The organism is Methylobacillus glycogenes JCM 2850 (assembly GCF_000617925.1).
GTDB classification, from domain to species: domain Bacteria; phylum Pseudomonadota; class Gammaproteobacteria; order Burkholderiales; family Methylophilaceae; genus Methylobacillus; species Methylobacillus glycogenes.
In genome coordinates this window covers 346,030-461,372 of sequence record NZ_BAMT01000002.1, presented here as the reverse complement: position 1 = coordinate 461,372, position 115,343 = coordinate 346,030, and the positions used below count along the sequence as shown (strand labels likewise).

The window sequence follows — 115,343 nt, the reverse complement described above, 5'->3', positions numbered from 1 at the left end:
GCCTCCGGGTGGCTGGCCAGGTTGTTTGCTACATCTTGTATTAATGTAGGTTCAATCAAGGGTTCATCACCCTGCACGTTCACGATAATCGCATCACCAGCCCAGCCGCGCTGTTCTACAACTTCTGCAATCCTATCAGTCCCAGATGCGTGATCTGCACGCGTCATCACCACACTGTAACCATGCTGCTCTACTACATCACTTATACGCTCGTGATCAGTTGCAATTACAACTTCTTCTGCGCCGCTCGCCACCGCCTGCTCGGCCACACGCACCACCATAGGTTTGCCAGCGATATCAAGTAGTGGCTTACCCGGCAGGCGGCTGCTGGCATAGCGTGCAGGAATCACAACTTTGAACGTCACGTTTATACCTCTTCTTCAGCTGCTAGCTTACGCGCCTCATCTTCCAGCATCACCGGAATACCATCCTGAATCTGGAAGGCCAATCTACATGGCTTACATACCAACTCCTGCTCTGCCTTCTTATGTTGCAGTGGCCCTTTGCACACAGGACACACCAGTATTTCCAGCAATTTCGTATCCATCTGTATTACTCCTTATATTGCAAGCTTGCGAGCAGGGTCTGGATTTTATCCATCAGCGCTCTGTCAATTTCCGCACTGATGGGCATAAACCACCAGTCACTCTGGGCAAAAGTCACACACTTGACCGCATCCTTCTCAGTCATGATGACAGGCTCACCTGCTGCAAACTGCAGATCCTGCGGGGTATAAGCGTGATGATCCGGGAACGCATGCGGCACAATGGTGAGTCCAAGCAGTTCGAGCTGATTGAAAAACCGCTGCGGGTGACCAATGCCTGCGACTGCGTGAACACGCTGGCCTTTAAATTCATTGATAAAGTCGGCTATGTCAATTTGCTTAGCTGGCTCCTGCAATAGATGCAGCTTGCCTGGTACAAATTGCATGAGATATGCACCTGCCGCAGGTGCAGCACTATTAAATACTACGGCATCCATTTCGTTAAGCCTGGAGGGCAGTTCACGCAAAGGCCCGGCTGGCAGCAGCTGTCCATTGCCAAACTCGCGCTCGCCATCGACGATGGCGATTTCGATATCTCGCTCTAGTGCGTAATGTTGCAGACCATCATCGGTAATAATGAGATTGCACTGGGGGTATTGTTGCAGCAGGTGTCGGGCGGCACGACTACGTTTACGGCCAACAAACAAGGGCACACCAGTGCGTTGTGCCAATAACGCGGGCTCATCGCCGACCACTTCGGGCAGGCTTTTTTCATCTACTTGTTGAGTGTGCACTACGTCGCCACCATAACCGCGACTCACAATCCCTGGACGCCAACCTTGCTGTTGCAACTGATCGACCAGCCAGATGACGAAGGGTGTCTTGCCTGTTCCGCCAACACTGATATTACCAACCACAATAACTGGCACAGGGAGACGCGTGCTTTTGAATAGGCGTAAACGATATGCCTGCCTACGTAGGCTGGAGAGCAACCAGAACAACCAGGCGAATGGCCGCAGCAATATCTGCCATGGACTGCTTTGATACCACTGGTGCTGTAGCCAGATACTGAGCAGCTGCTTCATGCGTCCAGCCTCCTCAATGATTAGTGAAACTGTTTTTTATAGAGCTTGGCGTAATGGCCTTCAAGCGCCATCAATTCCTCGTGGTTACCGCCTTCTATGATCTGCCCTTGCTCCATGACCAATATGCGGTCCGCATTTTCGATAGTAGACAGTCTATGGGCGATGACGATGGAAGTACGGTTTTGCATCAACTCATCCAGTGCCGCCTGCACATGACGCTCGGACTCAGTATCCAGTGCCGAAGTGGCCTCATCCAACAACAGGATAGGCGCATTCTTCAAGATCGCGCGGGCAATTGCCAGACGTTGACGCTGACCACCAGAGAGGCGAACACCTCTATCACCAATTTCACTCATGAGCCCATTGGGCAGTTGCTGAATGAAATCCCAGGCATGGGCGGCCTTGGCAGCAGCAATCACTTCAGCCTCGCTGGCATTGCGCAGCACGCCATAGGCAATATTATTGAATACGGTATCGTTAAACAAAATCACATCCTGGCTCACCAGGGAGAATTGCTGACGCAAGCTCTTGAGGCTGAGGTCGCGCACATCCACCCCATCCAGCAACACACGTCCTTGTTGCGCTTCATAGAAGCGTGGCAATAGGTTAACCAGTGTGGTCTTGCCGCCGCCAGAGCGTCCAACCAGGGCAATTTTTTCACCCGGCTGCACGCTAAAATTCAAATCCTTGAGCGCTGGGCGCTTGGCGTTGGCATATTGCAGGGTGACATGCTCAAAAGTAATTTCACCCTGAACGCGCGCCAGCTCTTTAGCACCATTGTCATCTTCGGGCGCAGAATCTATCAGCTCAAATACACTCTGAGCCGCAGCCAGGCTGACTTGCAACTCTTCATTAAGGCCAGTCAGGGTTTTGACCGGGGCTATCAACATGAGCAAAGCGCCAATAAATGCCGCAAATTCACCCGCGCTGAACTTACCCACCGCGTAATACACCACCAGCGCCAGCGCCACACCTGCCAGCAACTCCACCACCATGCTGTTCATGCCTGACAATCTGGCCAAGCGTATCTGCATATGACGGTTTTTACCTGCTACCTTGGCAAAGCGTTGGTATTCATAATCACCGCCGCCAAAAATCTTGACCATGCGCTGACCGGAAACCGCTTCTTCTATGACCTGGGTCATCTCACCCATGCTTTGCTGCACAGACTTACCAGAACTACGTAGCTTGGGCGTCATCTTTTTCAGATACCACGCCATGACTGGAGCCACCACGGCGAAGATCAAGGTCAAGCGCCAATCCAGATACAACATGTATGCCACCATACCAATGATGGTCAGCACATCGCGTACCGCGCTCATCGCCACCTTGGTAGAAGCGCCCGCCATCTGCTCGGTATCGTAGGTGAGTTTGGAGGTCACCACCCCGGCAGAAGTGGCATCGAAGAAACTTACAGGCAAGCGCATCAGGCGGCCAAAAGTATCCCGGCGCAAATTCTCAATCACGCGCCGCGACACCCAGCGCATGGTGAAATTGGACACAAAGCCCGCCAATGCCCTGGTGGCCAACAGGCCAAACAACATCAGTGGCAACAGGTGCAGCTTGGTGGAATCCTGGCTGACAAAGCCTCATCGGTGACCATCTTGATGGTAGCGAGGAAGCCGGTATTGGTGGCGGAGAAGATAACCAGCGAGATAACGCTGATGAGGAATACAAACCAGTACTGGATTGCATATTTGAGAAGGCGCAGGTAAAGCTCCTTAGCGCTAGGCGGCTTGGCTAGCGCCTTCTCGGGCACATCATTTGACATTGTTAAAGCTTTTCAGGAATTTAAGAACCAGAACGTGCCTGGGTCGCAAATGTAATTTGGCTGAAGCCAGCCTGGCGTGAAGCTTCCATCACGTTCACCACGGATTGATGACTGCTCTTGGCATCAGCACTAATGATAATGGTGGGATCTTTGCCATCACCCACGGCTTTTTTCAGCGCATCGGCGATACCAGAGACGGAACCATCCGCCACGTCCTTGCTATTGACGACATAATGGCCGGACTCATCGACACCGACATTCACCACCAAAGGTTTATCCTGCGGCGTGTTGGCTTCAGCCGAGGGCAAGTTGATCTGCAACTCGGTGACACGCGAGAAAGTAGCGCTGACCACCAAAAAGATGATGATGACCAGCAGCACGTCTATCAATGGCACGAGATTCATCTCGAGATCTTCGTGCTTTCTGCCTCGTTGGAAATTCATTCCTTGCGCTCGCCGTGAATAATTTCAACCAGTTTCACCGCCTCTTGTTCCATGTCGACGATAAAACCATCGATCTTGCCACGGAAGTAGCGATAGAAAATCATGGCCGGCACCGCAACCACAATACCGCCTGCAGTATTGTAGAGCGCTACCGAGATACCACGGGCGAATTGGGCAACATCATGACCAGTAGCGGTAAAGGCACCGAATAACTCCACCATCCCGATGACGGTACCCAGCAAACCCAGCAAGGGGCTGACTGTGGCAATTGTGCCTAGGGTATTCAAATACTTCTCCAGCTTGTGCGCCACGGCACGACCGGACTCTTCCACGGCTTCCTTCATGACTTCGCGCGGTGCACCCAGGTTTTTCAGGGCGCTGGCAAAGACTTCACCCAGCAAGGAATGTGCTTCAAGTTTGCTCAAGGCATCGGCAGTTACACCAGCACGTCCCTGGCCTAACCATTTTTGCACTTCGGGCAACAAGGTCTTGGGAACAATCTGTTTTTCACGCAAGGCAATCAGGCGTTCGATAATGATGGCAACCGCCACCACAGAAGCGAAAATCAGTGGCCAAATTGGCCAGCCTGCGGCTTTAATAATTTCCCACACAAAATGCTCCTAAGGTGTTCTGTCAAAGTTGTTCTGTAAAGTGGCGTTACTTTATCGTGCGTTGCCAGTTTCAGCAAGGGAAGGCCGCCTAAAGTACTGCCGCACTATCATGCCAATAGCGCTGCTGCTTGCCGCGCCAGCGTGTGATTTGCATATCTTTACCCTGGCTAAACTCCATGATCACAGCCCCATCCCGATCCGAGCGATACGATTGAGCCCCCGCCTGGGTGTAGCGTGCCACCACGTCGGGCCGAGGATGCTTGAAGCGATTGCGATACCCCACCGTAAATACCACTACCTTGGGCCTGACCGCCGCCACAAAGGGTGGCGTAGAAGAGGTTTTGCTGCCGTGATGCGGCGCCAGCAGCACATCAGTTGCCAACTCCCGAGGATATTGCTGCAGCAAATCCATCTCGGCAGAGCGCTCAATATCGCCAGGCAACAGCACACTTCCTGCCGCACTGCGCACCTGTAGCACACAACTACGGTTATTGCTTTTCACTGCGGTAGAAATAGCCCCAGCATTCTCAGGATAAAGCAGCTTGAAACTGACTCCGTCCCAGCGCCAGGCCACTCCTGCCTGACAGTCTCTGTGCTGGATGGCTTGCAATTCTGACTTGAATTTATCCTTGGACAATGAACTCAACACCCAATCGACTTTAATCCCCTTGAGCAAAGATGCCATGCCACCGCTATGATCAAGGTCATCATGACTCACGACCAAGCCATCAACTCGTGAAATGCCCTGGCCTTGCAGATAGGGCAAAATCACCGCACTAGCGGCATCGCTTTCGCTGGAGTATTTAGGGCCAGTGTCGTACACCAAGGTATGGCGCGCGTCTCAATCACAACCGCCTCGCCCTGCCCCACATCCAGCACCGTCAGGCGCATATCGCCTGAATTGGGCCTGGCTGCTGGCAACAACAGCATGGGCAACAAGCCTAGCCAGCCCAGATGCCGCAAAGGGAACCCACGTGGCAACAGCAGGCAGGCCATGCCCAGCATTGCCAGTACAAGCACTCGTAGCGAAGGTGCCGGGCGCTGCCAGAGTGCAAGAGGCCAATCTGCCATCCACGCCAGCAACTGCATGGCCAGTTGCAACATGCCATGTGCCAGCCACAAAGGCCAGTCCAGTGGCAGAAAACTCCCCAGCAAAGCCAGTGGCACCACTAGGAGGCTAAAAAGAGGAATGGCCCAGGCATTGGCAATCGGTGATATCAGGGATACCTGGCGAAATAACAGCATCAGCAAGGGCAGCAAACCCAGCGTCACCGCCCATTGCGTCCGCAAGGCATCACGCCACCACAGCGGCTTTTGCAAACGCCCGCCCATGACATAAGCGATCAAGCCCACTGCGCCAAATGACAACCAGAAGCCGCTTGCCAGCACAGCCCAGGGGTCAAGCACAACCACCACCAGCAAGGCCATGGACAGGGTACGCGCAAAATCGATCTGCCGCCCAGACCAGAACGCCAGCGCAAATATGGCCAACATATATAAGGTACGTTGAGTAGGTACAGAGAACCCGGCGAGTAAGGCGTACAGCAGCGCGGTCAGCACCCCAGCCAGCAATGCTGCCTTTCTGGCGGGACAATACAGCGTCAGTCGCGGCACCCGGCGCCAGATGGCATACACCAAGCCATAGAGCAGTGCCGCCAGCATGGTGATATGCAAGCCGGAAATGCTGACCAGGTGCACAATGCCAGTGGCGCGGAATACCTGCCAATCTTGTTGGCTGACCGCGTCCGCCTCCCCTATGACCAAAGCCTTGATCACCCCGGCGTAGGCCTTACCTTCCAGCACGGTATTGATTCTTTGACTGATATGCTCCCGGGCAATCTCTATCCAATAATGCGGATGATCCACTCTAGCCACCAGCCTGCGCGGCGCAGGTTCAGCACGAATATAGCCTGTAGCGCGGATATTACGCTCCAGCAGCCACAACGCTATATCCATGCCATGCGGGTTAAGGTTGCCATGGGGCCGCTTCAGCCGTACTAGCAATTGCCAGCGCTCGCCAGCGTGGAATGCTGCTGCAGTAGATTGTTGCTGCGGAATTAGGGCACTTGCGCTCTCAGCGTCTGCGGCTGCAAGCTGTGGCGGGGTTTCCTTTGCGTGTAACTGAAAGCCTTGTGAGTAATGCTGTAGCGAGATATGGCTGGGCACCACTGCGCTTGGGGTCAGCACCTGCTCAACATCAAACACATAACGTACACCACGGTCATGCATCACAGGCAGGCTGGAGACCACGCCTATGATTTCAATATCCCTACCCTGCCACTCCGCTGGCAGCACATCCTGCATACGTGCATGGGCAAGCAATAATGCCCAGGCAAACCCGCAGGCAAAACCTAGTAGTATGAGTGCGCCACGTAGCAGCCCACCGACAGTGCGACTAAACCATGCCAGTAGGCAAAATGGCAAGAAACACCAGCCCCAGTCCAGGGCTGGTAAAAGAGAAAACTGTTGAAGAACCCAGGCACCTGCAACAAAAGCCAGTGCAAACCCGGGCATGATAGAGGCCTAATCAGGCAGGATTCAACCTGCCATCCTCCAGCCGGAACTGCCGTTGCATGCGCCCCGCCAGCTCAAGGTCATGCGTCACCACCACCAGGCTTACCTGCTGACTTTGATTCAACTCCAGCAACAGGTCGAATACGCCTTGTGCAGTGTGTCGGTCTAGATTACCCGTGGGTTCATCGGCCAGCACGCAACGCGGCTCAGTCACCAGCGCGCGCGCCACAGCGGCACGTTGGCGCTCACCGCCTGAGAGCTCGCCCGGCATATGTTCTAGCCTGTGGCCCAGGCCAACCTTGACCAGCATTTCCCTGGCTTTTTCCTCAGCTTGCACACGTGACATACGGCGTATCATCAGCGGCAAGGCAACGTTTTCCAGTGCGGTAAACTCGGGCAGCAAATGGTGGAACTGATAGACAAAACCCAGCGCCTGATTGCGCAAAGCCCCGCGCTGAGCTTCATTGAGACTCGCCAGCGACTTACCCATTACCTCCACCTCACCCGCGCTGGGCGTATCCAGCCCGCCCATCAGGTGCAACAAAGTGCTTTTACCTGAGCCCGAAGTGCCAACAATCGCCACCTGTTCGCCCTGCTCAACTTGCAGGCTGATGCCGTTAAGCACCGAAACATCGAGGCCAGGATAGGCTTTCTGCAAATTACTGCAGGATAGTATGGGGGTATTACTCATAGCGCAGCGCCTCCGCCGGGTTAATCCTGGCCGCACGCCAGCTTGGATATAAAGTAGCCAGCAAGCTCAGTACAAAGGACAGCACCACTATCACCGCAACATCAGACCACAGTAACTTCGAAGGCAAGTCACTTATATAGTAGACATCCTTGGCAAGGAATTGCACGCCCAGAACGCGCTCGATAAAAGGCACGATAGTGTCAATATTGAGCGCAATCAGCACACCAAAGAAGGCACCCACCACCGTCCCTATCACCCCTATCAGCGCACCCTGCACAATGAAAATCTGCATGATGCTGCGCGGCTGGCGCCAAAGGTACGCATGATGGCAATATCGGCACGCTTGTCAGTCACCGCCATCACCAGGGTTGAGACAATATTGAATGCTGCCACCGCTACTATCAGCGCCAGGATGATAAACATCACGCGCTTTTCCATTTGGATAGCGCGGAAGAAATTGGCATGCTGCTGCGTCCAATCGGTGATGTAATAATTGCCCACCCCCATCAGCCTAGCACCCAGTTCCCTGGCCACATTAGGGGCACCAAACAAATCATCCAGCTTGAGCCTGACGCCTGAGATGCCATCGCCCATGCGGTACAGCTTGGCGGCATCCTGCATATGGATCAGCGCCAGGCCAGCATCGTATTCATACATGCCAATCTCGAACAAGCCCACCACGCGGAACTGCTTGATGCGCGGCACCACCCCAGTAGGCGTGAACTGACCCTGTGGTGCCATTAGCACGACTTTGTCGCCCAGACTCACACCCAGGGACTGCGCCAGCTCGCTACCCAACACTATGCCAAATTCGCCAGGCTGCAGGCTCGTCAGCTTGCCTGCGCGCATATGGCTACCCAGTTCCGCGACTTTATCCTCAGCGTCTGGCAATACACCACGGATGATGGTGCCCTGCACCGCCTGACCAAAGGACAACATGCCCTGCGCCATGATATACGGCGCACTGGCTTGCACATGCGGAGCTCCTTCTACGGCCTGCTCAAGACGCTGCCAGTCTTCCAGCACATTGTTGGGGCCTGTGATCTGCAAATGAGAAGCCACGCCCAATATGCGGTTGCGTAATTCGTCCTGAAATCCATTCATGACCGATAGCACGACAATCAGCGCGGCCACACCCAGCCCTATGCCTATCATGCTGGTCATGGAAATAAAGGAAATAAAATGATTGCGTCTTTTGGCACGCGTATAGCGCAAGCCTACAAAGAGCTCGTACGGAAGTTGGGAGAAAATTGCCATGGCGCATTCTAGCTTGAATGCAGGCGACAGGCATAAAAAAACCCTTCCATCAGAGGAAGGGTTTTTCTGGCGCTTTAAGACTGAAGTCTTAGAAGCGGATGGTGTCAGCGCGGCGGCGACGGGCCAGCAGTGCAATCAAGCCCATACCGAGGATCAGCATGCCATAGGTAGCTGGCTCAGGTACTGCAGCGATAGGGGTGAATACCACCAGATCCTGGTACTTGCTGTTCTTGAGGATGGTCAAGCTGTAGTCACCAGTGTTGGCAACGCTGCTGTCGTTTACGCCAGCCAACCAAGTCTTAGCCAGGTTGATCGCAGCCAGGGAGCTAGGATCATCAACAGTCACGTATTTGTGGAAACCAAAGTGACCAATGATAGGAACCCACTGCTTGACAGTTGTCGTGGTGTTGTCAGCCTGGAAGTAACCCTTGTCCAGATCCAGACCCTTCTTGGTTTCTGTCACTATTTCCCAGATAGCCACTTGGAAAGCAGCAGAGGAGATCGCATCATCAACCAGAGAGTAGTACTTGTTAGCTAGGTTGGTCAGGTTACTAGTGATAGCGCTGCTGAAGGAAGATTCGGTGTAAGTGTTGTACTTACCCAGTGGCGCCAGGCTTTGTGTAATTTCCACACAGAAAGCAGCGAAGGACTCACCGTTCAACCAAACACCTTCGTAGGCACCAGCCTTAACAGTGCTGGAAGAGTTTTTCCACTCAATATTAACCTTGATAGGATTGTCGTATTCAAAACCAACAATCTTGGCCTTTTCGCCAGTATTCACTGGTGTTGCCAGAGCAGTTGTGCTCAGAACAGACATACCAACCAGTAATGCACCTGCAAACGTCCCCTTGAAATTCAACATCATGATTCCTTTCTTGATTTAATATTGCCGGTGCCTATTCAGCGGCTACCGGTGCAAAAGCCTGCTTATGATTGCTACTCAAACTTGCGTTTCCACATCTAGTGCGATTTCACCATCTTTATCTTCGTGCTCAACCGCTTGCTTCAACTAGGCTTCACTCGCAACTTGTGGCAACTACAGCTACTTCACGGTAAAACCTGGACCAATTCAGCAGTGCCTGGATTGGTTTGTCTTCAAGCTGAGGCGGAGTATAGGCGCGGTTTTATTTTTTGCATTTAGTCCGCACGTACTAATTAGTGCCTTCGGACTAATTAGTCTAAACAGACTATTTCCTTATGCCGCCGTAGCATTTTTCCAATCTGTAGCCATTCGGCATAAGCCAGTCCCGGCCTGCTTTGCCGAGCGTTTAGCCTCCAAACAAAAAGCCCCCATTTCAGCCATCACGTCTGCTAGAATGAGGGTTATGTTTACTGGCATCATTCAGGCCCAAGGCCATATCAAGTCCATCTCCGAGCATGACGGAGATGCCCGTCTTCTTATTAATACTGGCAATCTCGATCTCGCAGATGTCGCCATTGGCGACAGCATTGCGGTCAATGGCGTTTGCCTAACCGCGGTGGAGTTGGGTGAAGACACCTTCTCTGCCGATGTTTCGCGCGAGACGCTGTCCTGTACCGTAGGCCTGGATAGCTTGCGCACTGTTAATCTGGAAAAGGCCTTGCGACTTTCAGATAGACTGGGCGGGCATCTGGTCAGCGGCCATGTAGATGGCGTAGGCCAGGTCATACGCTTTGAGCCTGTAGGTGAAAGCATGTTGCTGATGGTGCGTGCGCCACATGAGTTGTCACGCTACATTGCGATTAAAGGCTCCATCACCATTGATGCGTCAGCCTCACCGTCAACCATGTTGATCAGGATGACTTCAGCGTCAACCTGATTCCGCATACCGTAGAAGTCACCACGCTGAAACAGCTGGGCGTAGGCAGCCGCGTTAATCTTGAGGTAGACCTGATTGCCCGTTATGTAGACCGCATGACACAGTGGAGCAACACTGGCGACCTCGCCTAAGGCGTAGTGGTCTTATCCAGCCCTTCCAACCCCATTACCAATCAATTTAAAGCTAGCTAGCCAACACCATGATCAGCCCGACCATAGAAATCATTGAAGAAATGCGCCAGGGGCGCATGGTTATCCTGGTAGATGAAGAAGACCGGGAAAATGAGGCGATATTGTGCTCGCCGCGCAGTTCACCACGGCAGAACATATCAACTTCATGGCCAAGCATGGCCGTGGTCTGATCTGCCTCACCCTGACTGAGGAGCGCTGCAAGCAACTCAATCTGCCTGCATGGTGCAAAAAAATGGCAGTGGCATGGGCACTAACTTTACCGTTTCGATTGAAGCCGCCACTGGCGTCACCACCGGCATTTCTGCCGCTGATCGCGCCCGCACCATACAAGCTGCCGTTGCCCCGCATGCCAAGCCTAGCGACATCGTCAGCCCTGGCCATATATTCCCGGTGGCCGCCCAAAATGGTGGCGTGCTGGTACGTGCGGGCCATACCGAAGCGGGGTGTGATCTGGCAGCATTGGCTGGCTTAACCCCAGCCTCGGTCATTTGTGAAATTCTCAAAGAAGACGGCAGCATGGCGCGTCTGCCAGACTTGATTGAATTTGCCCGCCAGCATGAATTGAAGATAGGCACGATTGCCGACCTGATTCAGTATCGCAACGAGAATGAATGCCTGGTCAAGCGTGCGGCCGAACGCGAAGTGCAAACCCCTTACGGCCCCATGCGCCTGATTGCCTATGCCGACATGATTGCCAACCAAACGCACTTGGCATTGGTCAAGGGCGAAATTCATGCAGAAAAGGAAGTGCTGGTGCGCGTGCATGAGCCGCTTTCGGTGTTTGACCTTATTGACGAGAGCAGTCGCTCACACTCATGGAACACATTGCAGGCCATGAAGAAAATCCATGAGTCTGAATCCGGCGTCGTGGTATTACTCAACAATGGTGAAGATGCCACCGACTTGGTGGAACGTATCAAATTTGCCGATGAACCCGTGCGCATTCGCCAAGACCTGCGCAACTACGGCATAGGCTCACAAATCCTGCTTGATCTCGGCGTCAAGAAAATGAAGCTGCTGGCAGCCCCTCGCAAGATGCCCAGCATTGTCGGCTTTGGCCTGGAAATCACCGGCTACGTCGATACACCCTAGCCCTGGCCCGCAACTCAGCGATGGGCGGCTATTGATGCTTCATCACATGTCGCCCGCTGATATGTTGCAACGTTCTGTGAGATAATCCCCAGCGTGGAAAACGTCAATCTTACCGGGCAGTTTCTTGTGGCCATGCCAGCCATGACTGACCCTTACTTTGCCAAATCGGTCACTTTCGTCTGCGAGCACAATGCGGATGGCGCCATGGGCGTCATCATCAACCGTCCTATCGAGATGAAGCTCAAGACCCTGTTCAAGCAACTCAAACTGCAAGCCGCCAAGGAAGAAACCGGGGACAGCCCGGTGCATTTTGGTGGGCCAGTGCAGATTGACCGAGGTTTTGTACTGCATCAGCCTATACACGACTGGAATTCCAGCCTGGTCATAGGCGAGGACATCGCGCTAACCACCTCCAAGGACATTCTGGAAGCCATGGCCAATGGCACTGGCCCTGATCATGCCCTGATTACCCTGGGTTATGCTGGCTGGGGTGCTGGACAACTTGAGCAGGAGATAGGTCAAAATGCCTGGCTCACGGTAGAGGCAGACCGGGAAGCGCGCGACCAGCTGCTGTTCGGCCTGCCTCATGCAGAAAAAGTAGAAGCGGCCATGCGTTTGCTAGGCTTGGATTTCGCCAGATTTGCCGAGGAAGCCGGGCATGCCTGACCCCCTGCGCCAAGTGCCGAACCAGGGCTGCGTGCTCGGGTTCGACTTTGGCGAAAGAAGAATAGGGGTGGCAATAGGCGAAACTCTGCTAGGCATTGCCCACCCACTGACTACCATAGATAGTGAAGCCAATAGCCAGCGTTTTGAATTGATCTCAGCCTTGATCACGGAATGGCAACCCGTGATGCTGGTAGTGGGTTTGCCCAGCTACCTCAATGGCGAAGAACACGCACTCAGCCTGTTATGTCGAAAATTTGCACGTCGTCTGGAGGGTCGTTTCAGCCTGCCTGTGACTTTGGTCGATGAAAGACTCAGCTCAGCGGAAGCCAGCCAATCGCTGAGAGAATCCGGCGTCACTGGCCGCAAGCAAAAACCCATGCTGGATCAGGTCGCGGCGCAAGTAATTCTGCAATCCTATTTTGATGGATACGCTTTATGACAATCAATCAGCAGTTACCGCAGGCAGAAGATCTGCTTACCATCCTGGCTGACAAACTCGCAGCCCATATCAAACCCAATACCGCCATCGTTGGCATACACAGCGGCGGGGCCTGGATTGCAGAGCGCCTGTTGCCGCAGTTGCAGCAAACACACCCAGAGGCCGACCTGCAACTTGGCATACTGGACAGCTCGTTTTATCGCGATGATTACAACCAGCGCGGACTGCATGCCGATACCCGTCCCTCGCAGATTCCCTTTGATGTCGAAAACCGCCATATCATCCTGCTGGATGATGTGTTCTACACTGGCCGCACCATACGTGCCGCATGAATGAGTTATTCGACTATGGGCGGCCTGCCAGTATTACCCTGGCAGTCCTGGTCAATCGTGGCGGGCGCGAACTGCCTATCTGCCCGCAAGTCACTGCGCTGGAGCTGGATATTCCCGCCCAGCAGAAACTGCAACTCTCCCGCGATGCCACGCGTCGCCTGCAATTCACCCTGGAAGACCATGCCTGATGCATAACCCCCAACTGACCAAAGACGGCAAGCTCAAGCACCTGCTCAGCACCGAAGGCTTGCCACGGGCCATCCTCAACCAGATTCTCGATACCGCGGAATCCTTTGTCGGCGTGGCTGAACGTGAAGTAAAGAAAGTGCCGTTGCTACGCGGCAAGACCGTGTGCAATATCTTTTTTGAAAACAGTACCCGTACCCGTACCACGTTCGAGATTGCAGCCAAGCGCCTGTCAGCCGATGTCATCAACCTCAATGTCAGCACCTCATCCCAATCCAAGGGCGAGACCATACTCGACACCGTGGACAATCTCACTGCCATGCATGCCGATATGTTTGTGGTGCGCCATGCTGAGTCTGGTGCCGCCCACTTTATTGCGCGCCATGTGGCGCCGCACATTCATGTGATCAATGCCGGGGATGGCCGCCATGCGCACCCAACCCAGGGTCTACTGGATGTATTCACCATCCGTAGATACAAACCGGATATGCATAACCTGCGTGTGGCCCTGGTCGGTGATGTACTGCATTCGCGCGTGGCACGCTCAGAAATTCATGCACTGACCACGCTAGGTGTACCCGAGGTGCGTGTCATCGCCCCCAAGACCTTGTTGCCCAAAGATGTAGATAAGCTGGGGGTGCAGGTTTATCACGACATGAATGCAGGCCTTAAGGATGTAGATGTGGTGATGATGCTGAGGCTACAGAATGAGCGCATGACAGGCGCCTTGCTGCCCAGCGCGCAGGAATACTTCAAGTGCTATGGCCTGACCCCGGAAAAACTCGCCCTGGCGCGACCGGATGCCATCGTCATGCACCCCGGCCCCATGAATCGCGGCGTGGAAATTGATTCCGCCGTCGCCGATGGCAAGCAATCGGTGATCTTGCCGCAAGTCACCTACGGCATCGCGGTACGCATGGCCGTCATGAGCATACTCGCAGGAAACCCTGAATGAAGATTCATATCAAGCAAGGCCGGGTCATAGACCCCAAGCACAATATCGACATGGTCACCGACCTCTATATCGCCGCAGGCAAAATCGCCGCGATAGGCGAGGCACCTGACACTTTCAATGCCAACCAAGTCATAGATGCACGTGGGCTAGTGGTGTGCCCAGGCCTGGTGGATGTCTCGGCACGCTTGCGCGAGCCAGGCAATGAATATAAAGCCACGCTGGAAAGTGAAATGCTGGCCGCAGTGGCGGGTGGCATCACCAGCCTGGCCTGCCCACCCGATACCGACCCGGTGCTGGATGAACCCGGCTTGGTGGAAATGCTCAAGCACAGGGCCAAGCAATTGCACCTGTCCCATGTTTATCCATTGGGCGCACTGACGCGCCAATTGGCGGGCAAGCAGCTCACTGAAATGAGCGAATTGACCGAGGCTGGCTGTGTAGGCTTTGCCCAGGCCGACAAGGCCATCATAGACACCCAAGTGCTGTGGCGCGCCATGCAATACGCCGCCACGTTTGGCTACACCGTCTGGCTGCGTCCGGAAGAGCCTTTCCTTGCCGCTGGCGGCGTGGCCCATGATGGTGAAATCTCTGCCAGGCTGGGCCTCAAGGGCATCCCGGTAGCAGCCGAGACCCTGGCACTTTCCACAATTTTGCATATTGCGCGTGAGACGGGTGCCAAAGTCCACCTGTGCCGTCTATCCAGCGCAGAAGCGGTGGACATGGTGCGCGAGGCCAAGCAAAAAGGCTTGCAGATCAGTTGTGATGTCAGCATCAATCATCTGCACCTGACCGAGCACGACATTGCGTACTTCGACAGCAATTGCCATTTGCGCCCGCCGCTACGCAGCCAGCGTGACCGTGATGGCTTAAGGCAAGGCTTGGCTGACGGCACCATTGATTTGGCCTGCTCAGACCACACGCCTATGGATGACGATGCCAAGCTCACACCATTTGGTGAATCAGAAGCTGGGGCCACGGGGCTGGAGTTGCTGCTGCCGCTGATTCTGAAGTGGGCTGCAGAAATGAAACTGCCGCTGAGCACAGCGCTTGAGCGCATCACCAGCGCACCTGCGAAGAGCCTGGGCATTAGCCATGGCCAACTGGCAGTGGGCGCAGTGGCCGATATCTGCATCTTCGACCCCGAGCAGTACTGGAAGGTAGAAGCCAGCAATCTATTAAGCCAGGGCAAGAACACGCCTTTTGACGGGCTAGAACTGGCTGGCAAAGTGCGCTATAGCCTGGTCAGCGGGCAGATTGCCTACAGCGCAAGCTGAGCCCAAGCCTACATCACCAAATCAATATGTCTTTGATTGGCCACGCCAGCTAAGCCTGGCGTGGCCAATCTTCTTAGCGCGCCGGGAACAAGCTCTTGTTCACCACCGCATGCACGCCCCAATTGCCATCCACCACCTGGGTAATGCCAAAATCCACGGCAATAGACATCAATGACACCGCTTCATCCTCACTGAGCTGCTGGGTATGCATGAGGAAGTGGCGCATCTTGCGGAAAGCATCCTTGAGTGCCAAATCCAGCGAAGATTTACTGAAGATACTGTTCTGGGCCTCAGCCCCCAGTTCGGCCAGATAGTTGGCGTAGCTAAAGCCATGCAGCACCCATTCATCCTTGGTTTCCAGCAGCGGGTATTGCAGGTTTTCAAGTGAGCTTCCCGCCAGGTCGGCCTGCTTGTGCAGAATAAACTGGAAAGTCCCGGTTAATGAGCACTCAATGGCCGTACCGCACATTTCCGAATCCCCCTGCGAAGCATGGGGATCGCCCACCGAGAATAATCCGCCATCCACAGAAACCGGGTAATACATGGTGGCGCCCTTGCCTATGCGCCAGTTATCTATATTGCCCCCGGTATAGCTGGGTGGGATGGAGTTGACCAGATCCGCCTCTTTGGGTGCCAGGCCCATGGTGCCAAAATGCGGACGCACCGGGATACGGATATTCTTCAGCACATCGTAATTTTTGCTGATGGTGCTGTGGTCTACGGGTACACCAGGGTAATCGATAATCGGATGGACAATGCCAAAGGGATCGGTCTGCGGCGTCCAGCGGTAGTTGTAGTGCGCGCGTGCCCAGTTGCGGCCACCACTGACATCCATCTCATAGATGGTCACCACCTCGCGCTTCTTGGGCTCTTCCATCAGCTCGCCATAGTGAAAGCCCCAATTGGCTGCCGCATTAGAGCCAAAGGCCTTGCCCTTGTGCTCAGGGCTTGCGCTGGGGCGCAAGCTGACATCCACAATGCGCACCTCCAGCACATCGCCAGGCTTGGCACCCTTGATGGCGATAGGCCCGGTACAGATATGTACCCCCATGCCGCCACCTGCGCCCAGCTTGTGGTCCATGGGGCCCATGCCACGGCGGTTTACACCCTTGCGCTTGCTATCCCAGTAAAACACGCTCTCGGCCCCGGCATCGCCTTTGACCATCAGCGAGGCATCGTCATTGGCATGATGGGTCAGCGTTTCTATAGTGGCAAAATCGCCGGATTCCAGCTCTACCAGAGGTTTTAATGATTTGCTGAAATAGCCCCAGTGCACGGTTTTATCACTGGCTGGCACGTAGTAATGCGTGGCGCGGCCTGAGCCTGCGCCAGTCTTGGGCGGGCTAGCCGTAGCGCCCAGGGCACTGGAGCTGATACCCAAACTGGCAACCGAGGCCAGCACGCCACCAGCGGTAATATCGCGCATAAACTCGCGCCGCCCTTGCTTGAACTCTTCCTGGATTTCCGGCTGATCGCCGCTGTGATGATGACAACCTGGCTGGCATACATGATCCTGCATTGCATTGCTCCCTTGAAGTGAAATGGTTCAAGGGTTTAAAAGCAACATAGGGGCCAAGCGGATATGAGGGCCAATAGCGCGTCAGACTGAGCTCTGGCCCTGCAGTAGCCCTTGAGCAAGCACCAACACAGGGCCACCTGCACCAAGCAGGTACAGGCTGATGAGCAAAGCTACTGCTTTGGAGCCTGCTTGCGCAGCTTGAGTGGATTGCGCGCATTGGCACGCTGGCGCATCTTGATATTGAGCATTTCAACCGTGACCGAGAAAGCCATGGCAAAGTAGATATAGCCCTTGGGCACATGCACATCAAAGCCTTCTATCATCAAGGTCACCCCCACCAGAATCAGGAAGGACAAGGCCAATATCTTGATGGTGGGATGCGCATCGACAAAGTCGCCTATGGATTTGGCAGCAAACAGCATCACACCGACCGCGAGAATAATGGCGATTGCCATGATGGCCACATGATCGGCCAGCCCCACCGCTGTAATCACCGAATCAAGCGAAAAGACGATATCAAGCACAGCAATCTGCGCCAGCACCATGCCCATGCTGGTGACCACAGGGTTGGACTCATCATGGCCCTCGCCGCCTTCCAGGCTGTTATGGATTTCATGAGTCGCCTTGGCCAGCAGGAACAGGCCACCGCCAATCAGTATCAGGTCACGTCCGGACACTTCAAACCCAGCAATTTCAAACCAGGGTCGGGTCAGGCCCATGACCCAGGAAATTGAGAACAGCAGACCAAGCCGCGCCAGCATAGCCAGACTCAAACCCAACCGCCGTGCGGTGGCACGTTGTTTTTCCGGCAGACGGCCAACCAGGATGGAGATAAAGATGATGTTATCGATGCCCAGCACGATTTCGAGGGCAGTCAGGGTTGCCAGAGCAATCCAAGCTTCAGGGTTGGCCAACCATTCAAACATTTTTGGCTTTCAGTAATGTCGCGAGAGGATGGCTATTGTGCCAGCGCTTCAGGATAGAACCAAGGTTTAAAGGCATCCAGCGTCATGGCTGTCAGCTTTAATACATTTGAAACTAGACAATACCCAGATTATCCAGCCCGGCGGACAAGTCCCTGTCCTTGGCATCCTTGCCTTCCAGTTTGATCCTGAGCCTGAGATCGTTGACGGAATCGGCATTGCGCAGCGCATCTTCATAAGAGATGAGATCACTCTCATGCAGATCAAACAAGGATTGGTCAAAAGTCTGCATGCCAAGTTCGCGTGATTTGCTGATGATTTCCTTGATCTCATGCACATCGCCCTTGAAGATGAGGTCTGAGATCAAGGGCGAGTTGAGCATAATCTCCATGGCGGCAATACGGCCAGCACCACTGCGTCGCGGTATCAGGCGCTGCGAGACAAACGCCTGCACATTGAGTGAAAGATCCATCAGCAGCTGATGTCTGCGCTCCTCGGGGAAGAAGTTGATGATGCGATCCAGGGCCTGGTTGGTACTGTTGGCATGCAGCGTAGCCATGCATAAATGCCCAGTTTCGGCAAAGGCAATCGCGTAATCCATGGTCTCACGGTCACGGATTTCGCCGATCAGAATCACATCCGGCGCTTGGCGCAAGGTGTTTTTCAATGCGGCCTGCCAATTGTCAGTATCTACACCAACCTCGCGCTGGGTAATGATGCAGTTCTTGTGTTCATGCACAAACTCTATCGGGTCTTCTATGGTGATGATGTGACCGTAGCTATGCTCATTGCGATAACCCACCATGGAAGCCAGCGAGGTGGATTTACCGGAGCCTGTACCACCGACAAAAATCACCAAGCCGCGCTTGGCCTGGGCCACCTGCTGCAATATAGGCGGCAAGCCCAGTTCTTCAAATTTGGGGATATGCGTACTAATAGTACGAAACACTAGGCCCACACTGCCGCGTTGCACAAAGGCATTCACGCGGAAACGTGCAACGCCAGGCATGCCAATGGCAAAGTTGCATTCATGACTGGCATCAAATTCAGCAGCCTGTTTGTCGTTCATGATGGCACGCGCAATCTCGCGCGCCTGTTGTGGCGACAATGCCTGGGCTGTCACTGGCGTCATGCGCCCATCTATCTTCATCGCGGGCGGAAAGCCAGCCGTGACGAAAAGATCGGACGCCTTCTTGCTCAGCATCAACCGCAACAGGTCGAATACAAATTTTTCTGCTTGCCCCTGATCCATCCTGTTTCCCAATGATTTGTTTTAGCAACCAATTAGACACATAAAGGTGTCGGTCGCTGATTTGTTCTGCATTAACCGCCGAAACTATCTTTGTTAGCAGCTTTGCCCCTGGCTTCATTCACCGAGATCACATTGCGCTTCACCAGATCTTGCAGGTTTTGATCCAACGTCTGCATGCCGACGTTTTGCCCGGTCTGAATCGCCGAGTACATTTGGGCAATCTTGTTTTCGCGGATCAGGTTACGAATCGCTGGCGTGCCTATCATGACTTCATGCGCAGCCACGCGACCCTGCTCATCCTTGGTCTTGCATAGCGTTTGCGATATCACCGCGCGCAGGGATTCCGACAACATGGAGCGCACCATTTCCTTTTCAGCTGCCGGGAACACATCGACGATACGGTCTATGGTCTTGGCCGCTGAACTGGTGTGCAGGGTACCAAACACCAAATGGCCAGTTTCTGCCGCCGAAAGCGCCAGACGTATGGTTTCCAAATCACGCATTTCGCCTACCAGAATCACATCCGGGTCTTCACGCAGTGCTGAGCGTAGCGCATTGGAGAAGGACAAAGTATGCGGGCCTACCTCGCGCTGGTTAATCAGGCACTTTTTGGAGGTATGTACAAATTCAATCGGGTCTTCCACCGTGAGGATATGACCAAACTCGTTCTCGTTGATGAAATCTATCATCGCCGCCAGCGTGGTGGATTTACCCGAACCCGTAGGGCCAGTCACCAACACAATACCGCGCGGATTTTGTGCAATCTCACGGAATATAGGCGGACAGCCTAGTTGCTCCATAGTCAGCACTTTGGAAGGAATGGTACGGAATACCGCACCTGCACCACGATTCTGATTAAAGGCATTAACCCGGAAGCGCGCCAGGTTGGGAATTTCAAACGAGAAGTCACACTCCAGGGTTTCTTCATAGACCTTACGCTGGGCATCATTCATGATGTCGTACACCATGCCGTGTACCGCGCTATGATCCAGCGGTGGCACGTTGATCTTGCGCACATCCCCGTGCACACGAATCAAGGGCGGCATGCCAGCGGAAAGATGCAAGTCCGAGGCTTTGTTCTTGACCGAGAATGCCAGTAGATCGGAAATATCCAAGAGGGACTCCTATTATAATTTTTGATGCCAGGTTTGAAGCTAACTTTGATTATAATTTGACCCGCATTCCAGGCTGGCGCTGACCCAGCCAGTTTGGTAACAAGTACGAATGAATCATCAAGGTTGGCTGAATCAAAAGGATGAGCGGATTATGAACACAATTGGCGAGCGCTGGCAAGCCATCATGGCGCAGATCGCCGCCGCTGAAGCCCAGGCTGGACGCGCACCAGATGCGGTTACTCTGCTTGCGGTCAGCAAGGCGCACCCTGCGCAAAGCATACGCAGCGCCTATGCCTTGGGACAGCAGCATTTTGGTGAGAACTACTTACAGGAAGCCCTGCAAAAACAGCAGGAGCTGCATGACCTAGCCATTACCTGGCATTTCATAGGGCCGATACAAAGCAACAAAACCCAGCCCATCGCCACCCACTTTGATTGGGTGCATGGCATAGACCGCAGCAAGATAGCAGACAGGCTCAATGCCGCGCGGCCAGAAGACGCACCAGCGCTGCAAGTCTGCATACAGCTCAATATCAGTGACGAAAGCAGCAAAAGTGGGGTCAACGCAGAAGAAGCCCTGGCACTGGCCCAGCATATCGCCACCCTGCCACGCTTGCGTTTACGCGGCCTGATGGCCATCCCTGCCCCCACGGCAGACCCGTTACAACAACGCGCCCAATTTCATGCGGTGCGCCAGGTGTTTGAGCAATTACAGGGGCAGGGCCATGCTGTGGACACCCTATCCATGGGCATGTCGGAAGATTTTCCCGCAGCCATCCAAGAGGGTGCGACAATAGTCCGAGTAGGCTCAGCGATTTTTGGGGCGCGCACATACCCTAAGGATTCTGCAAGCAGCACTTGATGATTGATGGCTTTTTAGTCTCAGTTTGACACCCCCATTCCAGCATTTTGATAGAGCAGGCATTATGAAGATCAGTTTTATTGGCGGCGGCAATATGGCCAGCGCCATCATCAGCGGACTTAAGCAAAAGGGTTTTGACACTGGCAATATCAGCGTAGTGGAACTGGATGCCAGCAAGCGTGAAGCGCTGACCCAGGAGTTTGGCGTACAAACCACCGAGCATTTGCCTAGCGTGGTCAATGCCGATGTCGTCGTGCTGGCGGTCAAGCCGCAGCAACTGCGTGATATCGCCATCTTCCTCGCCAGCTTCCTCAAGCAGCAGTTGGTGATTTCAATTGCCGCGGGCATCAGTTGCGCCGCGCTGCAACGCTGGCTCAATGGTTACAACGCGATTGTGCGCGTGATGCCTAACACCCCAGCACAGATTCAGGCCGGAGTTTCCGGCCTTTATGCCGCTGCCGGAGTGAGCCTGGAGCAGCGTGAACAAGCCGACCAACTGCTGGCAGCGGCTGGCAGCACGCTATGGTAGATGATGAAAGTAAGATAGACCTGGTCACGGCCATTTCCGGCAGTGGCCCAGCTTATGTGTTCTACTTTATAGAAGCCTTGGAACAGGCCGGGCTGGAGCTCGGTCTCAGCGCTGAGCAAGCTCGTACGCTCAGTCTGCAGACTTTTCTTGGTGCCAGCCAACTTGCCAGCCAGGTTGAAACCCCGGCCGCAACCTTGCGCGCCCAGGTGACCTCTAAGGGTGGCACCACCGAGCGCGCCCTGCTTTCGCTGGAACAGGATGGCATCAAGCCCGCCATTATCCGTGCAGCACGCGCTGCGGCTGAGCGTGCGCGTGAACTGGGCGAGCAACTTGGCAAGGATTGAAGCTACTCAACATGATGACAACCACCCTGGCCTTACCCTGGAGTTTGCATGATCACTAATGCCTTACAGTTTCTGCTGCATACCATATTCGACTTGTTCACCCTGGCATTGCTGCTGCGTTTTTACCTGCAATTAACCCGCGCGCCCTTCCAAAACCCGGTGTCACAAGCCGTAGTCGCACTGACCAACTTTGCGGTGAAGCCAGTACGCCGCGTGGTGCCTGGCATTGCTGGTATCGATACCAGCACGCTGTTGCTGGCATTGCTGACAAGTTTTCTTTTGGAAAGCCTGTCCAGATGGCTCAACAATTACCCACTGCTGGTGGCTGATAACGTGATCTGGCTCGCCCTGCTTGGCCTGGCTTTTGTCGGCCTGCTCAAGCTTAGTATCACTATTTTCCTTTACGCCGTGCTGATACAAGCCATTCTGAGCTGGATTAACCCGCACACCGTCATTACACCAGTGCTGGATGCGCTCACCCGGCCGCTGCTGCAGCCATTGCGCAATCGCATCCCCAGTGCGGGTGGCTTTGATCTGTCGCCCTTGTTTGTTTTGATTGCTGCTCAACTGTTGATCATTCTGATGATTACCCCGCTTGAGCAACAACTGCTGCGCTTTTTCTAAGCAGGAACAAGGAATAGCAGACAATAAAAAATCGGCCAAGGCCGATTTTTTATTGTCTGTAGGGGACTGAACACAGGCACTATTCATCTAGCGTAAATTCGTTGCCTTACTTCATCACCGCCGCAGGGCTCACATTAAAACAATGTCATAAGTTTCCTGCGGATAATGGGTTTCCGCCTGTAAGGATATAGGCTTGCCAATAAAGTCGGAGAGATTAGCCAAACTCTGCGACTCTTCATCCAGCAACAGGTCTATCACCTTGGGAGCCGCAAGGATACGGAACTCACGCGCAGTGAACTGCCTAGCATTGCGTAACAATTCGCGGAAAATCTCATAACACACCGTTTGCGCGGTCTTCACTTCACCACGCCCCTTGCAGGTAGGGCAGGCTTCGCACAATAAATGCGCCAGGCTTTCGCGGGTACGCTTGCGTGTCATTTCCACCAGGCCCAGCGTGGAGAAGCCATTAACGCCAGTACGCGCCCGGTCTCTGACCACAGCCTTCTTCAGCTCAGACAGCACTGCATCGCGCTGCTCTTCTTCATCCATATCGATGAAATCAATAATGATGATGCCGCCGAGATTACGTACGCGCAGTTGCCGCGCAATACATTGCGCCGCTTCTAGATTGGTTTTGAAGATGGTATCCGACAGGCTACGGCCACTGACAAAACCACCGGTATTGACATCAACAGTAGTGAGCGCCTCAGTCTGGTCAAAAATCAGGTAACCACCTGACTTGAGCTCGACCTTGCGCGACATGGCTTTGGTAATTTCCTGCTCGACATTGAACATATCAAACAAAGGACGCTCGCCCTGGTAATGCTCCAGGTGCTTCACGGCACCGACGGCATAGTGACTAGCAAAGTCCATCAGCTTTTGATAGGCCTCGCGTGAATCAATCAGGATGCGATCCGTATCTTCATTCACCACATCGCGCAGCACGCGCATGGAAAGATCAAGATCCTGGAACACTAGGGAGCGATCAGCCGCGCCTTTACTGGCAGTCTGAATGTTGCTCCAGACCTTTTGCAGATAATCGATATCGGCCAGCAATTCTTCATCGGTCGCCGCTTCAGACATGGTACGTATGATGTAACCGCCCTGGCGATTTTCTGGCAATAGCCGAATCAGGCGCTCACGTAGTTGTTCCCGCTCGGCTTCATCTTCTATACGCTGGGATACACCAATATGCTGCTGCTGTGGCAAGTAAACCAGGAAACGACCAGCAATACTGATTTGTGTGGTGAGACGCGCACCTTTGGTGCCTATGGGCTCCTTGATGACCTGCACCATGAGCGGCTGGCCTTCGTGCAGGACCTCTTGTATGGATTTTTCCTTGTCCGGGCTACAACACTCCAGGATATCCGCGACATGCAGGAAAGCGGCGCGTTGCAAGCCTATTTCAACAAAGGCGGACTGCATACCAGGTAGCACCCGGCAGACCTTGCCTCTATAGATATTGCCGACCAGCCCTAGGGAGGTCGCACGTTCTACATGAAGCTCCTGCAATACGCCCTGCTCTATGATGGCTACACGGGTTTCCTGCGGCGTTACATTGATCAGAATTTCTTCGCTCATATCACCATCAACTTTGACAGCTCTGCGGGATCTGCATCCCGGCCTTTCTCAGCAAGCTTGCGGTTTCAAATAGCGGCAATCCCATGACGCCGGAATAACTGCCTTCAATACGTTCTATCAGCGTACCACCCAGACCTTGTATGCCATAGGCCCCCGCTTTGTCTCTGGGTTCACCGCTGGCCACATACGCCGCGATGACATCTCTTGATAATTGCGCCATCTTGACGCGAGTGCTGGATAAAGCCACCTCTATATTATTTGCCGTTAACAAGGCAATCGCGGTATGCACTTCATGCCACTGCCCAGACAGCGCTTGCAACATCGCCACCGCATCATCGTCATCGGCGGGTTTGCCCAATATCTGCTGATTAACGCAGACCGTGGTATCTGCGGCCAGTACCGGCAAGTCAACCACAGGTAATGCATGGCCACAAGCCTCAGCCTTAGCACGCGCCAGGCGCAGCACATAGGCTTGCGCTTCTTCGGCATTATATACAGACTCGTCTATATCCGAGGGCAAAATTGTATAAGTGATACCTATCTGCGTGAGCAATTCTGCACGTCTTGGTGAACGTGAAGCCAGATAAATTCTGTTCATTGATGCATGCTCCATGGGCATAAGCCCTATGATGTTGCTTGACGGCTTGTTATGAATTAGAAGTATGTGGCATTCAAGCATACTGGCATTGATGCATGCTTAAAGCACTATATAGCACAGGGGCGAAGATACTAACTGATCCCCTAGCTGCAAGCCAGTACCAACCTTATGGAGATGTTCATGGCTGAATGGGCCTTGTTATTCAAAACCGCCATCGCGCTGTTTGCCATCGTTAACCCGATAGGCGTTATCCCAATTTTTATCAGCGCGACCGATGGCTGGCAGCGCCAGGATAGGCAAAGAACCGCACGAACCGTCGCGGTGACGGTATTTATCGTGCTGACCATTTCAGCACTGCTGGGTGAGCAGGTGCTGGATTTCTTCAGCATCAGCATTCCCTCGTTTCAGGTCGGCGGCGGCATTCTGGTGATGATGATTGCCATCTCCATGATGCATGGCAAACAAAGTGCCTCACGCCAGACGCGCGAGGAAGCGGCTGAGACTGTGGAACGCGATGTCATCGCCGTGGTGCCGCTCAGCATTCCCTTGCTGGCCGGACCTGGTGCTATCAGTAGCATGATTATTACCGCGCAGCAGACTGGTAGTTGGTGGGGTCATCTGTCCCTGGCACTGCCGATTGCGGCAGTGTGCCTCGGTATCTGGCTGGCCTTGCGTTTGTCTGGGCATATCGCTCAGCGGCTAGGAACGCTGGGCATTAATGTAGTGACGCGGCTGATGGGCTTGATCCTGGCGGCGATGGCGGTGGAGTTTATTGCTCATGGTCTAAATGGCCTGTTTCCCGCGCTGGCTTCATAAGCTATCCCGCTGTAAAATTATGGGTTTAGCTTAAAGGCGCTTGCGCCACACTGTTCATGATCTGGAAACCTCATGCCACGGTAGCCGCTATTGTAGAGCGTGCTGGCCGTTTTCTCCTGGTGGAAGAACAAACCCCTGATGGCTTGCGCTTTAATCAGCCTGCCGGGCACGTCGAGAATGACGAAAGCCTGATTGAAGCTGTCATCCGCGAAACGCGTGAGGAAACCGCCTGGGGCTTTCAGCCCACCAGCCTGCTGGGCATATACCAATGGCGTCACCCGATCAAAGACGCCACTTATCTGCGTTTTGCCTTTATTGGCGATGTACATGACCATCAGCCTGAGCAGGCGCTGGATCAAGGCATAGTGCGCGCGGTGTGGATGAGCGTGGAAGAAATCCGTGCCAGCCAGGACAGGCATAGAAGCCCGCAGGTGCTGACCTGCATAGAGCATTATCTGGCGGGACAGCACTTCCCCCTCCATGCCATTACCCATTTGCAAAGTTAAGTGTAGCGTCTCATGAAGAAAAAAATCATTGTTGGCATGTCTGGTGGCGTGGATTCCTCGGTAGCGGCACTGCTGCTGCAGGAGCAAGGCTATGAGGTCATCGGCCTGTTCATGAAGAACTGGGAAGACGACGATACCGATGAATATTGCCCTGCCAAGCAGGACTTGATAGACGCTGCCGCGGTAGCCGACAAGCTGGGTATAGAAATTGAAGCGGTTAATTTCAGCAAGGAGTACAAGGAACGCGTATTCGCCAATTTTCTGGAAGAATACAGCGCTGGCCGTACGCCCAATCCAGATATTCTTTGTAACTCCGAAATCAAGTTCAAGGCCTTCCTCGATCATGCCATGGCACTAGGTGGCGACCTGATGGCTACCGGGCATTACGCCAGGTGCGTGAACGTCACGGCTTGTTCCAACTCATGAAGGCCGATGATGGCAGCAAGGATCAAAGCTATTTTCTGCATAGGCTTAACCAGGCCCAGCTTTCCAAGACACTGTTCCCGCTAGGTCACCTGCCCAAGCGCGAAGTGCGCGAGATTGCGCGTCGCGCAGGCTTGCCCACCAGCGAGAAAAAAGACTCCACTGGTATTTGCTTTATAGGCGAGCGCCCGTTTCAGGAGTTTCTCAGCCGCTATCTGCCGCGCACACCGGGCGAGATTCAGACACCGGAAGGCCGTGTCGTGGGTGAGCATAACGGCTTGATGTATTACACCATGGGCCAACGCCAGGGCTTGGGCATTGGTGGCTCTAAGGAAAGCAATGGTGAGCCATGGTTTGTCGCGGGCAAGGATATGCAGCGCAATGTGCTGATTGTGGTGCAAGGCCATGAGCATCCTCTGCTGCTGAATGATGGCCTGGTGGCCAGCAATCTGCACTGGATTGCGGGTGAAGAGCCGCGCACGCACTGGGTGTATGCCGCCAAGACACGTTATCGCCAACCTGATGCGCCTTGCGAGATAGACAAGCTGGAAGGCGACCATACGGAAATTCGTTTTGGTCAGGCACAATGGGCGATTACGGCCGGGCAATCGGTAGTGGTCTATGAAAGCAATGTCTGCCTGGGTGGCGGCATTATTACTTCAGCGCTTTAGGTTTTAATCACTTAAACCTCAGCTCCGGCTTATTTATTCAAAATAGGCCGGGCTGATCAACTCTGAGCGCTGAGTAAAACGCGTCTAAGGCTGCTCACCTTGTGGGCATCTCCAGCATCAAGCTGGATGTGGCACGGTTTCCTTGAACGAGGGGCGCTTCATCATGGCGGCATAGTGCTTGGCAAGGTTGGGGTATTGTTGCTTCCAGTCCAGCTCTGCATAGCGTAGCTCCAGATAGCCCAGCACACAGCCCAGGGCAATATCTGCCAGACTAAAGGTGTCGTTGACACACCATTTTTTCTTTTCCAGATCGGCATTGAGTTTTTCCAGGCCGCGCTCGACCTTGCCCAATTGCTTGGCAATCACTGCCGCATCCTGCATGCCCTCGGGGCGACGCCCTTCCATAACGGCGGCAATCGCCGCATCACAGACACCATCGGCCAAAGCCTCCCAGCGACGCACCCAGACCCTGGCGCTATGATCTTGCGGCAGCAAATGCGCCAATGGTGTGCGGTTATCCAGATACTCCACAATCACGCGGGAATCATAGAGGCTGTCGCCATCTGCCAGAATCAATACCGGGATTTTGCCCAACGGGTTGTGATCATTGACCGGACAGTCCGCAGCGGCAAGCACCACGGGCACCATGGTGACATCGATACGCTTCTCTGCCGCGACAATTCTTACCTTGCGGGCATAGGGACTGGTATTGGAGTAGAGCAGCTTCATCATGGTGATCAAGGTCAGGAAGGGATGACTGCATTATAATGTAAATCATGAATGCCACACTGAACCCACAGCAACTCCCGCTTTCCCTACAACAACTTGTCACCAGTGATGTCGCCCGCGCGCTGGAAGAAGATGTAGCAGCGGTGATTTAACGGCACAACTTGTCCCTGTGGGCGAGCAGGCCACAGCGACCATCATCAGTCGTGAAGCTGCCATACTCTGCGGCACGCCCTGGGCCAATGAGGCTTTCAAGCAGGTATCACGCGAGACTATCTTGGACTGGCAAGTGGCCGAGGGCGAGCGCATCACCCCCGGCACTGTGCTATGCGAAATTAGCGGGCCTGCACGCGGCTTGCTCACCGCTGAACGCTGCGCACTGAATTTTCTGCAGACCCTGTCCGCCACGGCCAGCCAGACGCGGCAGTATGTAGATGCCATCGCTGGCACTGGGGCGCATATTCTGGACACGCGCAAGACCCTGCCCGGGTTGAGGCTGGCGCAGAAATATGCCGTGCGCGTAGGCGGTGGTTTGAATCAGCGCCTGGCCTTGTTTGATGGCATATTGATCAAGGAAAACCATATTGCGGCGGCAGGCAGTATAGAAGCTGCGCTTGAAAATGCGCGTGCTTTGAACGCGCGTCATGCGGATGAAGCCGCCCCAATACAGATTGAAGTTGAGAACCTGCAACAACTGGAGACAGCACTTGCGGCCAATGCCAAGCTGATCTTGCTCGACAATTTCAGTACATCGCTATTACAAGCGGCAGTCAAGCTCAATGCCAGACGCGCCATTCTTGAAGCTTCAGGCGGCATTGATCTCAGCAACGTCAGAGAAATTGCCGAGACCGGGGTGGACCGCATCTCGATTGGCAGCCTGACCAAGCATGTACAGGCCATTGATCTCTCCATGCGCTTCCAGTCGCAAAGTTTTTGATCCATTTTTGATCTAGGAACTTCCAAGGAAACCAACACTACCTAGATTGCTTGCCGCCAAATGGCGACAAGTCGACTTTTAACCGGCTTGGCTTTAGTATGAACATCATGAGTCAAGCTGCCCCGCCCTATACCCCCGCGCCCGGACGCCTTAATCTTGCAGAAACTTTGCGCATGCTGGTCAATGACGGCATGGTGCATAAATTGCAGGCCGAGCAATTGTTCAAAGATAGGCGGCTGGACAGCTCGGACACCCACCCGCTCAGCATCATCAGCGAGCAAAAGTGGAAAAACCTACAGCCACCGCACAAGACACTCAGTCTGGAATCGCTCACCGCCTGGCTGGCCAAGCGCGCAGCGCTAGAGCATTACCATATAGATCCGCTCAAGCTGGATTTTGGTGCTATCGCCCAGGTGATCACCAAGGCCTATGCCGAGCGCCTCAAGATCATGCCGGTCAAAGTGAGCAACCAGGAAGCCGTAGTCGCCACCGCCGACCCCTTCTATACCGACTGGATTCCCGATCTTGAGCGCATACTCAGGCTGAAGATTCGCCTGGTGGTCGCTAACCCCAAGGAAATCAATCGCTATCTGCCCGAGGTCTACAACCTCGCCACCTCTATCAACATTGCCAACACCGCCAAGGCTGGCCAGGTCATAGGTGTGCAGAATCTGGAGCAATTGGTTGAGTTGGGCAAGAACAAGAATCTGGATGCCAACGAGCAGCATGTGGTCAACATCGTCGACTGGCTATTCAAATATGCGTTTGAGCAACGTGCCAGCGATATTCATCTGGAACCCAGGCGCAATATGGGCATGCTGCGCTTCCGCATCGATGGTGTGCTGCATCAGGTGTATCAGTTGCCAGCCGCCATCATGAATGCGATTACCAATCGCATCAAACTGTTGGGACGCATGGATATGGTGGAAAAGCGCCGCCCGCAGGATGGTCGCATTAAGACGCTGACCGATGAAGGCGAGGAGATAGAGTTACGGCTCTCGACCATGCCAACAGCGTTTGGCGAAAAATTGGTGATGCGGATTTTCACGCCAGAAATTCTGGTGAAGGATTTTCTGGCGCTGGGGTTTTCCGATAAACAATCGGCGCAGTGGACGCAATGGACGCAATCACCCAATGGCATTGTTTTGGTCACTGGCCCAACGGGCTCAGGCAAAACCACCACGCTGTACTCCACGCTCAAACTACTGGCGACCCCAGAGGTTAATGTCTGCACCATAGAAGACCCGATAGAAATGGTGGAACCCGCCTTCAATCAAATGCAGGTGCAGCAGAATATTGGGCTGAACTTTGCCGATGGTGTGCGCACCTTGCTGCGGCAAGACCCGGACATCATTATGGTGGGGGAAATTCGCGATCTGGAAACAGGTGAAATGGCGATACAGGCCGCGCTGACGGGCCATCTGGTGCTGTCCACCCTGCATACCAATGATGCGCCATCCGCGGTAACGCGCCTGCTGGACCTTGGCATTCCCTCTTATTTAATCCACTCGGCCCTTATCGGCATCATGGCCCAGCGTCTGGTGCGTACGCTCTGTGTACACTGCAAAACACCCACCAGCATCAGCCAAGAACGCTGGAATGAGCTGGTAGGTGCCTGGAAATTACCCAAGCCTGAGCATATCCAGCAAGCCAATGGCTGCCTGGAATGTCGCATGACGGGCTTTCGTGGTCGTAGCGGCATTTATGAAATGCTGCCCATCAATCAGGCAATGAAAAAACTCATCACTCACGATGCCGATCTCACCAGCATCAAGCGCCTGCCTACCAGCAAGGCATGCAACCATTGCTGATCAACGGCATGGAAAAGGTCGCCGCTGGCCTGACCACCATAGAAGAACTGCTCAAGGTAGCCCCGCCACCATTTGAATAAACAGGAAACGAATACTTTTGCCCTGTTCAATTACGTCTTGCCCGCATGTGGTTTGATTGCTAACTAAAAAATGTAGGTTCAGGGCTGCTCTAGCTGCCTGAAGGCGTACTTGATAGCTGTGTTTGCGCTGGGGCATCACCAGCCCTCATTCCTGACAAGCCACTTAAAAATCACCAGCTTAAAGCAGTAATTTCCGCATTCTTCCTTGACCAAAGCAGCGCAAACCGTTAGTGTTCTAGGTTTCCCAAACTCTCGGCGTAGCAAGCAATATCTATGGAATTATCTGGCGCAGAAATCGTCATCCGCTGTCTTCAGGAAGAAAACGTTAAATACGTTTTTGGCTATCCTGGCGGCGCGGTGCTCAACATTTACGATGAAATATTCAAACAGGATAAGTTCAAGCATATCCTGGTCCGTCATGAGCAAGCTGCCGTGCATGCAGCTGACGCATATTCACGCGCGACTGGTGAAGTGGGTGTGGCTTTGGTCACCTCCGGCCCTGGTGCCACCAATGCGATTACCGGTATTGCTACCGCCCATATGGATTCAATCCCCATGGTCGTCATCAGCGGCCAGGCGCCTACACCAGCGATTGGTCTAGATGCCTTCCAGGAAGTCGACATGATAGGTATTTCACGCCCTTGCGTGAAACACAACTTCCTGGTCAAGGACGTCAAGGATATTGCGCCTACCATCAAGAAGGCCTTCTTTATCGCCGCTACCGGCAGGCCAGGCCCGGTGGTTGTTGATATCCCTAAGGACATCACCGCGCATCTGGGTGCATTTGATTACCCCAAGAGCGTAGAGATGCGTTCGTACACGCCTATACTCAAGGGCCATTCCGGTCAGATCAAAAAAGCCATCAAGCTGATGCTGGATGCCAAACGCCCCATGCTTTACACCGGCGGTGGCGTGGTGCTGGGCGATGCTTCACAGGAATTGATCAAGCTGGCGCGCCGTCTGGGCTTCCCTATCACCAACACCTTGATGGGCCTGGGTGGCTACCCGGCAACCGATAAGCAGTTTGTTGGCATGCCAGGCATGCACGGCACGCTGGAAGCCAATATGGCCATGCAAGAGTGCGATGTGCTGGTCGCCATAGGCTCGCGCTTTGATGATCGCGTGATTGGCAACCCACAGCACTTCTACAACAAGAACCGCACCATTATTCATGTGGATGTTGATCCATCCTCTATCTCCAAGCGCGTCAAGGTCGATGTGCCTATCGTAGGCCACGTACAGTCTGTGCTGGCAGAGATGAATGAGTTGCTGGATGCGGAAACCCGCACCCCAGACCCGGTTGCACTCAAAGCCTGGTGGACCCAGATTGAGGAATGGCGCAGCCGTAACTGTCTGAACTACAACCGCAATAGCGACATCATCAAGCCACAATACGTGATTGAGAAGCTGTGGGAAGTCACCAAGGGCGAAGCCTATGTGACCTCTGACGTTGGTCAGCACCAGATGTGGGCGGCGCAATACTATAAATTCGACAAGCCACGTCGCTGGATCAACTCCGGCGGCCTGGGCACCATGGGTGTAGGCCTACCCTATGCCATGGGCGTGCAGTTTGCTGACCCTAGCGCCAAGGTGGCCTGTGTTACGGGTGAAGGCAGTATTCAGATGAATATTCAGGAGCTTTCCACCTGTAAGCAGTTCCATCTGCCGATCAAGGTGATCCTGCTCAACAACCGCTATCTGGGCATGGTGCGCCAGTGGCAGCAGTTCTTCTATGAAAATCGCTACTCTGAATCCTATATGGACAGCCTGCCGGACTTCGTCAAGCTGGCTGAGTCCTATGGGCATGTCGGCATGAATATCGAAAAACCTGCAGATGTTGAAGGTGCGTTGACTGAGGCCTTCAATCTGACTGACCGCTTTGTGTTCATGAATTTCATCACCGATCAGAACGAAAATGTGTTCCCCATGGTGCCTAACGGCAAAGGCTTGTCCGAAATCATCCTGGCTGAAGACCTCTAAGAAGAACCACGCATGAAACATATCATCTCTATATTGATGGAAAACGAAGCTGGCGCGCTCTCACGCGTGGCTGGCCTGTTTTCCGCGCGCGCCTACAATATTGAATCTTTGACCGTGGCACCCACCGAGGATGCCACTTTGTCACGCATGACCATCGTCACCTCCGGATCGGATGAAGTGATTGAGCAGATCATCAAGCAGCTCAACAAGCTGATTGATGTGGTCAAGGTACTGGACCTCAACGATGGCCGCTTTATCGAGCGCGAGCTGATGTTGGTGAAGGTAAAGGCCACTGGGCCGTTCCGCGATGAAATGAAGCGCATGTGCGATATTTTCCGCGGTCGTATCATCGACGTAGCAGACGGCAGCTACACCATAGAGCTGACAGGCTCTGGCTCCAAACTGGATGCCTTCCTGGAAGCGCTGGACAAGGCCGCCATTCTTGAAACCGTGCGCACCGGAGCATCCGGTATAGGCCGCGGCGACAGAATACTCAAACTTTAAACGCTTAGCGCTGCAACGCATTGTGCGTTCTGCAGCACCACACCCTCTGTATTGAAAGGTAAAAAATGAAAGTCTATTACGACAAGGACGCTGACTTATCCCTGATCAAAAAGCTCAAGGTGACCATTGTGGGTTATGGCTCCCAGGGTCACGCCCACGCGCAAAACCTCAAGGATTCCGGCGCCACTGTCACTATCGGTGCTCGTAAGGACGGTAGCTCCTTCGCCAAGGCAGTGAATGCTGGCCATGATGTTAAGGAAATCAAGGATGCAGTGAGCGGCGCTGATGTTGTGATGGTCTTGCTGCCTGATGAAACCATGGCTCAGATCTATGAGGCAGACATCAAGCCTAACCTGAAGAAGGGTGCAGCCCTGGCTTTCGCTCACGGCTTCAACGTGCATTACAACCAGATCGTGCCTAGCAAGGATCTGGACGTCATCATGATTGCGCCTAAGGGCCCTGGTCACACTGTACGTTCCGAATACCTCAAGGGTGGCGGCGTACCTTCCCTGATCGCGGTTTACCAAGATGCTTCCGGCAAGGCCAAGGACATTGCCTTGTCCTACGCTGCAGCTAACGGCGGCACCAAGGGTGGCGTGATCGAGACCAACTTCCGTGAAGAAACCGAAACCGATTTGTTCGGTGAACAAGCTGTGCTCTGTGGTGGCGCGGTTGAACTGGTTAAGGCTGGTTTCGAAACTTTGGTTGAAGCTGGTTATGCCCCAGAAATGGCCTACTTCGAGTGCCTGCACGAACTGAAGCTGATTGTTGACCTGATGTACGAAGGCGGCATCGCCAACATGAACTACTCCATCTCCAACAACGCTGAATACGGTGAGTATGTGACTGGCCCACGCGTGATTGCAGACCAGGCACGTGCTGCATGAAGGAATGCCTGACCAACATCCAGAACGGTGACTACGCCAAGCAGTTCATTCTGGAAGGTCGCACCAACTACCCATCCATGACCGCTCGTCGTCGCCTGAACGCTGCTCATCCTATTGAGCAAGTGGGTGGCCAACTGCGCGCCATGATGCCTTGGATTGCCAAGAACAAGCTGGTTGACCAATCCAAGAACTAAAAAGCCCCAGTATTAAGCGTTGATACGCTTGAAATGGACAAGAGGCCGGGCTGAAATGCCCTGCCTCTTTTGTTTTTCAGTCACCGATTTTCTATGAGGCCACCATGGCATCCTCTTGCATCGTCAAGCTGCAATACCTGATTCCCAAGACCGCCCTGACCGTACTGGCAGGCAAACTGGCACATCTACGCGCGGGCAAGCTCACCACTGCGGTCATACGCTGGTTTGTGGGCCGCTATCAAGTCAACATGGCAGAGGCCGCCAACCCTGCGATTGAAAGCTATGCTAGTTTTAATGAGTTTTTCACACGGGCATTAAAGCCAGGCGCACGCCCCCTGGCGCAGGCCAGCCAAATCTGCCCAGTGGATGGTGCCATCAGCCAGTTTGGTGAGATCAAGCACGACCAAATCTTCCAGCCAAGGGCCATGATTACTCCACCCGCACTTTACTTGCGGGCAATGGCGAGATGGCCAAGCAATACGATAATGGGCATTTTGCCACTATCTACCTTAGCCCCAGGGATTACCATCGCATCCATATGCCATGCCGCGGCAAGTTGCTGAGCATGACTTATGTGCCCGGCGACTTGTTTTCGGTTAATCCCGCCACCGCGGAAAACATTCCCGGCCTGTTTGCGCGCAATGAGCGCGTTGTCTGCGAGTTTGCCACCTCAGAGGGTAATTTCGTCCTGGTATTGGTGGGTGCCACCATCGTCGGCAGCATGGCCACCATCTGGCATGGCATCGTCAATCCGCCGCGCCCTGGTCGCGTGCAAACTTGGCATTATGAGGATCAAAACATTGTGCTGGAGCAAGGGGATGAGATGGGACGCTTCTTGCTGGGCTCTACCGTAGTCCTGCTCTACCCGGCTACTTTCAAATTGGCGTTTTCCGGCAACTGGGCACCCCGCGGAGCGGTACGCCTGGGCGAGGCTATGGCGCAAGCACAATAACTCAGCCAAGCGCTTGCAAGGTGTGGCCCAGGCAAATGAATTCACACAATATTAGGCACAAAAAAAGCCACGGTAGTCACCGTGGCTTTTTTTCCGAGTTTAAGACGGTTTTTCAATTTGCCTAGAACCCGATCTCTAGCGTATTAACTGGACTTCCTTCTCTTCCGCACGTGCGCGGCGCCTATCTGCCAAGTGTGAGGACAATTCCTTCAAAGCCAGGCGGTAAACATCACGCTTGAACTCAATCACGGAGTCCATCGCCACCCAGTAATCACTCCAGCGCCAGGCATCAAACTCTGGGTGTGCCGTGGCACGCAGGGAGACATCGCTATCACGGCCCACCAGCCTCAGCAGAAACCAGATTTGCTTTTGTCCCTTGTAGCTGCCGCGCCATTCCCGTTTTATCCAGTTGGTTGGCACGTCATAACGCAGCCAATCCCTGGTTCTACCCAGAATTTTGACATGCTCGGGCCGCAAGCCCACTTCCTCCATCAGTTCACGGTACATGGCTTGTTCTGGACTTTCGCCATGTTTGATGCCACCTTGTGGGAACTGCCAAGAGTGTTCGCGGATGCGCTTACCCCAGAACACCTGATTGCGACCATTGCACAGAATTATGCCAACATTCGGGCGATATCCATCGCGATCTATCATGACAACATACCTCTATAATTTGACGTAATTCTTCCATATTTCGCCCGATAAAGAAAGAAATACCCCTAACTTGAACATGCCTAGGCTATAGGCAAAACCTGCCTGACATCTCGCCTTGACGCTGTTTACACCCGGCCCGTATACTGCCAAGTCAACCTGTAGCAAGCACTGCGCGTTTATTCTCCAATGGCAACAACTCATATCTCCAAGTCGCATCTCGCCAACATTGCTTATTCCAAAGTGCAACATATTGTCACTACGCTAGGCTTGGCCCTGCTGGCACTGGTTGCCTTTACGCCTGCCATGGCTGATCAGGCCTATATCACCAACCAGGGTGACAACACGGTTTCTGTGATTGATCTGGACACATTACAAGTCACTGCCACGATAGCCGTAGGCAAGTCGCCAGTTGGGGTGGCTACCTCGGCCAAGCTAGGTAAGGTTTACATCAGCAATGTAGACAGTCACTCCGTCTCGGTGATTGATAGCCAGCAACTGCAAGTGACCGACACTATCGATATTGCAGCTCGCCAGTGGGCATTGCCCTTTCACCCGACAGCCGCACCTTGTATGTGGCCGACTGGAATGACAACCGTATATTGGCGATCAATACCGCCAACACGGCAGAACGCCGTGAAGTCAGCATAGGCAAGGCCCCTGCTGGCATTATGATCAGCCCTGACGGCAGCAAACTGCTGGTTGCCAACCGTGACAGCAATGACCTTGCCATTATAGACACCACCAGCCTCAAGGTATTGCAGCGCATTGCCACTGGCGCTCACCCCTTTGGCATCGCTGCCAGCGCGGATAGCAAAAAAGTATTCAGCGTCAATGTCTACGCCAATAGTTTATCCATCCTTGACCTGAGCAATGGCAGCAGCCAGACCATAGCCGTGGGTGAACATCCTTACTGCGTGATTGTCAGTCCGGATAATCGTTATGCTTATGTCACCAATACCCAGGCCGATTCGGTCTCAGTTATAGACCTAGAGCTAGGCAAGGAAATCAGCAAGATACATGTAGGCGGCTTCCCCGAAGGCATCAATTACGATGCTAAGCGCCAAAAGATTTATGTTGCCAACTGGTTTGACAACTCAGTTTCAGTGATAGACGCCAGTAGTCATAAACACCTGAAGGACATCCCGACTGGCAAGCAAAGCCGGGCCTTTGGGCAGTTTATTCTCAAGACGTCACATTGATAGGGGCTGTTCTAGTATGCTGTCCCGCACACAATTGCAGGACAGCACACTGGCTGCCCACTTTAAAGTAGCTATAAAACATGGAGAAATAGTGATGAAAAAGATACTCGCCCTGCTGGCTATTGGCATGTTGCCACTGACAGCTGCCGCCCACGGCCCTTCCCCACAAAAAGTAGAAAAAACCGTTGTGATCGACGCCAGCCCTGACAAGGTCTGGGGCCTGATCAAGGACTTCGGCGGCTGGCAAAAGTGGCACCCTGCCATTGAAAGCACCAAGCTCGACAAGCGCAAGGATGACGCTGGCCAGGAAGAAACCACACGCCTGCTGACCCTGAAGGGCGGCGGCACCATTCTGGAAAACCTCAAGAGCATTGACGATAGCAGCAAGCAGATGAAGTACGGCATCATCGAGGGTGTATTGCCTGTTGCTGACTATTACTCCACCATCTCTGTAAAGGCAGTTGACGGCGGCAAGTCTGAAGTCAAGTGGATGGGTCGCTTCTACCGTGTTTACAAGCTCAACCCACCTATCCCACCAGGTCAAGATGACAAGTCTGCTCTGGATGCAGTGAACGGCGTTTATGACGCTGGTTTGGCTAACCTGAAGAAGGTTGCTGAAGGCAAGTAAGTCTGCAACTTACTAAAGCTTGTCACTAGCTGACAATTTTTGTCAGTGCCTGAAGCTGAAAAGGCGTAACTAAGGTTACGCCTTTTTGTTGCGCATTGAAAATATCCTTTATTTTCAATAACAAGTCATCTTTTTATAAAAGTTGGCACGCAGGTTGCAATACTCTGAGCACGCGGTGTAGTGCATACCGCAACAGTCAACCAAACCAAACAAAGGGGTTAGCGATGAAAAAGGTACAACAAGGTTTTACTCTGATCGAACTGATGATCGTTGTTGCGATTATCGGTATTCTGGCTGCGGTAGCGATTCCGTCTTACCAAGATTACACCGCCAAGTCTAAATGGGCTGCAGCATTGGCTGAAGTGGCACCCGGAAAAACAGGTTTTGATCTGGCGTTGAATGAAGGTTTGACACCGACCTTAACAAACCCACCACCTGATGGCTCAGCTTACATAGGTGTTCAAGCTAGCAACGCAAATACCACAATTGCTCTCGCCACATCCGGTACATTGACTGCGACGATTGTGAATGGCCCAAGCACTGTAGCCACTCGCACCATCACCTTGACTCGTAACGCCACAACAGGTGCATGGACATGCGCGTCGACAGCCTTGCAACGTCATATCGGCCCAGTGGCAGTATGCACAGGTGCAGCTTCTTAATAGAACAAGCTTGATGCTCAACACAACCCGCTTACGAGCGGGTTTTTTATTATTCGTGGCCCAGAATACTTACATCAAATCCATGCCCCAGCAGGATGATTGCAGCTGCCGAGCTACGTCGTCCAGTATGACAGTAAGTGATATAGCTTTGCGATTTATCCAGATTATTCAGTAGTTTGCGTAAATCATACAAAGGCGTATTGATCGCGTTAGGAAGATGCTGATAGTCATACTCTGCAGGCAAGCGCACATCCAGCCACTTGGCCCCTTCTTTGACCATTTGCTCAGCTTGCGCAACCGTCACTTGCTGTAAAAGCGGTGTCTGCAATAATTCGAGGAAATCCTGCTTTTTCAGCCTGAGCAATAGACCACCGGTTTTCATAACGATGGTGGCATTGCGGCGATTGCTGCTCACCAAAGCCTCTTCACCAAAAGCCGACCCCGGACCAAGCTCTGCAAGAATGACATCAGGCTGCCCGGGAGCAGGTCTGCGACTCACCAAGGCTTGGCCTTGGTCAATCAGGTAATAATAATCACCTTCTTCGCCCTGGCGAATAATGACCTGCCCTATGACCACTGGCAGCAGTTCCATACGCCTGAACATTTCTTCAATATTTGCAGCCGGTAATCGACTGAACAAGCCATTCTGTAATTTGGCTACGCCAAACACCTCGGTTTGCCGCATCCATTTGGCTTGATCTGGCACTTCCGGTGTTTGCGGTAAACTGGCCTCAAGCTCGAGCTCATCTCCCGCAAGCTGATCCCAGGTCATCATAATGTCCAGCAAGTCGGTATCAATACGCACTATCTGGATATCAGTCAGGGCACGAGTATCTTTCACCGGCAGTGGACCACTGCCCACAGGAAATTTGGCTTCTTCGCTACCCCCCACCAACACCCGGCTGCTGCCATCAACATGATTAATCGCCAACTCACCCTGCAAGAGATATAACACTTGGGAGTTTTTGTTGACGTTCAGACGCCAGGGATCAATGTCCTGATTGACGTACTCAATAAAGCTCAGTGTCGCCAATTCATGCAAACGAGCTTTCGATAGTGAAAGTATGGGTTCAAGTTGCAGCAAAAAGGTTTCAAGGATGTGCATAGGTTCTCACAAGGTTATGGTCTGCCCATGCTGCAGGGCTTGTGGCGCTAATGGATGCTGTAATTGCTCAATGTCGTTCATGATGCTGTCTGCCTCGCCGGGCTTGAGGTGGGTAATCCACACCCGAGGGCGAGACTGCAGCAGATCAAGCCCCTTCAGCAATAAGGAAGGGCAAAGATGGCAAGAGAGTTTGGCCAGCTCAATATCGGCATTGCTGAATGCAGTCTCAATAATCAGGTGCTGTAGATTTTGTACCTGATTGAGCGCATGCCAGAACGCATCGTTGTGGGTAGTATCTCCGCTGAAAGCAATGCCGCCACCCTCGCCTTCAATCAAATAACCGAGTGCGGGCACACTATGCCGCGCAGGCAAGGCGGTAATTCGGGTTTTTCCAACATTCACCGTTTCGCCCACCACTAGCGGCGCATACTGCAAAAGAGGATGTTCCAGTGACGGAATCTGGTTGAAGTCTGGCCAGACTTGCCAATTAAAAATATGTGCTTTTAAGACAGCGATGGTTTCCGCCAGAGCATGCACCACCACGGGGGCTTGCCGCCTACCCAACACGGTATCGAGCAGGAAGGGCAAAAATGCCGTGTGATCGAGATGGGCATGGGTAAGAAACACATGATCAATGGCTTCAAGTTGCGTAATGCTCAGTTCGCCCACGCCGCTACCTGCATCCAGCAGAATAAGCTCATCAATCAAGAAAGAGGTCGTACGCTGACCTTGGCCTACGCCGCCACCGCAACCCAACACTTCGAGCTTCATGCTGGCCCCTGTTTGCTATCGAAGCGATGAATGCCCTGCCATTGCGGCTCTGGAGGCTGGCTCATGCATTCGGCGATACGTGCTAGATAGATGTGATGAATTCTTCGCTCCCCAAACCTTGACTGTAAATCCAGAAATGCTGTCCGCGCTTGCTGCCAATGTTGTTCTCTATAGTGTAACAATGCCTGGGCATAGTGCAGTGATTGCTGCTCGGCCTCAGAGCTTGTCACTATTTGTGCAGCGCTATCCAGAATCGGCGCATAAATACGTACAGCAGCATCTTTACCTTTTACGCGCACAAGATCAAGTTCGCGGTAATGGTATTGCGTTGCCGCCAGGCAGACCGCCTCACTCAAGATGAGTGGTTCAGCATAATATGGTGACAAGCTTTCAAGTCTGGCGCCCAGATTCACCGCATCGCCCAGCACGGTATAAGCCATGCGAAAGGCCGAACCCATATTGCCTACCGTCATTTCCCCACTATTGAGCCCTATGCCTATCTCCAACCTGGGCCAGCCTTTTTGGTAAAAAGCCGTATTGACCTCTTGCAGCGCCTGCAGCATGCCGATTGCCGCGCTACTGCATGATTTGCATGTTGCTCATCATGCAGCGGCGCCCCCCAAAAGGCCATGATGCATCGCCCATGTATTTGTCTATAGTGCCACGATGCTGGTGTATCACCTCGGTCATGGCGCTGAGATACTCGTTCATGAGCTTGGCCAGTTCCTGCGGTGGCAGCGCCTCGGAAATACTGGTGAAGCCACGAATATCACAGAACAGCACCGTCATCTGACGATTCTCACCCTCCAGCCCAAAATTTACGGGCTGGGCAGCCATCTCGCTGACCAAGGCTGGCGGCACATATTGCCCAAATAATTGGGTCAAATGCCGCTTGCTGCGGGACTCAATGAAGTAGCCATAACTCACATTGAGCACATAGATCAGCACAACCGCCAATAGTGGCGAGGCCAAGGGTAAATCCAGCCCGGCACGCCAAAGCACCAAATTGCCTGTTACCAAGCCAAGCAACACCGCAAGGCTCAAAACTGTGCCCGCCAATGGGCTCAGGGCAGGCAGATAATAAGCCAAGCTTAACCCCAGGATAACTAGCAGCAATATTTCTGCACCCGTTCTGTAATCTGGCGCATGACGCAAATTGCCATCCAGCATGCCAGCAATCATATTCGCGTGTACTTCCACCCCGGGGTAAACACTTTGTACTGGCGTGGCGCGCAAATCCATGAGGCCAGGAGCACTGGTGCCCACCAGCACTATCTTGCTCTTTAATGCCGATAGAGGTGCACGACCATGCAGCACATCGCTGGCGGCGATATAGGAAAAGCTGCCTTGTGGTCCGCGATAAGGAATCAAGGCGGTGATATTGGCATCCACAGGCAGCCTGCGCTGGCCCAGCCCTATCCACTCCAGGCTGTTATAACCAGCAGATTGCTCTATGCCCGCAGTGAGTTGTGGCTCACCCAAGGCGAGACGTGTCACGGCCAGCGCCAGTGACTCATACAAACCATCGCCATGCTGCACCAACAAAGGCACGCGGCGGGTGATGCCGTCATCATCAGGTTCAGGATTGAAATGTCCAGCCGCAGCGGCTTGCTGTTGTAACTGGGGTAGATTGGCACCGTAACCATTGGCTGCCATCACCGCCATATGGGGCATGGCCTGCAGCACACTGGCATCCAGTGCCGCAGGCGGCAACAGCCCTATGTTGTGGCTGGCCTCACCATCGTGACGAAAATAATAGCCCAGCACCACACGGCGCCCCTGCATGCTGTTGGCAAAACGTTGATCGTAGTTGAGTTCCGGCTCCAGCGCGGCAAGTGCGGCTTTGTAACCCGCCTGGTCGTGCAACTGCTGGCTTTGCAACCGTTGCAACACTGGCAAGCCTGAACTTTGATCAGCCTCGGCAAACACCACGTCAAACGCCACCACATCAGCGCCATAACGCTCAAACAACTGATCCAGCAACAAGGCAAGTTTGTCACGGCTCCAGGGCCAATGCCCCTCTTGCTGCAAACTGGCCTCATCGATATCGACAATCACAATGCGCTCATCCACGCCACCCGGCATGGTGAGCTTGAGCCTGGCATCATAGGCAAAGCGTTCCAGGCTACGCAGCACCTGGCTGTCCATGCCGCCTGCAACCTGCACCATCAGCAAGATAGGCACCAGCATGCCCAATAGCCTGCGCAAAGTGTGGTGAGAAATCAGCTTGGGTAGTCGCATATGCCAGGCAAAGGAGCTTATAGTAAGGCATTAAGCATAGCCTAAATGCATGCCAACAGGCACCCAGCCCAGGCTTGCCGCGCATGGAACCTGCTATGCGTGGCAAAATGCAGGTTTTGCAATCAACTGGAAACCTCATGGCCTTGCTGGATTTTATAGAACTTGCTGCTGCAGAACCCATCCATAACACGGTGATCCTGCTACACGGACTAGGGCTGATGGTCATGACTTTGCCCCCATCGTGCAGGAGCTGGCGCTAGCCAACACGCGCTTTATTCTGCCGCATGCGCCCAGCATTCCAGTCACAGTCAACCAGGGTTATGTCATGCCCGCCTGGTATGACATCTATGGCTTTGGCGCTGATTTCAAGCAAGATGCCGTCGGCATACAAGCAACGCAACACGCCATCAATGCCTTGATCGCCAATGAAATCCAGCGCGGCATCCCCAGCGAGCGCATTACGCTGGCAGGCTTTTCCCAGGGTGGGGCAATCGCGCTGCATACGGCTTTGCGCCATCCTCAGCCTTTGGCTAGCGTGCTGGCTTTATCGACTTACCTGCCGCTGGCAGACACCCTGGCGAGTGAGGCCAGCGTTGCCAACCGCCAAATCCCCATTTATATGGCGCACGGCACGGCAGACAACGTCATCAGCCTGGAACGCTGTCATGCCTCTGCACGTGCATTGCAGCAACAGGGTTACCAAGTAAACCTGCATGAATATGCCATGCCGCATTCGGTTTCCATGGAAGAAATTCAGGATATCCGTGCCTTCTTGCAGCCGCGCTTAGCCATAACATCAACTTAATCATGGTCTATAGCGGCGGATCAGCGTAAAATCGTGCCTATTTTCAATAACGCAGGCCGCACTGGCAGGGGTTTACGCCCAGGGTTCAAGCCAACATGCGCAATCCTGCCCCAGTTGTACTCATGAGCAAAAAAACCAAAGCTGACGACCAACAGGCGAGCATGTTTGAGGCCCTGGCCTTTGAAGATGCCATGACAGAACTCGAGCAATTGGTCGGGCAGATAGAATCCGGCCAGCTTCCGCTTGAGCAATCGCTGGCCGCTTACAAGCGCGGCTCAGAGCTATTGCTGCATTGCCAGAAATCACTGGCCGATGTCGAGCAGCAAGTGCGCATCCTCAATGAGTCCAATCAGCTACAAGCCTATACCGATACTAAATGACCGATTTCCAAAGCTGGGCCCTACACATACAACAACGTATGGAAGATGTGCTGGACACTGTGCTGCCAGCTGCCAACATTGCCCCTGACCGCCTGCATGAAGCCATGCGTTATGCCGTGCTCGGCGGCGGCAAGCGGGTGCGCGCCCTGCTCGCCCATGCTGCCGGCGCCTTGTGTGGCGCAGATGCTGCCAAGGTAGATATTGCCGCCGCCGCTGTGGAGCTGATACACGCTTACTCGCTGGTGCATGATGACATGCCCTGTATGGATGACGATGATCTGCGCCGCGGCAAACCTTCGTGTCACAAACGTTATGATGACGCGACAGCCTTGTTGGTAGGTGACGCCCTGCAAACGCTGGCCTTCCAATCTCTGGCTACGCCAGGTTTGTGTACTGATGCCCATAGGCAACTTGAAATGCTCAATTTACTGGCCATCGCCAGTGGCTCACGCGGCATGGCGGGAGGTCAGGCCATTGATCTCGCCAGCGTAGGCAAGCCTTTGGATCAGTCCGAACTTGAATACATGCACATCCATAAAACCGGGGCGCTGATTCGCGCTGCGGCCCTGCTGGGTGCCCATTGTGCGCCGCAACTAGACCCGCAAAAACTACAGGCCATAGATCATTATGCCCAATCCATAGGCCTGGCTTTCCAGGTGGTGGATGATATTCTTGACGCCGAAGCCGACAGCGAAACTCTGGGTAAAACCGCAGGCAAGGATGCCCAAAGCGACAAGCCCACCTATGTCACCATTTTGGGCATAGAGCGCGCCAAGCAATTGGCGCAAGAATTACTGGAAAACGCCCTCACGCCCCTGGCGGAGTATGGTGACGCTGCCACGCCACTGAGACAGCTGGCCACTTTCATCACACAACGCAGCTTCTGAGCCCGCCTGACATGAGCAAACTGCTGGATACTATTCAAAGCCCCGAGCAACTGCGCAAGCTGGAGCGCAAAGAACTACATGCACTGGCAAGCGAACTGCGTGAGTTTCTGGTCAACAGCGTGTCACAGACTGGTGGTCATCTTTCCTCCAACCTGGGGGTGGTTGAACTCACCATCGCGCTGCATTATGTGTTCAACACGCCAGAAGACCGCCTGGTGTGGGATGTAGGTCACCAGACCTACCCGCACAAGATACTGACTGGCCGCCGTGAGGCCATGAGCGAGTTGCGCAAGCCACAAGGCATTGCCGGATTCCCACGCCGCAGCGAAAGTGCTTATGACACCTTTGGCACGGGGCACTCCAGCACCTCCATCTCTGCCGCACTGGGCATGGCGGTTGCCGCGCAAAAAGCCGGGCTGGAGCGCCGCTCTGTCGCCATCATAGGCGATGGCGCCATGACTGCGGGTATGGCTTTTGAAGCGCTGAACAATGCGGGTGCGATGGATACCAATATTCTGGTCATCCTCAATGACAACGATATGTCGATTTCGCCCAATGTAGGCGCGTTGAACAATTACCTGGCCAAGCTGTTATCTGGTCGCCTGTATACCACCATGCGTCGTTCGGGTGAAAAAGTCCTGAATGTTGTGCCTCCAGTACGGGAATTTGCCAAGCGTGCCGAAGAGCATGTCAAAGGCATGGTCACCCCTGGCACTTTGTTTGAAGAGTTCGGTTTCAATTACATAGGCCCGATTGATGGTCATGACCTTGATGTCCTGATCACCACGCTGAAAAACATACGTGAGCTCAAAGGCCCACAATTCCTGCATGTTGCCACGCAAAAAGGCCACGGCTATCAACCTGCCGAGGATAATCCTGGCAAATATCATGGCGTGGGCAAGTTTGACCCCAGCAATGGTTGCGCCACTGCATCTTCCGGCAAGAAGACCTACACCCAGGTATTCAGTGACTGGTTGGTGGATATGGCGGAACAGGACGTACGCCTGATCGGCATTACCCCCGCCATGTGCGATGGCTCGGGCCTAAATGCCTTTGCCGAGCGTTTCCCTGAACGTTTCTATGATGTGGGCATTGCTGAACAGCACGCGCTGACTTTTGCCGCGGGCATGGCCTGTGATGGCCTCAAACCTGTGGTGGCCATCTACTCCACCTTCCTGCAACGCGCTTACGATCAGTTCATCCATGATATCGCCCTGCAAAACCTGCCAGTGGTGTTTGCCATAGACCGTGCTGGCTTGGTGGGCGCGGATGGGCCTACCCATGCGGGCAGCTTTGATTTGAGTTTCCTGCGCTGCATCCCCAATATTGTCATCATGACGCCCAGCGATGAAAACGAATGCAGGCAAATGTTGTATACCGCCTACCAGCATGAGGGCCCCTCCGCAGTGCGCTACCCGCGCGGCAGTGGCACTGGTGTCAGCATTAGCAAACAAATGCAGGCGTTACCCATTGGCAAGGCGGAGATACGCAGGACAGGTAGCCGCGTGGCTATTTTAGCTTTCGGCAGCATGCTCAGCCCTGCGCTACAGGCAGCGGAAACACTGGATGCCACTGTCGCCAATATGCGCTTCGTCAAGCCGCTGGATATCGCCACGGTGCAAACCCTGGCTCAGCAACATGAGTTGATTGTCACCATAGAAGAAAACACCATTATGGGTGGCGCAGGCGCTGCCGTGATGGAAGCCATGCAAGCGTTGGGACTGAACACAGCCACGCTATGCCTGGGTTTACCTGATACTTTCATAGAGCATGGCGTGCATGAAACCATGCTGGCCGAATGCGGTCTTAACGCTGCAGGCATAGTCGCTGCAATTGAGAAAAGATTAACCAAGTAGTATACTCAACTATTAGCCAGCGCAATTGGCTCAAGTATTCAACTTCAAGCATTTAACTTATAGCTCTTCAGGAACGCCATGAACCAACCCTCCATTCCACCCATTGAAGATGTGCAGAACACCCCGGATACCCGGCAGCTCGCCATTGACAAGGTAGGGATCAAATCCATACGTCATCCGGTCAAGGTCAAGGACAAGACCGGCGGTGTGCAGCACACCGTGGCTACATTCAATATGTATGTATTCCTGCCGCACAACTTCAAGGGTACGCACATGTCGCGCTTTGTTGAGATTCTCAACATGAACGAGCGCGAGATCTCCGTAGACTCGTTTGAAAGTATTCTGCGTGCAATGGTGGAGCGCCTGGACGCTGAGTCCGGCCATGTGGAAATGACCTTCCCCTACTTCGTCAACAAAGCGGCTCCGGTTTCTGGTGTAGAGAGCCTGTCTGATTACGAAGTCACCTTCATCGGCGAGATCAATCAGGGCAAATATGACATTACGGTCAAGGTCGTGGTGCCAGTAACCAGCCTCTGCCCATGCTCCAAGAAGATTTCCGATTACGGCGCACACAATCAACGTTCACACGTAACTGTGACCGCCTTGATCAATGACTTCATCTGGGTTGAAGACATTATTCGCCTGGTTGAAGATCAAGCCTCTTGCGAAGTCTATGGCCTGCTCAAGCGCCCTGACGAAAAATACGTCACCGAACGTGCTTACGACAATCCCAAGTTTGTTGAAGACATTGTGCGTGACGTGGCTGCCCAGCTTAACGCTGAAAAGAAGATAGACGCTTATACCGTGGAATCTGAAAACTTCGAATCCATCCACAATCACTCGGCTTATGCCTTGATTGAAAAGAAAAAGCGCTAATCAGCTCTGAGTCGCTAGCCGACTAGCAGCAATAAAAAACGGCAGCCCAGGCTGCCGTTTTTTATTGCTGTGCGTATACATCAATATTTCTTGATCAAGGTCAGGGCAATGCCATCACGCTTCATTTCCACCCGGTTAAGCGCGCTCATGCCCAGCAACACCACGCTTGGGGACCCCCCTTCCATCACCAGACCATCGACCTGGCTCAACACCAAACCATTGAGCTTGACGCTATTGATCACCACCCTATAGGCATCGGCAACCCCATTGGCAGTCTGCACAGACACTGGCGTACCGCGCTTGTAATCTATTTTGGCATAACGTGCATCACCGCTATTGAGCACAATCGCAGAGGCGCCAGTATCCACGAGAAAACGCAAGGTCATGCCATTAATCTGACCATCAGCGAAATGATGCCCGGTGGAATCAGCATAGAGAGTGACACTAGCAGCCCCCGAGCTGACATTAGGCCCAGCAATGGAAACCGCCTGCCCCATGCCCAGCTCACGCCTGCGGCCTTCCGCCTCAACCACGGCTTTTTCACTATTGGCGGAGATCAGCTTGACGCCCTCTGGGCTAATATCATTCTCGGACAAAGTGCGCGGCTTGCCACCATTAATGACCATTACCGCCTTACCATGAAACAAGCCGACAATATTGATCTGGGTTTCGGCTTGCGCTACCAAGGAGGCAAAGAATAACGACACTGCTATCCAACAAGCTCTCATCAATATCCTTTATTCGGGCCGCATCACGAACATGAAAAAGATAAAACCGAGCATAGCGCAGAGTGCGGATGCGGTAAATGTCCAGCTAGGCCCCAGGCTTTCCCAGGCAAAGCCGCTGACCACCGCGCCCAAGGTGCCACCGACGCCGTAGGAGATGCTGGTGTATAGCCCCTGACCCTTGGATTGATGCCTGCCCTTGAAGTATCTATGCGTCAGCGCCACGGCTGCCGCATGATAAGAGCCAAAAGTGGCGGCATGCAGCGTTTGTGCGAGCACGATCAGCCACCAGACATCGACCGCCCAGCCAATCACGAAGAAGCGCACAAAGGCCAGAAACAGACTGGCCAGCATGATGCGACGTAAGCCAAAGCGCGCCGTCAGGCGTGGCATATTCAAAAACACCATGATTTCACAGGCCACACCCAGCGCCCACAGCCAGCCTATCGCATCTTTGCTGTAACCATGGTCAACCAGATAAATGGAATAGAAAGTGTAATAAACGCCGTGTGCTGCAGACATGGTAAAACACGCCGCCATCAAGGCAATTACTTCACGGCGCTTGAGAATGGCCCACCAGGTACTATCGCCTTCCTGCTGCAAGGAGACCAAGGGATCGGACAAGCGCCAGGACAGGGCCCACACGCCTGCCAGCAAGGCAAAAATCACCCACAGCAGCGCCATCATGCCCACATACTGCAAGGCGTAACCCAGACCAATGACGGCCACAACAAATCCTATGGAGCCCCAAAGCCGGATATGTCCGTAGCGATCCAGCCTATCGCCCAGATGCCCTAAGGTTACTGCCTCTATCAGAGGCAAAGAGGCGCTCCAGAAAAAGCTCAGCGTCAGCATCACCGCAAACAGCCAGTAAAAACTTTCACCAAAAAACACACCTAGGTAAGCGACCAGACTAGCGCCAGCCAACCATTGGATAATCGGCACACGATGGCCACGCCTGTCTGCTACCCAGCCCCAAAGACTGGGCGAGAAACTGCGTGCCACCTGGAACAGCGACATCAGAATCGCGATTTGAAAGGCGCTAAAGGAGAGGGACTTAAGGTACAAAGTCCAAAAGGGGGTAAACGCCCCGACGAAACCGAAATAGGCGAAGTAAAAGCCTGAGAGCCGCCAGTAAGGCAGCGTATTCTGACTCACGCCCAGACCCAGCTCAGGGATGGCTTTAGCAGCGAGCTGTCCTCACATAGGTGCAAGCTGCCCCTGAACATGAGCTGCAAGCCCTAAATCTTGATGGTATCGACTGCGACATCGGCATTCTGGGCACGATGACGCAAGGCATGATCCATCAGCACCAGGGCTAACATCGCCTCAACGATGGGGGTAGCGCGCACACCAACGCAGGGGTCATGACGGCCCGTGGTCTGCATTTCCATTGCCTGGCCTTGTTTATCGATGGAATGGCGTAATTGTGGAATGCTGGAAGTAGGCTTGAAGGCGACATGCGCAACAATTGCCTGGCCGCTGGAAATCCCCCCTAGCACACCGCCAGCATGATTGCTGCTGAAACCATTGGGCGTCAACTCATCCCCATGCAGGGAGCCACGCTGCGCCACGCTGGCAAAACCATCACCTATCTCAACGCCCTTGGCGGCATTGATGCCCATCATCGCATGGGCGATATCGGCATCCAGCCTGTCATACACTGGCTCACCCCAACCCACTGGCACATTGTCAGCGACAACGGTGATACGCGCGCCTACCGAATCACGCTCATGACGCACTTGGTCGAGATAAGCTTCAAGTTGGGGAATGCTGGCAGCATCCGCGGCAAAGAAGGGATTGTTATGCACTTCATCCCAGCTGCTGAAAGGCACCTGGATTTCGCCAAGCTGGCTCATATAGCCACGAATAACCACACCGTAGCGCTGCTTCAGCCATTTCTTGGCGATGGCACCCGCGGCCACTCTGACTGCGGTTTCTCTAGCGCTGGAGCGACCACCGCCACGGTAATCGCGAATGCCGTATTTCTGCCAATAGGTGTAATCGGCATGTCCAGGGCGGAATGTCTCAGCAATCTTGCCGTAGTCCTGGCTGCGTTGATCCTGGTTACGGATCAGCAAGCCTATGGGCGTGCCCGTGGTCTTGCCTTCGAATACGCCTGAAAGTATTTCTACCGTATCAGGCTCCTGCCGCTGGGTCACATGGCGTGAAGTGCCGGGCTTGCGCCTGTCCAGTTCAATCTGGATATCTGCTGCAGACAGCTCCAATCCTGGCGGGCAGCCATCCACAACGCCGCCTATGGCCGGGCCATGGGATTCGCCAAAAGAAGTCAGGGTGAACAAGGTGCCTATGCTATTGCCGGACATGGTCTGTCTCTTTATCTGGGGTTTGCAGTCAAACCGCAAGTTTAGCATATCCGGCTTTAGCCATGACCCGCCCAGCACTGCGGCTAAGGCCTGAAGTCTGTTTCCAGGACTTTACAGCTGCTGCCAAACCCCGGGCGCAATTCCATCCAGCGTATGCTGGCCTACCGCATAGCGGATCAGGCGTAAGGTGGGCAAACCAACACTGGCGGTCATCCTGCGCACCTGGCGATTTTTGCCCTCACTGATCTTGAGCTCTAACCAGCTGGTAGGAATGGCTTTGCGTTCGCGTATGGGTGGCGTGCGCGGCCACAAGCCAGCGGGCTCATCCATGCGCCGCACTTCGGCGGGTTGAGTAATAAAATCACCCAGATCAACGCCACGGCGCAGCGCTGCCAGGGCCTGTTCCTCCGGTTCGCCCTCGACTTGCACCCAGTAAGTTTTGAATTCTTTATAGCGCGGGTGCGATATCCGGTGTTGTAGCCTGCCATCATCGGTTAAAATGAGCAGACCTTCACTGTCAGTATCCAGCCGTCCAGCGGCATAGACCCCGGGCAGGGCAATATAATCCTTCAGCGTCTTATGCTTTTCATGTGGGCTGAACTGACAAATTACACCGTAGGGCTTGTTGAATAAAATCAGCATCTTGGTCTCTTGCAATGATTACGCCTGATATCTCTATAGCGTTTGAATAGGATAGTTCTGAATGTCTACAAAAATTAATGTGCCTGCCAATGGCGAGAAAATTACCGTCAATGCGGACAACTCCCTCAATGTCCCTGACCAGCCGATTATCCCATTTATTGAAGGTGACGGTATCGGCGTCGACATCACGCCGCCCATGCGTCATGTGGTCGATAGCGCCGTGGCCAAGGCCTACGGTGGCAAGCGTGCCATCGCCTGGATGGAAGTCTATGCTGGTGAAAAAGCAGTCAAGGTCTATGGCGACAATACATGGCTGCCCGATGAAACTCTTAAGGCCGTCAAGGAATACGTAATCTCCATCAAGGGCCCACTGACCACCCCAGTCGGTGGCGGCATACGCTCCCTCAATGTGACTTTGCGCCAGGAGCTGGACCTCTACGTCTGTCTGCGCCCTATCCAGTATTTCCAGGGCGTGCCCAGCCCGGTCAAGCATCCAGAGAAAACCGATATGGTGATCTTCCGTGAGAACACTGAAGATATCTATGCGGGTATTGAATGGGCGGCAGGTACCGATGAAGTCAAGAAGGTGATTGATTTCTTGAGCGATATGGGTGTGCGCAAAAAGATCCGCTTCCCTGAAGCATCGGCCATCGGCATCAAGCCAGTTTCGGTAGACGGCAGCAAGCGCCTGGTGCGCAAGGCCATCCAATACGCTATCGATAACAACCGCAAGTCAGTTACCATTGCCCACAAGGGCAACATCATGAAATTCACCGAAGGTGGTTTCAAGAACTGGGGTTATGAAGTTGCCAAGGAAGAATTCGGCGCGGTGGAAATTGATGGTGGCCCATGGTGCAAGCTGCCTAACGGCATCATCATCAAGGACTGCATTGCGGATGCCTTCCTACAGGAAATTCTGCTGCACCCAGCGGATTACGATGTGGTCGCCACCTTGAATCTCAATGGTGACTATATTTCTGACGCATTGGCGGCCCAGGTCGGCGGCATAGGCATAGCCCCCGGTGCCAATATTTCCGACACCGTGGCCATGTTCGAAGCGACGCACGGCACAGCTCCCAAGATTGCGGGCAAAGATATTGCCAACCCCAGCTCCCTGATTCTGTCAGCCGAAATGCTACTGCGTCACTTGGGTTGGACAGAAGCCGCAGACCTGGTATTGCAGGGCGTGGCCAAGGCCATCAGCGCAAAACGTGTCACCCATGACTTCTCCTCCCAGATGGAAAGCGCCACGCAAGTGGGCAGTGCGGAATTTGGTGCAGAAATCGTCAAGCACATGTAACAACGGCCGAGACACGGTTTAAACCAACAAAGAAAAAGGCCCGATGCAATGCATCGGGCCTTTTTCTTTGAGACTAGCTAGTCTAGCAATCTGCGGGGGTTAAGCAGCTTTCTGGATATTGGAAGCTTGCTTGCCCTTTGGACCTTCGGTCACGTCGAAAGAAACGCGTTGACCTTCTTTAAGACTCTTGTAGCCAGCTTCTACAATTGCGGAGAAGTGAGCGAACAAATCGTCGCCACCATCGTCCGGGGTAATGAAACCAAAACCTTTGGAGTCATTAAACCACTTTACGGTACCTGTTGCCATTTCTAAACTTCCTTGCTTTTTATAACAGGGGAGGCGACCCCAAAAGTTTGTACTTCAAGAATTTAAGTCGGTAGTTGCCGGCTACAATGCACTCGAATTCCAAACGCCTGAACGCGTTTTTACGTGGGTTATTCTCAGATGTCAAGCGCTTTTGCGTGTTAATTAGCATTTTTACTGAATTTTTTTAAAAAGCCCTATGTAATAACCGCCTGCACGCGCTTGATGCTTTACAAATAAAAAACCAACATGCATCATCGAACATCAATGTGATCTCTTAGGAGATCTTTCCTATGCACTATCGCGTTCACCAGATAAAGGTTGGCTCTCAGATCCATGGCTGCTGTCACCTCTCCTAGCAAGCTGGGCGGACTGGCCCGCATGCTGATTCATCAGAAGCTGTTGAGCGAAGATGAGGCGCTTGCCCTGCAAGCCGCAGCCAATGCGGCCAAAGTTTCATTCATCACGCAATTGCTACAGTCGCGCAAGCTCAGTGCCCTACAGGTGAGTCATGCGGCATCACAGGCATTTGGCTTTCCACTATTGGACCTTAACGCCATCAGCCCGGACGACCTGCCCAGCAAAAGCATCAGCCCGCAGTTGATGCAAAGTGCACGTGCGATTGCATTGTACAGCCGTAGCAATACCTTATTTGTAGGGCTTTCTGATCCCACCAATCTGCATACGCTGGACGAATTACAGTTTCAGACCGGCAAAGCATTGGTCCCCATCATTGTTGAGGATGACAAGCTCAGCAAGTGGATAGACAAGCTGGTGGAAGCCGGTGACACCACGATGAGTGCACTGATCAGCGATGACGATTTTGGTCTGGATATTGAGCAGGACGACAAAGCGAACGAACCCGAAGCCTCGCTTGAGGTAGAAGATGCGCCTATCGTTAAATACCTGCAGAAAATGCTATTGGATGCCATCAACCTTGGCGCATCGGATTTACATTTTGAACCGTATGAAAAGTTTTATCGTGTCCGCTATCGCATAGATGGCGTGCTACGTGAGATCGCCCAGCCGCCACTCGCCATCAAAGAGAAGCTCGCTTCGCGTATCAAGGTGATCTCCAATCTGGACATTTCAGAAAAACGCATCCCGCAGGATGGCCGCATGAAACTGGTGCTGTCCAAAACTCGTGCTATCGACTTCCGCGTCAGCACGCTGCCCATGATCAATGGCGAGAAAATCGTCATGCGGATTCTGGACCCCAGCAGTGCCAAACTGGGCATTGATGCTCTGGGTTATGAGGCTGATCAAAAGGAAGCCCTGTTAAAAGCCGTATCCAGGCCTTATGGTTTGGTGCTGGTGACTGGACCTACGGGTTCAGGCAAAACGGTCTCACTTTATACCTGCCTCAACATCCTCAACGAACCTGGCGTTAATATTTCCACGGCTGAAGACCCTGCAGAAATCCCTCTGGCAGGCGTTAACCAAGTCAATGTCAATGACAAGCAAGGCTTGACCTTTGCCGCGGCGCTGAAGGCGTTTCTACGTCAGGATCCGGACATCATCATGATAGGTGAAATTCGCGATCTCGAGACTGCCGATATGGCGATAAAGGCGGCATCCACAGGTCATATGGTGTTATCAACCCTGCATACCAATGACGCGCCCTCAACCCTGACTCGGCTCATGAATATGGGCGTTGCGCCCTTCAATATCGCTTCGGCGGTTTCTCTGATTACAGCACAACGTTTGGCGCGCAAATTGTGCCCTCATTGCAAAGTCCCCGCAGATATTCCCCGTGAGGCATTGCTGAGCATAGGCTTCAAGGAAAGTGAACTGGACGGCACTTGGCACCCCTACCGCCACAAGGAGGGCGGCTGTGAGCACTGCAATGGTGGCTACAAAGGCCGGGTGGGTATATATCAAGTCATGCCAGTCTCAGAGGCAATGAGTCGTATCATTATGCAAAACGGCACTGCGCATGATATTGCAGATCAGGCACAGCTTGAAGGTGTCAAAGATTTAAGACAATCCGGCCTGCTCAAGGTCAAGCAGGGCCTGACTTCGCTCGATGAAGTTGAAGCCGTGACCAACGAATAACAAATAAACAAAGACGAATAGGACACCATGGCGGCCAAGGATACCAAGGAAGTCACGTTTGCCTGGGAAGGCACGGACAAAAAAGGCAAGCGCGTCAAAGGGGAAATGAAAGCCAGTGGCGAGGCCTTTGTCAAAGCCACTCTGCGCCGCCAAGGCGTAAATGTCCTCAAGGTAAAAAAACAGAGTGGCATACGGACGGGCGGCAAGATCAATGACAAGGATGTCACCTTGTTCACGCGCCAGCTTGCCACTATGATGAAAGCTGGCGTGCCGCTATTGCAAGCATTTGACATTGTGGGCAAAGGGCACAGCAAACCCGCTGTCAGCCAATTGCTCGCGGATATCAAAGCCGATGTGGAAACTGGCAGCAGCTTGAGCCAGGCATTCCGTAAATATCCGCTCTACTTTGACAATCTATTCTGCAACCTGGTGGGCGCAGGTGAACAGGCAGGTATTCTCGATGCTCTGTTAGATAGACTCGCTACCTATAAAGAAAAAATCCAGGCCATCAAGAGCAAGATCAAGTCAGCCTTGTTTTACCCTGTCTCCATCATTGTCGTTGCCTTCATCATTACTGCAGTGATCATGATTTTTGTGATCCCGGCGTTCAAGGAATTATTCAGCAGCTTTGGTGCTGACCTGCCCGCCCCCACCGTCATAGTGATGAATATTTCCGATTTCTTTGTTGATTACTGGTATGCCATTTTCATCTCAATCTTTGGCAGCCTGTGGTTCTTTTTCTATACCTGGAAACGCTCGGAGAAAATGCAGTCGAGCATGGATAGGTTATTGCTGAAAATCCCCGTATTTGGCGAGTTGATACGTAAGGCCACCGTGGCACGCTTTGCGCGCACCCTCTCCACCATGTTTGCCGCTGGTGTGCCGCTGGTAGAAGCATTGGACTCGGTCGCAGGCGCCTCGGGCAACCGGGTTTATTTTGATGCTACCAAGCAAGTGCAAAGTGAGATCAGCACCGGAGCCAGCCTGACCGTAGCCATGCAAAATACGGAAGTCTTCCCCAATATGGTGTTGCAGATGGTGGCAATTGGTGAGGAGTCAGGTGCGCTGGACTCCATGCTGAGCAAGGTGGCGGATTTCTACGAAGGTGAAGTTGATGACGCGGTAGAAGGCTTATCCAGCCTGATGGAACCTATCATTATGGTGGTGCTTGGCACCCTGATCGGAGGCCTGGTGATTGCTATGTACCTGCCGATCTTCAAGATGGGCCAAGTGGTTTAAACGGCAGACGTGCCTTGCCATCGGCATGGATAAAGCCCTGCCACTCGCAAAAAACAAAGCCTGGCTTAGCCAAGCTTTGTTTTTTAATCGTGCCTATCTTATCGCTTACTTTTTAGCTGCACCCAACGCCTTCTCGATATCCTTGGCAGGATAAGCGCCCAGCATGCGCTTGCCATCAGAGAAGAATAGCGTGGGTGTGCTGGTCACATTGATCTTGCGGCCCAGTTCGGTCACCTTGTCTATAGGCGTATCGCAAGTGCCTTGGGCCTTGGGCAGTTGACCGCTCAAAATCCAGTCATTCCAAGCCTTGGCGCGGTCAGGTGCGCACCAGATGGCGCGTGATTTATTGGCGGCATCTGGATGCAATTGCTCCAGTGGGAACAAGAAGGTGTAGATGGTCACATCATTGATATTGACCAGCTCTTTTTGCTCCAGACGTTTGCAATACGGGCAATCCGGGTCAGAGAACACCACCAGCTTGCGACTACCATTGCCCTTGACCACCTTGATGGCCTGATCCAGTGGCAGGCTGGCAAAATCGACCTTGGTCAACTCATCCATGCGCTCACCCGTAATATCACGCTTGCTCTTGGGCTCTACCAAACGTCCCTCGGCAATCAAAAAGCTGAATTTCTCATCGGTGTAGATAATCTGGCCATCAAGAAATACTTCATAAAGCCCGGCATAAGGTGTCTTGGTCACGCTTTCAACCTTGACCTTGGGGTAGGTGGCCTCTACCGCCTTCTTCAGACTGGCTTCATCGGCCCAGGTGTTGGCCGCCATCAGCGAGCCCAGCAGCACTGCAATCCACTTCTTAGACATAATTAATCATCTTTCCAGAGTTCAAATAACAGCTTGTTGTATCAGTGTTTTCTTCAATGCCGGACGTTGATCCAGCCAGCCCAGCCCTTCGTTACGCAGCAAACCCAGCCATGAGGAAGGACGGGCATACAATGTAGCAAGCCCATGTGTCAAAACACGCATGTGCATCATATCTGCTTTGCGCGCCCGCTCATAACCACGCAACAGGCTAAGGTCACCCACATGCCCCCTGCCCGCCTGAGACTTCTGGTTTTTACCCGCCAGAGTCTCGACCAATAGCTTCACATCGCGCAAACCCAGATTGACGCCTTGCCCAGCCAATGGATGCACCAGGTGAGCAGCATCCCCCACCAGCGCGAGCCCTGGCTTAACCAAGCGCTCAGGTGTTTGCATGCTCAAAGGGAAAGCTTGCGCGGGTGTGACCAACTTCAAATGCCCCAGCCTATGTTGACCTGCTGCGGATACTTTTTGTGCCAGTGCCTCGGCATCCATGCCTAGCAAGGCTTGTGCATGGGGGTTACTGCTGGACCAGACCATGGACATCTGCTGTTGCGGCAGAGGTAACCAGGCCAGAATGCTCTGCCCATATTCATGATCATTGAAGAACCATTGGAAGGCGCGACCACCATGGTCATGCTCACAGGCGAAATTCGCCACCACTCCCATCTGCGCATAATCATGGCGCTGCACCGCAATATCGGCCTGTTGCCGCAACCATGAAGCCGCACCATCAGCAGCCACCAACAATGCTGCACTGTAGCTCACGTCTTGTGCAGCGTGCAGGGTATAGCACGGTGCTCGCCACTGGGCATGGCTGAGCGCGCATTGCTCAAACACGGGCACTTCCAGCGCTTGCAGACGTTCTTGCAAGGCAAACTGCAACCGCTTGCCTTCCACAATCACACTTAATCTAGCAAGGTTGGCCTGATAAGCATCCATGCGCAGGCCAGCCCCTTGGTCGCCATAGATCTGCATACTATCAACATCGCAGAGCCGTTCTTGCGCCAGCAGTGGCCATACCCCCAGCCCCGCAAGCCAGTCAACATTGCCAGGGCTGATGGCATAGATGCGGCTGTCCCACTCTTCATCAGGCCTAGCCACCAGAGATTGCCGCTCAAGCACAGCTACCCGTAGTCCTTGCTGTGCCAGCGCCACCGCAGATGCCAGACCTACCAGGCCTGCGCCTAGCACCAGCACTTCATATTCATGTGTCTGGGCTGTCATGACTGAATGCGTATGGCGCGCGACAATAGTCGCTGTGTTGTAAAAAGGCCATTAATCATCGCGCGCTCACCCCCTGGGACCAAAACTCATTTTGTCCACCAAGCGGCGCTTAGCAATTGGCACTATATCCAGCAGCCCCAAACCCAGTCCTCGTATCTTATTTAAGCCCACTGTATCGTTGGAAAAGACGTTGACAAGAAAATCGGTGAACATCAGGCCTTTGCGCGTATCGTTCTTGCGATCAGCCTGATAGGCCTGCAGCATGGTGTCACTACCCCATTGCGCTAGCGGCGTTTCTGCCAGTATTTGCGCCAGCTCCCAGGCATCGCGCATACCCACATTAAAACCCTGACCTGCCACCGGATGCATGGTTTGCGCCGCATTGCCTATCACCACCAGATGCGGTGCCGTGACGGTTTGCAGATACGACAATTTAAGCGGAAAACTCAGGCGTTTGCCCACCTTGAGAAAACGGCCAACGCGATCACCGAAATGCGCGTGCAGCGCCTGCAGAAAAGCCTCGTCCTCCATGGTCAGCAAAGGCTGGATTTCCTCGCTTTTCCCGGTCCAGACTAGGGAAAAATCACGTGGACCGTTGGGCAGCAAGGCCACTGGCCCTGCTGGAGTGAAGCGCTCATAAGCAATATTGTCATGCGGCAGTTCGCACACAACCTTGCTGACCAAGGCATCATGCCCATAGTGCTTGGTTTCACGCTGCAAACCGGGTATCTCGCCCAGACTACGTCCCCCATCGGCCAGCACGACGACCTTTGCCGACGCCGTCATAGCCATCTCATGCTGACGGTATTCCACGTGCGCCAAGTCTGCTCCAGGGATGATGGCGCTGGCCTCGGCTTCATACTGCAAGCGTATCTTCGCATTGTCCTGCAAGGCAGTATCCAGTGCAGCCGTCAAATCCCCATAGGACAGCACATATCCCAAGGCTGGTTGATCATGCTCTTCCGCCTTCAGCACACTACGCCCCAGGCTGCCACGTTGCGATACATGAATGGTATTGATCGCGGTTGCCTTGGGTTTGAGTGCATCCCACAAACCCAGGCGCTCCAGGATAAGAATACTGCCGTAGGATAAAGCCAATGCGCGCTGATCCTGATGGGCAGCGCCTTGGGCGCGGGCTTCCAACAGGGTGACGTCATAGCCTTTATGCAGCAAGGCCAAGGCCAGCGTAGCGCCTACTGGGCCGCCGCCGACTATCATGATGTCTTGCGGCGCTTGAGCTGGCGTCTTCACTATCGGGCTTGCCTCAGTCTGCTCACTCATGTCCTGCCATCCATGATTCAATTTCCTGCACGGTCTTGGGCGCGCCCGAGGTCAAAATATCGCAGCCCTGCGTTGTCACCACCGCATTGTCTTCAATGCGTATGCCTATATTCCAGAACGCCTCGGGCACATCATCCGCAGGGCGGATATAGCAACCTGGCTCCACTGTCAGCACCATGCCCGGCATTAAGGGACGCCAATTCTCCGCCGCATTTTTGTATTCTCCAGCATCATGTACGTCCAGCCCCAGCCAGTGGCCGGTTCTATGCATATAGAAGCGCCGATAATCGCCAGATTCCAGCACCCCTTCCAGGCTGCCCTGACATAAGCCAAAATCAATAAACCCTTGCACCAGGATATTCAGTGCCGCTTCATGCGCGGCATTCCAGTGCTGGCCTGGACGCACTTCGGCAATGGCAGCGGCCTGCGCTGCCAGCACCAATTCATACACATCTTTTTGCACGGCGGAGAATTTGCCATTGACCGGAAGGTACGGGTAATGTCGGCGGCATAACCGGACAGTTCGCACCCGGCATCGATCAACAACAAATCACCAGATTTCAGCTGATCCTGGTTACTGATGTAGTGCAGCACACAGGCATTGGCACCACCCGCCACAATAGAGGTATAGGCTGGGGCACGACTGCCGTGGCGCATGAATTCATGTAGCACTTCGGCTTCAATTTCATATTCCATCATGCCGGGCTGGGTGGCCCGCATGGCGCGTTGATGGGCTTGCACCGTAATCTGCGCGGCTTTGCGCATAATCTCCAATTCGGCTGGGGATTTAATTAGCCGCATCTCGTCAATCAGCCGTCGCACATCCTGTATCGCCGCTGGAGCGGCAATTCCGCTACGCGCCTGCGCTGACAATTCCTTAAGCCAGCCTGTAACACGCTTATCCCATCCGGCATCTGCACCCAGGCTGAAGTGGAGACTGGGCTGATTGGCCAGCAACTCAGCAATGCGCTGATCTAATTCATCTATGCTGTAAGCTTCATCAAAACCAAATTTTTCCTGCGCGCCTGCGGGGCCGTGGCGGAAACCATCCCAGATTTCACGCTCCAGATGCTTATCGCGGCAAAACAGAATGCTTTTGGTCTGCTCGCCAGCAATCAATAGCAACACGGCCTCTGGCTCATCAAAGCCCGTGAGGTAATAGAAATAACTGTCGAAACGGTAGGGATAATGGCTATCGCGATTGCGTGTGGCTTCAGGCGCAGTTGGGATCAGCGCAATACCTTGCCCCATCTGCGCAGCCAGTGCCTGCCTGCGTTGCTTGAATTCTTCAAATTGCATTAAAACTTGCACTCCCTGCATGGCAATCGGGCTTGGTTATTATGCCGTTGATAAGACTGATGCATCCTGCAATCACTTTTACGCACGCCATCAGACGCTGTGTTCATTCTGGCGCAAGGCATGATCCAATGCCTGCAAACGCTCTGGCGTGCCTATATCATGCCAGACGCCATGATGATGAATAGCGCTGGCCTGTCCTTGGACAATAGCCTGTTGCAGCAAGGGTAGCAGCTTGGCAACTTCCCCTGGCACCAGATCTTTGAACAGCTGGGGGTGATACACCGCCACTCCAGAAAAAGTCAGCCGCTTCACCCCATCCAGTTGCAACTTTCCATCATCCAGCGCGAAATCCCCGCGCTCATGTTGTGGCGGGTTATCCACCAGCACTAGTTTTGCCAGTTGATGAGATGCTAGCCCTTGCGCCAAGGCGGCAAAATCGATATCGCAATACACATCGCCATTCACCACCAAAAAAGGCTGCTCACCGAGCAAAGGCAAGGCAAGCGCAATACCACCTGCGGTTTCCAGCGCCGTTGCCTCAGGCGAATAGGCAATGGACAAGCCCCATTCGCTTCCGTTCCCAAGCGCTGCCTCTATCTGCGCCCCTAGATGGGCGTGGTTGATCACCACCTCCTTGAAGCCTGCCGCAGCTAGGCGCTGCAAATGCCAGACGATCAAGGCTTGTCCAGCCACAGGCAGCAAGGGCTTGGGCGTATGGTCGGTCAAAGGCCGCATGCGCTCACCGCGCCCGGCCGCCAGTATCATGGCCTTCACAGCCTATTCTCCAAGGTGAATATCATCAGAAGGTCAGCCCTTCTTGCGGCTTGATCTCCAATATCTCATCCAGCAGACGCAGCAAAGGCCGCAATTCGCGGTAACGGTTACAGGCGCGGCGCAGGTAGTCCATGACCAGCGGCATATCCTTGAGATAGCCATCCTTGCCATCACGGTGATAGAGCCGGGCAAAAATACCCAAAACCTTGAGATGGCGCTGCACGCCCATCCATTCAAAATCACGGTAGAAATCGGCAATATCCCCAGGTACGGGCAAGCCAGCCGCACGTGCGCCTTGCCAATAGCGCACTACCCAATCCAGCACCTTGTCTTCATCCCAGCTGATATAGGCATCCTTGAGCAAGGAAACCAGGTCATAGGTAATCGGGCCATATACTGCATCTTGAAAATCCAGCACGCCAGGGTTGGGCGCTGTCAGCATCAGATTGCGTGAATGATAGTCGCGGTGCACATAGACCTGGCCCTGCGCCAGGATATTGCGGTTAAGTACGTCCATGGTTTGCGTGATGACTTGCTGCTGCTTTTCGCTCAGGCTCAAGCCAGATGACGTGCGATATACCAATCAGGGAATAATTGCATCTCGCGCGTGAGCAAAGCCTCATCATAAGGCGGCAGCACGCCAGGCTGGCTGGCCTGCTGTAGCTGGATCAGCGCATTGAAGGCATCACGGTAAAGCGGATCTGCCACATTGGTGTCAGCATTTAGCGCCTGTAGATAGGTATCGTTACCCAGATCATCCAGCAACAAAAACCCGTGCTGCAGATCCTCGGCCAATACCTTGGGTACATGCAGTCCGGCTTGCAGGAACAGCTGGGCCACTTGCACAAAAGGCCTACAGTCTTCCTGTGGCGGAGGTGCATCCATGGCGATCAGGCTAGGACTACCCTCAAATTCAACACGGAAATAACGACGGAAACTCGCATCCGCAGATGCGGGGGAAAGCTGCAAGGATTTTCCAGGCAGCACCTGGGCTAGCCACTCATTTAATTGCTCAAGGCGGGACACTGACAATCAACCTCTAGGTATCAACATATAAAACCTGGTAAAGATGCGCCAGGGAAAAAATAAAACTTCTTTTTAATTCAGTGACAAGGATGGCATGCGGGCTAGATATGCATTGCCTAATCCGGCAAATTATGCGATTTTATCACCCATAAAACAAACACGCGTCTACTTAAGCATCCACTGCCTCCATCACCGAATCATTGTGAACATCCGTCCCATTACTTTTCTTGTCGCGCTTGTTTGCCTGACCCTGGGCCATGCCCATGCCGAAGAAGCCATCGCTGAAGTCGCCGAGCCTGATGCCAATACGGCTACCGACGACACCTTGACAGACCCGGCTGCCGATCCGGACGCCATCATCATTGAAGGCGACAAGTTGCAGGTCTATCTGGACCGCAAACTCAAATCCATAGGCAATGCCTTGTTGATCACCGATCAACAAAAAGTCTATGGCGACACCATGGAGTTCGACGTACAAAACGAAGAGCTGCATGTACTCGGCAATGTCAAACTGGTGACCAAGGGTGGACGCATCATGGGGCCTGAGCTGCACCTCAAGCCATCCGAGAGCGTGGGCGAGATGAAACACCCCACTTTCGAGCTGGATTCGCAGTTTGCCAATATGCCGCAGTTTGGCGTCACCGGAAACAACCGACGCCAAGACAACGACAATATGCTGTATAACAATAACGCCACGCCGCTGACCCAGCAGAATATTGAGGAAAGTGGTTATGCGCCCGGCCTGAGTCGCAAGCAAGGTGCATCACGCGGCGATGCCAAGGGCGTGGTGTTTGAAGGGCCAGACCGCAAACGGCTCAAGAGTGCACGCTATACCACTTGTGAAGTTGGCGAAGACGACTGGTACATCAAGGCCAAGGAACTGGAGCTGGACGACTACACCAAGACCGGCACTGCGCGTAACGCCCGTGTCGAGTTCCAGGGTGTGCCCATACTCTATACGCCATGGATTAACTTCTCCTTCCTCAACCAGCGTAAATCCGGCTTCCTGGCCCCCACCTGGGGTACTACCAGCCGCAGCGGTTTTGAATTCCTCGTGCCGTTCTACTGGAACATTGCTCCAGACATGGACGCCACCATAGGTACACGCTACCTCAGTAAGCGTGGCATGCAATACCAAGGTGAATTCCGCTATCTGGGCGAGAATTACCAAGGCACCAGCAATGTGGAATATCTGCCGAGTGATACCAGCAGTGGCGAAAACCGTTACTACGCCAAGTTTGCCCACCTGCATAACTTCCAGAATGGTTGGACGGCAGCCTACAATCTGGAAAAAGTTTCGGACGACCGCTATTTCTCTGAAATGTCGACCCGTATCGTCACCACCAGCCGGGTGAACCTGCCACAACAGGCCTACGTCAACTACACCGACGATGTTTGGAACTTCAACGCGCTGGTACAAAAATTCCAGACGCTGGATGGCATCAATTATCCCCTGCAACGTCTGCCACAACTGACATTGACCGCCAATGATGACTGGGGTCCTTTTGACGTCAAGCTGCTCACGCAATGGGCCAACTTTGACCGCAATAATGACGCCCTTCGTACCCAGGCAACACTGGGGGGTGGCACACTGGATACCCTGGTCACCGGCAAGCGCCTGGTGGCCTACCCCAGTATCAGCCTGCCCATGGCCAGGCCCTATGGTTACATCACCCCCAAGCTGGGCCTGCACCACACAAGCTACCAGGTCGACAATGGTGAGTTCACGCTCACCGATAGCAATGGCCAGACCAGCTCAGGGGTGTATCAGTCAGACAGCCGCAACCTGCCTATTTTCAGCGTTGATAGCGGCCTGTATTTTGACCGTGATGTACGCGTAGTCAAAAACCGTTACACACAGACACTGGAACCGCGGATGTACTATGTATATATCCCCTACCGCGATCAATCACTGCTGCCAGTCTACGATTCCAGCTTGTCTGACTTGAACATGGGCTCGCTGTTCCTGGAAAACCAGTTCACCGGCAGCGACCGCATCAACAACGCCAATCAATTGACCATGGCCTTGACCAGCCGCCTGATCAGCAAGACCACGGGTGAACAACGCCTGGCGGTCACCCTGGGGCAGCGTTACTACTTTGCCGATGAAAAAGTCTATCTACCAGGCAGCACACCGCGCTCGGGAGATACCTCAGACATCATTGGTGAAATCACCGCACGCCTGCTCAACAACTGGAACATCGACATCTTTGGTCAGTACAACACTGACCGCAATGTCTATGTACGCAACAATATCAGCGCACGTTACAACCCTGAGCCTGGCAAAACCCTCAACATCGGCTACCGTTACACCGAAGACAGGCTGGAGCAGATCAATCTGTCGGGCCAATGGCCTTTGGGCAAGGGCTTCTACGGCTTGGGCCGCTGGAACTACTCGCTGCGTGAAAACCAGCCGATTGAAGGTATTGCTGGCCTGGAATACGATGCAGGCTGCTGGCAGGCCAGAACCGTCATGCAACGTGTGTCTACGGCGACTGCGGACGCCAACTATGCCTTGTACTTCCAACTCGAATTGGGCGGCTTGGCCTCCATCGGCCAGAACCCTCTCAAACTTCTTAACCGAGCTATTCCCGGCTATACTAGCTCGAGCTTGATCCCGGATTCCTACCAGTAAACCCTATGCGTAATCACATGTTTAAATTCCTGGCCAAGCATGGCCTTGTTGTACTGCTTTCCTTGCTGAGCCTGCCCCTGCTGGCGGCAGAAATCTCCAAGATAGACCGTATTGTCGCGATTGTTGATCAAGGCGTGATCACGGAAAAAGAACTCTCGGATCGCATCCAGACAGTCACCGCCCAGCTGGAAAAGCAGGGTACGCAACTGCCACCGCGTGAGGTATTGCAAAAGCAGATTCTGGAGCGGCTGATCAATGACAGATTGCAACTGCAATATGCCGCGCAGACTGGCTTGCGCGTCGACGATGCGCAACTCGATAAAACCATTGAGCGCATTGCCGAGCAGAACAAACTCAGCAGTGGCGAGTTCCGCAAGGCGCTGGAAAGCGAAGGCATTCCCTATCGCAAGTTCCGCGAAGACATTCGCAACGAAATCATCCTGGCCCGCCTGCGTGAGCGCGAGGTGGACAATCGCATGAATGTCACCGAGTCTGAGATCGATAACTTCCTCACTACCCAGTCTTCGCGTACCGATATACAGGATGAATTCGAGGTGGGCCATATTCTGGTGCGTGCACCAGAAGAAGGTACGCCGGAAGAATTGCAGAAGCTGCGTGCCAAGGCCGAAACTGCTTTGAAGGAATTGCAGGGTGGTGCTGATTTCGGTCAGGTGTCTGCAGGCTATTCCGATGCCCCCAATGCACTTGAAGGCGGCGTACTGGGCTGGAAAACCAGCTCACAACTCCCATCGCTGTTTACCGAAGCACTGCAACCGCTGCAAGCTGGGCAGCTGACTGGCATTCTGCGCAGCCCCAACGGTTACCATATTCTCAAGTTGCTTAATCGTCGCGGTGGCAGCTCGCCACTGGTGGTGGATCAAACCCATGTGCGCCATATCCTCATCAAGCTTAGTGAGGTTGTCTCGGAAAAAGACGCAGAGCAAAAGATTATCTCCATCAAGGAGCGTCTGGACCATGGTGCTGATTTTGCCGAAATTGCGCGCCAATTCTCCGAAGATGCCTCGGCCAACAATGGCGGCGACCTCGGCTGGACCAACCCTGGCGACACCGTACCTGCTTTCGAGAAAGTCATGAATGCGCTGGAGCCTAATGTGGTCAGCGAGCCAGTTCGCTCACCATTTGGCTGGCATTTGATACAGGTGCTGGAACGCCGCAAGCAGGACATGACCAGAGAATCCGCACGCATGAAAGCACGTCAGGAAATCCGCGCCCGTAAATCCGATGATGGTTATCAGGACTGGGTACGCGAACTGCGGGACCGTGCTTATGTGGAATACCGTCTCGAAGACAAATACTAAGCCACCCTTGAACGCCATTCCACGCATCGTCGTCACTGCGGGTGAACCTGCTGGCATAGGGATAGACCTCTGCGTGATGCTCGCAAGCCAGCCGCTGGCCTGCGAGCTGGTGATTCTGGCAGACGAGCGCGTGCTCACCGAGCGCGCACAACAACTGCAACTGCCCTTGCTGACCCAGGCCTACAACCCAGCAAACATCAGCGTGCATAATGGCTCAGGCAAGCTCACCGTGTTACATCAACCCAGCGCCGTGCCAGTGCAGGCTGGCAAGCTGGATCAACGTAACAGTGCTTACGTGCTCAACACCTTGTCCAGTGCGATAGATGGCTGCATGACGCAGGAGTTTGCCGCCATGGTCACAGCGCCAGTGCACAAAGGCATTATCAACGATGCAGGCATTGCCTTCAGCGGTCATACTGAATTCCTCGCCGAGCGTACCAATACGCCGCAGGTGGTCATGATGCTGGTGGGTGGCAGCCTCAGGGTGGCGCTGGCGACCACGCATTTGCCGCTGATCAAGGTGGCAGAAGCCATCACCCGTGACAGCCTGACTACCACTATCCGCATCCTGCATCACGATCTGGTGCATAAATTCGGCATACCGCAACCGCGCATTCTGGTGACCGGGCTCAACCCACATGCGGGCGAAGGTGGTCATCTGGGTATGGAAGAAATCACGACCATCACGCCTGTACTTGAGCAATTACGCCTGGAGGGCATGCAGCTCAAGGGGCCACTCCCTGCAGACACGCTGTTTACCCAGCACAATCTGGCCCAGGGTGATTGCGTATTGGCCATGTTCCACGACCAAGGGCTGCCCGTGCTCAAGCACGCCAGCTTTGGTCAAGGCGTCAACGTTACCCTGGGCCTGCCGATTATCCGCACCTCGGTCGATCACGGCACGGCGCTGGACCTTGCAGGTAAAGGCAATATTGATATCGGCAGCTTATTAAGCGCCATCACACTGGCCATTGACCTGGCCACACACCGCACATAAGCCGCATGAAACACATCGCAAAAAAAACGTTTTGGCCAGAACTTCCTCACTGATCAAGCCATCATTCACAGCCTGATCAGCGCCATAGGCCCGCATAGCACTGACTGCATGGTGGAGATAGGCCCAGGCCTGGGCGCCATGACGCGCCCGCTGGTCGATAAATTGCAGCACTTGCATGTGGTGGAGATTGATAGAGACATCATTGAGTGGATGCAAACCGCTTATCCGCCAGGCAAGCTGACCATACATGCCAGCGATGCCCTCAAGTTCGATTTTGGCAGCATCGCGCCCAAGCTGCGCGTGGTGGGCAACCTGCCTTACAACATCTCCACGCCCATCCTGTTCCACCTGCTGGACAATGTGCCCAGCATTATTGACATGCACTTCATGCTGCAAAAAGAAGTGGTGGAACGCATGGTGGCAGAGCTTCTAGCGCTGCCTATGGCAGGCTGTCCGTCATGCTGCAGTACAGGCTGCAGATGGATTACCTGCTGACCGTGCCGCCTGAAGCATTCGACCCTGCCCCCAAGGTGGAATCCGCCTTTGTGCGTGCCGTGCCTTATGCCGAATTACCTTACCCAGCCAAAGATGAGGCCTTGTTTGCCAAGGTGGTGACCAGTGCCTTTGCCCAGCGCCGCAAGACGCTGCGTAACACCCTAAAAGGCTTGCTGGATGATGACGCTTTGCCGCACTGGACATAGACCCGCAACTACGGGCTGAGAACCTGGCCCTGGCGCAGTTTGTTGCCATCGCCAACCATCTGGCGGCCTCATCATCTTAAGCGCTAGTCACTGATATAATCGCGGATTGCAAAGAGGAGACCATATGAGAGTCATACTGTTAGGCGCACCGGGTGCTGGCAAAGGCACCCAGGCCACCTTCATCAAAGAACAATTCAACATTCCACAAATCTCCACTGGCGACATGCTGCGCGCTGCGGTCAAGGCTGGCACCCAGCTAGGTCTGGAAGCCAAGCGTTTTATGGATTCCGGCGGCCTGGTGCCTGACGAAGTCATTATTGGCCTGGTCAAGGAGCGCATCAAGGATGCCGACTGTCAGCAAGGTTTTTTGTTTGATGGCTTCCCACGCACCATTCCTCAAGCTGAAGCCATGAAGCAGGCAGGTGTGGATATAGACTACGTGGTGGAAATTGATGTGCCTGATGAAGAAATCATCAAACGCATGAGCGGCCGCCGCACGCATCTATCTTCCGGGCGTACCTATCATGTGGTGTTCAACCCACCCAAAGTCGCAGGCAAAGACGATGTTACTGGCGAAGATCTGGTACAGCGCGAAGACGACAAGGAAGAAACCGTGGCCAAGCGCCTGGAGGTTTACCACAGCCAAACCAAGCCACTGGTAGAGTACTACTCCAACTGGCTAATGCCGGGGGTGCCAATGCGCCTAAGTACGTCAAGTTTTCCGGTCTGGGTGAAGTGGCGGAAATCCGCGCCAGTATTCTGCAAGCCCTGGCCAAATAATATAAGCAAGTTATAAAACCAAGTCATAACCATTAGCAGGCTAAGGTCTGCCAATACCTGTCCTGGATTTCCCTGTCATCATGCAAGGAAACCCAGGGCCTTCAGGTATAATTTTCTTTTAATAATTTCATAGACATCCAGCCCATCATGCAGCAGCAGTATCCATTCCGCGAGATCGAGCAACAAGCACAACAACATTGGGAATCCAGCCAGGCATTTGCGGCCTCTGAAGACTCCAGCAAGCCCAAGTACTATTGCCTGTCCATGTTCCCTTACCCATCGGGCAAGCTGCACATGGGGCATGTGCGCAATTACACCATAGGCGATGTGCTGAGCCGCTTCCACCATATGCGCGGTTTCAATGTCATGCAGCCCATGGGTTGGGATGCCTTTGGCCTGCCTGCGGAAAACGCAGCCATCAAGAACAATGTGGCACCTGCGGGCTGGACCTATAGCAATATAGACCACATGAAGACCCAGCTGAAAAGCCTGGGCCTGGCGGTGGATTGGCAGCGTGAGATTGCGACTTGCCAGCCTGACTACTATCGCTGGGAACAATGGCTGTTCACCGAGCTGTATAAAAAAGGCCTGATCTACAAGAAAACCGCTACCGTCAACTGGGACCCGGTGGATCAAACCGTGCTCGCCAACGAGCAGGTGATTGATGGACGCGGCTGGCGCTCAGACGCAATTGTCGAGAAGCGCGACATTCCGCAGTACTTTATGAAAATTACGGCCTATGCCGAGGAACTGCTCAACGACCTGGACCAGCTGGAAGGCTGGCCTGAGCAGGTCAAGACCATGCAGCGCAACTGGATAGGCAAGAGCTTTGGCTGTGAAGTTGAGTTCCCATTGGCTGAAGGCACAGGCACGCTCAAGGTCTACACCACGCGCCCAGACACCCTGATGGGGGCAACTTATGTTGCCGTGGCTGCAGAACACGCCCTGGCTACCGCTGCCGCCAAGAACAACCCAGCGCTGCAAGCTTTTATAGACGAATGCAAGCGTGGCAGCGTGGCTGAGGCCGACCTCGCCACTGCCGAGAAAAAAGGCATGGATTCCGGCCTCTTCGTCAAACACCCACTGACTGGTGAATTGCTGCCAGTCTGGGTGGCCAACTATGTGCTGATCAGCTATGGCGAAGGTGCTGTCATGGCCGTGCCTGCGCATGACGAGCGTGATTTCGAATTTGCAGGCAAATATAGCCTGCCAATCAAGGCCGTGATCAAGCCCGCGCATGACACGCTGGAACTGCCATTGGTCAGCGCCTACACCGAGCACGGGATTTTGTTTGATTCTGGTGATTTCAATGGTCTGGATTTCAGCCAGGCCAGCGATGCGATTGCCAGCGCATTGGCTGCCAAGCAACTGGGCCAGAAGCGCGTGCAATACAGACTGCGTGACTGGGGTATCTCGCGTCAACGCTACTGGGGTTGTCCTATCCCTATCGTGCATTGTGCCAGCTGTGGCGAAGTGCCTGTGCCTGCAGATCAGCTACCCGTCGTCTTGCCTGAAGATGTGGTCATGGACGGCGTAGGCTCGCCGATCAAGAAAGACCCCAGCTTCTATGAAACCAGCTGCCCCAGCTGCGGCCAGCCTGCCACGCGTGAAACCGATACCATGGACACCTTTGTTGAGTCCTCTTGGTATTTCGCACGCTACGCCAGCTTTGATGCCAAGGACAGCATGCTGGATCAACGCGCCAATTACTGGTTACCCGTTGATCAATATATCGGCGGTATTGAACATGCCATCCTGCACTTGCTGTATGCGCGCTTCTTCAACAAACTGATGCGTGATGTAGGTTTGATTCAGCATGATGAGCCTTTCACCAAGCTGCTGACCCAGGGCATGGTGCTCAAGGATGGCAGCAAGATGTCCAAGTCCAAGGGCAATACCGTAGACCCGCAGGAATTGATCGATAACTACGGTGCCGATACCGCGCGTCTGTTCATGATGTTTGCAGCACCACCGGAGCAAAGCCTGGAATGGTCTGATGCAGGTGTAGAAGGTGCGCACCGCTTCCTCAAACGGGTCTGGGCCGCAGTGGCCAGCCATGTGGAAGCTGGCGTGGTGACTGCCTATAGCAGCGGCGAACTGAGTACCGAACTCAAGACTTTCCGTCGCCAATTGCACCAGACCATAGACAAGGTCAGCGATGATTACGGCCGCCGTCAAACCTTCAACACCGCGATTGCTGCCATCATGGAATTGATGAACGCTTACGCCAAACTTGAGGGCAATGATGGCAGCAGCCGTGCTATCCGTCAGGAAGCCCTGGAAAGCGTGATTGTGTTGCTTTCGCCTATCGTGCCGCATATCAGCCATGCGCTGTGGCAAGAGCTGCGTCCAGGTGCCCAATTACTGGATGCACGCTGGCCAGTTGCCAACAAGGCCGCCATGGTGCAGGATGAGATTGAGCTTATGCTGCAGGTCAACGGCAAATTGCGTGGCAGCATGATCATCCCTCGCACTCTGGATAAAGCCGCGATTGAGGCCTTGGCCGTGCAGCAGGAAAGCCTGCAGAAATACCTGGCCGAAGGCAGCGTGCGCAAGATCATCGTGGTGCCCAATAAACTCGTCAACATCGTTGTAGGATAAAACATGAGCATGCGTGCCGCCCGCTGGATATTGCCAATCTTGCTGCTGACCCTGTCAGCATGCGGCTTTCAGATGCGCGGCATCGCCGATCTGAAATTCCACACCCTGTATGTAAAAGGGCCAACCATCTCCATCTCCAAGCCGTTCAAGCGCTCGCTGGCGGTGAATGGGGTCAAGGTGGTTAGCGCTGCTGATGAGGCAGACCTGTTGCTGGAAATCCTCAGCGAAACCCAGGAACAACGCATTCTGTCCTTGAGCGGACGTGGTCTGGTGCGTGAGTTCGAGTTGTTCTACACGGTCAATTTCCGCTTGCGTGATCCCTCCAGCGATGTCTGGGGTGATGTGCAGACCATTAAAAACCGTCGCGAAATCACCTACGATGACTCGCAACTGCTGGCGAAGCAACTGGAGCAGGAACGCCTATACAACGATATGAAAGATGACTCGGTACGCGAATTACTGCGTAGGCTTATGGTAGCCAGGCCAGACAAGAGCAAGCCGCGTGCGGCAGACTTACGCTCTCTGGACGAGACTGCAGGCGATACGCTGGAATGAGGCTGAAGCCGCAGGAACTGGAGCGGCACCTCAAGCAAGGCCTGGCACCGCTCTATGTATTAATGGGGGATGAGCCACTGGCCCAGCGTGAATGCCTGGATGCTATCCGTCTGGCAGCCAGAGCGGCAGGCCATGATGAGCGCACCCAACTAGTGGTCGAGCGCCATTTCAACTGGCAGCAAGTCACCGCTTTTGGTCAGGCTATTTCTCTGTTTGCCAGCCGCCGCATCCTCGAAATCGCCATTCCCACTGGCAAGCCTGGCGTGGATGGCAGCAAGGTATTGCAGGCCTTGGCGGCAGAAGCCATCCCTGACACTGTCACCATCATCATCCTGCCCAAGCTGGAGCGTGAAGCCAAAAACAGCGCCTGGTTTGCCGCGTTGGAAAACCAGGCGGTATCGCTGGCCCTGCTGGAAGTGGCACCTAGCGCCCTGCCGCAATGGATAGCCGAAAGACTGGCCCGGCAGCAGCAGAAAGCCGATCAGGACACCCTGGAGTTTATTGCCCACCAGGTTGAAGGTAATCTGTTGGCTGCACATCAGGAAATCCAGAAACTAGGCTTGCTCTACCCTGCAGGCCAGCTGGATGGCGCGGAAGTCCGCGCTGCCGTGCTCAATGTCTCGCGTTACGATGCTTTCCAGCTCGGTGATGCGGTGTTAACTGGCGATAGCGAACATACGGTACGCATACTGCAAGGCCTGCGCGAAGAAGGTGCGCAGCCAGTGGCGGTGATGAGTGCGCTGGCCTGGGTGCTGCGTGGCCTGGTCAAGGTAAAATTTGCCGAAACCCAGGGTGGCAATGTCAGCAGCGCCATGCAACAAGCCAGAATTTATGGCGAGCGGCAGAACCAGGTGCGCCGTGCATTGTCCAGACTCAGCATGCGCCAATTGGAAGCCGCCTTGCAAAAACTGGGCGAAATAGACAAGGCCGCCAAGGGTTTGCTGCACCAGGACCCCTGGCTGGAAATTTCCCGTCTGTGCTTTGGCCTCGCGCGCATAGGAAAAAGATAGCAAGCTGTAATACTAGAGCCCACAATTAAGCTCAAGTTAGAGATTAAAGGCAGGAAATGGACGATATCAAACGCTATATGCAACAACTTGGTGAACAGGCACGCCAGGCATCGCGCGCCATGGCCAAGGCCAGCACCAATACCAAAAATCAGGCGCTACGTGCCATCGCCAGCGCGATACGCCGCGAGCACTCAGCGCTGTTGCAAGCCAATGCTGCCGATCTGGAAGCCGCGCGCAAGAATGGCCTAGAGCCTGCCATGCTGGATAGATTGGTGCTTTCGGAAAAAGGCATACAAACCATGGCCGAAGGCTGGAACAAATCGCCAGCCTGCCAGACCCGATTGGTGAAATGTCGGATTTCAAGTATCGCCCTTCTGGTATTCAGATCGGCAAAATGCGCGTACCCCTGGGCGTGATTGGCATCATCTATGAAGCCAGGCCTAACGTCACCGCTGACGCTGCTGGCTTGTGCATCAAGTCCGGCAATGCCGCCATCCTGCGTGGTGGCTCAGAGGCCATAGAGTGCAACCGTGTGCTGGCTGAGCTGGTGCATGAAGGCCTGCGCGCCGCAGGCCTGCCAGAAGCAGCCGTGCAAGTGGTCGCCACAACAGACCGCGCTGCCGTGGGTGAGCTCATCACCATGAAAGACTATGTGGACGTGATTGTGCCACGCGGTGGTAAAGGCCTGATTGAGCGCATTTCCAACGAGGCGCGCATTCCTGTGATCAAGCATCTGGATGGCAATTGCCATGTCTACGTGGATGAAAGCGCTGATCTGGACAAGGCCGAGCGCATTCTGGAAAACTCCAAGACCCAGCGCCTGGGCACCTGCAATACGGCAGAATCCTTGCTGGTCGCGCGTAGTATTGCGGCCACTGCCCTGCCACCTCTGGCTGCCATGCTGACCAGCAAAGGCATTGAGATTCGCGGCTGTGCAGAGACGCAGGCATTGGTTGCCAATGCCAAACCTGCGAGCGAAGAGGATTACTACACCGAATACCTGGCAGCGATTATCTCGGTCAAGGTAGTAGCGGATGTCGATGAGGCCATAGAGCATATCAACAAATACTCCTCACAGCACACCGAAGCCATCGTCACCGAGAACTACACCAACGCGCGGCAGTTCTTGCGCGAGGTGGATTCCAGCAGCGTCATCGTCAACGCTTCTACACGCTTTGCCGATGGCTTTGAATATGGCCTGGGTGCTGAAATCGGCATCTCCACCGACAAGCTGCATGCCCGCGGCCCTGTGGGTCTGGATGGCCTGACCAGCCTCAAGTACATAGTGCTGGGTGACGGCCAGGTACGCGCCTGAGCCTGCCTGTCCTCAATAGCCCATCATTGATCACCCTATGAGCCTATCAGTGCCATTTCCCCTGATAGGCCTCATGGGCGGCACTTTCGACCCCATACACCATGCCCACCTGCGTATGGCAGAAGAGCTGGCGACCACACTGGGCTTAAGCGAAGTACGCTTTATCCCCGCTGCAATACCACCGCACCGCCCCCAGCCTGGCAGCTCTGCGGCACAACGCGCTGACATGGTGGCGCTGGCCATAGAGCACAATCCCCGCTTCACTCTCGATACTCGTGAGCTTAAACGCGAAGGCTATTCTTATACTGTGGATAGCTTGCAGGAGATCGCACGTGAGCTCGCAGCAGAAGCCGGGCTGTGTTTACTGCTAGGACAAGATGCTTTTGCTGGCTTGCCCACCTGGCACCGCTGGCAGGACTTGCTCAAACATGCGCATATCATAGTCGCCAGTCGCCCTGGGGCGCAGCAAGTTATTGAATCGGCTGACTTAACCGCGCTGATTCAGCAGCATGAGGTCAAGGACGTAGCCGCATTGCAGAATAGTAAGGCTGGTTGCATTTACTTTGCCCACATCACCGCATTGGATATCTCAGCGACTAAAATCCGTGAGCAACTAAGCCAGGGAACCAGCCCACGTTATCTACTGCCTGATACGGTGCTGGACTATATCCAGCGTCACCAGTTGTATAGCTGAAGGAGAAATGCTGGCATAGAGAGCCTGCATGCCAGGAAAGTCAGATTTAAAGCTGAGCAACAAGCTCAGTATCTATCTCCGTAAAATCACCCGCCGCCACCCAGGCACCACACCCAGACAAGGTGCCTGCAAGCGCAGGCGCAAGGCCTGCAAGTTTTCTTCTTGCATGCTCATGGCAGTCTATGCGATTGGCTATCCAGCCTGCCAGGGTCAAACCACGCGCGGCAATAGCCTCTGCTGTGAGCAGGGCATGATTGATACAGCCCAGACGCAAACCCACCACCAGAATCACAGGCAGGCCTAGCGCCACGGCTAGATCGGCTGTGTCTAAAGTATCATTCAGCGGCACGCGGAACCCGCCTACGCCCTCGACAATCACCACATCAGCTGCAGCCTCCAAGCGCGCATAGGCGGCCTGTATCACGCCCAGCTCTATCTCTGCGCCCGCCTGGCTGGCGGCAATATGCGGAGCAATGGCAGGCTCAAAGGCATAGGGATTGATATCGCTCAGCGGCAGCGTCAGATTACTGGCGGCCTTGAGTTGTTGCACATCCTCAGACAACAGCACGTCATCCTGCAAGATACAGCCAGAAGCCACAGGCTTCATCCCCACACTGCGCAAACCCAGCGCCGCAAACTGATGCACCAGTGCACTGGAGATGGTGGTCTTGCCCACGCCAGTATCGGTGCCGGTGACAAAATAAGCGCATTTCATGATATTGCTTCTCAGGTTTTTTTTCGAGGGTGGAAAGTCACTGCGGCCGTATCACTAGCATGAGCATGACGCGGCTGCGCGGGTTTCCAGGCATGGCCATAAACGACTTCATAAGTCGCAGGCAGTTTGCCTTGATCGCGGAATTGCTCATAGGCCTCAGCCAGGCGTGCGAGGAAGCCTCGGCCTAACAAACCGCGCGGACGGCCTGCCGATGCGTTGTGCGCGCCTATGGCCTTGAGATCACGCATCACCGCCATGACGTCATCATAGGTCAGCACAAAGCGTTCCACATCCAGTACCGGATCAGCAAAGCCAGCCCGCACCAGCGCGTCGCCTATATCATGCATATCAATAAAGCGGCTGACATGCACATGGCCATCGCCAGAGGCGGCGCGCAACTCCTTGAGCGTGTCCGGGCCAAAGGTGCTGAACATCAGCAGGCCTTCTGGCCGCAACACTCTGTGAAATTCGCCAAACGCCTGATCCAGATCATTACACCATTGAATGGCGACATTGGACCAGGCCAGATCCACACTGCCCGCCTGTAGTGGCAGTTGCTCAATATCGGCGCAGATGGCGGCTGGGGCCTTGTTACCGAGTAAACGTTTCAGCAAGGGATAATGACGCAAGGTCTGTTGCAGCATGCCCAGGGCAATGTCCAGAGAAATCACTTCACTGCCCGCATAGCGCTTGCCCAGAGCCACACTGGCATGGCCAGTGCCACAGCCTGCATCAAGAATGCGTGTAGGTGCCAGTTTGACCAATTGCAGCCTATCCAGCATGCGGGCGCGGATTTCCTGTTGCAGTATGGCGGCGGCATCATAGCTGCCAGCGGCTCTATGAAAAGAGGCCCTGACTCTGGCCTTATCTATATGGTATTGATCGCTCATGTAGCGTTTGGGGCTGTCTGCAGAAAATCCAGCAAGGCGGTGGTGAAAGCCTGCTGATGGGAAAGAAAAGGTGCGTGACCAGCACCAGCAATCACCCTAAGCTGGGCGTGCGCCAGATGCTGCGCCAGCCAGTGCGCGGCTTGTACCGGAGCCAAGGTATCGCGGTCACCATGAATCAGTAACACGGGTAAAGTCAGGCTAGCCAGCAAGGGGCGCAGGTCATTATTCAGCAGCACATCCAGCGCCGCTTGCAGCGTTAATGACGAAGGTTCTGGGCGTGCAGCGATGGCAACCCGCAGTTGCTTGATCGTGCTTCTGGCATCATCCGCGCCCATGCATTGCAGGGTAAGGAATTTAAGCAGTGTGGCCGCATAATCTGCCTCCACCTGGCGGGCGAATTTTTCAAACACGCTGGCCTGCATGCCAAACTGCCAGGGTTGCACGGCATCCTCTGCGGTGTTGATAAAGCGCGGCGTACTGCCCACCAGCACTAGCTTGTTCACGCGCTGCGGGTAACGGTTGGCAATACGCATGGCCACCAGCCCGCCCAGTGACCAACCCAGAAGATGAGATTTTTCCGGCAACTGCGGCACTATGGCCGCAACCATTTCGTCCAGATCAGTCGCAATTGCGCTCTGGCTCAAACCCATACCGGGCAGGTCAATCACATGCAGGGTGAAATGCGCAGACAGGCGCTTGAGCAAAGGCTGCCAGACGCCACCATGCATGCCCCAGCCATGAATCAGTACCAGGGCTGGGCCTTGGCCTTTGATGTCTATATGCAAAGGCGTTGCTGGCTGTAAAGCACTCATGCGACCTCTATCTCATGTAAAGCATTCAGCAGATGCGCTACATCTTGTTCTGTATGCTGGGCCGAAAGCGAAATACGCAACCTGGCTGTGCCCTTGGGCACGGTAGGCGGACGGATGGCAGCCACCAGAATACCGTGCTCCTGCAAGTGCTTACTTACGCGCAAAGCCTCATCATTGCTGCCTATGATGATGGGTTGTATTGCAGTATTCGAGGGCAAGAGCTGCCAACGCTGCAGCTGGCAGTGCTGCTGCAAATAGGTGATCAATTGCTGCAAATCTTGACGCCGCTGCGGCTCGGAAGAAATGATATCTACACCAGCCAGTGCTGCCGCCGCCACAGGTGCCGGGCTGGCTGTGGTGTAAATATACGACCTGGCTGACTGTAGCAAATAATCAATCACCACCTGCTCAGCCGCAACAAAAGCACCCGCACTACCAGCGGCCTTGCCCAGGGTTGCCATATAGATAATGCGTGGCGAACTGAGATTGAAATGTTCGAGAATGCCGCGACCCTTTGCACCAAGCACGCCAAAGCCATGGGCATCATCCAGCATCAGGTAGGCATCGTAACGTTCGCACAGTGCCAGCAGCGCAGGTACGGGGGCAATATCCCCATCCATGCTGAACACGGCATCAGCGACCACCAGCTTGCGCCTGGCGCTACTTTGCGCCAGCAAGCGCTCCAGGCTAGTGATGTCGTTATGCGCATAACGCTTGAGGCTGGCACGTGACAGTACCGCGGCATCGTTAAGCGAAGCGTGGTTGAGCTTATCAGCAAAGATTTCATCATCACGACCACACAAGGCGGTGATGATGCCCAGATTGGCCATATAACCCGTGCTGAACAGCAACACCGCAGGCACAGCCATGAATTGCTGCAAGCGCTGCTCCAGCACTTCATGGGCAGTTTGATGCCCGGTGACCAGATGCGAGGCACCACTGCCCGCACCATATTGCTGGGCGGCTTCTGACATCGCGGAGATCAATGCGGGATGGCTGGCCAGGCCTAGATAGTCATTGCTGCAAAAAGAGAGCAAGCGCTTACCGTTAATGACGACATGCGCGCCCTGCATGCCTTGCAGCATGCGACGCTGGCGCAGCAAACCCTGTTCTGCGCGCTGCGCCAGTTCCAAGTGCAATCCCTGCAACATATCCCCAGCCGGGCTGGATTGCATCTGCATGGACATGCTTACAGCGGATGTATACCCAGCTTGCCGAACAAGGCCTTGTCCGCCTCGGCTTCAGGGTTGCCTGTAGTCAGCAATTTCTCACCATAGAAGATGGAATTGGCACCTGCCAGGAAGCATAAAGCCTGTATGCCTTCATGCATGCTCTGACGACCAGCTGAAAGACGCACAAAGCTTTGCGGCATGGTGATACGCGCAGCCGCAATGGTGCGCACAAATTCAAACGGATCAAGCTCATCGGTACCATACATAGGCGTGCCTTCCACCTGCGTCAGCAGATTGATGGGCACACTTTCAGGTGGACGTTCCATATTGGCCAACTGCGCCAGCAGGCCAGCGCGCTGGGGACGGGATTCGCCCATGCCTATGATGCCGCCGCAGCAAACGTTGATATCCACATTACGCACTCTATCCAGAGTATCCAGACGGTCCTGGTAGGTACGCGTAGTAATCACATCGCCGTAGTATTCAGGCGCGGTGTCGAGATTGTGGTTGTAGTAGTCCAGGCCCGCATCCTTGAGCTGCTCAGCCTGACCATCTTTCAACATGCCCAGCGTGGCGCAGGTTTCCAAACCCATGGCCTTCACCTCTTGAATCATCTTCAGCACAGGTTCCAGGTCACGCTGCTTGGGGCTACGCCAGGCAGCACCCATACAGAAGCGGCTAGCGCCGTTTTCCTTGGCGGCACGTGCGGCTGCCAGCACTTCTTCCAGCTGCATCAAATCCTGCTTTTCCACATCGGTGTGATAACGCGCGGCTTGCGGGCAATAACCGCAATCCTCGGAACAGCCACCCGTCTTGATGGAAAGCAAGGTGCTGACTTGCACACCATTGGGGTCAAAATTCTCTCTGTGCACGGTCTGCGCCTGGTGCATCAGGTCTGCAAAAGGCAATTCAAACAAGGCGACAATTTCATCAACTGTCCAGCGTTGCGGTGCTTCGGCACGCGCCTGCACCTTGCTGCGCTCGGCATTGTCCAGGCCGCGAATATCAATAACGGATTCAAGCATGTTTAAATTCCTTACTCTGTCTCTATAGTAATTTTCTGCCATGGCTCATGCTGAGCCCGCAGGATGTCCCTAATGCCCAATGGCACAATGACGAGAATACTGACCACCCAGATAATGATCGCCAGATTGAGCGCACCACCCACCCAGCCTGCCATATTGGAACTGAAATTCAGCAGCACTACCCAGGTTCCCAACAGGCCATAGAAGCGGTAACCTGCGGGCACCAAATACTCACATACACGCGTACAGGGATGATTGGCGGTTGAGGCATAGGCAAAAATCGAAGCCGCAATCCAAAATGGAATCAACACCGGCACCACAATCGCGACACTGGAGAAAAACGCAAAACTCTGAGCCGCCCGCATCTGCTGCTTGGGCGTGATGATTTTGGTAGCCATGATCTGAAAGTGGAAACGAAAGCCGGATTATAGCCTGTCAAGGATAGCCTTAACAAACGCTTTACATATGATTAAAAATTGAACAACTCGAATTCTCTTCATCAAGAAATCTCATCGCATAAGGATGCAACACGTGCAGCAAACACAACCATTGATCGACTGGGAAGACTTTCTCAAGGTTGATCTACGCGTAGGCCGGGTAGTGCAGGCTGAACTCAATACCAGCGCGCGTAAACCCGCTTATACCTTGCTGATCGACTTTGGGCCTGAAATAGGCAGCAAAAAATCCAGCGCGCAGATTACCGCCTTATACCCAGCTGAAACCCTGATCGGCAAATTAGTGGTAGCGGTGGTGAATTTCCCGAAAAAACAGATAGGCAGCATGATGTCTGAATGCCTGGTGACAGGATTCCATAATGCGGAAGGAGAAGTGGCTTTGTGCGTGCCGGATTTGGATGTGCCTATCGGCACCAAATTGCTTTGATGCCGACTGAAGCCATAGAGAGGTGCAGCCTCGCAACAGACTTACATACAACCTTACAGAGTGTGTGTACTGCACGGCGGTGGTGAATATCATCACGATCTCTAAAACCAATCTCTGTGTACCACCAACCGCCATTTCACTGAGAATTATTACCAGGCTTGACTCATTAGCCCCCGGGTGGCTGACCGTTGGAAGCAGTCAAGCCACCATCTACGGGCAGATTAACGCCAGTAATAAATGACGCATCGGTGCTGGCGAGGAAGGCAATCGCCGCAGCGATCTCCTCGGGTTGGGCACCTCGCCCCAAAGGAATTCGCTCATAAAATTTCTCCAGCAACTCCTGATCTTCTGCCATATCTGCGGTCATATCGGTGAAGGTAAAACTGGGACAGACCGCATTGACACGTATGCCCTGGCGCGCAAAATCCATTGCCAAAACGCGGGTGAGATTGACCACCGCACCTTTGGAAGTGTTATAGGCGCTCATTTTCCAATCGCCGCCCAGACCAGAAACCGAAGCTGTATTGACGATGCAACCCCCGGTTTTAGCCAAGTGCGGAATAGCCTCGCGTGCTCCATAGAAAATGCTATTGACGTTGGTAGCTTGTACCTGCGCCCAATCTTCCTCACTCACTTCAGTGACATCGCCATCAGCATAAATACCCGCATTATTGACCAGCACATCGAGCTGGCCAAACTTTTCCAGCGCAAACGCAATCAGCGCCTTAACATCTTGCTGGCGTGAGACATCGGTTTGCTTGATGGCTGTGCGTTCAGGGGCCAGCGGCTGGGAGATAGCCTGTAACTTCTCCAGGGTTCTGCCTGCCAGCACTACTTTTGCACCTTCGCTAGAGAAACGTTGCGCGGTGGCAGCGCCTATGCCGGAGCCTGCTCCGGTGACAATAACAACCTTGTTGGTAAATCGCTGCATGATGGTCTCTTTTCCAGTGTTTGAATATGCACACTGTGCAGCGCAAGCAGGGTAAAGCGTATCAGCGTAATAGGAAAGTGCTGTAGGAATTGCCCCCTGCACTCAACCTAAGGCTGAGAGACCAAGCCTATCCTGCTAATACCCTGGCTTGCAGCGCTAAAATTCCGTCCATTCTTCTGCATCGCCCGCACCATTAACCATTGGCTTGCCTGAGGTTGTAGCGGGCCCAGCCTGCGTTTGCAGAGTGCCTGCTTCTTGATCCTGGTGCTGACGCGTCACTTGCTGCGGGCGCGGAACAACTGGGCTAGTGATTAAAGGCTTAACAGGTACAGGGCTGATGCCAGAGGCTGCTCTCAGGTATTGAAATTTAGCCGCGCTCTGCACTGGCAGTGCTCGCGAGATTGATGTTGCAAGCTGGCCATTGATTTTGAAAACACTGACCGCGCGAGCCAGATTTTCCGCCTGATGTTGCAATGATTGCGAAGCCGCCGCGGCTTGCTCTACCAAGGCTGCATTTTGCTGAGTCACATCATCCATTTGCATGATGGCCTGATTAATCTGCTCTATCCCCGTGGCCTGTTCATCACTGGCCACGCTGATATCACGCACAATGCTGCTGACGCGGTTGACGCTATCGACCACCTCCTTGATGGTAAGACCCGCCTGCTCAACCTGCTGGCTACCTGCCGCAACACTCTCTACCGAGTCGGTGATCAAGCCCTTGATCTCCTTGGCGGCATTGGCTGAGCGCTGAGCCAGGCTACGCACTTCGGTCGCCACCACTGCAAAGCCACGTCCCTGCTCACCAGCCCTGGCGGCCTCGACGGCTGCATTCAGAGCAAGAATATTGGTCTGGAAGGCAATGCCATCGATCACGCCTATGATCTCGGAAATACGCTTGGAGGCATTATTGATAGCCCCCATGCTGGCGATGACTTGATCTACCACCTGGCCACCCTTGATTGCCACGTCAGAAGCTGAACCAGCCTGCTGGTTGGCCTGGTTGGCGCTTTGGGTATTCTGCTTGACGGTAGAGGTCAACTGCTCCATGGCTGAGGCGGTTTGCTCCAGTGAGCTGGCCTGCTGCTCAGTCCGGGCAGAGAGGTCAAGATTGCCGCTGGCAATTTCACCTGAAGCGGTAGCGATAGTATCAACCCCACTGCGCACCTCGGTCACAATTTGCGCCAGATTATCGTTCATGGTCTTGAGTGCCTGCAGCAGCTCCGCTATTTCATCATGGCCAGTGACATTGATATTGCTAGTGAGGTCTCCAGCGGCCACTGATTTTGCCAATGTGAGTGCCTGCGCCAGTGGCTGGGTAATCCCGCGTGCGAGCCGCCATGCCATGAACATACCGAGTGCAATCGCCAATCCGCCCAATGCCAAAAGCATATAAATACCAAAGCGCTTGTTGCTTTGAATATCCTCACCAGCGGCATTGATGACGCCACGTCCAAACTCGGCAAACGCCGCTATGCTGTCAAAACAGGCTTGTCGCGCGGGTAAAAACTCACTGCTTACAAGGCGGTTAATCGTTTCCTGGTCCATCCCCTTGGCGCGCTGGCTGAGCAAATCTTCACGAATCGCCACCAAACTCTGAATTTTCTCCTGAGCATCGGCAAGCCTGGCTCTGCCCTCAGCTTGGCTTAACCTGGCCTCCAGCTTGTTGATGATCTCGTCGTCCTCTGTTTCGGTCTCCCGAATACGATCTTTAAAAAACTCGACCATGGCCGGGTCTGTACTCGTCACGGCTGCCAGGGCACGTATACCGGTTTGGCGTACGTTGGAGGCCAGCTCTGCCGTCAGCCGCTCCTTGATCAACTCTTCCTCGGTCATTTTTCTGGCCACATCGCCTACACGCACCAGTTGGATATAGCCCAGCAACACCATAGAGACCATTAGCATGAGTACCGTGGCAAAACCCAGACCCAGCCTAATGCCGATTTTTATATCTGCGAATTTCATGCTTCACGCTCCCGGACTCCCCGGTTTGCGTTCAGCACATGCGTAGCATTAATGCGACCACGGCTGACGCAAACATCATCAAGGAATAGCAATAATCGAACGGGGTATTTCTCAGATGTGCCGGAATCCCCGACCTATGGCAAGCGAGATAAAAGCTGCGCGCCATCAGCAAAAGATAATTTATTTTTATTTATATTTCAAATATTTACACAACATTTATAATCCAAAAGATAACAAGTCGTTATTAGCAAATCACGGCTGAGCCTGCGGGAGTTTGCCGCTAGGTGTATCCTAGTCAGCATGAAAGCTAAGCGTTTTGACTTGCTTCTGACCATCAACCCCGAACCGGGACTTCACAGAAAGGCGTGAGCGATATGCTGAAAATGCAGTGCCAGCTTGTTATGCTCAGCGCCTTATTCGCCTTGACGTCCTGGCTTAGCGCTGCACAGGCCGAGTCACTGACCGTGGTGGGAGATGAAAACTACCCGCCCTATCTGTTCAAGGACGATGATGGCAACACCGTGGGCTATCTGGTGGATCTCTGGGATTTATGGCAGCAAAAAACCGGGGTTGAGGTCAATCTGGTGCCCACCGCCTGGGTTAATGCGCAGGCGCGTGTCCTGCATGGTGATGCCGATGTGATTGAAATGCTTTACCGCACGCCCAAGCGTGAAGCGCTCTATACCTTCTCCCAGCCTATGCCAAGCAGACGGTGGCTATTTTCAATCATGAAAGTATTACGGGCATTACCAGCCCCCGCGCCCTGACCGGATTTGTCGTCGGTGTACAAAAAGGCGATGCATGCATAGATAAGCTGGAAGAGCACGGCATTTATTCGCTGCGCCAATACGACAATTACACGGCCATGATAGAAGCGGCCTTGACGCAAGAAATCAAGCTGTTCTGCCTAGATGAGATTCCCGCCCATTATTACCTCTACAGTCTGGATAGACAGCATGAGTTCCGCAAGGCTTTCACTCTGTACACAGGTGAATTCCATCGCGCGGTACGCAAGGAAAATAAGACCACCATGGCGCTGGTGGAAAAAGGCATGGCTGCGATCAGCCCTGAAGAAATCAAGACCTTAGAGAAAAAATGGATGGGCAAGCCCATAGAAACCTTTCACTACTCGCGCGAACTCGCCTACGGCATCTTGGCCGCCTCAGTCGCCGGGATCATTCTCTTATTGTGGATTGCGCTGCTAAGAATTGCCGTACACAAGAAAACCCGCGAGATAGAAACTGAGCGCACGCGGCTGCAAGACATCATCGATGGCGCACGTGCAGGCACCTGGGAATGGAATGTGCAAACTGGGGAATGCCTGTTCAATGATCGCTGGGCCAGCATGCTGGGCTACTCCCTGGCAGAACTGACACCGCTGACAGCCAGCACCTGGAAAAAACTCATGCATCCGGATGACTTGCTGCTGGCCACAGAAAAGCTTGAACAACACTTTTCGGGGCAGACAGAAAATTATGAATCTGACCACCGCATGCGCCATAAGCAGGAACGCTGGATTTGGGTAACCAGTCGCGGTCGGCTGATTTCTCGCACCGAGGATGGCCAGCCCTTGCTGATGCGTGGCACTCATATCGACATCACAGAAAAGAAAACCGCAGACGAATTAATCTGGCAACAGGCCAATTTCGATAACCTGACGCAATTACCCAATCGCCATTTGTTCAATGCCCGTATTGAGCAGCACATCAAACAGGCTAGACAGGAGCATGGCAAGCTGGCCTTGATATCTATAGACCTGGATAGATTCAAGGAAGTCAACGATTCGCTGGGCCACAGCAAGGGAGATGATTTACTGGTGGCCGCAGGCAGACGTATTCAGGGTTGCGTGCGGCAGTCGGATACTGTCGCTAGATTAGGTGGTGACGAATTCGCCATCATCGTGCCCCAGCTTGCCGACAAAGCCCAGTTGCAGCAGATCGCCGATAACCTGCTGGATAATCTCTCCCGACCTTATGTACTGGCCGAAGAAAGAGTCTATATCTCTGCCAGCATAGGCATCAGTGTTTATCCCGATGATGCAAGTGACAGCGGCGAAATCATGCGCAATGCCGATCAGGCCATGTATGAAGCCAAGAACAAAGGCCGTAACCGCAGCATGTTCTTTACGCAATCCATGCAGGATTCCGCCATGCAGCGCATGCAACTGGCGCGGGATATCCGTCTGGCCGTAGAACGTAATGAATTGGCCGATTATTACCAACCCATCATAGAGCTGGCCACGGGCCGGGTTGAAAAAGCCGAGGCATTACTGCGCTGGCATCATCCGGTGCAAGGGCTGGTCAGCCCATCGGTATTTATCCCGGTAGCAGAGGAAATTGGCGCCATCGTCGAGTTGGGCGACTGGATATTCCGCCGTGCAGCGGAGAATGTCGTCAAATGGCAGGCCATCGCTGGCGAAGACTTTTCCGTCAGCATCAATAAATCCCCAGTGCAATTCCAGGCCAACACCTTTGAACATAGTGACTGGCTCAACTATCTGCATACCCTGGGGCTGACTGGCAGAAATATTGTAGTCGAGATCACCGAAGGCTTGCTGTTCAATCCCGAACGCAGCATTGAGGACAAATTACTTAACTTCCGCGATGCAGGGATACAAGTCGCGATTGATGACTTTGGCACTGGCTTCTCTTCCTTATCCTACCTAAACCGCTTCGATATTGATTACCTGAAGATAGATCAAAGCTTCACCAGCCAACTCGCGGCCAATAATGAAAGTTATGCCTTGTGCGAGGCTATTATTGTCATGGCGCACAAGCTAGGCCTCAAAGTCATTGCCGAAGGGGTGGAAACCCCCTTGCAGCGTGATCTGTTACTTGAGATCAAGTGCGACTTTGCCCAGGGTTACCTTTACTCCCCGCCAGTACCTGCCGCCGCCTTCCAGCGCTATTTGGAGCAATCGCGCCAAGGGCAGCTACAAAGCGCGACCTGAGCTGCATGGACTGGCTCAAACAGTGGCTGTTTCCTCAAGCCTGCCTGCTCTGCCGCAGCGCTAGCCATACAACACTGGCTTATGTGCACCTTGCCTGGCTGAACTCCCCTGGCATGACCAGCATCGTGACACCCCCCAGGCTTGCCCCCAGTGCGCCCTGCCTACCATCGCAGGCCAGCGCTGTGGTCGCTGTCTGCAGCAGCCGCCTGCATTTGATGTCACCCACAGCCTGTTTCAGTACACCTTTCCACTCACCGCCATGTTGCAGCGTTATAAATATGCCCAACATCTAGCCCTAGCCCCCATGCTGGGTCAGATGCTGGCAAAAACCTGGTGGGCCCATGGCAGAGCGGACTCACAGCACGCTATTGCAACCCCCCAGCTCCCTGCCGACTGCCTGATTCCCATGCCGCTACACAGGCAACGCCTGCAAGAGCGGGGCTTCAACCAATCACTTGAAATTGCGCGCACGCTCTGCCGTGAGTTAAACATTCCATTGCAAGCGCATCTTTGTGTGCGCACTCGCGCCACACCGCCGCAAGCCACTTTGCCTTATCGGCAGCGTTTGAAAAATATGCGTGGCGCATTTGCCTGCAATACCTCCATGACAGGCCAGCGGGTCATTCTGCTGGATGATGTCATGACCACAGGCGCCAGCTCAATGCCTTGGCACAATGTGTAAAAGCGGCGGGTGCCACTCATGTGGAATGCTGGGTGATCGCGCGTACCTTTACGACCTGACTTCACTGTCTGGCTTCACTGCCCGAATTCACACTCAACCTCAGCAACATCCTTCTATTCACACCTATAGCTGTGACGTGTCACACCCGCTGCAAACCCCCGATCAAATTTACAATTAAATAGCTATATTTGACTTTACATTAAAGACAAATAGCAATTAATCTGGCTGCGGTTGGGGTGTTACTGACTGCTGCCTTTCAGTGCCACATGCATCCATAACAGCCGATCTCCTTCAAAAAAACATACAAGCTTCCCTCATGTCTCTGGGGCCGAATCAGGTGCTCTGGTGCTAGCAAGCGGGATAAATTTGAAAGGTTAATGACGTGATCAAAACATTCAGAATGAACGTTGCATTGATAAGACTCCTTAGCATGATGCTCTCAACCCTCATGTTACTGAGCAGTTGCGGAGAGGCGCCGATTGTCACTAAGAATGCACTCCAGACTTCGCAAGCCCCGCCATCCAAGTTGGTGGTGTTTGGTGACTCGCTTTCTGACCAAGGCAATATGTTCATGCTGGCGCGTGAAATTACGCATTTCCATCATCTGCATATGAGTTCGCCCCCTACCTCCCACCAAGCATGGCATTTACCAACGGCCAACTGCCTGTAGAGTTTGTGGCTAAAGCTTTGGGCGATCACTTGCAGCCCGCCTGGCGCCCTTCCACGCTTTTGGAATCTGAACCACGCCTGGAAATGAACCCTAAGATGATGGATTTATTAGCACCAACTGCCATCAGCACTGCCAAGCCTGATGTCATCAAGGCAGCCGTGCTGACACCAGCTTCTACGCTGGAGTTTGCTGCCAAGGCGGAACAGAAAATCTCGGAGAAATTCAGCGACCCTAATCCCTCGGGCCTGAACTATGCCGTGGCAGGCGCGGCTATTGCCAACGACTATTCTGGCCTGCGCTTGAGTATTTACAACAGGGTGGCCTTGGACAAGCAGGTGGATGCTTACGCGGCACGCGCAGACAAACCATTGATAGACCAGACCTTGTTCATTTTCTTTATCGGCGGCAATGATTTACTCAATGTCTTTGCAGACAAGCACTTTGTGACGGAGGATAAAAAACGTATAAAAATCAGTTCTCTTCCGGCATTGCTCGTTGACAACATCAAGCGCGTGCAAGCGCTGGGTGCCAAGCGTATTCTGGTGATTGGGCCGCCCGATATTTCCACCACCCCTGCGCTATTCAACACCTCCTCAGCCAGCTTGGCGCAATCCTTATCCCAGCAACTGGAACGCGAGATGGAAGTCAGCTTAAGCAAGGCATTCCCAGGGCAGGAGGTGCTGTGGTTACCCATGCAAAGCCTGTTTGCACAATGGCTGCAAGCGTGGACACCTGCCACCCGCAATCGCGCCTGCGTGACCGATATAGAAGCCGGATATTACGAACTAGGCCCGCTCTTGGCGCGTGAAGAGTTGGTCGTGAAGTTTATCAATGGCTGTTCGCAGTCATTGCTGGATCAGCAGCAATATCCGTTCTTTGATAGCGTGCATCCCTCGGAAAAAATCTATCAATTGTTTGCAGAAAAAATGCTGGAGAAAATCAAGCAATTCAAGGCTGACTAAAGACAGCGACCACTCCTGTCTCGATTGGAGCCCAATCGCGGCAGGAGAGTTTGTATTGAACCTGTGATGGAAAACAGCACTCACCACGCTTGGTGTTGTTAAACCTGCTCTAAAGCCCAGACTCAGAAGCTCACACTCAAAACCTCAAACTTACAACCCGCCAACAAAACCCAGCTGCTTCCAGGCTTCATAACTGGTCAAAGCCACGGTGTTGGCGAGGTTCATGCTGCGGTTATTTGGCATCATGGGTACGCGGATCAGGGTCTCGCGCAATTCATCACGCACGGCTTCAGGCAAACCCGAGGTCTCAGAGCCAAACAGCAGCACATCCTCGGCCTGATATTGAATGTTGTGGTAATACTGCTGGGCTTTCGTGGTTAACGCAAAAATACGCTTGTCGCCCATGGCCGCTTTAAATTCCTCATATCCGCCATAAATCTTTACCTTGGCCAGATCGTGGTAATCCAGCCCCGCGCGCTTGAGATTTTTGTCATCAAATTGAAAATCCAAAGGCCCTATCAGATGCAGCGTAAAGCCTGTATTGGCAATCAAGCGGATGATATTGCCGGTGTTCTGCGGGATTTTCGGTTCGTACAATGCGATATGAATCATTCGGCGGTTAATCTTCAATAGTGGGAAATACTAGTCTATGCCAGACATGAAAAAAGCACCGCTCAATATATCAGGGTGCTTTTTCTGTGGCTGAAATTGACAGCGCTCAGGTTTATAGCGCTCATTCTTACAGTGCTAGGCTTATAGCGCTTCTGACTTTTGCTCGCGGCTCAAGAGGTTTTCCATGGCCTGACGCGGTGAACGTCCGTGCGATAGCACCTGGTCAACTTCGTGGGTAATTGGCATTTCCACCCCTAGAAGCTTGGCGCGCTTCAGCACCTCACGGGCGGTATGCACACCTTCGGCCACATGCCCCAGGGTTTGCAAAATTTCCTGCAAGGTCTGCCCATTGGCAAGACGCAAACCGACTTCACGATTACGCGAATACTGGCCAGTACAGGTCAGAATCAAATCTCCCGCGCCAGTCAGCCCCATAAAGGTTTCCTTGGCACCACCCAGGGCCACGCCCAGGCGTGTCATTTCGGCAATACCGCGTGTAATCAGCGCCGCACGGGCATTATTGCCACACTGCATGCCATCACTAATACCAGCCGCAATGGCCAGCACGTTCTTGAGGGCACCGCCTACCGAGACGCCAGTAACATCTGTACTGGTGTAAACACGGAAATGTCCGCCATGCAGCAAGGCACCCGCACGTTCGGCAAAAGCAGCATCATTGGCAGCTAGCGTCACTGCCGTAGGCAGGCCACGTACCAACTCAGCCGCAAAGCTGGGGCCGGACAACACGCCCCAGTGACGGCTATCGCCCAGCTCTTCCTGTGCCACTTCATGTGGCAGTTTGGCGGTGGCGGCCTCTAGCCCCTTGGAGGCCCAGACCACAGGAGCATTACTGCCCAGACGTTTGATTTCCTTGAGGGCGTTACGGAAGCCATTGGTAGGCACGACCGAAACGATCAGATCTGCACCTTCCAGCGCACGACCCAAATCACCATCCACGGTCAATTGATCGCCAAAGGCAAAATCCCCGAGATACTGCAGATTGGCCCGCGTTACCTGCATATCCATGATATGCGCCTGGTTGCGGGTCCAGAGTGAAACCTGATGTTGGCGGCTGATTTGCAAAGCGAGCGCAGTGCCCCAGGCGCCAGCACCTAAAACTGTAATTTTCATGAGTGGTTTAACATGGTTGGATAAGAGTGAGCGATGGTGATCAGAGCACTATGCGTGATCACAAACCCCAGACTGCTGTGCTTTGGACATAGCCTGTGAGGCCATCTCTATGCTTGACCTTCACCCAGCCATTGGCGGGAGATTCCAGCACGTCCAGCACCACATCCTTGTCCAGCCTGCCCAGCAGGTTGGCAGCGGCATCTGCACTTTGACGCAGATCAGCGGCGCTACGGATCAGTACGGTACGTTTATTTCCCAGTGATTTGGACTCAACCAACTCAGTGTGCCCTGAGCATCCCTGACCTTAAGCCAGTCACCAAGGTTGACTATGATTTCCACTGGATAACCCTGCCCCAGCAGCAGTGTTTTCTTGCCCTGTGCCGAGGGTGCATCGTACAACGTCGCCTTAGCGACGTTGACCGAGCGGTACTCCAATGCTGCCGCCATGGTGGGCAGCAGCATGGGTAGCAGGCTTAGCGCCATAGCCAGGCGCTGTGCTTTAGTGGGTAGTCGCACCATTTGCCTTAGCCTGTTCTTCCTTTTGCTGAGCGTACAGCGCTTCAAAGTTAACAGGGTTGAGCAATACAGGTGGGAAACCAGCGCGGGTAACGATGTCGGAGATCGTTTCACGTGCATAGGGGAAGATGATATTGGGGCAAGTAACGCCAAGAATGATCTCGATGTTTTCTTCTGGCACGTTGCGAATCTGGAAGATACCAGCTTGCGCTACTTCTACCAGGAACACAGTCTTGTCGCCCAGCTTGGAGGTGACAGTCACTGTTACCACAACTTCATAGATGCCATCTTCCAGCTTGGCGGTAGCGTTGCTCAGCTCGATAGATACTTGAGGCGCTTCACGCTGAATGAAAATCTGTGGTGCATGGGGGATTTCCAGTGAAAGATCCTTAACGTAGACCTTCTCGATACCAAATGCTGGTTGTTGATCTTGTGCTGCCTGTTCTTCTGCCATGTCTCTTCCCTTAACGACGGGGCACCTGGGCGCACCCGCTTATTGATTAAAAATATTAAAAAACCACTTTTTAAAGCGCGATACTCAAAAATTGAGCAAAAGCCTGATCTGATTGCATCACTCAATCCCGCATTCTATCCGCTCCCGTCAGGATTTTGTACTACAAAACCGTGACGCTACTTTGCCAGCAAGGGGTCAAGCTTGCCAGCCATATCGAGTGCGCGCAGGTCATCAAAGCCACCCACGTGCAAATCGTCGATATAGATTTGCGGAACAGTCCGTCTTCCGGTCTGCTCCATCATCTTGATCCTGAGCTCAGGCTCAAGATCAACCCGAATCTTGTTGATATTCTGTACGCCCTTGCTTACCAGCAAGCGCTCGGCATTGATGCAATAAGGGCATACTGCCGTGGTATACATCGTGATATTTGCCATATAGATTTCTTTCTACTAGCCCTTAACCACAGGTAATTTTGCTTCCTGCCAGGCTTGCAGGCCGCCGTTGATCTGCTTCACCTGCTCAAAGCCGAGCTTGCTCAACTGAGCCACGGCCTTGGCCGAACGCACGCCACTCTGGCACACCACCAGCACGGGCTTGGTTTTGAATTTGGTCAGTTCGGCGGCGCGTTTCTCGATATCCGCCAGGGGAATATGGCGTGCATCGGTAATATGCCCCGCAGCAAACTCAGCCTGATCGCGGATATCCACCACCACGGCATTGGAGCGATTGATCAACAGCACGGCATCAGACACGCTGACCCCAGTTTGCGGCCCACGCTTGAACACTGTCCATAGCAAAGCGAGGCCAGAGCCCACTGCCAATCCCAGCCATAAGGCATTTTTTGCAACGAAATCCACATTTACCCCTAATCAGTCCATGACCACCGCCATGGATATTTGATCTTTTAACAAGCTGCAAGCGCACAGCGCCTGCAAGCCAGATAGTGACGAACACTTCTTGCTACATGAAGCCAGTCGCACAGAATTCAAGCCTGAGAGAAAAAATAAGTCTGCCTAGCAAATTGTGCCAAGAAATTGCCGCCAGGCAATTTCATTATAAAACCCCGGCTCAACCCTACCAGGCCGCGATTAGGCATGCGTAGTGCGCAAAAACTCTCTAAAATACAGGCCATCTCTTGAGTCTACCTGGATCCTGACCGCAATGAACGTAACTCCCGCTCTTCTCGTCATCCTTGATGGCTTCGGTTATCGCGAAGACAGCCGCGACAACGCAATTGCTCTTGCCAATACTCCCACACTGGACAGCATGTGGCAGCAATATCCCCACACCTTGATCAATGCCTCGGAAACTTTTGTCGGCCTTCCAACCGGGCAAATGGGTAATTCCGAAGTCGGCCATCTTAATATTGGTGCCGGACGCGTGGTGTTTCAGGATTTTGAACGCATCAACCAGTCTATCGCCAGCGGTGAGTTCTTCAGCAACCCGGTATTGCTGGAAGCCACCGCCAAGGCCAAGCGTGCAGGCAAGGCCATTCATATCCTGGGTCTACTGTCAGACGGCGGGGTGCACAGTCATCAGGAACATATACATGCCGCGATTGAAATGGCAGTCAAACAAGGCGTGGAACGCGTCTATGTGCACGCTTTCCTTGATGGTCGTGATACCCCACCTATCAGCGCCCAGCCTTATTTAACCAAGCTGGAAGAAGCCTGCGCACGCATAGGCAAGGCAAAGATAGCCTCTATTTGTGGCCGCTTCTATGCCATGGACAGAGATAAACGCTGGCCGCGTGTGGAAATTGCTTACAACCTGATTACTGATGGCGTGGGTGAGTTCAGCGCACCTAGCGCACTGGCTGGCCTTGAAGCAGCTTATGCGCGCGATGAAAAGGACGAATTCGTCAAAGCCACTGCCATCGTCGCACCGGGCGAGGAGCCTGTGACCATGGAAGACGGCGATGTCATTCTTTTCGTTAACTTCCGCTCTGATCGTGCGCGCCAGCTTAGCCATGCGCTGCTGGACCCAGATTTTGAAGCTTTAATCGCCGCCGCCTGCCCAAGCTAGGTGGCTTCTACACCTTGACCCTGTACGACAAGGCAGAAACGCGCGCCACCCCTATCTTTGCCCCGGTTGAAATCCGCAATACCTTTGGCGAATATCTGGCGCAACAAGGCCTCACCCAGTTACGCATTGCCGAAACCGAGAAATACCCGCACGTGACCTTCTTCTTCAATGGCGGAGAAGAGCAGGTATTTGCCGGAGAAGATCGTATTCTGGTGCCTTCACCCAAGGTGGCCACTTACGACCTGCAGCCAGAGATGAGCGCGTTTGAACTGACTGACAAGCTGGAAGAAGCCATACTCAGCAAAAAGTACGATGCCATCATCTGCAACTATGCCAATTGCGATATGGTGGGTCACTCCGGTGAAATCACGGCCTCCATCAAGGCAGTGGAAACCATAGACACCTGCCTGGCCCGCATTATCAAGGCCATGCAAAGCATAGGTGGGCAGATGATAGTGACGGCTGATCACGGCAATGTGGAAATGATGCGTGATTACGAAAACAACCAGCCGCACACCCAGCACACCACCAATCTGGTGCCGCTGTTCTTCATAGGCAAACCCGCCAGCTTGGTGGCCGAAGGCAAGGGCGCACTCTGCGATCTGGCACCTTCTCTGCTTAATATGATGGGACTGAAGCAACCGGCAGAAATGACCGGAAAATCCCTGGTCACATTCAACGCCTGAGCATGAAACAACGCTGGTTCAGTCTGCTGCTGGCAAGCAGCCTCTACGCTGGGCCAGCGGCCTGGTCTTTGTCCCTGGCTGCCAGCAAGGCAGAGTCGGCCAGCGCCGCGGCTGCCAATACCGCACCAAAGGCGGAACTGGATGAAATCCACCAGCGTCTGGAATCGCTGAAAAAAGAGCTGGATACCTCCAAGGAAGCCCATGCCGATGCTGCTGACCAATTAAAGAAAAGCGAAAAAGCCATCAGCGAGGCCAATCGCAAGCTGGTAGACCTTAAACAGCAGCAGCAAGAGAGCAGTAGCAATCTGCAAACCCTGCAATTGCAAAAAAACGCGCTCAGCAACACCCTCTCCCAACAACAGGAATTACTGCGCAAGCAGTTTTACCAGCAGTACCTGCATGGCAAATCCAGCCAGGTGCAGACGCTGTTGCAGCAGCAAGACCCGAATACCGCCGCTCGGCAACTGCACTATCTGGGTTATGTTTCGCAAGCGCGCAACACCCTGGTCAGCTCGGCCAACAACAACCTGGCCCGCGTGGAAATGCTCAATGCAGAAACCAGCAAGACCTTGCAACGCCTGGACTCCCTGCAAGAGCAGCAGGAAAAAGAGCGCAATGAGCTGCAGCAGCAGAAATCCGAGCGCAACAAGCTGGTCAAGCAGCTATCCAGCAAGATCAGTGCGCAGCGCAATGAAATCGACAAGCTCAAGCGCGATGAACAGCGCCTGACACAGTTGATGGAAAAACTGGCCAAGGCCGCGCGTGAGCAGGCAGCACGTGAAAAAGCCGCCAGAGAAAAAGCCGAGCGTGAAGCGGCCAAGGAAGCTGCACGCGAAGCCGCCAGAGAGCAATCAGCCGCAGGCACAGGCCAGAAGCGCCCCACTGCCCCAAGCAAACCTATAGGCCGCAACGAAGCCCTGCCCAGCAACGCCTTTGACGGCACCAACTTTGCCGCCCTCAAAGGCAAGCTCAATCTGCCAGTGCGCGGCGAGATCAGCAACCGTTTTGGTGCCAGCCGCGCTGATACCGGAATTTCCTGGAAGGGTCTGTTTATACGTGCGGCCGAGGGCAGCGAGGTCAAGGCGGTGGCCAGCGGCCAAATCGTGTTTGCCGACTGGCTACGCGGCTTTGGCAACCTCATTATCATAGACCACGGCAGTGGTTATATGAGCTTGTATGGCAACAACCAAGCTTTGCTCAAGCAAGTTGGTGACAACGTCAAAGGTGGCGACAGCGTGGCCTCAGTGGGTAATAGCGGTGGCAATGAGCAGCATGGGGTGTATTTCGAGCTACGCTACCAGAGCAAACCGTTTGACCCCTTGAGCTGGAGTGTGGTCAAGTAAGTCCTCCCTTGAGCTGGAGCGTGGTCAAGTAGTGCTTGCCTAAGTACTTACTCCCCTATCAAGTGCAACAGCACCTTGCGGCTATGCGCCATGCGTCTATGTTCATAGAGAAAAATCCCCTGCCAAGTGCCCAGTGCCAGCTTGCCATCCAGCACGGGTATGCCCAGACTGGTCTGGGTCAGCGCTGAGCGCACATGGGCAGGCATATCATCCGGCCCTTCGGCGGTGTGGATAAATAAAGCATCGCCATCTGGCACCAAACGCTCAAAAAAACTTTCCATGTCCACCAGCACATCAGAATCGTAATTTTCGTTGATGAGCAAACTGGCAGAGGTGTGCTGGATATACAGTGTCAACAAGCCCTGGCGCAGCCCAGTGCCCGCCAGCCACCGCAACACGGCGGGGGTAATGTCGTATAGCCTGCGGCCGTGGGTGGGCTGGACAATCTGGTGATGATGTTGCTGCATGAAAAACTCCACATATCATTGCGAGAAAAAACACTAGGCTGTTATCAATGCCTTATTGGCGCGCGCATCACGCACATACTGATGACGCATCACAGAGTATAAGCCCAGCGCGATCAGGCTGGCACACAGCACACCAAGCAAGGAAAAGCTTGCGCTTGCAGTGCCGCCCGCTAGAATGAGGCAACCTCAGCCTCACTTGCCTAACTATGTTACTCAGCCGCTTCCGCCACCCCGTCACGCCCCAGCACCAGATTGTGCTGCGTGAAGTCCCGCTCTTTGCCGGACTTAGCAATCATGAGCTGGATACGCTCAATAACCTCTTGCACCAGCGTACCTATGTGCGTGATGAAATTGTCTTTGACCAGCATGAGGAAGGCCAGGCGGTTTACTTTATTCTTTCGGGCCGCGTGCGTGCCTCTTTGGATGGGCAAAATCTCTCCATCATGGAAGCGGGGCAATTCTTCGGTGAGCGCGCCTTGCTGGAAGATGTGCCACGTTCGGCCCAGGTACGTGCGCTGGAAAACTGCGTACTGGCTGTGTTGTTCCGTGAGGATTTCCTGCATCTGCTGCATACCTATCCACAGATAGCCGCCATCATCACCCAGCATTGCAGCCTGAGACAGGCACAATACCAGCAGATTCCCGGCAATATCATTGCGCCGCCAGTGCTGGCCAATGTCAATAACGGCCCTGGACCGCTGGCATGGGCTGGCATTATTGCCTCCACCTGCCTGCTATTGTTGATCTTCAAGAAAATACTGTGGCTGGTAGTGCCTTTTTTACTGGCGCTGATTCTTTATTATCTGCTGGCGCCGCTGGAGAAAAAGCTGGTGCTGGCAGGCAGCAGCCGCTCGCTGGCAGCCATTACTTTAAGTGGCTCTTTCTTGATTGTCACCGTGCTGGCATTGCTGCTGGTTTATCCCAGAGTCATGGCCAATGCTTCATCCTGGCAAAGCGGCTTTATCCATTACGCTTCTGGCGGTGCCAAGCTTGCCGAACAGTTGCTGGGTAGCTTGCAGCAGCAGTTCAGCTTTTTGCAGTCCGCGCATTTTGGCAACAACATCTACCAGAGCTTCACCGATTTCTCCGAGCATTTTTCGGAAAAATACCTGGGTAAGATACTCACCGGGCTGGCCACCTGGCTACCCTCTTTGCTGCTAACACCCATCATTACCTTCTTTATGCTCAAGGACGGCGCACAGCTGCGCAAGATGCTGGGAGCAGCGGTGCCCAATGCCTTCTTCGAGAAAACCCTGTATTTGATTCATGCGGTGGATCAAACCGCGCGCCTGTACTTTGTCGGCCTCATGAAAATGACGCTGGTAGATACCGTGCTGACCACCATGGGCCTATGGGTGCTGGGCGTATCTTCGCCACTGATGTGGGGTCTGGTGGTGGCAGTGCTGTGCTGGATTCCTTATCTGGGCCCACTGCTGGGCTTTGCCATCGTCGCGCTGATTGCCACCACCGATATGCCGGGCAATATCTCGGTGATCTACAGCCTGGCCGCGCTATTTATCATTATCCGCATGCTGGATGACTTCTTCTTCCTGCCTGCCATTGTTGGCCGCAGTCTACGTATCCATCCTTTGCTCACCATCATGATGTTTCTGATTGGCGAGGCGATTGCCGGAGTGGCCGGGTTGATGCTGGTTATCCCCATCCTTGGCGTGGTACGCGTGCTGGGTGAAACCATGGAGATCATACTCAAGGATACGCGCCTGCAAGCCAGGCACCGTCACTCAGAAAAGTTACGCTGGCGTGCCGCCACGCGTGATCTTGATCGCTAAACTGCGAAAAACCGCAGAGCAGAAGCAATAAAAAAGGGCTGGAAATCTCCAGCCCCAACTGCTTGCACGCTGCGCACACTCTGCGCGTATGCCTTAAATTTTACCAGCCATAGCCCCAGCGTGGGCCGTAATAGCCTCTGCCCCAATAACCGCCAAAGCCTGGGCCCCAGAAGGGGTCATAACTGCGGTAGCGCCACTGATACTCACGGCGCAGCCTTTCCTGTTCTATCGCCTTGGCTTTTTCGCGCTTGTTGATTTCATCGGCAAAGCCATCGCGTAACGCCTGTTCACGGCTGCTGTAAATATAATCCAGCACCTTGGGGCTGACACCCTGCTTGCTCAAGTCCAGCGCCTTGGAGGGTGTGAGATCATAGGCGGAACGGCTTTCCTTGATCTTGGCGATGATGTCATCAGGCGATGTGCCAGCCTTGGACAAACGCACCAACTCATCATAGGTGATGAAGGGAGTGGGCTGCGGCATGATTTTTTCCAGCTCTTCTTGAGAAATGCGCTGGATTTGCGGTTCCTGTTGCTGCTGCGTGGTGGCGCATCCTGCCAGCACCAGGCTTGCTGTGATGGCGGCTATGACTAGTTTCATCTCATCCTCCTGGCTTGCGCCAGCCTTAAACACCTGGGAAATCCAGGCAAGCGTTATAACATACCGCTATGACCATGCGGCCTGGGCAGAAATTCCCTAGTCAAGCGCGGCCGGAGAAAAATGCTCGCCGCGCAACACTGAAGTTTCTGCCCAAGCACATCAGGCCTTGCTGAACAGCATGCGACTGCCCTTGAAATCCACGTGTACCGTGTCCTTGGCAGCAAAGCTGCCATTGAGGATTTCCTTGGCCAGCGGGTTTTCAATCTCGGATTGTATGGCACGCTTGAGTGGTCGCGCACCGTATACCGGGTCAAACCCTGCATTGGCAATCTCGGCCAGGGCCGCATCGCTCACTGCCAACTGCATATCCATGGCTGCCAGACGCTTGGCCAGGCTTTGTAACTGGATACCCGCAATCGATTTGACGTGGGTTTCGCCCAGGGCGTGGAATACCACCACCTCGTCTATACGATTCACAAACTCTGGACGGAAGTTGGCCTTGACCTCACCCATCACCGCCAGCTTGATCACCTGATAATCGTCGCCTGTCATGCTTTGTATCATCTGCGAACCAAGATTTGAGGTCATGATAATCACCGTGTTCTTGAAGTCCACGGTACGGCCCTGACCATCGGTCAGACGACCATCATCCAGCACCTGTAGCAAGACATTGAACACATCAGGATGCGCTTTCTCGACTTCATCGAGCAGAATCACCGAGTAAGGCTTGCGGCGCACCGCCTCGGTCAGATAACCGCCCTCCTCATAACCAACATAGCCCGGAGGCGCACCTATCAAACGCGCCACCGAGTGCTTCTCCATGAATTCGCTCATATCGATGCGTATCAGGTGCTCCTCGGAATCAAACAAGAAGCCAGCCAAAGCCTTGGTCAGCTCGGTCTTGCCCACCCCGGTAGGGCCTAGGAACAAGAAAGAGCCATACGGTTTGTTGGGGTCAGACAAGCCTGAGCGCGATCTACGTATTGCATCACTCACTAGGCGCACAGCTTCATCCTGACCAACAACGCGCTCATGTAGCTTGTCTTCCATATGCAAGAGCTTTTCGCGCTCACCCTGCAACATCTTGGAGACCGGAATGCCAGTGGCACGAGACACCACTTCGGCAATTTCTTCACTGCCCACATGGGTGCGCAACAAGCGATTCTGCTTGGCTTGGCCTTGTTCCTGCTCTTCAGCGTGTGTGGCCTGCTTGAGCTGGGTTTCCAGTTGCGGCAGCTTGCCATATTGCAGTTCAGAAACTTTCTGCCATTCGCCCTTGCGCGTGGCATCTTCTATCTGCTGCCTGATCTTTTCTATTTCTTCCTTCAGGTGCTTGCTGCCCTGCACCTGGGCTTTTTCTGCCTTCCAGATTTCCTCCAGATCGGCGTACTCTTTTTCCAGGCGACGGATTTCATCTTCAATCAAGGAAAAACGCTTCTGCGAAGCCTCGTCCTTTTCACGGCGCACCGCCTCACGCTCAATCTTGAGCTGTATCAACCTGCGTTCCAGCTTGTCCAGCACCTCGGGCTTGGAATCTATCTCCATCTTGATGCGTGCTGCGGCTTCATCGATCAGATCGATAGCCTTATCCGGCAAGAAGCGATCCGTAATATAGCGATGGCTAAGCTCGGCCGCCGCGACAATCGCCGGGTCGGTAATTTCTACGCCGTGATGTAGCTCATACTTTTCCTGCAAACCACGCAGTATGGCAATGGTGGCTTCCACACTAGGCTCATCCACCAGCACTTTCTGGAAGCGACGCTCCAGAGCAGCATCCTTCTCTATGTATTTACGATATTCATCCAGAGTGGTCGCGCCCACGCAGTGTAGCTCGCCACGCGCCAGCGCAGGCTTGAGCATATTGCCCGCATCCATTGCGCCTTCGGCCTTGCCTGCGCCCACCATGGTATGGATTTCATCAATAAAGACGATGGTCTGGCCTTCATCCTGCGCCAGTTCCTTCAGCACTGCCTGCAAGCGTTCCTCAAACTCGCCCCTGTATTTGGCCCCGGCCAACAGCCCTGCCATATCCAGCACCAGTACGCGTTTGTTCTTAAGACTTTCCGGCACTTCACCATTGATAATGCGCTGGGCCAGGCCTTCCACAATCGCGGTCTTGCCCACGCCAGGCTCGCCTATCAGCACGGGGTTGTTCTTGGTGCGGCGTTGCAACACCTGAATCGCACGGCGTATTTCATCATCCCGGCCTATCACCGGGTCTAGCTTGCCATTGCGCGCACGCTCGGTGAGGTCTATGGTGAATTTCTTCAGCGCTTCACGGTTGCCTTCCGCTTCCTGGCTATTGACCGAGTCGCTGCCGCGCACGGCATTGACTGCCTGCTCCAAAGCCTGCTTGGTCAGGCCATGCGCCTTGAGCAGCCGTCCGGTGACGCCTTTATCCTCAGCCAGCGCCAACAGAAACATTTCGCTGGCGATATAGGCATCGTTGCGCTTTTGCGCAAATTTGTCGGTGACATTGAGTAAATTATTCAACTCGCGCGAGATAGTGACTTCGCCGCCATTGCTTTGTACCTGCGGCAATTCGGCAATGGCCGCCTGCAACCCTGCGCGCAGCGGAGCCAGATTAGCGCCAGCCCGTGCCAGCAGGGAGGCGGTGCCGCCATCGTCCTGATTCAGCAACGCCAGCAGCAGATGGGGGGCTTCAATTTGTGGATTGTCATTGCCGACCGCATGACTTTGCGCATCAGCCAGGGCTTGTTGGAATTTGGTGGTAAGTTTGTCGAAACGCATGTTTGCCTTCCTTCAGTGTAGGTTTAACTGACATCTAAATGGCGGCAATCGTCTTGAATTCAAGACGTGTTGCTTTGAAGACTTATGCTGATTGAACTTGCATCCGAGTGGAGGTAGCCAAGTGGCCCAGCCGGGCTAGGCTTAAGTTTAGCGGCGCACCCAGGTGCGGCCATCATCCTCGGAGAACATCTGCGTCGGGATGGTGATGTTGTTGGTCAGCTCCAGCCAGCCTAGGCTGACGCGATTATTGACGGTGCTGAGTTCCACCTGGGTCACATCGGCATTGCTCATGCGCTTGGGCGGTGAGGACACCCAGGCTTCGCCATCCATGCGTGCATAGAACAAGCCCTTGTTCATGCGCATCCAGGCCAGATGCCAGCCCCAGGCGCCACCGCGCACTATGGCCAGTAGGGGAAAATGACAGCCCAGGCTCTGGCTACCGCCATAGGTGACACGGCGTATGCCTTGCAAGCGGCCTTCCAGCGAGGTTGCCATTACCAGATCGCGCGTACCGTCATTAAAGGTATGTTGCCAGAAGAATACCGGCTGCCCATTGGCATCGCGCGTGCCGGCTACCCGACAATTGCTCGGGATGCGGTCTGCCAGCTTGCGCAGCTGGATATCCTCATCCTGAGTCACCGTCTCCGGGCCAGCTTGTGCGGCCGACAGGCCCAGCAAGCCCAGCAGGATGGCAAAAATCTGTTGTTTCATCTTACCCCGACACTGGAAAAGCATGATGCGTGATTGAAATGACTTTTATTGATATTATCCGTACATGATACTGTTTAGGCAAAAGCGTCAGCTGATCGCCCTCTGGTCATGCGTCCTTATCCTATTCAGCGCGCTGGCCCCGGCAATCTCGCAAACGCTGGCAGCGCACGGCAACCAGATACTGGTGGCCTGTTCCATGCTGAACCAGCTGAGCGGTATCAACACGGGCAGCCAGTATATGCCTTTGTCCGTAAAAACGGCAGCAGCCCCTTCGGACTACAACATGGTGGCAGGCCAGCATAGAAGCCATGAACTTAGCCATGAACCAAGCCAAGTTGCGCACGCCCATGCAGGCACGCACATACCTGACCATATAGCGCTGAACACCAGCCCGAAGCCTTGTCTGAATCTGGCGCTGAGCATGATCAGGAAACATCCGATCATGAATCCCCTGCGCATGGCATGGTGCACTGCCCATATTGCAATCTCATGCATCACAGCCCAGTCTTTTTAAGCGGCAATGCCCCGCAACTGTTATCGGGCAATCTTCGCTATGAGATGCCTGCCTTGTATTACCACGCGCCACGCCCGCTGTTTGCCTGGGCAGCCATTCAGCCGCGCGGCCCACCCACACTCTCCTGATTGTCTTGCCCATGGCCTGCTCTTGCAGGCTTGAGGCCTAGTCTTATTTGGTCAATCTTTGCCCAACCTTGTGGGTGAAGCCTGCATGATTTTCATCCTTGTGAAGTTATGAGGTGCGTCATGTCATGCAGCTGACCTGAACATTCAGGAGTCATCATGAAGTATCGTTTCAATCTCGTTGCCATTGCAGTAATGGCAGCCTATAGCGGCCACGCCCTGGCCGACCATGTCACACCTCGCTCCAGCGATAGCGATTCCACCATTACCGTAGGCGGTATTGTCGTCACCGGCAACCGTGCCTCAGCCCTGCCTGCACGCAGCATTCTTTCTTCGGTTGATGTGATTGGTGTGGAGGCCATAGAACACCAGTCGGTACAAAACAGCTGGCAGCTGTTCTCGCGTGCGCCCGGCGTGCAACTCACCGAATACCGCATGGGCACTACCACGGGTAAATTCTCTTTCCGTGGCTTCAATGGCGAGGGTGAGGTCAATGCCGTCAAGCTGCTGATTGATGGCATTCCCAGCAATAGCAATGACGGCAATATGCCTTACCTCGATATGATCATGCCTTTGGATATCGAGGCCATAGAGATTGTGCGTGGCACCAACGACCCACGCTATGGGCTGCACAATATCGCTGGCAATGCCAACGTGGTGACCAAGATAGGCGGCAACTACACCACGGCCCGTGCCAGCTACGGCAGTTTCAACACGCGTGAGTTACAGGCAGGCGTGGGCATAGAGAAAAATGGCTTCAGCCAGAATTACTTTGCCGCGGTGCAGGAATACCACGGTTACCGTGACCACTCTGACTCGCGCAAGGGCACGGTGGCTGGCAAGTGGTTTTATGATTCGGAAGATGGGCAGTTCCGCACTGGTCTGATTGCGCGGCATTATGAACAAGATGCGCAGGAAGCCGGGTATCTGACTTTTGCGCAATCGCGCGCTCATCCACGTGACTCCCAGCCCCACAACAACACCGATGGCGGCGAGCGAGAGCTCAACCAGCTCAGCCTGCACTTTGACTGGAAGCTGAATGAGCAGTGGTTCTGGAGCAATAAAGCCTACCTCAACACCATGAACGATCAACGCTGGGTGCGTTTTTCCATACGCAACACCACCCAGGGCGAACGCCTGGCCGAGGAAAACCACAAGGGCGTGATTTCCAGCCTGACCTGGCGGCCCGAGGTCAGCGGCCTGCACAGTTTGGCGCTGGAGACCGGGTTTAGCGCTGAATGGCAGGACAATGTCAGCCGCCGCTACAACACCACAGCACGTACACGCACCAGCACCACGCGTGACCAGCACTATGAATTTGATATCTATGGTGGCTATGTGCAGGCCATTATCCGCCCCACTGCCGCGTTGAAGATCGTGCCGGCCTACCGCATAGACCGCGTCTATGGTGATTACAAGGATATCCTTGGCCGCATTGATGCCGATGTGCAGGATTACGGCGTGATCCGCCAGCCCAAGATCAGTGCGGTATACACGCTCTCCGAGCATGCCAGCGTCTACGGCAACTGGGGGCGCAGCTTCCAGGTGGGCATAGGCGCAGCGACCTATAAGACCAACCCCCTGGCCCCTGACCTCAAACCTTCCATCAATGATGGTTGGGAACTGGGCGTCAAGCTACAGCCCACAGACTGGATAGACGGGCGTGTGGCATTGTGGGAGCAGGAAGCCAGCAATGAAGCCAGACGCATACTGGGCAGCGCCAGCAATGATTCCGAGAACATAGGCAAGACCCTGCGCCGTGGTCTGGATTTCCAGGCCAATCTGCGCCCCAGCCCCAAGCTGGATTTATGGGCCAATCTTTCCTTGCAACGTTCGGAAATCGTCAAACCCGGGGCCACTGAACTCAACAACCAAGGCAACGAGATTGATCATGTGCCACGGCAGATTTATGGCCTGGGTGCTGATTACCGCGTGCTACCCACACTCAAGCTCTCGGCCTGGGCCAATGGCCAGGGCGATTATTATCTGGAGCGCAGCAATACCCAGGGCAAGTTTGGCGGTTATTTCCTCGTCAACTTGGGGGCGGTGTGGCAGGTGCAGAAGAATGTGAGCCTGGAGTTGCAGGCACGCAATATTGCCGACCGCTATTATGAATATGTGTTCTGGGATACCACCTTCCCGCAAACCCTGCACTCCCCAGGCGAAGGTCGTGGCATTTATGCATCTGTACGGCTGGATATGTAATGCGTCTGCAAGGTTATAGTCTGATATATCCGCCCTTAAGCGAGGCTAGCCAGGGATGAACCAACTCAAGCTCAGGCGCTTATGGTTGCAGTTACATTTGTATCTGGGCCTGAGCGTGGGCGCAGTGTTTGTGCTGCTGGGCCTGACTGGCAGCCTGCTGGTGTTCTACACCACGCTGGACAACCTGGCCTTGCCAGCAGTGACCAGGCCAGGCTCCTCCCAGCCAGGTTCTCCCCAGACAGTCTCGCCACAAGCCATACTGGACAAGCTGCGTGCGGATTTCCCCGCGCGCACGGCAGGCTGGCGCATAGAGCTGCCGCTGCATGAGGGTGATCCGGTGCTGGCGCGCTACCTCAAGCCAGCGGAAACCAGACAGCTACACTTTGCGCCGCTGATGGTGACCCTGGACCCGCACACGCTGGAGATAACCTCCGAACGACTATGGGGCAACACCGTCATGACCTGGCTGTATGACCTGCACTACACCTTGCTGCTGGATCTGGATGGCAAAACCATATTGGCGATTGCCAGCCTGTTGATGCTGATCTCGCTGCTCACTGGCCTCTACCTGTGGTGGCCCCAAGGTCGCGGCAACTGGCGCAAGGCCTTTGCCTATAGACGCAATGCCCATCTCTATAAGCGCATTTACGACTGGCACAAGCTGGCAGGGGTCTATGGCCTGCTGGTGTTGCTGATATTGGTGGTCAGCGGGCTAATGCTGGAGAAACCCTCCTGGTTTGAACCATGGATAGGCGCCAAGCATGGCTTGCAACACATGGGAAGCGCAGCTACGCCACCTGAGCATGCCGCCGCCATCCCTGCCGCCGCATTAAGTCTGGATCAGATGGCCGTTATCGCGCTGGCACAATTTCCCGGCAGCCGCCTACGCTGGATTTACACACCGGATAGCGCCCAGGGGCAATATCAGTTCCGGCTTTACCAGCCCGGCGAACCCGGCCTGCGCTTTCCCAAGACCACGGTACAGTTCGACCTGCAAGGCCAACTGCTGGGCCAGCATGATTATTTTGCCGATAGCGCTGGGGACAAGCTGCTGAACTGGCTGCACCCTTTGCACAATGGCGAAGCCTTTGGCTGGTGGGCCGCTGGCTGGTATTGCTGAGCGGGCTGCTGCCCTTGCTGCTGTTTGTGACGGGCTGGCTGCGCTGGCGCCACAAACGTCGCGCTGCGCACCTTATACTGACCCAGGAAAATAAATACAAATAAAAGAAAAAGGGCCGGGTGCCAGCAAGCACTCAGCCCTAAAGCAGTCTATAGCGAGACTGTGATGAGGTATCCTCGATACAGGATGGCTTTATCTTATGCCCGTATCAGAACCAGGGGAATGCGGCATGATGTCGCAGGTCATGATGTTGCAAATGTAGAGTATCGCGACATCATTTAGCTTTATAGCGACAGCACCCAGGCCACAATGGTATTGATATCCTCATCCTTGACGTGTGCATTGGGTGGCATAGGCATATCGCCCCATGCGCCACTGCCACCAGCCTTGACCTTGCTCACCAGACGCGCCTGCGCGCCTTTGTCACCTTTGTATTTTGCCGCCACTTCACTATAGGCTGGCCCCAGTTTCTTTTCCTGCACGCCATGACAAGCCAGGCATCCACTTTTACGCGCCAGGGTCTCGCCTGGGCCAGCCGGGTTTGCTGCCAGGGCCGCGTTGCTGGTCAGCAACAAGCCCAGCGACAGACCTGCCAGCCGGGCCAAGCCCTTAGCCTGGGTTATGTTTAGCGATCGCTTTCTCTTCTTCATACTTTCTCCTTTTTATGATGCTAGTCCCGCAAAGTCGGGGTTATTGCTCTAGTCCCGAGAAATCGGGGTTATTGGTTAGTCCCGAGAAATCGGGAATAGCATTCTAAAAAACCACTCTGGATTCAAGAATGTGGCAAATTGCCGCCGTGGCATTTTGTCGCATGCCAGACGCTGCAGTGCCTGAGGTAAAATGCCAATATGTCTTCTCGCGCTTTTGCCACTACGCTGCGCCGCCTGCTCTGGCTACGCGTGGTCATGATGGTGTCGCTGGTGCTGGCCAGCATAGTCGCCACCCGCAACTATCAATTGGCCCTGCCTGTCACTGAAGTGGCGGCGGCACTGGGGCTGATGCTCGCCATCAATCTGATCAGCTGGTTACGGTTATGGCGTCAGGCCCGTATTGATGATCTGGAAATTCTGCTGCAACTGCTGCTGGATATTGGCATTCTCAGTTGGCTGTTCTACGCCACGGGGGGTTACAGCAATCCCTTTGTCTGGATGTATTTATTACCGCTGGCGGTGGCCGCAGTGGCACTGTCCTGGCGGCAGACCTGGCTGATTGCCGCCCTGGTGGTTGGGGCTTATAGCCTGCTGATGTTTTATTACCAGCCACTCACCATACAAGCGCACACGCATCATGCTTCTTATCATCTGCAGGATGAAGGGTTTAACCTGCACTTGCTCGGCATGTGGGGCGGCTTTGTGGTCAGCGCGCTGGTGATTGCGTTTTTTGTGGAGCGCATGGGGCGTAATCTGCGCGAATACGATAGGCTGCTAGCAGCCTCACGGGAAAAAGTACTGGAAAGTGAGCGCATGCTGGCGCTAGGCACGCTGGCCACAGGCGCGGCGCATGAGCTGGGTACGCCCTTGTCCACCATGGCCGTGATCACGCGCGAATTGCAGGACGATTATCAAACCCAGCCAGAACTGGCAGAGTCGCTCGCTTTACTGCGCAAGCAGGTAGAGCGCTGCAAGGAGATACTTTCTTCCATTACCGCCACGGCTGGCATGACGCGCTCCGAGGCCGCCAGCGCCTTGCGCATGGATGTCTTTGTGCAGCAACTGGTGAGCCGCTGGTCAGATATGCGGCCAGGCACGCCTTTGCAGTTACAGCTCAATCTGCCAGACCCTTGCCCGCATATGGTGGCCGACCTGGCGCTGGGCCAGGCCATCACCAATCTTATCAACAATGCCGCCGATGCCTCGCCTGCTGGCATCAGTGTCAGCGTGGCAGTCGTGGGCAAAAACCTGCGTATTGAAATCCATGATCAGGGCCAGTTTCCTGATAGCAGCACCTTGGCACAGATGGGCACGCCCTTCACTAGCTCCAAGCAGGCGCAGGGTGGCATGGGACTGGGGGTATATCTTGCCAAGTCGGTACTGGAAAAATTTGATGGTGAAATCAGTTTCAAACAGCGCCAGCCGCAAGGCACCGTGGCCTGCATTCTGATTCCGCTGGCGCGTATTTGTCTGGAGCCTGTACATGGCGGACATTGATATTAATAGTCTCAGTGATATTAATAGTCTCAACCAGGCCGATATGCTGCTGGTGGATGACGATGTGCTGTTCACCGAGGTGCTGGCACGTGCCATGCAAAAGCGCGGCTTCCATGTTGTGGTGGCGCATAGTGTGCAAGAGGCCATCACGCTGACCGAACACGAAACACCAGAATATGCCGTGATAGACCTGAAGATGCCCGGGGAATCCGGCCTGGCTCTGGTGCGCCATCTGCACCAGATTGATAACCAAACCCGGATTGTGGTGTTGACGGGTTATGCCAGCATTGCCACGGCGGTGGAGGCCGTCAAGCTTGGGGCCACCCACTATCTGGCCAAACCTGCGGACGCAGCACAGATATTGGCCGCCTTCCAGCGCACCGAAGGCGATGCGGAAATTCCATTGGCCAGCCAAACCCTCTCGGTCAACCGCATGGAATGGGAACATATACAGCGCGTGCTACAGGAAAATGAGGGCAATATTTCCGCCACCGCGCGCAGTCTCAATATGCACAGGCGCACACTACAGCGCAAACTCAGCAAATATCCGGTCAAGCAATAGGCACAATGGCATGTTCATGCGCCAAATGCCTGTGCTTGCATGACACGATTGCCTCTATGCCTTAAGTCTGTACATCTAGGCCGATTGGACTAATGCAAGTCATGATTCCCCATGCCTATACTTGCGAGTCCCTACCCTGATCATGTCTGGCGGGCTTTTTTTGCCGCCAAAGCCGCGTTACAGGTGACACATGAGGTTACAATAGGGCAAAATATTGATTTTCCTTTATCTACATCCCCTTAAAATCTTTAGCTTTTCAGCGTTGATGACCCAAGAGGCGTAAGCCAAATGGGAAATTGATTCTGAACAAAAACTTACGTGCGCCCGGCGCCATGTATTGATGGAGAGTAAACATGTTGGATTACGTAATCGCCTTCGACAAACTGCGTATCACTGATGTGCCTGCAGTTGGCGGCAAGAATGCTTCACTAGGCGAAATGATCAGCCAGCTCACTGCAAAAGGTGTGCGTGTACCGGGTGGTTTTGCTACCACGGCTCACGCTTACCGTGAGTTCCTGGCCAAGGACGGCCTGGACAAGCGTATCAATGCCGAACTGGATGTCCTCAACGTGGATGATGTGGATGCCTTGGCTGCCACTGGCCAAAAGATCCGCCAATGGATTATCGACACGCCGTTCCCTAAAGAACTGCAAGATGCGATTGCCGAACACTACAAGACCCTGACCACAGAATCTGGCGATGATATGACCTTCGCTGTGCGCTCTTCCGCCACTGCGGAAGACTTGCCCGATGCGTCTTTTGCTGGTCAGCAGGAAAGCTTCCTCAATATTCGCGGCCTGGACAACATCCTGCACGCGATCAAGGAAGTGTTTGCCTCTCTCTATAACGACCGTGCAATCTCCTACCGCGTACACAAGGGCTTTATCCACGCTGATGTGGCTTTGTCTGCGGGTGTGCAGCGCATGGTACGCAGCAACCTGGGTAGCTCCGGTGTAATGTTCACCATGGATACCGAATCCGGTTTCCGTGATGTGGTCTTCATCACCTCCTCCTACGGCCTGGGTGAGACTGTGGTGCAAGGTGCGGTCAATCCTGACGAGTTCTATGTACACAAGCCACTGCTGGCCAAGGGTTTCCCTGCCATCGTGCGCCGTAACCTGGGCTCCAAGCTGATCAAGATGATCTTCAGCGACAGCAATGTGGCTGGCAAGAGCACCCACACCGTGGAAAACAGCAAGGAAGACAGCAGCCGCTACTCCCTGGCTGATGAAGAAATTCTCGAACTCGCGCGCTTTGCCGTGCAGATCGAAGAACACTACAAGACCCCTATGGATGTGGAATGGGGCCGTGACGGTGTAGACGGCAAGCTCTACATTCTGCAAGCGCGTCCAGAAACCGTTAAATCGCAAAGCGGTAACGTTACTGAGAAATTCCAGATCAACAGCAGCGGCAACACTGCCGTGATCACTGGCCGTGCCGTCACGCAAAAGGTAGGCTCTGGCCCGGTGCGTATCGTCAAGCACGCTTCCGAAATGAACACCGTGCAGCCTGGTGACGTACTGGTGGCTGATATGACAGACCCTAACTGGGAACCAGTCATGAAGCGCGCATCCGCATTGGTGACCAACCGTGGTGGCCGTACCTGCCACGCCGCGATTATTGCGCGTGAACTAGGTATCCCTGCGATTGTAGGTAGCGTCAACGCGACTGAGCTGCTGCAGGATGGTCAAGTGGTGACCGTGTCCTGTGCTGAAGGTGAAACCGGCTATGTCTATAGCGGTGCCGTACCCTTCACCGTGACTCAGGAAGAAGAAGCCAAGCTGCCTCCAGCGCCAGTCAAGATCATGATGAACGTCGGCAACCCCGACATGGCCTTCAGCTTTGCGCAGATCCCTAACGAAGGTGTGGGCCTGGCCCGTCTGGAGTTTGTCATCAATAACATGATAGGCATACACCCCAAGGCCATCCTCAACCTGGACAAAGTGCCTGCCGAAATGCAGGAAGACATCCTGCGCCGTGCCAAGGGTTACGCCAGCCCACGTCAGTTCTATATCGACAAGCTGGCTGAAGGTGTTGCCACCATTGGTGCTGCTTTCTATCCCAAGCCTGTCATCGCGCGTATGTCGGACTTCAAGTCCAACGAATACCGCAAGCTGATTGGTGGCGAAATCTACGAGCCGGAAGAAGAAAATCCTATGCTGGGCTTCCGTGGCGCTGCGCGCTACATCTCGCCTGACTTCCAGGATTGCTTCGAGCTGGAATGTATCGCCATGCGCAAGGTGCGCGAAGAACTGGGCCTCACCAATATCGAATTGATGATCCCGTTTGTACGTACTCTGGACGAAGCACGCCAAGTGGTGGAAATCCTCGCTAAGCATGGCCTCAAGCGCGGCGAACATGGCCTGCGTCTGATCATGATGTGCGAAATTCCATCCAACGCCTTGCTGGCCGAGCAGTTCCTCGAGTACTTCGATGGCTTCTCCATAGGCTCTAACGATCTGACTCAGCTTTCGCTGGGTATGGACCGTGACTCTGGCCTGGTGGCTCACGGCTTTGACGAGCGTGACCCTGCGGTCAAGGTCTTGCTGGAAATGGCCATCAGCACTGCCAACCGCCTGAACAAGTATGTCGGTATCTGCGGTCAAGGCCCTTCTGATCACCCTGACTTTGCTGAATGGCTGGTAGAAAAGGGGATCAAGTCGGTATCGCTGAACCCGGATACCGTGATCAGCACCTGGCAGCGTATCAGCAAGTAAGCGGAAAAAAGATGACCAGCGCCACGCAGAAACGCAGTGTGTTCTTCATCTCCGACGGCACCGGTATTACCGCCGAGTCCGTCGGCCACCTACTGGCGCATTTCCCTATGGTCAGCTTCCGCCATATCCGCCTGCCTTTCACCGACTCTGAACAGAAGGTGGAAGAGGCGCTGGTGCGTATCGCTGAAACTGAGGCTGCCGAAGGAGTACGTCCCATCGTTGTGATGACGCTGGTGAATACCGATCTCAGAGATAAGCTCAAGCAGAGCAATGCCCTGCATCTGGATGTGTTCGGTTCTTTTGTCGATCCATTGGCTGAAGAATTGCAGATGCAACCTTCGCGCACTTCGGGCATTGCCCACAGTGTGCTGGGTAACAGCTATTACGAGCGCATTGATGCGATCAACTTCACGCTAAATCACGATGACGGCATGACAGATTTTGGCCTCAGTGAAGCACAGGTAATCTTGGTAGGCGTGTCGCGCTGCGGCAAGACACCTACCAGCTTGTACCTGGCCATGCAGTTTGGTATCAAGGCCGCCAACTACCCCTTGATCCCCGAAGATCTGGAGCGTGGCAGCCTGCCTGAAGCCTTGAAGAAACATCCAGAGAAACTTTACGGGCTGTCCATCAATGCCGAGCGTCTGCATAGCGTACGTAGCGAGCGCAGGCCGGATAGCTTTTATGCCTCTCTGGACAACTGCCGCCATGAAATACGTTTGGCGGAAGATTTGATGCAGCGTGAAAAGATTAACTGGATAGATTCCACCAGTCGTTCGATTGAAGAGTTATCAACCATCATCTTGCAAAAGATACGCGTCAACTCCAATCATTGATACTGGCGCTAGCCTTGAACCAGAAAAGGGACTTCGGTCCCTTTTTTATTGCTTACACCCATTAGCTGGATTTATTGACTTGGTTAAAACAATCAATTTTCATTAATATTGATTTGGCTTTAGGATGAACCTGCGTTACAGATATTACTCAAGATAACAGGCTGAATAATCATAGAGCGGTTTAAAAGCGCTAAAGCCAGCAGCCTTCATCAACTCAAGGAGAAAGTTATGAGCACAATCACTACCAGCAGCGGCGCCCCGGTGCCTGACGATAACAACAGCATCAGCGTAGGGCCGCGCGGGCCCTTGACCTTTGATAACCACTATTTGTTTGAAAAGCTCGCCCATTTCAATCGCGAGCGCATTCCCGAGCGTGTGGTGCATGCACGAGGTACAGGGGCTTATGGCACGTTTACCTTGAGCAAAAGCCTGAGCCAGCACACCATCGCCAGCTTTTTGCAAAACGTAGGCAGCCAGACCGAAGTGTTTGTGCGTTTTTCCACTGTGGGCGGCGGTCAGGATTCCAGCGATTATGCGCGTGACCCTAGAGGTTTTGCAGTCAAGTTCTACACCCAGCAAGGCAATTTCGACCTAGTGGGCAATAACACCCCGGTGTTTTTCCTTAACGACCCGATCAAATTCCCGGACTTTATCCATTCGCAGAAAAAAGACCCGGTCACCAATCTGCCCACCCCCGCCAATGCCTTTGAATTCTGGGCCAATCACCCGCAATCACTGCATCAGATGACCATACTGATGTCGGACCGAGGCATCCCCGCTTCTTACCGCCATATGCATGGTTTCAGCTCCCATACCTTGAGTTTCTGGAACGAAGCCGGGCAACGCGTCTGGATTAAATGGCACTTCAAGAGCAAGCAAGGCATCAAGACCGTAACAGGTGAAGAAGCCGCGCAATTGCCCGCCTTTGGCGCGCAGCAAGACCTGGTGGATGCCATCAATCGTGGTGAATTCCCCGCCTGGGCGGTGAAGTTGCAGATCATGACTGAGGCTGAGGCGCGTGATTACAAGATCAATCCTTTTGATCTGACCAAGATTTGGCCACATGCCGATTTTCCTTTGATAGAGATAGGCCAGCTGGAGCTTAACCGCAATGTGGACAACTACTTTGCCGAGACCGAGCAAGCCGCGTTTGCGCCTAGCAACCTGGTGCCCGGCATAGGCGCTTCACCAGACAAAATGCTGCAAGCGCGCTTGCTGGCGTATCAAGATGCGCATCGCTATAGGGTAGGCGTCAATGCCAATCAATTACCCGTGAATGCCGCTCGCTGCCCGGTCAACCACTACCAGCGCGATGGGGCCATGGCGGCCGGATGCCCAGTGACAGGTCATGGTGCTTCTGCCAGTAGCCTCAAGCAGGTGCCGAATTTTTACCCCAATGACAGGGCTGGCACATCCCCTACTCCGGCCCCGCAATACACTCCGCCACCATTGCCTGTGCTGGAAGATGCCTGGGTGGGATATCACGATCAGTCTGAAGAAGATTATTACAGCCAACCAGGTGCACTATTCCGCTTGATGTCAGCTGATCAGCAACAACAGCTATGTGGCAATATTGCAGCCGGGCTATCGCAAGCCAACGCCAGCATACAAGAGCGCATGCTGCAGCAATTTGCCAAGGCCGACCCTGGCTATGCTGCAGGCGTGCAAGCAGCTTTAGCCAAGCTGGCTGGGCAAGTTTAACGGCAAACTTAACGGCGAGCATAGCGCCCACCCTGTGGCGCATCTGACTTAGATGCATCACAGGCATTGCATGGCATCCTGACTCGTTATGCTTTATGGTTAAGCCTGGGTGGCACACGCCACCCAGGCTACATAACATCATATAGAGGAGAAATAGATGAATGCATATGCACACCTGGTGGGGCGTATCCTGATTGCCCTCATATTTGTGGTCGCTGGCGCGGGCAAGATTGCCGACCAAACTGGCACCGTCGCCTTTATGGAATCTGCCGGCGTGCCCGGCATTTTGCTTTGGCCTACCATTGCCCTGGAACTGCTGGGAGGCATCGCCCTTATTGTTGGTTTGCAGACGCGTATTGTGGCCTGGTTGCTGGCCTTGTTCTGTATCCTTGCCGCAGTGCTGTTCCACCTTGATTTCAACAACGCCCAGCAGACAACCATGCTGCTTAAAGACCTGGCCATCGCTGGCGGCTTGCTGATTCTGGCCAGTAGTAGCGTACTTTACCTGGCACTGGATAACCGCCAGCGTTAACTCATGCGGTACTGGCACTGACATTGGTGGTCATGCCAGTACCGCAAGCTTTATGCACGGCTTAAAATCCCAATTCTGGAATTGTGAAATTGATTTATTTCCATTTATTGGAGCAATGCAAGCCGCCATAATGCCTCTATTCCCGTGGCCGTGGTTGCAAACCCACGCCATGCCATATTCCCCCTTAGCTAACAGGAGCAGTCCATGACCAAAGCCATCAGTTATGCCGCCCATGATCCCAAGTCCCCCTTGGCCCCATTTGCATTTGAGCGCCGTGAAGTTGGCGCTGAAGATGTAGAAATCGAAATTCTGTTTTGTGGCGTCTGCCACTCGGATTTACACCAGGCGCGTGACGAATGGGGTAATTCCACCTTCCCCATGGTGCCAGGCCACGAGATTGTTGGCCGTGTCACCCGCGTAGGTAGCGCGGTAAAGAAATTCAAGGCGGGTGATCTGGCAGGTGTGGGTTGCCTGGTAGATTCCTGTGGTGGCTGCCCTGACTGTGCGGATGGCCTGGAGCAATACTGCAACCATTCCGTGTTCACCTACAACAGCCCGGACAAGCACACAGGCAAATCAACTTATGGTGGTTATTCCAACCTCATCGTCGTTGATGAGCGCTTCACCCTGAAGATTTCCGATAAATTAGACTTGGCTGCTACCGCGCCGCTGTTGTGTGCTGGCATCACCACTTACTCCCCACTGCGTCACTGGAAAGTGGGCAAGGGTCATAAGGTAGGTATCGTTGGCCTGGGCGGTTTGGGCCATATGGGTTTGAAGTTTGCCCATGCTTTTGGTGCCCACACCGTATTGTTCACCACCTCCCCCGGCA

General features: G+C 54.0%; 100 protein-coding genes and 17 pseudogenes (2 of these 117 only partly in view). 62 read left to right on the top strand and 55 right to left on the bottom strand.

The features are described from left to right. The 11 genes and pseudogenes from kdsB to JCM2850_RS06010 all read right to left on the bottom strand — a co-directional run. On the bottom strand, positions 1-365 hold the 5' end (the start) of the coding sequence (gene kdsB, locus JCM2850_RS06055) for a 3-deoxy-manno-octulosonate cytidylyltransferase (RefSeq protein ID WP_025870505.1). It extends 409 nt beyond the left edge of the window; the window shows 365 of its 774 coding nt (coding positions 1-365); its start codon is at positions 363-365; the stop codon falls past the left edge of the window. A gap of 2 nt (positions 366-367) precedes the next feature. After that, positions 368-547: a Trm112 family protein gene (locus JCM2850_RS06050; protein WP_025870503.1), complete on the bottom strand. Its 180-nt coding sequence runs from the start codon at positions 545-547 to the stop codon at positions 368-370. Positions 548-552: 5 nt separating this feature from the next. Then, positions 553-1,569, bottom strand: a complete 1,017-nt coding sequence (lpxK, locus tag JCM2850_RS06045) for a tetraacyldisaccharide 4'-kinase (RefSeq protein WP_025870501.1) — start codon at positions 1,567-1,569, stop codon at positions 553-555. Positions 1,570-1,589: 20 nt separating this feature from the next. Continuing rightward, positions 1,590-3,340, bottom strand: a pseudogene (gene msbA / locus JCM2850_RS17505) (lipid A export permease/ATP-binding protein MsbA). 20 nt (positions 3,341-3,360) lie between these two features. Beyond that, a complete protein-coding gene (locus tag JCM2850_RS06035) occupies positions 3,361-3,783 on the bottom strand; it encodes an ExbD/TolR family protein (protein ID WP_025870499.1) in 423 nt (140 codons plus the stop codon). Beyond that, positions 3,780-4,394, bottom strand: a complete 615-nt coding sequence (locus JCM2850_RS06030; protein WP_025870497.1) for a MotA/TolQ/ExbB proton channel family protein — start codon at positions 4,392-4,394, stop codon at positions 3,780-3,782. The genes JCM2850_RS06035 and JCM2850_RS06030 overlap by 4 nt, the downstream gene beginning before the upstream one ends. An 88-nt stretch (positions 4,395-4,482) precedes the next feature. Further along, the gene (locus JCM2850_RS22505) at positions 4,483-5,217 is read right to left on the bottom strand and encodes a ComEC/Rec2 family competence protein (RefSeq protein WP_234406124.1); all 735 of its coding nucleotides are present in this window, start codon (positions 5,215-5,217) and stop codon (positions 4,483-4,485) included. Next, on the bottom strand, positions 5,163-6,908 hold the full coding sequence (locus JCM2850_RS17500) for a ComEC/Rec2 family competence protein (protein ID WP_234406116.1): 1,746 nt from the start codon (positions 6,906-6,908) through the stop codon (positions 5,163-5,165). Before JCM2850_RS17500 ends, JCM2850_RS22505 begins: the two co-directional genes overlap by 55 nt. 13 nt (positions 6,909-6,921) lie before the next feature. Next, complete coding sequence (lolD, locus tag JCM2850_RS06020) at positions 6,922-7,599, bottom strand: lipoprotein-releasing ABC transporter ATP-binding protein LolD (RefSeq protein ID WP_025870494.1); 678 nt, start codon at positions 7,597-7,599, stop codon at positions 6,922-6,924. Continuing rightward, positions 7,592-8,856, bottom strand: a pseudogene (locus tag JCM2850_RS17495) (lipoprotein-releasing ABC transporter permease subunit). Before JCM2850_RS17495 ends, lolD begins: the two are co-directional and overlap by 8 nt. 88 nt (positions 8,857-8,944) lie before the next feature. Further along, on the bottom strand, positions 8,945-9,721 hold the full coding sequence (locus JCM2850_RS06010; RefSeq protein ID WP_081774968.1) for a PEP-CTERM sorting domain-containing protein: 777 nt from the start codon (positions 9,719-9,721) through the stop codon (positions 8,945-8,947). Positions 9,722-10,181: 460 nt separating this feature from the next. On the opposite strand from JCM2850_RS06010, the pseudogene JCM2850_RS17490 reads away from it, so the two are divergent. The 8 genes and pseudogenes from JCM2850_RS17490 to JCM2850_RS05975 all read left to right on the top strand — a co-directional run bounded on the left by JCM2850_RS17490 (position 10,182) and on the right by JCM2850_RS05975 (position 15,790). Next, positions 10,182-10,786 (top strand): annotated as a pseudogene (locus JCM2850_RS17490) (riboflavin synthase). Between the two features lie 68 nt (positions 10,787-10,854). Further along, a pseudogene (gene ribB / locus JCM2850_RS23845) lies at positions 10,855-11,383 on the top strand (3,4-dihydroxy-2-butanone-4-phosphate synthase); the annotation flags it as partial. Beyond that, the gene (locus JCM2850_RS23840) at positions 11,363-11,938 is read left to right on the top strand and encodes a bifunctional 3,4-dihydroxy-2-butanone-4-phosphate synthase/GTP cyclohydrolase II (RefSeq protein WP_369384843.1); all 576 of its coding nucleotides are present in this window, start codon (positions 11,363-11,365) and stop codon (positions 11,936-11,938) included. The pseudogene ribB and the gene JCM2850_RS23840, both read left to right, overlap by 21 nt. Before the next feature lie 93 nt (positions 11,939-12,031). Beyond that, complete coding sequence (locus tag JCM2850_RS05995) at positions 12,032-12,604, top strand: YqgE/AlgH family protein (RefSeq protein WP_025870489.1); 573 nt, start codon at positions 12,032-12,034, stop codon at positions 12,602-12,604. Beyond that, positions 12,597-13,043 carry a Holliday junction resolvase RuvX gene (gene ruvX, locus JCM2850_RS05990; RefSeq protein WP_025870487.1) on the top strand — a complete coding sequence of 149 codons (447 nt, stop codon included), beginning with the start codon at positions 12,597-12,599 and terminating at the stop codon, positions 13,041-13,043. The genes JCM2850_RS05995 and ruvX overlap by 8 nt, the downstream gene beginning before the upstream one ends. Further along, a pseudogene (gene pyrR, locus JCM2850_RS17480) lies at positions 13,040-13,563 on the top strand (bifunctional pyr operon transcriptional regulator/uracil phosphoribosyltransferase PyrR). Before ruvX ends, pyrR begins: the two are co-directional and overlap by 4 nt. Continuing rightward, positions 13,563-14,516, top strand: a complete 954-nt coding sequence (locus tag JCM2850_RS05980) for an aspartate carbamoyltransferase catalytic subunit (RefSeq protein WP_025870485.1) — start codon at positions 13,563-13,565, stop codon at positions 14,514-14,516. The pseudogene pyrR and the gene JCM2850_RS05980 overlap by 1 nt, the downstream one beginning before the upstream one ends. Continuing rightward, positions 14,513-15,790 (top strand): dihydroorotase, encoded by a 1,278-nt coding sequence (locus JCM2850_RS05975; protein WP_025870484.1) that lies wholly within the window; start codon positions 14,513-14,515, stop codon positions 15,788-15,790. Before JCM2850_RS05980 ends, JCM2850_RS05975 begins: the two co-directional genes overlap by 4 nt. A 73-nt stretch (positions 15,791-15,863) precedes the next feature. Here JCM2850_RS05975 and JCM2850_RS05970 read toward each other — a convergent pair whose 3' ends face one another. From JCM2850_RS05970 to JCM2850_RS05950, 4 genes are all read right to left on the bottom strand, one after another. After that, entirely contained in the window at positions 15,864-17,309 is a 1,446-nt protein-coding gene (locus JCM2850_RS05970) for an acetamidase/formamidase family protein (protein ID WP_025870483.1), read from the bottom strand. Positions 17,310-17,479: 170 nt separating this feature from the next. Further along, positions 17,480-18,235, bottom strand: a complete 756-nt coding sequence (locus JCM2850_RS05960; protein WP_025870482.1) for a TerC family protein — start codon at positions 18,233-18,235, stop codon at positions 17,480-17,482. Positions 18,236-18,347: 112 nt separating this feature from the next. Beyond that, positions 18,348-19,484, bottom strand: coding sequence for a PilT/PilU family type 4a pilus ATPase (locus tag JCM2850_RS05955; protein ID WP_025870480.1), 1,137 nt, complete (start codon positions 19,482-19,484; stop codon positions 18,348-18,350). A gap of 71 nt (positions 19,485-19,555) precedes the next feature. Beyond that, positions 19,556-20,599: a type IV pilus twitching motility protein PilT gene (locus JCM2850_RS05950; RefSeq protein WP_025870478.1), complete on the bottom strand. Its 1,044-nt coding sequence runs from the start codon at positions 20,597-20,599 to the stop codon at positions 19,556-19,558. Between the two features lie 151 nt (positions 20,600-20,750). On the opposite strand from JCM2850_RS05950, the gene JCM2850_RS05945 reads away from it, so the two are divergent. The 3 genes and pseudogenes from JCM2850_RS05945 (at position 20,751) to JCM2850_RS05935 (ending at position 22,958) form a co-directional block, all read left to right on the top strand. Then, on the top strand, positions 20,751-21,461 hold the full coding sequence (locus JCM2850_RS05945; protein WP_025870476.1) for a YggS family pyridoxal phosphate-dependent enzyme: 711 nt from the start codon (positions 20,751-20,753) through the stop codon (positions 21,459-21,461). Between the two features lie 64 nt (positions 21,462-21,525). Continuing rightward, positions 21,526-22,334, top strand: a pseudogene (proC, locus tag JCM2850_RS17475) (pyrroline-5-carboxylate reductase). Positions 22,335-22,382: 48 nt separating this feature from the next. Next, positions 22,383-22,958, top strand: coding sequence for a YggT family protein (locus tag JCM2850_RS05935; protein WP_025870474.1), 576 nt, complete (start codon positions 22,383-22,385; stop codon positions 22,956-22,958). 129 nt (positions 22,959-23,087) lie between these two features. Here JCM2850_RS05935 and rng read toward each other — a convergent pair whose 3' ends face one another. After that, positions 23,088-24,539, bottom strand: a complete 1,452-nt coding sequence (gene rng / locus JCM2850_RS05930; RefSeq protein ID WP_025870473.1) for a ribonuclease G — start codon at positions 24,537-24,539, stop codon at positions 23,088-23,090. A 7-nt stretch (positions 24,540-24,546) separates the two neighbouring features. Beyond that, positions 24,547-25,137 (bottom strand): Maf family protein, encoded by a 591-nt coding sequence (locus JCM2850_RS05925; RefSeq protein ID WP_148301203.1) that lies wholly within the window; start codon positions 25,135-25,137, stop codon positions 24,547-24,549. 180 nt (positions 25,138-25,317) lie between these two features. Here JCM2850_RS05925 and JCM2850_RS05920 point away from each other — a divergent pair, with 180 nt between their 5' ends. From JCM2850_RS05920 to mnmA, 3 genes and pseudogenes are all read left to right on the top strand, one after another. Further along, a complete protein-coding gene (locus JCM2850_RS05920) occupies positions 25,318-25,953 on the top strand; it encodes a YchE family NAAT transporter (protein ID WP_025870469.1) in 636 nt (211 codons plus the stop codon). A 56-nt stretch (positions 25,954-26,009) separates the two neighbouring features. Further along, complete coding sequence (locus JCM2850_RS05915) at positions 26,010-26,459, top strand: NUDIX hydrolase (RefSeq protein ID WP_025870467.1); 450 nt, start codon at positions 26,010-26,012, stop codon at positions 26,457-26,459. A gap of 12 nt (positions 26,460-26,471) precedes the next feature. Continuing rightward, positions 26,472-27,553 (top strand): annotated as a pseudogene (gene mnmA / locus JCM2850_RS17470) (tRNA 2-thiouridine(34) synthase MnmA). A gap of 117 nt (positions 27,554-27,670) precedes the next feature. Here the strand turns inward: mnmA and JCM2850_RS05905 are convergent. Beyond that, positions 27,671-28,282, bottom strand: coding sequence for a glutathione S-transferase family protein (locus tag JCM2850_RS05905; RefSeq protein WP_025870465.1), 612 nt, complete (start codon positions 28,280-28,282; stop codon positions 27,671-27,673). Positions 28,283-28,329: 47 nt separating this feature from the next. Between JCM2850_RS05905 and nadC the strand changes: the two are divergent. From nadC to asd, 6 genes and pseudogenes are all read left to right on the top strand, one after another. Then, positions 28,330-29,216, top strand: a pseudogene (gene nadC, locus JCM2850_RS17465) (carboxylating nicotinate-nucleotide diphosphorylase). 107 nt (positions 29,217-29,323) lie between these two features. Beyond that, positions 29,324-31,107: pseudogene (gene tfpB / locus JCM2850_RS17460) on the top strand (type IV pilus assembly ATPase TfpB). A gap of 273 nt (positions 31,108-31,380) precedes the next feature. Next, positions 31,381-33,087 (top strand): acetolactate synthase 3 catalytic subunit, encoded by a 1,707-nt coding sequence (locus tag JCM2850_RS05890; RefSeq protein ID WP_025870463.1) that lies wholly within the window; start codon positions 31,381-31,383, stop codon positions 33,085-33,087. Positions 33,088-33,099: 12 nt separating this feature from the next. Next, a complete protein-coding gene (ilvN, locus tag JCM2850_RS05885; protein ID WP_025870461.1) occupies positions 33,100-33,591 on the top strand; it encodes an acetolactate synthase small subunit in 492 nt (163 codons plus the stop codon). Positions 33,592-33,656: 65 nt separating this feature from the next. Then, a pseudogene (gene ilvC, locus JCM2850_RS17455) lies at positions 33,657-34,672 on the top strand (ketol-acid reductoisomerase). 104 nt (positions 34,673-34,776) lie between these two features. After that, positions 34,777-35,624, top strand: a pseudogene (asd, locus tag JCM2850_RS17450) (archaetidylserine decarboxylase). 135 nt (positions 35,625-35,759) lie between these two features. Here the strand turns inward: asd and JCM2850_RS05870 are convergent. Beyond that, on the bottom strand, positions 35,760-36,278 hold the full coding sequence (locus JCM2850_RS05870) for an RNA pyrophosphohydrolase (protein ID WP_025870459.1): 519 nt from the start codon (positions 36,276-36,278) through the stop codon (positions 35,760-35,762). A 186-nt stretch (positions 36,279-36,464) separates the two neighbouring features. Here JCM2850_RS05870 and JCM2850_RS22490 point away from each other — a divergent pair, with 186 nt between their 5' ends. From JCM2850_RS22490 to JCM2850_RS05855, 4 genes are all read left to right on the top strand, one after another. Then, a complete protein-coding gene (locus JCM2850_RS22490; protein ID WP_234406115.1) occupies positions 36,465-36,926 on the top strand; it encodes a beta-propeller fold lactonase family protein in 462 nt (153 codons plus the stop codon). Beyond that, on the top strand, positions 36,812-37,477 hold the full coding sequence (locus tag JCM2850_RS17445; RefSeq protein WP_234406114.1) for a YncE family protein: 666 nt from the start codon (positions 36,812-36,814) through the stop codon (positions 37,475-37,477). The genes JCM2850_RS22490 and JCM2850_RS17445 overlap by 115 nt, the downstream gene beginning before the upstream one ends. 94 nt (positions 37,478-37,571) lie before the next feature. Continuing rightward, positions 37,572-38,105 carry an SRPBCC family protein gene (locus JCM2850_RS05860; RefSeq protein WP_025870457.1) on the top strand — a complete coding sequence of 178 codons (534 nt, stop codon included), beginning with the start codon at positions 37,572-37,574 and terminating at the stop codon, positions 38,103-38,105. A 224-nt stretch (positions 38,106-38,329) separates the two neighbouring features. Beyond that, complete coding sequence (locus tag JCM2850_RS05855) at positions 38,330-38,767, top strand: pilin (RefSeq protein ID WP_025870455.1); 438 nt, start codon at positions 38,330-38,332, stop codon at positions 38,765-38,767. Positions 38,768-38,816: 49 nt separating this feature from the next. Here the strand turns inward: JCM2850_RS05855 and JCM2850_RS05850 are convergent, their stop codons facing one another. From JCM2850_RS05850 to JCM2850_RS17440, 4 genes are read right to left on the bottom strand one after another with little or no spacing between them, the layout of a single operon-like run. Then, on the bottom strand, positions 38,817-39,872 hold the full coding sequence (locus JCM2850_RS05850; protein WP_025870453.1) for a cyclic nucleotide-binding domain-containing protein: 1,056 nt from the start codon (positions 39,870-39,872) through the stop codon (positions 38,817-38,819). 6 nt (positions 39,873-39,878) lie between these two features. Next, positions 39,879-40,643 (bottom strand): 3',5'-cyclic-nucleotide phosphodiesterase, encoded by a 765-nt coding sequence (locus JCM2850_RS05845; RefSeq protein WP_025870451.1) that lies wholly within the window; start codon positions 40,641-40,643, stop codon positions 39,879-39,881. Beyond that, a complete protein-coding gene (locus tag JCM2850_RS23355; protein ID WP_051525290.1) occupies positions 40,640-41,206 on the bottom strand; it encodes an adenylate/guanylate cyclase domain-containing protein in 567 nt (188 codons plus the stop codon). The genes JCM2850_RS05845 and JCM2850_RS23355 overlap by 4 nt, the downstream gene beginning before the upstream one ends. Before the next feature lie 13 nt (positions 41,207-41,219). Next, positions 41,220-42,884 carry a CHASE2 domain-containing protein gene (locus JCM2850_RS17440; protein WP_199898258.1) on the bottom strand — a complete coding sequence of 555 codons (1,665 nt, stop codon included), beginning with the start codon at positions 42,882-42,884 and terminating at the stop codon, positions 41,220-41,222. A 241-nt stretch (positions 42,885-43,125) separates the two neighbouring features. On the opposite strand from JCM2850_RS17440, the gene JCM2850_RS17435 reads away from it, so the two are divergent. From JCM2850_RS17435 to folE2, 5 genes are all read left to right on the top strand, one after another. After that, a complete protein-coding gene (locus JCM2850_RS17435) occupies positions 43,126-43,689 on the top strand; it encodes an alpha/beta hydrolase (protein WP_369384837.1) in 564 nt (187 codons plus the stop codon). A gap of 122 nt (positions 43,690-43,811) precedes the next feature. Then, positions 43,812-44,069, top strand: coding sequence for an exodeoxyribonuclease VII small subunit (xseB, locus tag JCM2850_RS05830; RefSeq protein ID WP_025870449.1), 258 nt, complete (start codon positions 43,812-43,814; stop codon positions 44,067-44,069). Then, a complete protein-coding gene (locus JCM2850_RS05825) occupies positions 44,066-44,956 on the top strand; it encodes a polyprenyl synthetase family protein (RefSeq protein WP_025870447.1) in 891 nt (296 codons plus the stop codon). The genes xseB and JCM2850_RS05825 overlap by 4 nt, the downstream gene beginning before the upstream one ends. Positions 44,957-44,967: 11 nt before the next feature. Continuing rightward, positions 44,968-46,812, top strand: a complete 1,845-nt coding sequence (gene dxs, locus JCM2850_RS05820) for a 1-deoxy-D-xylulose-5-phosphate synthase (RefSeq protein ID WP_025870445.1) — start codon at positions 44,968-44,970, stop codon at positions 46,810-46,812. A 78-nt stretch (positions 46,813-46,890) separates the two neighbouring features. Beyond that, the gene (gene folE2 / locus JCM2850_RS05815; protein WP_025870443.1) at positions 46,891-47,688 is read left to right on the top strand and encodes a GTP cyclohydrolase FolE2; all 798 of its coding nucleotides are present in this window, start codon (positions 46,891-46,893) and stop codon (positions 47,686-47,688) included. Positions 47,689-47,768: 80 nt separating this feature from the next. Here folE2 and JCM2850_RS05810 read toward each other — a convergent pair whose 3' ends face one another. The 4 genes from JCM2850_RS05810 to JCM2850_RS05795 form a co-directional block, all read right to left on the bottom strand. Further along, positions 47,769-48,395, bottom strand: a complete 627-nt coding sequence (locus tag JCM2850_RS05810) for a retropepsin-like aspartic protease family protein (protein WP_369384836.1) — start codon at positions 48,393-48,395, stop codon at positions 47,769-47,771. 30 nt (positions 48,396-48,425) lie between these two features. Further along, a complete protein-coding gene (locus JCM2850_RS05805) occupies positions 48,426-49,571 on the bottom strand; it encodes an MFS transporter (protein WP_025870439.1) in 1,146 nt (381 codons plus the stop codon). Between the two features lie 83 nt (positions 49,572-49,654). Continuing rightward, complete coding sequence (gene aroC, locus JCM2850_RS05800) at positions 49,655-50,740, bottom strand: chorismate synthase (protein WP_025870436.1); 1,086 nt, start codon at positions 50,738-50,740, stop codon at positions 49,655-49,657. A gap of 111 nt (positions 50,741-50,851) precedes the next feature. Next, a complete protein-coding gene (locus tag JCM2850_RS05795) occupies positions 50,852-51,382 on the bottom strand; it encodes an rRNA large subunit pseudouridine synthase E (RefSeq protein WP_025870434.1) in 531 nt (176 codons plus the stop codon). Positions 51,383-51,443: 61 nt separating this feature from the next. Between JCM2850_RS05795 and icd the strand changes: the two genes are divergently transcribed. After that, positions 51,444-52,682 carry an NADP-dependent isocitrate dehydrogenase gene (icd, locus tag JCM2850_RS05790; RefSeq protein WP_025870432.1) on the top strand — a complete coding sequence of 413 codons (1,239 nt, stop codon included), beginning with the start codon at positions 51,444-51,446 and terminating at the stop codon, positions 52,680-52,682. 99 nt (positions 52,683-52,781) lie between these two features. On the opposite strand, the gene JCM2850_RS05785 is transcribed toward icd, so the two are convergent. Further along, entirely contained in the window at positions 52,782-52,988 is a 207-nt protein-coding gene (locus JCM2850_RS05785; RefSeq protein WP_025870431.1) for a cold-shock protein, read from the bottom strand. Between the two features lie 333 nt (positions 52,989-53,321). Here JCM2850_RS05785 and pilB point away from each other — a divergent pair, with 333 nt between their 5' ends. Together pilB and JCM2850_RS05775 are read left to right on the top strand one after the other, a co-directional pair. Further along, on the top strand, positions 53,322-55,040 hold the full coding sequence (gene pilB / locus JCM2850_RS05780) for a type IV-A pilus assembly ATPase PilB (RefSeq protein ID WP_025870429.1): 1,719 nt from the start codon (positions 53,322-53,324) through the stop codon (positions 55,038-55,040). Between the two features lie 27 nt (positions 55,041-55,067). After that, entirely contained in the window at positions 55,068-56,279 is a 1,212-nt protein-coding gene (locus tag JCM2850_RS05775) for a type II secretion system F family protein (RefSeq protein ID WP_025870428.1), read from the top strand. Positions 56,280-56,384: 105 nt separating this feature from the next. Here the strand turns inward: JCM2850_RS05775 and JCM2850_RS05770 are convergent, their stop codons facing one another. From JCM2850_RS05770 to JCM2850_RS17425, 6 genes and pseudogenes are all read right to left on the bottom strand, one after another. Next, positions 56,385-57,101: a DsbC family protein gene (locus JCM2850_RS05770; protein ID WP_025870427.1), complete on the bottom strand. Its 717-nt coding sequence runs from the start codon at positions 57,099-57,101 to the stop codon at positions 56,385-56,387. Between the two features lie 21 nt (positions 57,102-57,122). Then, complete coding sequence (locus JCM2850_RS05765; protein ID WP_025870426.1) at positions 57,123-58,325, bottom strand: FAD-dependent oxidoreductase; 1,203 nt, start codon at positions 58,323-58,325, stop codon at positions 57,123-57,125. A gap of 66 nt (positions 58,326-58,391) precedes the next feature. Further along, a complete protein-coding gene (locus JCM2850_RS05760) occupies positions 58,392-59,606 on the bottom strand; it encodes an FAD-dependent oxidoreductase (RefSeq protein WP_025870424.1) in 1,215 nt (404 codons plus the stop codon). Beyond that, positions 59,599-60,905: pseudogene (pepP, locus tag JCM2850_RS17430) on the bottom strand (Xaa-Pro aminopeptidase). Before pepP ends, JCM2850_RS05760 begins: the two are co-directional and overlap by 8 nt. Positions 60,906-60,995: 90 nt before the next feature. Then, the gene (gene murU / locus JCM2850_RS05750) at positions 60,996-61,670 is read right to left on the bottom strand and encodes an N-acetylmuramate alpha-1-phosphate uridylyltransferase MurU (RefSeq protein WP_199898262.1); all 675 of its coding nucleotides are present in this window, start codon (positions 61,668-61,670) and stop codon (positions 60,996-60,998) included. A 34-nt stretch (positions 61,671-61,704) separates the two neighbouring features. Further along, a pseudogene (locus JCM2850_RS17425) lies at positions 61,705-62,705 on the bottom strand (aminoglycoside phosphotransferase family protein). 202 nt (positions 62,706-62,907) lie between these two features. Here JCM2850_RS17425 and JCM2850_RS05740 point away from each other — a divergent pair. The 10 genes and pseudogenes from JCM2850_RS05740 to nadD all read left to right on the top strand — a co-directional run bounded on the left by JCM2850_RS05740 (position 62,908) and on the right by nadD (position 75,312). Further along, the gene (locus JCM2850_RS05740) at positions 62,908-65,340 is read left to right on the top strand and encodes an LPS-assembly protein LptD (RefSeq protein WP_025870421.1); all 2,433 of its coding nucleotides are present in this window, start codon (positions 62,908-62,910) and stop codon (positions 65,338-65,340) included. 17 nt (positions 65,341-65,357) lie between these two features. After that, a complete protein-coding gene (locus tag JCM2850_RS05735; RefSeq protein ID WP_234406113.1) occupies positions 65,358-66,659 on the top strand; it encodes a peptidylprolyl isomerase in 1,302 nt (433 codons plus the stop codon). Beyond that, on the top strand, positions 66,628-67,656 hold the full coding sequence (gene pdxA / locus JCM2850_RS17420; RefSeq protein WP_199898257.1) for a 4-hydroxythreonine-4-phosphate dehydrogenase PdxA: 1,029 nt from the start codon (positions 66,628-66,630) through the stop codon (positions 67,654-67,656). Before JCM2850_RS05735 ends, pdxA begins: the two co-directional genes overlap by 32 nt. 5 nt (positions 67,657-67,661) lie before the next feature. After that, positions 67,662-68,437: pseudogene (rsmA, locus tag JCM2850_RS17415) on the top strand (16S rRNA (adenine(1518)-N(6)/adenine(1519)-N(6))-dimethyltransferase RsmA). A gap of 44 nt (positions 68,438-68,481) precedes the next feature. Then, positions 68,482-69,137, top strand: a pseudogene (adk, locus tag JCM2850_RS17410) (adenylate kinase). 147 nt (positions 69,138-69,284) lie between these two features. After that, positions 69,285-71,738, top strand: a complete 2,454-nt coding sequence (gene leuS, locus JCM2850_RS05715; protein WP_025870417.1) for a leucine--tRNA ligase — start codon at positions 69,285-69,287, stop codon at positions 71,736-71,738. A 3-nt stretch (positions 71,739-71,741) separates the two neighbouring features. Further along, the gene (locus JCM2850_RS05710) at positions 71,742-72,293 is read left to right on the top strand and encodes an LPS-assembly lipoprotein LptE (RefSeq protein WP_025870416.1); all 552 of its coding nucleotides are present in this window, start codon (positions 71,742-71,744) and stop codon (positions 72,291-72,293) included. Further along, on the top strand, positions 72,290-73,303 hold the full coding sequence (gene holA, locus JCM2850_RS05705; protein ID WP_025870409.1) for a DNA polymerase III subunit delta: 1,014 nt from the start codon (positions 72,290-72,292) through the stop codon (positions 73,301-73,303). Before JCM2850_RS05710 ends, holA begins: the two co-directional genes overlap by 4 nt. Positions 73,304-73,359: 56 nt before the next feature. Continuing rightward, positions 73,360-74,618: pseudogene (locus JCM2850_RS17405) on the top strand (glutamate-5-semialdehyde dehydrogenase). Between the two features lie 37 nt (positions 74,619-74,655). Further along, positions 74,656-75,312: a nicotinate-nucleotide adenylyltransferase gene (gene nadD / locus JCM2850_RS05695; RefSeq protein WP_199898256.1), complete on the top strand. Its 657-nt coding sequence runs from the start codon at positions 74,656-74,658 to the stop codon at positions 75,310-75,312. Between the two features lie 46 nt (positions 75,313-75,358). On the opposite strand, the gene bioD is transcribed toward nadD, so the two are convergent. The 6 genes from bioD to JCM2850_RS05665 are packed head-to-tail and all read right to left on the bottom strand — an operon-like array spanning position 75,359 to position 80,324. After that, positions 75,359-76,027: a dethiobiotin synthase gene (gene bioD / locus JCM2850_RS17400; protein ID WP_369384835.1), complete on the bottom strand. Its 669-nt coding sequence runs from the start codon at positions 76,025-76,027 to the stop codon at positions 75,359-75,361. 11 nt (positions 76,028-76,038) lie between these two features. After that, on the bottom strand, positions 76,039-76,917 hold the full coding sequence (gene bioC / locus JCM2850_RS05685) for a malonyl-ACP O-methyltransferase BioC (RefSeq protein ID WP_025870405.1): 879 nt from the start codon (positions 76,915-76,917) through the stop codon (positions 76,039-76,041). Further along, complete coding sequence (gene bioH, locus JCM2850_RS05680) at positions 76,914-77,729, bottom strand: pimeloyl-ACP methyl ester esterase BioH (RefSeq protein ID WP_036265576.1); 816 nt, start codon at positions 77,727-77,729, stop codon at positions 76,914-76,916. The genes bioC and bioH overlap by 4 nt, the downstream gene beginning before the upstream one ends. Further along, on the bottom strand, positions 77,726-78,910 hold the full coding sequence (bioF, locus tag JCM2850_RS05675; protein ID WP_234406112.1) for an 8-amino-7-oxononanoate synthase: 1,185 nt from the start codon (positions 78,908-78,910) through the stop codon (positions 77,726-77,728). The genes bioH and bioF overlap by 4 nt, the downstream gene beginning before the upstream one ends. An 8-nt stretch (positions 78,911-78,918) precedes the next feature. Beyond that, on the bottom strand, positions 78,919-79,926 hold the full coding sequence (bioB, locus tag JCM2850_RS05670; RefSeq protein WP_025870399.1) for a biotin synthase BioB: 1,008 nt from the start codon (positions 79,924-79,926) through the stop codon (positions 78,919-78,921). An 11-nt stretch (positions 79,927-79,937) separates the two neighbouring features. Then, positions 79,938-80,324 (bottom strand): hypothetical protein, encoded by a 387-nt coding sequence (locus JCM2850_RS05665; RefSeq protein ID WP_025870397.1) that lies wholly within the window; start codon positions 80,322-80,324, stop codon positions 79,938-79,940. Positions 80,325-80,457: 133 nt separating this feature from the next. Between JCM2850_RS05665 and JCM2850_RS05660 the strand changes: the two genes are divergently transcribed. Then, a complete protein-coding gene (locus tag JCM2850_RS05660; RefSeq protein WP_234406111.1) occupies positions 80,458-80,808 on the top strand; it encodes a tRNA-binding protein in 351 nt (116 codons plus the stop codon). 166 nt (positions 80,809-80,974) lie between these two features. Here the strand turns inward: JCM2850_RS05660 and budC are convergent, their stop codons facing one another. Both budC and JCM2850_RS05650 read right to left on the bottom strand, forming a co-directional pair. After that, complete coding sequence (budC, locus tag JCM2850_RS05655; protein ID WP_025870392.1) at positions 80,975-81,739, bottom strand: meso-2,3-butanediol dehydrogenase; 765 nt, start codon at positions 81,737-81,739, stop codon at positions 80,975-80,977. Between the two features lie 156 nt (positions 81,740-81,895). After that, entirely contained in the window at positions 81,896-83,704 is a 1,809-nt protein-coding gene (locus JCM2850_RS05650) for a methyl-accepting chemotaxis protein (protein ID WP_025870390.1), read from the bottom strand. A gap of 374 nt (positions 83,705-84,078) precedes the next feature. Between JCM2850_RS05650 and JCM2850_RS24245 the strand changes: the two genes are divergently transcribed. Continuing rightward, positions 84,079-84,471 (top strand): transporter substrate-binding domain-containing protein, encoded by a 393-nt coding sequence (locus JCM2850_RS24245; RefSeq protein ID WP_051525288.1) that lies wholly within the window; start codon positions 84,079-84,081, stop codon positions 84,469-84,471. After that, positions 84,417-86,654, top strand: a complete 2,238-nt coding sequence (locus JCM2850_RS17395) for an EAL domain-containing protein (RefSeq protein ID WP_051525287.1) — start codon at positions 84,417-84,419, stop codon at positions 86,652-86,654. Before JCM2850_RS24245 ends, JCM2850_RS17395 begins: the two co-directional genes overlap by 55 nt. A gap of 79 nt (positions 86,655-86,733) precedes the next feature. Here JCM2850_RS17395 and JCM2850_RS22475 read toward each other — a convergent pair whose 3' ends face one another. Then, complete coding sequence (locus JCM2850_RS22475; protein WP_234406110.1) at positions 86,734-86,943, bottom strand: hypothetical protein; 210 nt, start codon at positions 86,941-86,943, stop codon at positions 86,734-86,736. Positions 86,944-87,060: 117 nt separating this feature from the next. Between JCM2850_RS22475 and JCM2850_RS22470 the strand changes: the two genes are divergently transcribed. From JCM2850_RS22470 to JCM2850_RS05630, 3 genes are all read left to right on the top strand, one after another. Continuing rightward, positions 87,061-87,336 carry a ComF family protein gene (locus tag JCM2850_RS22470; RefSeq protein ID WP_234406109.1) on the top strand — a complete coding sequence of 92 codons (276 nt, stop codon included), beginning with the start codon at positions 87,061-87,063 and terminating at the stop codon, positions 87,334-87,336. A gap of 430 nt (positions 87,337-87,766) precedes the next feature. After that, positions 87,767-88,006, top strand: a complete 240-nt coding sequence (locus tag JCM2850_RS21585; RefSeq protein WP_025870388.1) for a hypothetical protein — start codon at positions 87,767-87,769, stop codon at positions 88,004-88,006. A gap of 95 nt (positions 88,007-88,101) precedes the next feature. Beyond that, positions 88,102-88,968: an SGNH/GDSL hydrolase family protein gene (locus JCM2850_RS05630; protein ID WP_159105129.1), complete on the top strand. Its 867-nt coding sequence runs from the start codon at positions 88,102-88,104 to the stop codon at positions 88,966-88,968. 150 nt (positions 88,969-89,118) lie between these two features. Here JCM2850_RS05630 and JCM2850_RS05625 read toward each other — a convergent pair whose 3' ends face one another. From JCM2850_RS05625 to JCM2850_RS05600, 7 genes are all read right to left on the bottom strand, one after another. Beyond that, positions 89,119-89,580 (bottom strand): tRNA (cytidine(34)-2'-O)-methyltransferase, encoded by a 462-nt coding sequence (locus tag JCM2850_RS05625; protein WP_025870384.1) that lies wholly within the window; start codon positions 89,578-89,580, stop codon positions 89,119-89,121. A gap of 141 nt (positions 89,581-89,721) precedes the next feature. After that, on the bottom strand, positions 89,722-90,711 hold the full coding sequence (locus tag JCM2850_RS05620; RefSeq protein WP_025870383.1) for an NAD(P)H-dependent glycerol-3-phosphate dehydrogenase: 990 nt from the start codon (positions 90,709-90,711) through the stop codon (positions 89,722-89,724). Positions 90,712-90,769: 58 nt separating this feature from the next. Further along, positions 90,770-90,988, bottom strand: coding sequence for an SH3 domain-containing protein (locus tag JCM2850_RS22465; RefSeq protein WP_234406108.1), 219 nt, complete (start codon positions 90,986-90,988; stop codon positions 90,770-90,772). Next, the gene (locus JCM2850_RS22460; RefSeq protein WP_234406107.1) at positions 90,946-91,230 is read right to left on the bottom strand and encodes an SH3 domain-containing protein; all 285 of its coding nucleotides are present in this window, start codon (positions 91,228-91,230) and stop codon (positions 90,946-90,948) included. Before JCM2850_RS22460 ends, JCM2850_RS22465 begins: the two co-directional genes overlap by 43 nt. Beyond that, positions 91,211-91,681, bottom strand: a complete 471-nt coding sequence (gene secB, locus JCM2850_RS05610) for a protein-export chaperone SecB (protein WP_025870381.1) — start codon at positions 91,679-91,681, stop codon at positions 91,211-91,213. The genes JCM2850_RS22460 and secB overlap by 20 nt, the downstream gene beginning before the upstream one ends. 176 nt (positions 91,682-91,857) lie before the next feature. Beyond that, complete coding sequence (gene grxC, locus JCM2850_RS05605; RefSeq protein WP_025870379.1) at positions 91,858-92,115, bottom strand: glutaredoxin 3; 258 nt, start codon at positions 92,113-92,115, stop codon at positions 91,858-91,860. Between the two features lie 15 nt (positions 92,116-92,130). Continuing rightward, the gene (locus JCM2850_RS05600) at positions 92,131-92,538 is read right to left on the bottom strand and encodes a rhodanese-like domain-containing protein (protein WP_025870377.1); all 408 of its coding nucleotides are present in this window, start codon (positions 92,536-92,538) and stop codon (positions 92,131-92,133) included. A gap of 304 nt (positions 92,539-92,842) precedes the next feature. On the opposite strand from JCM2850_RS05600, the pseudogene gpmI reads away from it, so the two are divergent. Together gpmI and JCM2850_RS05590 are read left to right on the top strand one after the other, a co-directional pair. Beyond that, positions 92,843-94,392: pseudogene (gene gpmI, locus JCM2850_RS17380) on the top strand (2,3-bisphosphoglycerate-independent phosphoglycerate mutase). Positions 94,393-94,394: 2 nt separating this feature from the next. Further along, on the top strand, positions 94,395-95,735 hold the full coding sequence (locus JCM2850_RS05590; protein WP_025870376.1) for a murein hydrolase activator EnvC family protein: 1,341 nt from the start codon (positions 94,395-94,397) through the stop codon (positions 95,733-95,735). A 47-nt stretch (positions 95,736-95,782) separates the two neighbouring features. Here the strand turns inward: JCM2850_RS05590 and JCM2850_RS05585 are convergent, their stop codons facing one another. After that, positions 95,783-96,202, bottom strand: coding sequence for a secondary thiamine-phosphate synthase enzyme YjbQ (locus tag JCM2850_RS05585; protein WP_025870373.1), 420 nt, complete (start codon positions 96,200-96,202; stop codon positions 95,783-95,785). A gap of 206 nt (positions 96,203-96,408) precedes the next feature. Here JCM2850_RS05585 and JCM2850_RS05575 point away from each other — a divergent pair, with 206 nt between their 5' ends. Further along, on the top strand, positions 96,409-97,992 hold the full coding sequence (locus JCM2850_RS05575; RefSeq protein WP_081774966.1) for an AI-2E family transporter: 1,584 nt from the start codon (positions 96,409-96,411) through the stop codon (positions 97,990-97,992). Positions 97,993-98,092: 100 nt separating this feature from the next. On the opposite strand, the gene JCM2850_RS05570 is transcribed toward JCM2850_RS05575, so the two are convergent. From JCM2850_RS05570 to JCM2850_RS05560, 3 genes are all read right to left on the bottom strand, one after another. Continuing rightward, complete coding sequence (locus tag JCM2850_RS05570; RefSeq protein ID WP_025870368.1) at positions 98,093-98,590, bottom strand: hypothetical protein; 498 nt, start codon at positions 98,588-98,590, stop codon at positions 98,093-98,095. Between the two features lie 159 nt (positions 98,591-98,749). Beyond that, entirely contained in the window at positions 98,750-101,341 is a 2,592-nt protein-coding gene (gene clpB, locus JCM2850_RS05565) for an ATP-dependent chaperone ClpB (protein ID WP_025870367.1), read from the bottom strand. A gap of 147 nt (positions 101,342-101,488) precedes the next feature. Then, complete coding sequence (locus JCM2850_RS05560) at positions 101,489-102,052, bottom strand: hypothetical protein (protein WP_025870365.1); 564 nt, start codon at positions 102,050-102,052, stop codon at positions 101,489-101,491. A gap of 196 nt (positions 102,053-102,248) precedes the next feature. Here JCM2850_RS05560 and JCM2850_RS21795 point away from each other — a divergent pair, with 196 nt between their 5' ends. The 4 genes from JCM2850_RS21795 (at position 102,249) to JCM2850_RS17365 (ending at position 106,016) form a co-directional block, all read left to right on the top strand. Continuing rightward, positions 102,249-102,566 carry a hypothetical protein gene (locus JCM2850_RS21795; protein ID WP_199898263.1) on the top strand — a complete coding sequence of 106 codons (318 nt, stop codon included), beginning with the start codon at positions 102,249-102,251 and terminating at the stop codon, positions 102,564-102,566. Continuing rightward, entirely contained in the window at positions 102,515-102,694 is a 180-nt protein-coding gene (locus tag JCM2850_RS23835) for a DUF2946 family protein (RefSeq protein WP_439645849.1), read from the top strand. The genes JCM2850_RS21795 and JCM2850_RS23835 overlap by 52 nt, the downstream gene beginning before the upstream one ends. A gap of 156 nt (positions 102,695-102,850) precedes the next feature. Beyond that, positions 102,851-104,896 (top strand): TonB-dependent receptor, encoded by a 2,046-nt coding sequence (locus JCM2850_RS05545; RefSeq protein ID WP_025870361.1) that lies wholly within the window; start codon positions 102,851-102,853, stop codon positions 104,894-104,896. Between the two features lie 55 nt (positions 104,897-104,951). After that, positions 104,952-106,016 (top strand): PepSY-associated TM helix domain-containing protein, encoded by a 1,065-nt coding sequence (locus JCM2850_RS17365; protein WP_051525286.1) that lies wholly within the window; start codon positions 104,952-104,954, stop codon positions 106,014-106,016. Between the two features lie 284 nt (positions 106,017-106,300). Here JCM2850_RS17365 and JCM2850_RS05535 read toward each other — a convergent pair whose 3' ends face one another. Next, entirely contained in the window at positions 106,301-106,666 is a 366-nt protein-coding gene (locus JCM2850_RS05535; protein ID WP_081774964.1) for a c-type cytochrome, read from the bottom strand. A 198-nt stretch (positions 106,667-106,864) separates the two neighbouring features. Here JCM2850_RS05535 and JCM2850_RS05530 point away from each other — a divergent pair, with 198 nt between their 5' ends. The 7 genes from JCM2850_RS05530 to JCM2850_RS05500 all read left to right on the top strand — a co-directional run. Then, a complete protein-coding gene (locus tag JCM2850_RS05530) occupies positions 106,865-108,163 on the top strand; it encodes an ATP-binding protein (protein ID WP_025870357.1) in 1,299 nt (432 codons plus the stop codon). After that, a complete protein-coding gene (locus tag JCM2850_RS05525; RefSeq protein ID WP_025870355.1) occupies positions 108,150-108,725 on the top strand; it encodes a response regulator transcription factor in 576 nt (191 codons plus the stop codon). The genes JCM2850_RS05530 and JCM2850_RS05525 overlap by 14 nt, the downstream gene beginning before the upstream one ends. A 353-nt stretch (positions 108,726-109,078) precedes the next feature. After that, positions 109,079-111,442 carry a phosphoenolpyruvate synthase gene (gene ppsA / locus JCM2850_RS05520; RefSeq protein WP_025870353.1) on the top strand — a complete coding sequence of 788 codons (2,364 nt, stop codon included), beginning with the start codon at positions 109,079-109,081 and terminating at the stop codon, positions 111,440-111,442. Positions 111,443-111,453: 11 nt separating this feature from the next. After that, a complete protein-coding gene (gene ppsR, locus JCM2850_RS05515; protein ID WP_025870351.1) occupies positions 111,454-112,278 on the top strand; it encodes a posphoenolpyruvate synthetase regulatory kinase/phosphorylase PpsR in 825 nt (274 codons plus the stop codon). Positions 112,279-112,506: 228 nt separating this feature from the next. Beyond that, positions 112,507-113,979 (top strand): catalase, encoded by a 1,473-nt coding sequence (locus JCM2850_RS05510; protein WP_025870350.1) that lies wholly within the window; start codon positions 112,507-112,509, stop codon positions 113,977-113,979. 157 nt (positions 113,980-114,136) lie between these two features. Beyond that, positions 114,137-114,511 carry a DoxX family protein gene (locus JCM2850_RS05505; RefSeq protein ID WP_025870348.1) on the top strand — a complete coding sequence of 125 codons (375 nt, stop codon included), beginning with the start codon at positions 114,137-114,139 and terminating at the stop codon, positions 114,509-114,511. A 204-nt stretch (positions 114,512-114,715) separates the two neighbouring features. Continuing rightward, positions 114,716-115,343: the 5' portion of an NAD(P)-dependent alcohol dehydrogenase gene (locus JCM2850_RS05500; RefSeq protein WP_025870347.1), read on the top strand. 428 nt of this gene lie beyond the right edge of the window; 628 of the gene's 1,056 nt are visible here — the first part of the coding sequence; it begins with the start codon at positions 114,716-114,718; the stop codon falls past the right edge of the window.

Excerpts from the sequence above, each read along its gene's own strand:
- JCM2850_RS22470 (WP_234406109.1), top strand. The coding sequence starts at position 87,061 with ATGCCGCTACACAGGCAACGCCTGCAAGAGCGGGGCTTCAACCAATCA.
- ppsA (WP_025870353.1), top strand. The coding sequence starts at position 109,079 with ATGTTGGATTACGTAATCGCCTTCGACAAACTGCGTATCACTGATGTG.
- JCM2850_RS05955 (WP_025870480.1), bottom strand. The coding sequence starts at position 19,484 with ATGGATCAGGGGCAAGCAGAAAAATTTGTATTCGACCTGTTGCGGTTG.
- budC (WP_025870392.1), bottom strand. The coding sequence starts at position 81,739 with ATGCAGCGATTTACCAACAAGGTTGTTATTGTCACCGGAGCAGGCTCC.
- JCM2850_RS06035 (WP_025870499.1), bottom strand. The coding sequence starts at position 3,783 with ATGAATTTCCAACGAGGCAGAAAGCACGAAGATCTCGAGATGAATCTC.
- JCM2850_RS05620 (WP_025870383.1), bottom strand. The coding sequence starts at position 90,711 with ATGAAAATTACAGTTTTAGGTGCTGGCGCCTGGGGCACTGCGCTCGCT.
- leuS (WP_025870417.1), top strand. The coding sequence starts at position 69,285 with ATGCAGCAGCAGTATCCATTCCGCGAGATCGAGCAACAAGCACAACAA.
- lolD (WP_025870494.1), bottom strand. The coding sequence starts at position 7,599 with ATGAGTAATACCCCCATACTATCCTGCAGTAATTTGCAGAAAGCCTAT.
- nadD (WP_199898256.1), top strand. The coding sequence starts at position 74,656 with ATGAGCCTATCAGTGCCATTTCCCCTGATAGGCCTCATGGGCGGCACT.
- bioF (WP_234406112.1), bottom strand. The coding sequence starts at position 78,910 with ATGCAGATGCAATCCAGCCCGGCTGGGGATATGTTGCAGGGATTGCAC.
- ruvX (WP_025870487.1), top strand. The coding sequence starts at position 12,597 with ATGCCTGACCCCCTGCGCCAAGTGCCGAACCAGGGCTGCGTGCTCGGG.
- JCM2850_RS05575 (WP_081774966.1), top strand. The coding sequence starts at position 96,409 with ATGTTACTCAGCCGCTTCCGCCACCCCGTCACGCCCCAGCACCAGATT.
- JCM2850_RS06010 (WP_081774968.1), bottom strand. The coding sequence starts at position 9,721 with ATGATGTTGAATTTCAAGGGGACGTTTGCAGGTGCATTACTGGTTGGT.
- bioC (WP_025870405.1), bottom strand. The coding sequence starts at position 76,917 with ATGAGCGATCAATACCATATAGATAAGGCCAGAGTCAGGGCCTCTTTT.
- JCM2850_RS17365 (WP_051525286.1), top strand. The coding sequence starts at position 104,952 with ATGAACCAACTCAAGCTCAGGCGCTTATGGTTGCAGTTACATTTGTAT.
- JCM2850_RS05920 (WP_025870469.1), top strand. The coding sequence starts at position 25,318 with ATGGCTGAATGGGCCTTGTTATTCAAAACCGCCATCGCGCTGTTTGCC.
- JCM2850_RS05590 (WP_025870376.1), top strand. The coding sequence starts at position 94,395 with ATGAAACAACGCTGGTTCAGTCTGCTGCTGGCAAGCAGCCTCTACGCT.
- JCM2850_RS23355 (WP_051525290.1), bottom strand. The coding sequence starts at position 41,206 with ATGCTGCAGGCGCTGCAAGAGGTCAATACGGCTTTTTACCAAAAAGGC.
- grxC (WP_025870379.1), bottom strand. The coding sequence starts at position 92,115 with ATGGCAAATATCACGATGTATACCACGGCAGTATGCCCTTATTGCATC.
- JCM2850_RS05585 (WP_025870373.1), bottom strand. The coding sequence starts at position 96,202 with ATGCAGCAACATCATCACCAGATTGTCCAGCCCACCCACGGCCGCAGG.
- JCM2850_RS22490 (WP_234406115.1), top strand. The coding sequence starts at position 36,465 with ATGGCAACAACTCATATCTCCAAGTCGCATCTCGCCAACATTGCTTAT.
- JCM2850_RS05825 (WP_025870447.1), top strand. The coding sequence starts at position 44,066 with ATGACCGATTTCCAAAGCTGGGCCCTACACATACAACAACGTATGGAA.
- murU (WP_199898262.1), bottom strand. The coding sequence starts at position 61,670 with ATGATACTGGCGGCCGGGCGCGGTGAGCGCATGCGGCCTTTGACCGAC.
- JCM2850_RS05775 (WP_025870428.1), top strand. The coding sequence starts at position 55,068 with ATGGCGGCCAAGGATACCAAGGAAGTCACGTTTGCCTGGGAAGGCACG.
- JCM2850_RS05560 (WP_025870365.1), bottom strand. The coding sequence starts at position 102,052 with ATGAAACAACAGATTTTTGCCATCCTGCTGGGCTTGCTGGGCCTGTCG.
- aroC (WP_025870436.1), bottom strand. The coding sequence starts at position 50,740 with ATGTCCGGCAATAGCATAGGCACCTTGTTCACCCTGACTTCTTTTGGC.
- JCM2850_RS21795 (WP_199898263.1), top strand. The coding sequence starts at position 102,249 with ATGCTGAACCAGCTGAGCGGTATCAACACGGGCAGCCAGTATATGCCT.
- ilvN (WP_025870461.1), top strand. The coding sequence starts at position 33,100 with ATGAAACATATCATCTCTATATTGATGGAAAACGAAGCTGGCGCGCTC.
- JCM2850_RS05570 (WP_025870368.1), bottom strand. The coding sequence starts at position 98,590 with ATGAAACTAGTCATAGCCGCCATCACAGCAAGCCTGGTGCTGGCAGGA.
- JCM2850_RS05970 (WP_025870483.1), bottom strand. The coding sequence starts at position 17,309 with ATGCAGGATCATGTATGCCAGCCAGGTTGTCATCATCACAGCGGCGAT.
- JCM2850_RS05710 (WP_025870416.1), top strand. The coding sequence starts at position 71,742 with ATGAGCATGCGTGCCGCCCGCTGGATATTGCCAATCTTGCTGCTGACC.
- JCM2850_RS05935 (WP_025870474.1), top strand. The coding sequence starts at position 22,383 with ATGATCACTAATGCCTTACAGTTTCTGCTGCATACCATATTCGACTTG.
- folE2 (WP_025870443.1), top strand. The coding sequence starts at position 46,891 with ATGAACCAACCCTCCATTCCACCCATTGAAGATGTGCAGAACACCCCG.
- JCM2850_RS05760 (WP_025870424.1), bottom strand. The coding sequence starts at position 59,606 with ATGAGTGAGCAGACTGAGGCAAGCCCGATAGTGAAGACGCCAGCTCAA.
- JCM2850_RS17500 (WP_234406116.1), bottom strand. The coding sequence starts at position 6,908 with ATGCCCGGGTTTGCACTGGCTTTTGTTGCAGGTGCCTGGGTTCTTCAA.
- JCM2850_RS05795 (WP_025870434.1), bottom strand. The coding sequence starts at position 51,382 with ATGCTGATTTTATTCAACAAGCCCTACGGTGTAATTTGTCAGTTCAGC.
- JCM2850_RS21585 (WP_025870388.1), top strand. The coding sequence starts at position 87,767 with ATGATGCTCTCAACCCTCATGTTACTGAGCAGTTGCGGAGAGGCGCCG.
- JCM2850_RS05770 (WP_025870427.1), bottom strand. The coding sequence starts at position 57,101 with ATGTCTAAGAAGTGGATTGCAGTGCTGCTGGGCTCGCTGATGGCGGCC.
- JCM2850_RS05510 (WP_025870350.1), top strand. The coding sequence starts at position 112,507 with ATGAGCACAATCACTACCAGCAGCGGCGCCCCGGTGCCTGACGATAAC.
- rng (WP_025870473.1), bottom strand. The coding sequence starts at position 24,539 with ATGAGCGAAGAAATTCTGATCAATGTAACGCCGCAGGAAACCCGTGTA.
- JCM2850_RS05870 (WP_025870459.1), bottom strand. The coding sequence starts at position 36,278 with ATGATAGATCGCGATGGATATCGCCCGAATGTTGGCATAATTCTGTGC.
- JCM2850_RS05915 (WP_025870467.1), top strand. The coding sequence starts at position 26,010 with ATGATCTGGAAACCTCATGCCACGGTAGCCGCTATTGTAGAGCGTGCT.
- holA (WP_025870409.1), top strand. The coding sequence starts at position 72,290 with ATGAGGCTGAAGCCGCAGGAACTGGAGCGGCACCTCAAGCAAGGCCTG.
- JCM2850_RS05860 (WP_025870457.1), top strand. The coding sequence starts at position 37,572 with ATGAAAAAGATACTCGCCCTGCTGGCTATTGGCATGTTGCCACTGACA.
- JCM2850_RS05665 (WP_025870397.1), bottom strand. The coding sequence starts at position 80,324 with ATGGCTACCAAAATCATCACGCCCAAGCAGCAGATGCGGGCGGCTCAG.
- JCM2850_RS05975 (WP_025870484.1), top strand. The coding sequence starts at position 14,513 with ATGAAGATTCATATCAAGCAAGGCCGGGTCATAGACCCCAAGCACAAT.
- dxs (WP_025870445.1), top strand. The coding sequence starts at position 44,968 with ATGAGCAAACTGCTGGATACTATTCAAAGCCCCGAGCAACTGCGCAAG.
- JCM2850_RS05960 (WP_025870482.1), bottom strand. The coding sequence starts at position 18,235 with ATGTTTGAATGGTTGGCCAACCCTGAAGCTTGGATTGCTCTGGCAACC.
- JCM2850_RS05530 (WP_025870357.1), top strand. The coding sequence starts at position 106,865 with ATGTCTTCTCGCGCTTTTGCCACTACGCTGCGCCGCCTGCTCTGGCTA.
- JCM2850_RS05905 (WP_025870465.1), bottom strand. The coding sequence starts at position 28,282 with ATGAAGCTGCTCTACTCCAATACCAGTCCCTATGCCCGCAAGGTAAGA.
- JCM2850_RS05890 (WP_025870463.1), top strand. The coding sequence starts at position 31,381 with ATGGAATTATCTGGCGCAGAAATCGTCATCCGCTGTCTTCAGGAAGAA.
- pdxA (WP_199898257.1), top strand. The coding sequence starts at position 66,628 with ATGTGGAATACCGTCTCGAAGACAAATACTAAGCCACCCTTGAACGCC.
- JCM2850_RS05850 (WP_025870453.1), bottom strand. The coding sequence starts at position 39,872 with ATGCACATCCTTGAAACCTTTTTGCTGCAACTTGAACCCATACTTTCA.
- JCM2850_RS05650 (WP_025870390.1), bottom strand. The coding sequence starts at position 83,704 with ATGAAATTCGCAGATATAAAAATCGGCATTAGGCTGGGTCTGGGTTTT.
- JCM2850_RS05630 (WP_159105129.1), top strand. The coding sequence starts at position 88,102 with ATGATGGATTTATTAGCACCAACTGCCATCAGCACTGCCAAGCCTGAT.
- JCM2850_RS05785 (WP_025870431.1), bottom strand. The coding sequence starts at position 52,988 with ATGGCAACAGGTACCGTAAAGTGGTTTAATGACTCCAAAGGTTTTGGT.
- JCM2850_RS05855 (WP_025870455.1), top strand. The coding sequence starts at position 38,330 with ATGAAAAAGGTACAACAAGGTTTTACTCTGATCGAACTGATGATCGTT.
- clpB (WP_025870367.1), bottom strand. The coding sequence starts at position 101,341 with ATGCGTTTCGACAAACTTACCACCAAATTCCAACAAGCCCTGGCTGAT.
- JCM2850_RS23840 (WP_369384843.1), top strand. The coding sequence starts at position 11,363 with ATGGCGCGTCTGCCAGACTTGATTGAATTTGCCCGCCAGCATGAATTG.
- JCM2850_RS05505 (WP_025870348.1), top strand. The coding sequence starts at position 114,137 with ATGAATGCATATGCACACCTGGTGGGGCGTATCCTGATTGCCCTCATA.
- JCM2850_RS05545 (WP_025870361.1), top strand. The coding sequence starts at position 102,851 with ATGAAGTATCGTTTCAATCTCGTTGCCATTGCAGTAATGGCAGCCTAT.
- JCM2850_RS17440 (WP_199898258.1), bottom strand. The coding sequence starts at position 42,884 with ATGCGACTACCCAAGCTGATTTCTCACCACACTTTGCGCAGGCTATTG.
- JCM2850_RS06050 (WP_025870503.1), bottom strand. The coding sequence starts at position 547 with ATGGATACGAAATTGCTGGAAATACTGGTGTGTCCTGTGTGCAAAGGG.
- JCM2850_RS05625 (WP_025870384.1), bottom strand. The coding sequence starts at position 89,580 with ATGATTCATATCGCATTGTACGAACCGAAAATCCCGCAGAACACCGGC.
- bioD (WP_369384835.1), bottom strand. The coding sequence starts at position 76,027 with ATGAAATGCGCTTATTTTGTCACCGGCACCGATACTGGCGTGGGCAAG.
- JCM2850_RS05845 (WP_025870451.1), bottom strand. The coding sequence starts at position 40,643 with ATGAAGCTCGAAGTGTTGGGTTGCGGTGGCGGCGTAGGCCAAGGTCAG.
- JCM2850_RS05945 (WP_025870476.1), top strand. The coding sequence starts at position 20,751 with ATGAACACAATTGGCGAGCGCTGGCAAGCCATCATGGCGCAGATCGCC.
- JCM2850_RS22475 (WP_234406110.1), bottom strand. The coding sequence starts at position 86,943 with ATGTTGGGCATATTTATAACGCTGCAACATGGCGGTGAGTGGAAAGGT.
- JCM2850_RS05765 (WP_025870426.1), bottom strand. The coding sequence starts at position 58,325 with ATGACAGCCCAGACACATGAATATGAAGTGCTGGTGCTAGGCGCAGGC.
- bioB (WP_025870399.1), bottom strand. The coding sequence starts at position 79,926 with ATGCTTGAATCCGTTATTGATATTCGCGGCCTGGACAATGCCGAGCGC.
- xseB (WP_025870449.1), top strand. The coding sequence starts at position 43,812 with ATGAGCAAAAAAACCAAAGCTGACGACCAACAGGCGAGCATGTTTGAG.
- JCM2850_RS23835 (WP_439645849.1), top strand. The coding sequence starts at position 102,515 with ATGGTGCACTGCCCATATTGCAATCTCATGCATCACAGCCCAGTCTTT.
- icd (WP_025870432.1), top strand. The coding sequence starts at position 51,444 with ATGTCTACAAAAATTAATGTGCCTGCCAATGGCGAGAAAATTACCGTC.
- JCM2850_RS24245 (WP_051525288.1), top strand. The coding sequence starts at position 84,079 with ATGCTGAAAATGCAGTGCCAGCTTGTTATGCTCAGCGCCTTATTCGCC.
- bioH (WP_036265576.1), bottom strand. The coding sequence starts at position 77,729 with ATGAGTGCTTTACAGCCAGCAACGCCTTTGCATATAGACATCAAAGGC.
- JCM2850_RS05735 (WP_234406113.1), top strand. The coding sequence starts at position 65,358 with ATGTTTAAATTCCTGGCCAAGCATGGCCTTGTTGTACTGCTTTCCTTG.
- pilB (WP_025870429.1), top strand. The coding sequence starts at position 53,322 with ATGGCTGCTGTCACCTCTCCTAGCAAGCTGGGCGGACTGGCCCGCATG.
- ppsR (WP_025870351.1), top strand. The coding sequence starts at position 111,454 with ATGACCAGCGCCACGCAGAAACGCAGTGTGTTCTTCATCTCCGACGGC.
- JCM2850_RS05925 (WP_148301203.1), bottom strand. The coding sequence starts at position 25,137 with ATGAACAGAATTTATCTGGCTTCACGTTCACCAAGACGTGCAGAATTG.
- JCM2850_RS22460 (WP_234406107.1), bottom strand. The coding sequence starts at position 91,230 with ATGGTGCGACTACCCACTAAAGCACAGCGCCTGGCTATGGCGCTAAGC.
- JCM2850_RS05535 (WP_081774964.1), bottom strand. The coding sequence starts at position 106,666 with ATGAAGAAGAGAAAGCGATCGCTAAACATAACCCAGGCTAAGGGCTTG.
- secB (WP_025870381.1), bottom strand. The coding sequence starts at position 91,681 with ATGGCAGAAGAACAGGCAGCACAAGATCAACAACCAGCATTTGGTATC.
- lpxK (WP_025870501.1), bottom strand. The coding sequence starts at position 1,569 with ATGAAGCAGCTGCTCAGTATCTGGCTACAGCACCAGTGGTATCAAAGC.
- JCM2850_RS05525 (WP_025870355.1), top strand. The coding sequence starts at position 108,150 with ATGGCGGACATTGATATTAATAGTCTCAGTGATATTAATAGTCTCAAC.
- JCM2850_RS05980 (WP_025870485.1), top strand. The coding sequence starts at position 13,563 with ATGCATAACCCCCAACTGACCAAAGACGGCAAGCTCAAGCACCTGCTC.